This window comes from Pantoea sp. ANP04 (assembly GCF_041982285.1).
In the GTDB taxonomy this organism is placed as follows: Bacteria; Pseudomonadota; Gammaproteobacteria; order Enterobacterales; family Enterobacteriaceae; genus Pantoea; species Pantoea eucalypti.
The window spans coordinates 1-111073 of record NZ_JAUTYS010000012.1 but is presented as its reverse complement, the minus strand read 5'-3'; the positions used below and the strand labels follow the sequence as shown (position 1 = coordinate 111073).

Sequence of the window (111073 nt, the reverse complement as noted above, 5' to 3'; positions counted from 1 at the left end):
TGCTGGTGTTGCTGTTGGTGGGGTTTCCGGTCGCGTTTGCGGTCGGCCTGAGCGCTTTTATCGGCGCCTGGTGGATCGATCTGCCCCTGGAAGCGGTGGTGATTCAGATAACTAATGGCATTAACAAATTTTCGCTGCTGACCATCCCGTTCTTTATTCTTGCGGGTGCGATCATGGCGGAGGGTGGGATTGCCCGGCGGCTGGTCAATTTCGCCTATATCTTTGTCGGCTTTATTCGCGGTGGCCTCTCACTGGTTAACATCGTCGCGTCGACCTTCTTTGGTGCTATCTCCGGATCGTCAGTCGCGGACACCGCTTCGATTGGTTCGGTGATGATCCCGCAGATGGAGGAGAAAGGCTATCCGCGTGATTTTGCCGCTGCGGTAACGGCCAGCGGCTCCGTTCAGGCCGTGCTGACGCCACCCAGTCACAACTCGGTGATTTACTCGCTGGCAACCGGCGGCATGGTCACCATCTCTTCGCTGTTTGTCGCAGGTATCCTGCCGGGACTGATGCTGGGAGGCTGCCTGATGGTGATGTGCCTGGGGTTCGCACGCAAACGCGGCTATCCCAAAGGCGAGCGCATTCCGTTTCGTCAGGCGCTGAAGATTTTCTTTGACGCGTTCTGGGGCCTGTTTACCGTGGTCATCATCATGGGTGGGATTCTCTCCGGTATTTTCACCGCCTCAGAGTCCGCGGCGATCGCCTGTATCTGGGCCTTTTTCGTCACCATGTTTATCTATCGCGACTTTAAATGGAATCAGCTGCATATCCTGCTGTTTCGCACCATTAAAACCGTCACCATCGTGATGGTGCTGATCGCTTTCGCCGCCGGGTTTGGTGCGGTGATGACGTTCATGCAACTGCCGACGATGATCACCGAAGCCTTTACCAGCCTCTCTGATAATAAATATGTGATTCTGATGTGCATCAACATCCTGCTGCTGGTGGTGGGCACGCTGATGGATATGGCGCCGCTGATTCTGATTCTCACGCCCGTATTGCTGCCGGTGGCGACCTCACTGGGCATTGATCCGGTGCACTTCGGCATGATCATGCTGACCAATCTCGGCATCGGACTGATTACGCCGCCGGTCGGCACAGTACTGTTTGTCGCCAGCGCGGTAAGTAAACAGAAGATTGAGCAGGTGGTCGGGGCGATGCTACCGTTCTACGGCATGCTGTTTATCGTTCTGATGCTGATTACCTATATTCCCGCCATTTCGCTCTGGTTACCGCGCCTGATGGGCGTGATGTAACGCAAAGAAAAACGGCCCGTGAGCGGGCCGTTTTTTTTCCTGCGATGCACTCTGATAATCACCATTGAGTCTCAACCCTGCTGGCTGTTTCGTGGTAACGTGAGAGCTTAGTCCGAAGCGGTAAAGGCGACTCATGACCACCAGAAAAATTGATACCACGCTCGTCAATGCAGGACGCAGCAAGCGTTATACCCAGGGCTCGGTGAACAGCGTGATTCAACGGGCCTCCTCACTGGTTTTTGATACCGTTGCGGAGAAAAAACGCGCCACCGCCGGTCGGGCAAAAGGTGAACTCTTTTATGGCCGTCGTGGCACCCTGACGCACTTTGCGCTGCAGGATGCGATGACCGAGCTGGAAGGCGGCGCAGGCTGCGTGCTCTACCCTTGCGGCGCGGCTGCCGTGGCCAATGCGATTCTGGCATTTGTTGAAGCGGGTGACCACGTGCTGATGAGTGGCGCGGTCTATGAACCGACGCAGGACTTCTGTACGAAAATTCTGGCTAAGCTGCAGGTTTCTACGGGCTGGTTCGATCACTGCATCGGCAGCGAAATCGGTGAACTGGTTCAGTCGAATACCCGGGTTGTTTTCCTGGAATCCCCCGCGTCTATCACCATGGAAGTTCAGGATATTCCAGCGATTGTGGCGGCTGTACGCGCCAAAGCGCCCGAGGCGATCATCATGATCGACAACACCTGGGCGGCCGGTATTCTGTTTAATGCGCTGGCGCACGGTATCGATATTTCCATTCAGGCCGGCACCAAATATCTGATTGGTCACAGCGATGCGATGATTGGTACCGCAGTCGCTAATGCGCGCTGCATCGACCAGCTGCGCGAGAACTCCTATCTTATGGGCCAGATGGCCGATGCCGATACCGCTTACATGGCAAGCCGGGGTCTGCGCACGCTGGGTACCCGTCTGCGCCAGCATGAAGAGAGCGCAATTCAGGTGGCAGAGTGGCTGGCGGCGCGTCCCGAAGTGGCGCGGGTGAATCACCCGGCGCTGGCGCAAAGCAAAGGTCATGAATTCTGGAAGCGCGATTTTAACGGTAGCAGCGGCCTGTTCTCATTTATCCTGCAGGAAAAATTAGACACACCCCAGCTGGCGGAATATCTCGATCACTTCCATCATTTCAGCATGGCTTACTCCTGGGGCGGCTATGAATCGCTGATCCTGGCGAATCAGCCGGAAGAGCTGGCAGAGATTCGTCCGGCGGGCGGTGTGGATTTCACCGGCACGCTGGTGCGGTTGCATATTGGCCTGGAGCATGTTGATGACCTGCTGGCTGACCTGGAAGCCGGTTTTTCGCGCCTGACGTGCTGAGTCGCTCAACAGAAAGTAAACAGAAGATAAACCGGGTCGCGGTGGCCCGCAGTGTTTGCCGGGCAGCGGCTCATTTGTTGTTAAAATTTATCCCGCATCGTTCAGATTGTTGGTGAGTTCACTGTACTGTCTGAACGCAGACGGATTGTTCCTTGTGACGTGATGGAATCGCTAATGGGTGTTTTACACGAGATTGTCCAGGCGCTCTGGCATCAGGATTTTGCCGCACTGGCAAATCCGGATGTGGTATGGGTAGTGTATGGCGTGATGTTTCTGACGCTGTTTCTGGAAAATGGTCTGTTACCCGCCTCTTTCCTGCCGGGAGACAGTCTGCTGTTGCTGGCAGGCGCGATGGTGGCTAAAGGGGTGATGGATTTTGTACCGACCATGGTGATCCTGACGACAGCTGCCAGCCTCGGCTGCTGGCTGAGCTATTTGCAGGGTCGCTGGCTGGGCAATACCCGACTGGTTAAGAGCTGGCTGATGCATCTGCCCGCGCAGTATCACCAGCGCGCCTGGAATATGTTTAACCGTCACGGTCTGATGGCGCTGCTGGTCGGCCGCTTCCTCGCGTTTATCCGCACCATCCTGCCTACCATGGCGGGCATTGCGGGCTTACAGAACAGTCGTTTTCAGCTGTTTAACTGGCTCAGCGGTCTGCTGTGGGTCGGCATTGTGGTGACCTTTGGCTATGGCATCAGCCAGGTGCCGTTCATCAAGCGTCATGAAGATCAGGTGATGGCGATTCTGATGATACTGCCGATGGTGTTGCTGGTGCTCGGTCTGTTCGGCAGCATTCTGGTGATCTGGAAACAGCGTCGCCAGAAACGCGCCTGACGTGCCCACAGCCTCGGGATCCGCCGCCTCCTGGCGGCCGGATCGGCGACCTACAAAGAGGAATCCGTCACCGTCTGCCTGACACGATTAACCTCTTCCCCCGGCGTCACGCCAAAATAACGTTTAAATTCCCGCGAGAACTGCGAAGGACTTTCATAGCCAACCCGCACCGCCGCCGCACTCGCTTTCAGTCCATCGTGCAGCATCAGCAATCGCGCCTGATGCAGGCGATAGCGCTTGAGATACTGTAGTGGCGAGGTTTGCGTTACCGCTTTGAAGTTATGGTGAAAGGCTGAAACGCTCATGTTCACTTCTGCCGCCAGCGCATCGACGCTGAGGTTTTCCGCATAGTGATTCTCAATCCGCCGGAGGGCGCGCGCGATCAGGCTGAACTGCGTCTGTCGGCTCACCAGTGAGAGCAGTGCGCCGCCAATCGGGCCGGTCAGCACATAGTAGATAATTTCCCGCACGATGTGCGGCCCCAGCACCCGCGCATCGCGCGGCTGGGTCATCACATCCAGCAGTCGCTCAGCGGCACACAGCATCGGCTCCGTCAGCCAGGCCGAGTGAATGCCCGAGGTCTGTGGCTGCGGCTGAAACTGATCGTCATCACCAATTTCAATCAGCAGATCCTGCAGACTGGCGGTATCGACGTTGAGGCACAGCCCGGCAATGGGTATCTCCGGCGAAGCCCAGGTTTCGCACTCCACCGGCAGCGGCACGGTGAGCATCAGATACTTGCTGGCGTCATACTGAAACACGGTGCTGCCGAGATAACCGGTTTTGCTGCCCTGAAACAGGATCACAATGCCGGGCTGATACATCATCGGCGTACGCGGACGATATTGATTCGCATAAATCAGCGACACATTTTCGACCGGACAGAGACGGTCGTGACCGTGGGTCATTAACGTGACGACCTGCTGTGCCAGCCGGTGACACAGTGCATCGTGCGCCATAGCGACTCCTTTTTCGGACAAAAAGCCAGTTTGCCGTGCGAATGCCTGAATCGCCAGCAGCCAGGAGAATCAGGCAATAAATTTACCGAATCGGGCATAAGACCAGGCGTGCTGTTATCGACTGAGCTAAGCAGGCTGAGAATTGTTGGCTAGACTTAAGCACAGTGAAATCTCACGGATTAACCGCAACGGAAAGGAGCAACTATGGCAGACCAACCCATTATCAAACTGCGCGATGGCAATATGATGCCGCAACTGGGACTCGGCGTATGGCAGGCCAGCATCGAAGATGCACGTCATGCGGTGCTGAAAGCGCTTGAGGTCGGCTATCGTTCCATCGATACTGCCGCCGCCTATAAAAATGAAGAGGCGATTGGCCAGGCGCTCCAGGAAACCGACGTGCCACGCGAAGAGATTTTCGTGACCACCAAACTGTGGAACGACGATCAGCAGAACGTTCAGCAGGCGATGGAAACCAGCCTGGAAAAACTGAAACTGGATCAGGTTGATCTCTATCTGATGCACTGGCCGTGCCCGGAAAAAGACAACTACGTTGATGCCTGGAAGAAGATGATCGAACTGCAGCAGCAGGGGCTGACCAAAAGCATCGGCGTCTGTAACTTCCATGAAGCGCACCTGAAGCGCCTGCTGGATGAAACCGGTGTGACGCCAGTCGTAAACCAGATTGAGCTGCACCCGATGCTTCAGCAGCGTACGCTGCATGCATGGAACGCGCTGCATCAGATCCAGACCGAATCCTGGAGTCCGCTGGCTCAGGGCGGCAAAGGGGTCTTCGATCAGGAGATCATTAAGTCGCTGGCGAAGAAATACAGCAAGACACCTGCGCAGATCGTGATCCGCTGGCATCTGGATAGCGGCCTGGTGGTGATTCCGAAGTCGGTGACGCCAGCGCGTATCGAAGAGAACTTTAAGGTGTTCGACTTCCGTCTGGATAAGCATGAAGTGAGTGATATTGCGAAACTGGACAGCGGCAATCGTCTGGGTCCGGATCCGGAGACGTTTAACTAAGGGGATGCGTCGCCCGGTGATGCGTACACGCTGCCCTGGAACTGCAGAGTAGCGTGTAATTAACGCGGTCAGGCCGGTCTTTCCAGCCTGACCGCGCTGTTATGAAGTGGGCTGCACCTCAAGCTGCCCCGCCGTACCCCGATCGGCCAGTTCCAGCGTCTGGCTGTAATAGACGAACGGGAAATGATCGGATGAGCTTTGCGGGAAGGTGACCATCAGCTCCACGCTGCCATCCACCCAGACCGTATCTTTCCAGCCACGATCTTCGCCCATCGGCTGCGCCCCATTCACGCTTTTAATCAGGAACATCACGCCCTGAATATGCAGTGACTGTGGCCGGTCAGCGTGCAGGATCCAGCGTTCAAAGGTGCCCTGCTGCGCGGTCGTGTCAATGCGGTTCATATCCCAGAGCGCGCCATTAATGCCCGGCATGCTGTCGCCAATGCGGAATTCGCGCGTGCGAACCGCCACACCATCCAGAATCTGATCGGCCAGCAGCCGCATTGGCAGATTATCTGTCACCAGCGGCAGTAAGCCGGTGGGTCGCAGCGTCAGGATCAGGGTAGAGGTAAGAATAGAGGATGGCTCAAAGAAACCGCGCAGCCTGTCCATGATGCCCGCCGCCGTACCCGCCGTTATCGACACTTCATCACCCTGCGACATATCTATCAGCACTTCGCGGCGTTCGCCCGGTGCCAGTGACAGACGCTGCACCGCCACCGGTGCAGGCAGATAGCCCTGATCGCTGGCGATGACCATAAACGGACGGTTGTCGCTTAGCACCATCTCATAACGTCGCGCATTTGAGGCGTTCAGCAAGCGCAGACGCACCCAGCCGCGTGACACCTCGACAAAGGGATTGCGTACGCCATTCACCAGCAGAGTATCACCCAGGAAGCCGCCATCCTGTGGCGGGTCATAGACTGGCGTGGCGAAGTTATCGAGCCGTTTGTCCTGAATGATAATCGGGAAGTCATCGACACCGTAATGCTTCGGCAGCGGCAGCTGTTTGCCGATATCATCTTCTACCAGCCACATGCCCGCCAGACCATTATAAATGTGCGGAGCCATGCGGTTTGGGGTATTAGCGTGATACCAGCAGGTTGCAGCCGCCTGACGAATCGGCAGCACTGGCGACCAGTCCACACCAGCCGACATCATACGTGGCGCACCGCCCATTAACGCCCCTGGCAGCTGCAAACCGCTGACCGTCATGGAGACTGACTCATTCAGCCGATTGCTGTAGATCAGCTTAACGTCATCGCCGCTGTAAACCCGAACGGTCGGCCCCAGATAGAGGCCATTAATGCCCCATACCGGCACTTTGTTATTGTCACCATTAAAGGACCAGTGGCTGCGCTGCATCGTCAGAAACAGCGGCTGGCCACGACGGGATTCCAGTAACGGCGGAATGGGCAGTGGCGTATCGCCATTAGCTGGAGAAGCGGCGCGCGCCGCATGAGGTAGTACACTGGCGCTAAGCGCCGCTCCAGCAGAAAGCTGGATGAACTGACGTCTGCTGAAAGACATAAAACTTCTGACCCTTTACGCGTGGCGCTGAGCGCCGACCCTGTTTTTATTGATCTGTTTTGCTGTGCTGCGTTCACGACGAGCCGGTAAAGGCTCGCCGGGTTGCATCCCTGCAGATGAGTTCGGCGAGTGATTCGCCGGTCAGATTTTTCCGTTTTTTTCGCGTTCGGCGACTTCGGCGTTCAACTCTTCCAGCTTTGCCGCCATCTGTTCGCGACAGTGGGTTGCCAGCTTACGTACCGACGACGACTCGAAAGCTTTAACATCAACCGGTGGCAGCATTTCAACGATGACCAGTCCATTGTTCCAGCGGTTAAGATTGATCTTGCCGTGTGTGTTCGAGACCACAATCGGAATGATCGGCACACCGGCCGCCACGGCAGCGTGGAAGGCACCCGTTTTAAACGGCAGCAAGCCACGACCACGACTGCGCGTCCCTTCCGGGAACATCCAGATCGAGATGCGCTTGCTGTTGAACTGATCCACCAGCTCACCGATGGTGCCGCGCGCTTTAGCCCGGTCATCGCGATCAATCAGCAGATTACCGGTCAGCCAGTAGAGCAGGCCAAAAAACGGCACCCACAGCAGGCTCTTCTTGCCCACGGTGACCGTATAGGGCTGCACCATTTTAGCCGCAGTGACCATGTCGTAGTTGTTCTGGTGGTTGGCGATGTAGATCGCATTACCATAATTCTCTGCGCCTTCCGGTCTGCGCAACTCTACTTTCAGGCCAAACACCGTCGACAATTTGCCGAACAGACGACCAAACGTCGCGACGTGGCGCGGATCGCGGGGTGAAAAAAGACACCAGATACAGCCAAAAATACAGATTAAAATCGAATAAATGATGACGATAATGGCACGCAGAATCAGTAACATAGTTCCCTCATTGAGCCACGGCTGACGCAGGGTCAGCCGGGTAGTTTACGCTTCGCTATCCGGGCTCGCCGGACGCGCAGGCGCATCCAGTTCAACACGATCAATTTTTTGCAGGCCGCGCGGTAACAGCGTGCCGCGACGTCCGCGATCGGCGCGGAATTTCTGGAGTTCTTCACTGCGCAGCAGCATTTTACGCTTGCCCACGTGCAGCGTGATAGCGCTGCCCGGCGGCAGAATCATCAGCCAGGCCAGTTTATCCTGACCGGCAGCCGCTTCCGCTGACGGAATCGAGATGATTTTATTGCCCTTGCCTTTCGACATTTGCGGCAGTTCGCCAACCGGGAACATCAGCATCCGTCCCGCCTGTGTAATCGCCAGTAGCATGTCATCTTCATGATGGACGGCCATCGGCGTCATCACGCGGGCATTTTCCGGCAGCGTCAGCAGCGCTTTACCGGCGCGGTTACGTGATACCAGATCGCTGAAAGTACAGATAAAGCCGTAGCCTGCATCAGAAGCCATCAGCAGACGCTGGTCATCCGGCTCCATCAGCACCTGTTCAACGACGGCACCCGGCGGTGGCGTCAGCTTGCCGGTCAGCGGCTCGCCCTGACCGCGCGCGGAAGGCAGTGATGTCGGATCCAGCGTGTAGCTGCGGCCGGTGGAGTCGATAAAGGCCACCGGCTGATTGCTCTTGCCGCGTGCCGCAGCAAGATAGCTGTCGCCCGCTTTGTAGCTCAGTCCGGCCGGATCGATATCGTGACCTTTGGCGCTGCGCACCCAGCCCATCTGCGACAGCACAATGGTGACCGGTTCAGACGGCACCAGCTCGGTTTCGCTCAGCGCTTTGGCTTCTTCACGCTCACGCAGTGGTGAACGGCGATCGTCGCCGTAACTGGCGCTATCAGCCTGTAACTCTTTTTTCAGCAGGGTGTTCATCTTGCGTTCAGAGGCCAGCGTGGCCTGCAGCTGATCGCGCTCTTTTTCCAGATCCGCCTGCTCGGCACGGATCTTCACCTCTTCGAGCTTCGCCAGGTGACGCAACTTCAGTTCGAGGATCGATTCGGCCTGGGTTTCGCTGATGCCAAAACGTGACATCAGAACCGGCTTCGGCTCATCCTCAGTACGGATGATGTCGATGACTTCATCAATGTTCAGGAACGCAACCAGCAATCCTTCCAGGATATGCAGGCGGCGCAGCACGCGATCCAGTCGGTAATTAAGACGACGCTTGACCGTGTCGCGGCGGAACACCAGCCACTCGGTCAGGATCTCATGCAGGTTTTTCACCGCCGGGCGGTTATCCAGCCCGATCATGTTGAGGTTAACGCGGTAGCTTTTCTCAAGATCGGTGGTGGCGAACAGATGGTTCATTATCTGATCGAGATCGACACGATTGGAGCGTGGCACGATCACCAGACGGGTCGGGTTCTCATGGTCAGACTCATCACGCAGATCCTCAACCATTGGCAGCTTTTTATTGCGCATCTGGTTAGCAATCTGTTCCAGCACGCGTGCGCCGGAGACCTGATGCGGCAGCGCGGTAATGACCGCCTCACCCTCTTCCTTTTTCCATACCGCACGCTGGCGAATAGAGCCGCGACCGGTCTGATACATTTTACGGATCTCGTCACGCGGCGTAATGATCTCCGCCTCGGTCGGGTAATCCGGTCCCTGAACGATATCCAGCAGCGCTTCCAGCGTCGTTTTTGGTGCGTCAATCAGCGCAATGGCGGCCTGAGCGACTTCGCGCAGATTATGCGGCGGAATATCGGTCGCCATACCGACGGCAATGCCGGTAGTGCCATTGAGCAGGATATTAGGCAGACGCGCCGGCAGAATTTTTGGCTCCTGCAGCGTGCCGTCAAAGTTCGGCTGAAATTCCACCGTTCCCTGGCCTAGCTCACCTAACAGCAGCTCGGCATATTTTGACAGGCGTGATTCGGTGTAACGCATGGCTGCAAACGACTTGGGATCATCCGGTGCACCCCAGTTACCCTGTCCATCGACCAGCGTATAACGGTAAGAGAACGGCTGCGCCATTAATACCATCGCTTCATAACAGGCGCTGTCGCCATGCGGATGGTATTTACCCAGCACATCACCCACGGTGCGCGCGGATTTTTTAAATTTGGCGCTGGCATTGAGACCCAGTTCCGACATGGCGTAGATAATGCGTCGCTGTACAGGCTTCAGCCCGTCACCGATATAAGGCAACGCGCGGTCCATGATGACGTACATCGAATATTTTAAATACGCATCCTCGGTAAAGGTATGCAGGGCAAGACGCTCTGCACCATCCTGCGTCAGTTCACTCATGAATTTCTCATCCTCACATCGTGGCCCACAACGGCGGGACACCCGGCGGTGGTTTGGCGAGGATAGTACCTTATTCGCCAGTGTTAGTCACAGGGGAAGCGCGGGACAGCAGGCGTCACTCAGCGCGATTTCAGTCGCCGGAAGTACCTGATTCTCGCGCCAGGTGCATGGACTCTCAGCGCGAGTGCGTCAGGGCTTTGCGCCCATCCACTGGCGGGCAATATCACGATATTCGCCGGTGGCGGTGCTGAGATGCACCCACTGGTCGACATAGAGCTTCCAGCTGATATCGTCACGCGGAATCATATAAGCCTTCTCGCCATACTGTAGCGGTTTGTCGGGATTGATCGCACAGAGCGTCGGGTAATGCTGCTGCTGAAAACGCGCTTCAGAGGCATCGGTAATCATCACATCCGCCTTTTTATCCACCAGTTGCTGGAAGATGGTGACGTTATCGTGGAACAGCGTCAGTGAGGCTTTCGGCAGGTGGCTGTGTACAAAGGCTTCGTTGGTGCCGCCCGCCGGTTCAATCAGCCGCACCTCAGGCCGGTTGAGCTGTTCAAGGGTCTGGAAGCGATCTTTATCTGTGCAGCGCACCAGCGGGATTTTGCCATCCACATCCAGCGGCCGGGCGAACCAGGCGGTCTGCTGACGTTTCAGCGTGACGGAGACGCCGCCGACGGCGATATCACACTGTTTTGCCAGAAAGTCAGGCATCAGGGTTTTCCAGGTGGTCGGTACCCACTCCACTTTCGCGCCGAGCGACATCGTCAGTGCGTTCGCCATGCTGATATCCAGCCCTTCATACTGACCATCCGGGCGAAGAAAGCTGTAAGGCTTGTAATCCCCGGTGGTGCAGACCCTGAGCGTTTTAGAACTGAGAATGGTGTCGAGATGAGATTGTGCCTGGACCGCACTGCTGGCCAGCAGTAAAGAGAAAACGATTTTTTTCATTTTGATGTTTTCTTGACTGTTTTCATAGTGAGTTTGCCCAACGATGGTGCCATAAACCGGCGTATTGTTGCTGCCACAGCAAAAGTGTTGTGATCTACCTCCCATTTTTCCGGGAATGGCGCACGTGTAAGCTAGGCGACATATTCAGAAAACGAGGCAACCTGTGCATGAGCAAGATTTTAATTATTGATGGCGGCAAAACGTTTGCCCACTCTAAAGGTGAACTGAACCACACCCTGACCGATGTTGCAGCCAGTCAGCTGCGTGATATGGGCCATGAAGTGTCAGTGACCGTGGCCGACAGCAACTACGTGATTGCCGATGAAGTGCAGAAATATGTCGACAGCGATGTCGTGATTTATCAGATGCCGGGCTGGTGGATGGGCGAACCCTGGACCGTGAAGCGTTACATTGATGAGGTCTTTACCGAAGGTCACGGCTCGCTCTACGCCAGCGATGGCCGAACCCGTTCTGATGCGGCGAAGAAGTACGGTTCCGGCGGTCTGCTGCAGGGCAAAAAATATATGCTGTCACTGACGTGGAATGCGCCGCTACAGGCTTTTACTGACCCGGAGCAGTTCTTTGAAGGTGTTGGCGTCGATGGTCTCTATCTGCACTTCCACAAAGCCAACCAGTTCCTGGGAATGGAAGCGCTGCCGACCTTTATCTGCAACGATGTGATCAAAGCACCGGACGTGCCGCGTGATATTGCCGCTTATCGGACCCATCTTAGCCGCGTTTTTGCGTAAGATGATGAGGGGCTACCCCTATTTTCCCACGAAAGAGGAATTCACGAATGTTAACCGTCGTTGCTGAAATTTGTGTTAAACCCGGTCGCCGTCAGGCCGTGCTGGATGCGGTGAAAAAGCTGATCCCGCTGGTGTTAGAAGAAGATGGCTGCCATCAGTATGACGCGTTGCTGGACCATCAGGCGCAGGTGCCGTGGAAGCAGAACTCGCCGGACTCCATTTTCATGTTAGAGCAGTGGGAAAGCCTGCGCCATCTTGAGCAGCATCAGCAGATGCCGCACATGGATGCGCATCGCAGCATCATTAAAGATGATGTGGTGGATGTGAAGATTCTGGTGCTGGAACCCAGCGCCTGATTAGTGCTGAAGGCTTTACTGCGGTTGTGTAGCTGGGGTTAAGGCTGGGGATAAATTCCGGCCACCGTCGCTGTGAGATCGAGCTGGCACAGGGATCAGGGTCAGATCGGAAAAACGCAAAAGCCGTCATCCATGACATGCCCGGCCCGCGCGATTACGCACCTCATCCCTGAGGTGCGCCCGTTACCGGGCCAACGCGTTGCGTTGTTCAAAAACGCTCCCGGCGTTTTTGTCCCAGGCCGCGGGACGTTTTCCTCCTCTGACCTTGGCCCCTGCGCGCTGAGCGAATGCATTGCGGTCAGATGTGCCCGAATGCGTAATTGTCATCTATCTGAACCTCTGTCCTGCGACAGAGGTTTTTTTGTTTCTGGCAGACCGGCTTACAGCAGTTGCCGCCGATCAATCTCACTGCGAAGAAAATCCAGAAAGCAGCCGATGCGCGAAGAGAGCGTGGTGTTTCGGTAATAAACCGCATGCACCGGCAGGCGCAGATCGCGGGTTTCCGCGGAGAGTACAGGCACCAGCCGGCCAGTGGCGCAATCTTCCCGGCTGAAAAAGTCGGAGATACGCGCAATGCCCTGTCCCGCCAGCGCCAGCTGCCGGATGGTTTCGCCACTGGAAGCTGAGATAGTCGGCTTAATACGCATGAAATCACCATCAGGCTGCAGGACCGGCCAGACGTTGAGGGATTCAGGATGACTAAAGCCGATTTTTTGATGCTGTGCGAGATCGGCCACGCTTTGTGGCGTGCCCGCTTTTGCCAGATAGGCCGGACTGGCCATCAGCTGAATCGCACTGCTGCCGAGCAGCCGTGCATGTAATGTAGAGTCACGCAGTTCACCGATACGAATAGCAATGTCCGTCTGCTGCTCAAGCAAATCGATCATAATATCGTCGGTATTCAGCTCAAGCTGGATCAGCGGATAACGGGCGCGGAAATCGTCTACCAGCGGCACAATCACATGCAGCATGAAGGGTGTTGCAGCGTTCACCCGAAGCCGTCCTGACGGCATCTCGCGCCGCAGGGCAATCTGCTCTTCGGCCTGCTCAACGGAGGCCAGGATCTGGCGCGCATGCTCCAGAAAAACCTGACCCTCTTCGGTCAGCGCCAGCCGTCGGGTAGTGCGATGCAACAGCGTGGTCTGCAGCTTGCTCTCCAGCCGGGAGAGTGCCCGGCTGATGCCTGAACTGGTCTGCGCCAGCTGGGATGCCGCCGCAGTAATGGAACCACTGTCTACCACCGCTACCCAGGCACGTAGCTCTTCCAGGGTAATTTTCACAAGATTGCTGTCTCTGCTCTCTAAATCAGCCAGGTTCGATGAAGGTGTACAGGTGCAAGCATAAACAAAACAGGACGCTTTCGCGTCCTGTCTTTTACACGTCGATATCGGCCGTGTCGCCTTTTTCCTGCAACCAGTTGCGCCGGTCTTCGGAACGTTTTTTCGCCAGCAGCATATCCATCATGCGTATCGTCTGATCGACATCCTCTTCGCTGATAGTCAGCTGTACCAGGCGGCGGGTATTCGGATCCAGCGTGGTTTCACGCAACTGCAGTGGGTTCATCTCACCCAACCCTTTAAAGCGCTGAACGTTAGGTTTACCCTTTTTGCGTTTCAGCTGCTCCAGCACGCCCTCTTTCTCATCTTCATCCAGCGCATAGTAGACCTCTTTACCGAGATCAATACGGTAAAGCGGCGGCATGGCCACATAGACGTGACCATTGCTGACCAGTGAGCGGAAATGTTTGACGAACAGCGCACAGAGTAGCGTGGCAATATGCAGACCATCTGAGTCCGCATCCGCCAGAATGCAGATTTTGCCGTAACGCAGCTGCGAAAGATCTTCGCTGTCAGGATCAATGCCGATCGCCACAGAAATATCATGGACTTCCTGCGATGCCAGCACCTCATCGGACGAGACTTCCCAGGTATTCAGGATCTTGCCCTTGAGCGGCATGATCGCCTGATATTCACGATCGCGCGCCTGCTTGGCCGATCCGCCTGCCGAATCCCCTTCGACAAGGAACAATTCCGTTTTATTCAGATCCTGCGCGGTGCAGTCCGCCAGTTTGCCCGGCAGCGCCGGACCGCTGGTGAGCTTTTTACGCACCACTTTTTTGGCTGCCCGCATACGCCGCTGGGCGCTGGAGATCGCCAGCTCAGCCAGCTGTTCTGCCGTCTGAATGTTCTGGTTCAGCCACAGGCTGAAGGCATCTTTGACGACGCCAGAGACAAAGGCTGCGCACTGACGTGAAGAGAGACGCTCTTTGGTCTGCCCGGCAAACTGAGGATCCTGCATTTTGACCGACAGCACATAGGCACAGCGATCCCAGATATCTTCCGCTGAGAGTTTGACGCCACGCGGCAGGATATTGCGGTATTCGCAGAACTCGCGCATCGCATCCAGCAGTCCCTGACGCAGACCGTTAACGTGTGTCCCGCCCTGCATCGTCGGGATGAGGTTAACGTAGCTTTCGGTTAACAGTTCACCGCCTTCCGGCAGCCATAACAGCGCCCAGTCCACCGCCTCCACATCGCCGGCAAAACTGCCGACAAAGGGTTTTTCCGGCAGCGTCGGTAAGCCATTCACCGCTTCGTACAGGTAGTCCGTCAGGCCATCTTCGTAGCACCAGGTCTGTTCGGTATTGTTCAGTTTGTCTTTAAAGACAATCTCAACGCCAGGACAGAGCACCGCTTTGGCTTTCAGCAGATGGGATAAGCGTGATACCGAGAAGCGTGGGCTGTCGAAGAAGCTTTCATCAGGCCAGAAATGGACGCGCGTACCAGTGTTGCGTTTCGCCACCGTGCCGGTAACCGTGAGATCCTGAACTTTGTCACCATTTTCAAACGCCATGTCATAGATTTCGCCATTACGGCGCACCGTGACTTCGACGCGTTTTGACAGGGCGTTAACCACAGAAATGCCGACGCCGTGCAGACCGCCCGAGAACTGATAGTTTTTATTGGAGAACTTGCCGCCCGCATGCAGACGACACAGGATCAGCTCGACAGCAGGTACGCCCTCTTCCGGGTGAATATCCACCGGCATGCCGCGCCCATCATCAATAACTTCCAGCGACTGGTCAGCGTGCAGAATCACTTCAACCCGCTTCGCGTGGCCGCCCAGCGCCTCATCGACGCTGTTATCAATCACTTCCTGACCCAAATGGTTGGGCCGCGTCGTATCGGTATACATGCCCGGACGACGGCGAACAGGCTCAAGGCCAGTCAGGACCTCAATGGCATCCGCGTTATAGTTTGATTGACTCATCGTAAATGTCTGATTAGAAGGGTGAAATTGGTGCGATTTCCGCATTACTCAGGGATGATTCAGACCAAGAAAGTCCAGAATCTGCGGGAAATGGCGCTCGAATCCAGTAAATGCATGATTTCCGCCCTCTTCTACCGTGTGACGGCACGCGCTGTAATAGTCGAGTGCCTGTCGGTAATCGAGAACTTCATCGCCGGTCTGTTGCAGCAGCCAGAGTAAATCGGGCGCTTCCAGCGGTTCAATCTGCATTACTTTGAGATCGTAAATGTGGCGTGACTCTAACACATATTGCTGGCCCGTGTAGGGATTCTGATTTTCGCCAAGGAAATCCACCAGCAGTTCAAAAGGGCGTACTGCGGGATTGACGACAACAGCCGGCAGCATAAAACATTGGGACAGCCAGGTAGCGTAATAACCGCCCAGCGACGATCCTACCACGCCCAGGGTTTCGCCACTGCGGCTCAGCACCAGGTCTTCCAGCACTGCCGCCGCATCAGCGGGAAAGGTCGGCAGCTGTGGCACGATCATGTCGATCTCCGGGTGCTGCATCGCTAACCATTGCCGGAACTGAGTCGCCTTCGCGGACTGCGGCGAACTGTTAAAACCGTGCAGATAGAGCAGTGCTGCCACGCGTCAGTATCCTTCGGAGTCTAAATCGGGACGAAAAGCGTCGGTGTCAAGCCGGTTCACTTCGGTCTCAAGGCCGCCATCCGGATGCAGTGTAAACCAGCGCCAGCCGGGAGCCACGGTGTCAATCGCAAAACTGGTACAGTGCGGTTTGAACTGGACACAGGTAGAGGGCGTCGCCAGCACCCGACGGCCATGCCATTCCATATCCAGCTCCTGGTGAATATGGCCACAGACCAGCGTCCGGGCTAACGGATAGCGCTGTAACACGGCATCAAGCTGATGCGAATTGCGCAGGCTGTGCTGATCGAGCCAGGTGCAGCCAGAGGCCAGCGGATGGTGATGCAGCATAACCAGCGTATGCCGTTGCGGAAAGCGGGCCAGCGCGTTGTCGAGCCACTCCAGCTGATAGTCGCTCAGCATTCCATGCGGAACACCGTAGACCTGGCTGTCGAGCAACACAATCTGCCACTGCTCACCCACCAGCACCTGCTTATGGGCATTGATGTGCGCTGCCGCCAGTGTATCCACCATTGCGGGCTGAAAATCGTGATTACCGGGTAGCCAGACGCAGGGCCGCGGCAAGCGAGAGATGCCCTCAGCAAAATGCTGATAGGCTTCGATAGAGTGATCCTGGGCGAGATCGCCCGTGGCGATGATCAGATCATAGTCGCGATGTTGCGCAATAATCGCATCCAGCACGGCGTCGTAGCTCGACCAGGTGTTCACCCCAAGCAACGATTCATGTTTTCCCGCGAACAGGTGGGTATCCGTGATTTGCAAAATCCTGATTTCGGAACCGTTCGCTGCAGGAAGAGTTAGCAGGCTATCCAAAGCGTTTCCTTCGTCTCCACGCCATTTACTGCATTATACGCATCAGCAGACCGGAACCGCCATCGCGCCATGTGCCAGGCAGTAACGCAGCCAGTCTGCGAGAAACTGGTTTATCTGATGTTTTTCATCGCGCTGATGCAATTTTTTATTAGGATAATCATAGCGCGCTTTGAACCGATAGATCTGTTGAGTTGAACACACTTCGGCGACCATCGCATCGTGATAGAGCCTGACCGACATCGAGGGCAGACTCCAGTAACTCACGGCAGGTGCGACCTGGCGGATCTCCACCAGCGTGGTGTAGCGTGTCGACTCCTGAATCGTCAGTTGATAACGGGCGCCACTCACCTGATAGATCACCGATTCTCCCGCCTCATCGTTACGCGGCAGCAGGCGGCGTAACTGGGCGAAATTGGTTTCGCAGAGCCGCATCATTTCGGGAAAGTCAGGGGTATAGCGCTGTTTCATTTTTGTATCCACTCTTCGCGTAGTTTTTCATGGTGCAACGCCAGCCATTGCAAGGCGATGACAGACGCCGCATTATCAATTATCCCCTCTTCCACCCAGCGGTACGCCTGTTCGCGGCTCACCACATGGACAAGAATATCCTCATTCTCTTCCTCCAGACCATGGCATCCCTCTGCCTGGCTGGCATCCACTTCCCCAATCAGCACCGATAAACGTTCGCTGGTGCCGCCAGGGCTGGCCAGATAGCTAAGCATGGGCTTAACCCGACCGACGTCCAATCCTGCTTCTTCAACGGCTTCACGGCGCACAACCTGCTCGACCGATTCACCGGGCTCGATAATACCGGCGACCATCTCCAGCAGCCAGGGTGAAGCACTGCTGTCATAAGCCGGGATGCGGATCTGTTCAATCAGCACCACTTCATCGCGTAAGGGATCATAAGGTAGCAGCACGGCAGCATGTCCGCGCTCAAAAACTTCGCGTTGCACTTCTCCACTCATTTCGCCATTAAACTGGCGGTGGCGGAAGCGGTATCGCTCAACGGAAAAAAAACCTTTGTAGAGTGTTTCTCGTGCAATAATTTCTACATCGTTTTTTGTGAAAGTCACAGGGGATTTTTTTTCTTCCGGCATCATCAGGTTCCTTGTGCAGATTGGGGTGGAGCGAAAAAAGCCTGTAACCGTGCTCCATGTAAGTAGTTCTTTCTGAAATATTTACGTAGATTAGAGATAGAAGGCACTTTCAGCCAACTTATCTCACAGTTGCCCTCTGCTAGAATCGGCGATAATTTTTTGGCTTACCCGGCAGCGCACCCACTGCAATTTGCTGCAACAAAAGGAATGCAAATGAAAAAACTGCTCCCATTTTTTATTGGGCTTAGCCTGGGCGGTTTCAGCTTCGCCAGCCAGGCCGAAGACCTGCTTCAGGTTTACCAGCAAGCACGTCTGAGCAACCCGGATCTGCGCAGCGCCGCTGCCGATCGTGATTCTGCTTTTGAGAAAATCAACGAAGCGCGTAGCCCATTATTACCTCAGCTCGGACTGGGTGCAGACTACGCCTATAATAACGGTTATCGCGACAGTAGTGGTCTTCATTCCAACACGACCAGCGGCTCTCTGAATTTAACCCAGACTATTTTCGACATGTCGAAATGGCGCGCGCTGACTCTGCAGGAAAAGACCGCCGGTATTCAGGATGTGACCTATCAGGTGGCGCAGCAGGATCTGATTCTGAACACCGCAACGGCCTACTTCAACGTGCTGAAAGCGATTGATACCCTTTCTTACACTGAAGCGCAGAAACAGTCTATCTACCGCGAGCTGGATCAGACCACCCAGCGTTTTAACGTTGGCCTGGTTGCCATCACTGATGTTCAGAACGCCCGTGCGCAGTATGACAGCGTGCTGGCCAATGAAGTGACCGCGCGTAACAATCTTGATAACAACGTAGAAACGCTGCGTCAGATTACCGGCATGGACTATATGTCGCTGGCTTCGCTGAGCATTGATCGTTTCAGAACCGATAAGCCCGAAGCGGTGAGTGCGCTGCTTAAGCAGGCAGAAAGCCGTAACCTGTCACTGCTCTCTGCGCGTCTGAATCAGGATCTGGCGCGTGAGCAGATTCGCTCAGCGGAAACCGGCCATATGCCGACGCTGGATCTGACCGCCTCCACCGGCATGTCAAACAGCAAATATGGCGGCAGCCGTGCAAACCAGAGCCAGGGTTCTACCGATTCAATTACCGGTTCAAACCAGGTTGGCCTGAGTTTCTCACTGCCACTGTATAGCGGCGGCAGCGTTACCTCTCAGGTGAAACAGGCGCAATACAATTTTGTCAGCGCCAGCGAACAGCTGGAAAGCGCTCACCGCACAGCAGTACAGACGGTACGCTCCTCGTTTAACAACGTGAATGCGTCTATCAGCAGCATCAACGCCTACAAACAGGCAGTCGTCTCTGCACAAAGCTCACTGGATGCGTCCGAAGCGGGCTATCAGGTGGGTACACGTACCATCGTCGATGTGCTGGATGCAACGACCGTGCTCTACAACGCGAAACAGCAGCTCTCTGATGCGCGTTATAGCTACCTGATTAACCAGCTGAATATCAGCTATGCACTGGGTACGCTCAACGAGCAGAGCCTGCAGAAACTGAACAGCCAACTGGGTAAAGAGATTCCGACTTCCCCGGAAACGGTGGCGCCGGAAAATGCCCAGCAGACCGCTCGTGTGGATAGCGGTCCGGTGGCAACTGGCTCGTCTGAGGCAGCGCGTCCTGCGGCTCGCCACAGCAGCGGTAATCCTTTCGGTCAATAATCAGTGGACGGGCTGCTTTGCGGCCCGTCTCTCTGTTGAACGTATAACTAAGTAAAGATCCCTGTTGTATCAGGCCTCCAGCTTCAATTTTACCCCCCCTTCCCCTATTCTATGCGCTACCTTTGGGCACAGGATAATCATAATGAAACGCACAAAATCTATTCGCTATGCCGCTTTTCGTAAAAGCTGGCAGGCACGCCACTTGACGCCCGTTGCTATCGCCGTTTCAGCCGTATTTATGCTGGCTGGCTGCGAACAGAACGATGAAACGGTTTCGATGTACCAGAATGCGGATGACTGTTCGAAAGCCAATCCGGGCCAGAGTGCGCAGTGTACTACCGCATTCAATGAGGCTAAAAAAGAGGCTGAACGAACTGCGCCAAAATATGCCACGCGTGAAGATTGTGTCGCTGAATTTGGTGAAAATCAGTGTCAGCAGACACCGGCTCAGGCGGGCGTTGGCACCACCAATGCTGAATCGCAGCAGAGTGGCGGCAGCTTCTGGATGCCACTAATGGCCGGTTACATGATGGGCCGCATGATGGGCGGTGGTTCGGGCTTTGCGCAGCAACCGCTATTCTCACCGAAAAATGCCCGCAGCCCGGCAAACGGCCAGTTTGTTGATGCCTCCGGCCGTAACTATGGTGCTGCCACTTCCGGCAAAACCATGACCGTGCCTAAAACGGCGCTGGCACCAAAACCGGCAACGACCTCCACCATTACCCGTGGTGGCTTTGGTGAAACCGTCGCGAAACAGAACAGCATGCAGCGAAGCAGCGCCAGCGGTACATCCAGCCGCTCAATGGGAGGCTAACGCCCCGATGGAACGCATTGCCATTTCAGAACGCCCAGGCTGGCGTGAAAAAGCCACCGAGTTCGGTTTTCGTTTTCATACCATGCATGGCGAACCCTACTGGTGTGAAGATGCTTATTACCAGTTCACGCTGGCGCAAATCGAGCATCTGGAAGATGTCACTGCAGAACTGCATCAGATGTGCCTGCAGGTCGTGGATAAGGTCGTAAACAGCGAAGCGCTGCTGACCAAATTCCGCATTCCAAAACACACCTGGGACTTCGTGCGCGATTCATGGCATCAGCGTCAGCCGTCGCTTTACTCACGCCTTGATCTTGCCTGGCATGGCAAAGGCGATGTGAAGCTGCTGGAGAACAATGCCGATACGCCGACCTCACTGTATGAAGCGGCATTTTTCCAGTGGCTGTGGCTGGAAGACCAGCTCAACGCAGGTCAGCTCCCGGCAGGCAGTGACCAGTTTAATAGCCTGCAGGAAAAGCTGATTGAACGTTTTGCCGCATTACATCAGCAGCACGGCTTTAACTGGCTGCACTTCGCCTGCTGCCGCGACACCGACGAAGATCGTGGCACCGTGCAATATCTTCAGGACTGCGCTACTGAAGCGGGGCTGCCGAGTGAATTTCTCTATATAGATGAAATTGGCCTGGGCGAAAAAGGGGAATTTACCGATGCTCAGGATCAGGTGATCAGTAACCTGTTCAAGCTTTATCCGTGGGAGTTTATGCTGCGTGAGATGTTCTCAACCAAGCTGGGTGATGCTGGCGTACGCTGGCTTGAACCGGCATGGAAAAGCATCGTCTCGAACAAAGCCCTGCTGCCGTTGCTGTGGGAAATGTTCCCGAATCACCCTAACCTGCTGCCCGCCTGGTTCGCCGAAGATGACGTTCCGCACATGGACAAATATGTGGTGAAGCCGCTGTTTTCACGTGAAGGTGCCAATATCCGGATCGTAGAAAATGGTCAGGAGATTGCCCGCGTTGATGGGCCATACGGTGAAGAGGGAATGATCGTTCAGCAGTTCCATCCTCTGCCTAAATTTGGCGACAGCTATACGCTGATCGGCAGCTGGCTGATTGACGATCAACCGGCGGGTATTGGCCTGCGTGAAGATCGCGATTTGATCACTCAGGATCTCTCCCGTTTCTACCCGCACGCATTTATCGGCTAACGCGCCGCGAGAATACAGGTCAGCTTCTGGCCTGTATTCTCTTAGCTTTGCCCTAACCTACCTGAACCGACAACATGCTGATTGCACCCATCTCCATGCCATCAATCGGAATGCTGATGGTTTCATCCGGCTGACGTGCGCCCAGCACATACAGCAGCGGCAGATAGTGTTCGGGTGTTGGATTAGACAGCGCCGCACCCGGATGGTCCATAAAGTTGACCAGCGGATGAGAAGCCGCATCGCTCTGCACCGCCAGGTTATCGCGGACAAACTGCTCAAAACTGCTGGCCCACGGATAGACTTCGCTATTGCCGTCCCAGCGCACTTTACGCAGGTTATGCACCACGTTGCCGCTGGCGACAATCATCACACCCTGATCGCGCAGCGCAGCCAGTTTCTGGCCCATCTCAAAGTGCCACGCCGCTGGTTTAGTGCCATCAATGCTTAGCTGCACGACCGGAATGTCGGCATCGGGATACATCCTGATGAGGACGCCCCATGATCCATGATCCAGTCCCCATTCCTGATCAAGCTTTACGTCGACAGGCGCTAAAAGCTCTGCCAGTTGCTGGGCCAGTTCAGGCGATCCCGGCGCCGGATAGCGTGTGTCAAACAGCGCCTGCGGGAAGCCACCAAAATCATGAATCGTCTTAGGATGAGCCATTGCTGTCACGGCGGTGCCGCGCGTATACCAGTGCGCTGAAACCGCAATAATCGCACGTGGACGTGGCAGAGTGTCACCCGCATGACGCCATGCGGCGGTATAGCGGTTCTCTTCAAGGGCATTCATTGGGCTGCCATGACCCAAAAACAGCGCTGGCATACGTAACTGGCTCATTCGTGATCCCCGGGATCGTCTGTTTGATAGCCACTACGATACGCGCATTCGCCGCTTTATCACGCTGATAAGCATGATGGAGATCATCAGGAAATTTGAATGAAATTTAACGTAGCAGGAATTTCAGATATTTATCGGACAAAAGAGAAGGAAAGGGAGGATTAAAACCGGACCATCCTGAGGGCGGCAGAAAGGAAACAGGCCCGAAAGGGGCCCGTTAAACGCAGCAGAACGATTAGCTGGCGTGGCGTGTTTCGTGCGTGCGACGCCATGCAATCAGGTCTTCGATAGTCACTACTGGCATGTTGTGCTGGCGAGCGAAAGTAATCGCTTCGGGTGCATGAGCCATGCTGCCGTCATCGTTGGTCAGTTCGCAAAGGACACCGGCAGGCTTGAAGCCGGCCAGCGTCACTAAATCGATGGTCGCTTCCGTATGTCCGCCACGTGTTAATACACCGCCTTCGCTGGCGCGCAACGGGAAGACATGGCCCGGGCGATGCAGGTCAGAAGGTTTGGCATTGTCGGCGATAGCTGTACGGATAGTGGTGATACGATCCTGAGCGGAGACACCCGTAGTGACGCCTTCTGCGGCTTCAATGGTCACAGTGAAACCGGTGCCAAAGGAGCTGGTGTTGTTCTCCACCATCATAGGCAGATCGAGCTGCTGGCGACGCGCTTCGGTCAGGCATAGGCAGACGATGCCACTGCCGTGACGAATGGTCAGCGCCATCTGTTCAACCGTCATGGTTTCTGCGGCGAAGATCATGTCGCCTTCGTTTTCACGATTTTCATCGTCGAGTACCATCACACCGCGTCCCTCACGCAGGGCGGCGATAGCACGTTCTACACGCTGTTCAGGCGTGCCAAATTCAGAAAGTAGCGTCTGATTCATGGTAATAAAAACCTTAAAATGTATGGGTTACCAGAATCAGGGCGTGCTTAGGAGTGACGTCAAAAAGACGTGGCAATAACGTGAAGCAGACACAATTGTCCGACAGAAGTCGTTACCCTCTCCCATCCGGACTGTAACCGTCGGCCCCGGAATTACACCGGATCTGCTGACCTTTATCTCTCTTTTCATCAAGATAAAGCGCTCGCGGGCTTTCAGCCGAAGCTGATTTACCGCCGGTGGGGAATTGCGCCCCGCCCTGAGAATAAGCCTTTAAACTATAACGCCGATCGTTTGAAGCGGCAATCATCAATAGCGCAATTGCTTTTGCATTTCCTGCGTTACCGATTTGAGGTTTATCCTTTTCATTTCTGGCATTACACTTAACACTTATTACGTTGGTAAACACGCTGACACAGCTCCCGTAACCAGGAAATCATCATGATCGACACGAAAAAAATTGAACAACTTGCCCGTCAGGTTCACGAAGCGATGCCTAAAGGTGTTCGTGAGTTTGGTGATGATGTCGAGAAGAAAATTCGTCAGGTTCTTCAGGCGCAGCTGACCCGTATGGATCTGGTCAACCGTGAAGAGTTTGATGTGCAGACGCAGGTATTGCTGCGTACGCGTGAGAAACTGGCGGCGCTGGAACAACGTCTGGCCCAGCTGGAAAGTCAGGGTTCGTCAGCCGGTACGCCACCGACCGCAACGGCACCTGTCACCACTTCTGCAGCAGTCACCCCTTCTGCCTCCGTAGCGAGTTCGCCAGCGGCGTCACCGGCACCGGCTGCCGACGTGGCGAAGCCTGCTGCGGATAATAAGCAAGAATAAGCGGTTTAGCGGGAGCCCGGCTCCCGCTTACTGCTCTGCTTCAGCTACCGCGAATGGTTTTAATAATGTTGGTGGTAGAGATACCGTCTTCGAAGTTCAGCACCTGCACGTCGCCGCCATTTGCCCAGACCTCTTTACTGCCCGCGATATCTTCCGGCTTGTAATCGCCACCTTTGACCAGCAGGTCCGGCAGAATGCCTGCAATCAGACGCTGCGGCGTATCCTCTTCAAATACCACCACCCAGTCGACCGCTTCCAGTGCGCCCAGCACGATCATCCGGTTTTCCTGTGGATTCACCGGGCGGCTTTCGCCTTTCAGACGTTTAGTTGACGCATCACTGTTCACCGCGACGATCAAGCGATCGCCGAGCTTGCGGGCATTTGCCAGATAGGAGACATGGCCGGCATGCAAAATGTCGAATACGCCGTTGGTCATCACCACTTTTTCGCCACGACGGCGGGCCATCTCAACGGCGGCTTTTAACTGCGCTTCCGTCATGATGCCAAAACCCTGTTCAGGGCGGGCGTGAATCGCATTTTCCAGCTCGACGGTGCTGACAGTCGACGTACCCAGTTTACCCACCACCACACCCGCCGCGGCATTGGCCAGGAAACAGGCTTCTTCCAGCGAGTCACCCGCAGCCAGAGCCGCAGCCAGCACGCCGATCACCGTGTCGCCGGCACCGGTCACGTCATAAACTTCCTGTGCCTGAGTCGGCAGATGCAGCGGTGCTTTGCCCGGCTGCAGCAGCGTCATGCCATTTTCTGAACGGGTCACCAGCAGCGCAGCGAGATCAAAATCTGCAATTAACTGCGCGCCACGCGCGACGATCTCTTCTTCGTTTTTGCATTTGCCGACCACGGCTTCAAATTCAGAGAGGTTCGGCGTCAGCAGCGTCGCGCCCCGGTAACGCGCAAAATCAGTGCCTTTCGGATCGATTAATACCGGCACGCCCGCTTCGCGCGCCAGCGTAATCATGGTCTGCACGCTGGAGAGCGCGCCTTTGGCGTAGTCGGACAGCACCAGCGCACCTGCTGCGGCCAGTGACTCACGCATTTTCTGATGAATCGGCGCCGGATCAACCTGATCAAATCCCTCTTCAAAATCGAGACGGATCAGCTGCTGATTGCGGGAAAGCACGCGCAGTTTGGTAATCGTCGGATGGCTTTTGATCGCCACAAAGTCACAATGAACGTTGACGTCTTTCAGCGTGTTACTCAACACGCGCGCCGCATCATCTTCACCGGTCAGGCCAATCAGGCGCGACGCGGCACCGAGTGCTGCAATGTTCATCGCTACGTTTGCCGCGCCGCCAGGGCGCTCTTCAACCGTGTCCACTTTCACCACCGGCACCGGCGCTTCAGGGGAGATACGGCTGGTTGGGCCATACCAGTAACGATCCAACATTACATCGCCAACAACCAGCACTGAGGCTTGGCCGAACGCGGGCAGAGTCACTTTCATTCCAGACACTCCAGACTGCATTAAAAATAGTGCGCGGATGATAGCACAGTTGCGATTTGTGCTATCAGCATCACGCCAGGATAGACGCAGGGGTTACCAGCCAGCGCTGCCAGCTGTTCATCACCGTCTGCCGTTCCGCTGCATACGCCTCAGGTTCAACATGACCCGGCAACTCCTGCAGGGCGCGATGGTGCAGTGCGTCGCGTAGCGTCACATAGGACTGCGTCAGCGCCTGCGCTTCATCTGCGGGCATTTTATGGTACTTCGCCATCAGCTCAAAAATGCGCACATTGTCAGACCAGCGCGTCAGTTCAGGCTGCTCAGCGGCGTAGCGTAAGACAAGATATTGGGCGATGAATTCAATATCGGTGATGCCACCCGCGTCGGCTTTGATATCCCAGCGCCCTTTATGTTTGTTACTGAGATGAGTACGCATCTTTTCACGCATCTCGCGTACTTCGGTTTGCAGCGCATCCGCGGCGCGTGGCAGTGAGAGAATCGCCTGACGGATTACGTTAAAACGTTCACCCAGTGTCGCCTCGCCAAATACTACGCGCGCCCGGACCAGCGCCTGATGCTCCCAGGTCCAGGCCTCACTGCGCTGATACTCCTCAAAGGCCTCAAAGGTACTGACCAGCATGCCCGCCGCACCCGAAGGACGCAGCCGCGCATCGACTTCATAAAGAATGCCGGACGAAGTGCGGGTACTGAAGAGATGCATGATGCGCTGGGCCAGGCGCAGATAGAACTGACGGCCATCAATGCTGCGCTCCCCTTCTGTTACCGCGTCAGCCGGACAGTCATGCAGGAAGACGAGATCCAGGTCGGAACTGTAACCCAGCTCCCAGCCACCCAGCTTGCCGTAGCCCAGCACCGCAAAGCCGCGCTCATGTTCATTACTCAGATGCGAAGGACGCCCGTAGCGCTGTACCATCATATTCCACGCCTGGCGGACCACCGACTCGATAATCGCCTCTGCCAGCCAGGTGAGATGGTCACTGACTTTCATCACGGGCAGCGTGCCCGCGATATCAGCCGCAGCAATGCGCAGATGCTGCGCCTGCTTAAACTGCCGCACAGCTTCCAGCTGCTGCTCCTCATCCTCAGTGGGGATGCGCAGCAGGTACTGACGCAGCTCATCGCGATAGGCGTCGGTGGCCGTCGGCTGATAGAGCGTGGCGGGATCGAGTAATTCATCCAGCAACAAGGGGTGACGCGCCAGCTGGCTGGCCACCATCGGTGAGGCGGCGCACAGGCGAATCAGGTGACGCAGCGCACCGTGATATTCGGTCAGCAGCTCCAGATAGGTACTGCGGGTCAGCACGCCGATCAGCAGCGGTGTCAGGCGACTCAGCGTGACAGCCGCATCGTCACGCGGGCAGACTTCGCTCAGCAGTCGCGGCATCAATTGATCCAGCGCCTGACGACCACGCGGACCGATAGTGCGTCGATTGATATCCTGACGAAACGCCTCCAGTGTCTGATGCAGCGTTAATCGCTGCTCGTCGCTGAGCTGCGGGACCAGCGGCGCAAGCTCGCTATCCTCCAGCTGGTCCTGCCACAGCACCTGAAACTCTGCCAGCTCACGCTGATCGCCAATGTCTGGAGTATCTTCACCAATCAGCTCGTCAAAGATGGCGCGTACCGCCGCCATCTGATCGTCGAGCCGCGTCATCAGAGCATCCCAGTCGACACAATCCATCGCCCATACCAGACGGGCACGATGCAGTTCATCTTCTGGCAGCGTTTGGGTCTGCTCGTCGCCCAGGCTTTGCAGCAGATTCTCCAGCCGCCGAAGGAAGAGATAAGCGTCGCGAAGTGCATCGACCTGCTCAGCAGGAAGCAGGGCCAGATTTTTGATCGCCTCCAGCGTCGGCAACAGCGATCGCAGCTGAAGCGAGCGCTCTCGTCCGCCACGAATCAGCTGGAACACCTGCACGATAAACTCGGTTTCACGGATGCCGCCCGCACCCAGTTTGATATTGTTTTTCAGACCACGTCGACGAACTTCGCGGCTGATCATCCCTTTCATGTTACGCAGAGACTGGATCACGCTGAAGTCGATGTAGCGCCGGTAAACAAAGGGCCGCAGCATCTGCTGGAGCTCCAGACTCCAGCGATCGTGGTCATCCCCCATCAGCCGCGCTTTGACCATGGCATAACGCTCCCAGTCGCGCCCCTGCTCCTGGTAATAATCTTCCAGCGCGGCAAAACTCATCACCAGCGGGCCGCTGTCGCCAAACGGACGGAGCCGCATATCCACCCGATAGACAAAGCCATCCATGGTGGGTTGATCCAGCACTTTGATCAGCCGCTGTCCCATGCGGGTAAAGAACTGGGCGTTGTCGAGCTCACGCCGTCCGCCGCGTGTGGTGCCGTTTTCCGGCCAGGCAAAAATCAGGTCGATATCAGAGGAGAAGTTGAGTTCGCCGCCGCCCAGCTTGCCCATGCCCAGAATCAGCAACGGTTGAGCATCACCCTCCGCATTACAGGGTGTACCAAAATCACGACAGCAATCCTGATAGACCCAGTCACGTGCCCGGCTGATCAGCACTTCAGCTAAGACGCTGAGCTGCTGCAGGCTTTGTTCGGTCGTCGCGTGTTGCAGAGCCTGCATCCAGGCGACACGTACCAGCATACGGCGTCGAAACAGCCGCAGTTCGCGCATCAGGCTCGCTTCGCTGTCGACTGCATTCAGCGCCTGATTCAGCCATGCAGAATAGTGTTGCCACTCATCAGGCTGCGGCGGCTGGTCGAGCATCGTCTGCCACCAGTCGGGATGTTGTTGCAGGTTTTCCAGCACAAAATCGCTGAAAGCCAGTCCGGCAGCCTGCTCCGGACTGAGCGAATCCAGCGGAATCTCCAGCTGTCGGGCGGCCGCTTCGGCCTGGTCGCGTAGCATCGCGGGCAGTGCTGACAACATAACTCCCTCCTTGATGGCGTGACGGAATGTCCCTTAGCGGGCAGCGCCGCTGGTGAGCCAGAACGGCTGCTGTTTCAGGGCCTGCGACGTCAGCCAGGCTAATCCGGACGTCTGTTTTTCGTGAATCGCTGACTGCAGTTGCTGCCAGGGATCAAGCCAGGCCATCACCGTTTCCACAGGATAAGAACCCGCCAGCAGGTGCACCGTCAGCAGCTGACGCGCCAGACGGGTGGCTTTGTCCTGATACTCATTAGGCTGTTTTACCGTAATGAAGGTTTCTCTCAGATCGGCATTAACACGGCTCAGCATGATATCGCTGAAGCGTTTAAACGATCCCTGAAGCTTGGCTTCTCCTTTAGCGTCGATCCACTGACGCCATTGCGATTCCGCCAGCCAGTGGGTCAGCGCAAGTTGCGTCTCAACAGAGAGGGAAGATAAGCAGAACGTGGTGGCTTCCTGCTCTTCATTCACCAGCGTCTCTTCCAGCGTGGTCAGTTGCTGACGCAGAGCGCTACTGGCTTTACGCGGCACCAGCGCACCAAACAGACTGAACGCCTGACGCAGCAGATCCAGCGCTTCGCGCACTGCGTCCTGCGCCGCCGCGTTACCACGCAGCCAGACTTCTTCATGATATTGCCAGTGACGAAGCCCCGCCGACATTGAGGCGACCATACCCTGCTCCACAGTCGCTTTCGCACCGGCTTTCAGCAGCGGGAACGCCTCAACCTGACGCGGTGGATTACCCTGGGCCAGCTGATAGCCTCGGGCGGCTTTGCTCAGGCTGCCCATACGCAGACCGCCCAGCGCCACCAGCTGCTGCGCAAAGGCCAGCAGATCCTGGCGTTCACCCCGTTTCAGCTCTAATTCGATCTCGCACAACGGTTCGCTGAGCTCACCCGCCGTGACTTCGCCCTGATCAAATGCCACTTCAATTTCACTGTTGCCTGCGGTGATCAGCCAGACTTCACGCTGGAAATGGGTAGTGAACAGCGGCTGTAAGCGCGGCTGCAGCGCAGTGACATCGGTGCCCTGCGGCCAGATCTCTGCGGGCAGGCGCGCAATGTCGAGCACTGGCTCACTGAGTTCTACATTGTATTCCGGACGCTGATGCAGTCCGCCAAGCGTCTGCCCCGCGGCTTTCAGCGTCATTTCATAGCGCTGATCAACGCCACGGATACGCAATCCCATGTCCCAGCGTCGCAGCTGGTTATCGTCGGTTTCGAAGTAGATATTGGTCAGCTCGCGAGCAGCCTGATGCTGATGCGGCAGAGTGGAGAGCAGTTCAGCCAGTTTCCCGGCTGCCTGGGGAGTTGCAATGAACTTTAGTTCGATTTCGATGGTCATAATTTTTTATTCACTACGCCGCTGGCACTTAAGAGGGTTTTTCCTGCATATTTCAGGCGATTATCAGCAGGTTACTCATGCTGTCGCCTGGAGGGCAAGGGGTTATCAGGCGAAGATTAATGCACAGAAGCCGCGCTGTCTCTGCTTTCTTTGCTCTTTCGCAGACCTTTTCGCACTCTCATGAGACCAGGATAGTTCTCATTCAGATTTATGCGAGGCCTCTCCAGACTGTGCCGGTAAATTTTAAGTCAGACTAAGCCAAACGAAATCGAATGAAAAAAATTACACTCGCTGGACTCACTTTGCTGGCCCTTAGCAGCCTTGCACCTGCCCATGCCGACGAAAAACGTTATGTGTCTGATGAGCTTTCAACCTGGGTTCGTAGCGGGCCGGGCGATCAGTTCCGCCTGCTCGGTAAGCTGAATGCCGGGGAAGAAGTTCAGCTATTACAGACCAACAACGATACTCATTATGGCCAGATCCGCGATTCCGAAGGCCGCACCACCTGGATTCCTCTGTCGCAGCTCAGCGCAAATCCGAGCCTGCGCACCCGGGTGCCGCAGCTTGAGCAGCAGGTGAAGGATCTGACGGCCAAGCTGGATAATATCGACAACAGCTGGAACCAGCGCACCGCTGAGATGCAGAACAAAGTCGCCAGCAGCGACGGCGTGATTAATGGGCTGAAAGGCGAAAATCAGAAGCTCAAAAATGAGCTGATTGTCGCGCAGAAGAAAGTCAGCGCCGCCAACGTTCAGCTGGATGACAAACAGCGCACCATCATTATGCAGTGGTTTATGTATGGTGGCGGCGTGCTGGGTGTCGGCCTGCTGCTGGGACTGCTACTGCCGCATATGTTGCCGCGCCGTAAGAAAAGCGATCGCTGGATGAACTGACCCCATTCTGTCGGGTTTTCGCGGGGGATCGCAGGATCCCCCTTTTGGCATGTCTGCAATCCGGGGAATCTGTGCAACAATAAAATGAGATGCACTGCTGATTTCAGGCGCGGGACGTGCCCGGCATGCAGATCATTTCTTTTTCTCTGGAGTTTTGCGTGAAGACGTTTCTTGTTGGCGGTGCGGTGCGTGATGCGCTGCTGAATCTGCCGGTTACAGATAAAGATTGGGTTGTCACTGGTTCCACACCCGAAGCCATGCTTGAGCAGGGTTATCAACAGGTCGGTCGTGATTTTCCCGTTTTCCTGCATCCCGTCAGTCGCGAAGAGTATGCACTGGCACGGACCGAGCGGAAAAACGGGAAAGGCTACACTGGATTTGTCACCTGGTCCTCGCCCGATGTGACGCTGGAGCAGGATTTACAGCGCCGCGATCTCACCATCAATGCTATCGCGCAGGATGAAAACGGCGAGCTGGTTGATCCCTATAATGGCCAGCGTGACATTGCCCTGCGCCTGCTGCGTCATGTCTCTGAAGCCTTCAGTGAAGATCCGCTGCGGGTATTGCGCGTCGCGCGTTTTGCTGCGCGTTTTGCTCATCTCAACTTTCGTATTGCCCCCGAAACCCAGCAACTGATGCAGCAGATGGCCGAAAGCGGCGAGCTGTCGAATCTCACTGCCGAACGCGTGTGGAAAGAGACGGAAAAGGCGCTGAGTGCCCGTAATCCTCAGGTCTATTTTCAGGTTCTGCGTGACTGCGGTGCGTTGCAGGTGCTGTTTCCTGAGCTGGATAATCTGTTTGGTATTCCTGCGCCGATTAAATGGCACCCGGAAATCGACACCGGTGTTCATACCCTGATGACACTGGCGATGGCTGCAGCCCTCTCCAGCGAGATCGATGTGCGCTTCGCTACATTGTTCCATGACGTCGGCAAGGCGCTGACGCCGCCTGAACTGTGGCCGAGCCATCACGGTCATGGACTGGCGGGCGTTCCACTGGTCGAGGCGCTGTGTCAGCGACTGCGGGTACCTAACGCGATTCGCGATCTGGCGTTAATCGTGACCGAGTTCCACGACATTGTGCACACCATCGAACGGCAATCCCCGGCATCACTGGTGGCGCTGTTTGATCGGATCGATGCCTGGCGTAAGCCGCAGCGTATTAAGCAGATGGCACTGACCAGCGAAGCGGATGCACGTGGGCGGGCTGGACTGGAGAGCATGCCTTATCCGCAGGGCGACTATCTGCGTCGTGCTTTTGCGCTGGCGCAGGCGGTGCCGACCAAAGCGGTCGTCGAAGCAGGGTTTAAAGGTGCAGAGGTGCGGGAAGAGATGACGCGGAGACGAATTGACGCCGTCGCGCAGGGTCTGGCGATCAGGCAGCCTGACTAGCAGGCTGCCCAGGGTTTACATGAAGACCATGTAAACCGCTGCCGCCACGATAAAGCGATAAATCGCGAACGAGACGAAAGAGATGCGCTTAATCAGCTCAAGGAAGGCTTTGATCGCAATCAGCGCCACGATAAACGCCGTGACAAAGCCGACGGCGAACATCGGGAAATCCGCCATTGTCAGGAAACCGATGCTCTTGTACATGTCCAGCACGGTCGCACCCATCATCATTGGCACTGCCAGGATGAAGGAGAACTCTGACGCGGCATAACGGCTCACGCCCATCAGCATGCCACCCGAGATGGTTGCACCAGAACGTGAGAAGCCCGGCCACAGTGCTAAGCACTGGAAACAGCCAATCATGAACGCCTGACGATAGGTAATATCATCAACGCCGACGGCTTTCGGCTGTTTTGGCTTGAGGTACTCAGCAGCCAGCAGCAGAACGCCCCCCACCACCAGCGCGTACATCACGTTGATCGGGTTAAACAGCGTTTTAATCTGATCGTGCAGGACCAGACCCACAACCACCGCCGGCACCATACCCAGCAGGATGTGGATCAACGACAGACGGCCGGTGCCAACACCTTCATGTTTAACTTCGCCAAAGTGGATGCCGATCAGGCCAAACAGACGGCGCCAGAACATCACTACCACAGCCAGAATTGATCCTAACTGAATCACAACTTCAAAGGTCTCGGCTTTTTCACCTTCAAAGCCCAGCAGGTGACCCACTATAATCATGTGCCCTGTGGAAGAGACCGGTAAAAATTCGGTCAGCCCTTCCACAACGCCCAGGATTGCAGCTACCCAAAGCTGATGAATATCTGCCATCAAATGTTCCCTCTATCCGTTTCAAACCATTAAAAAGGCGGTAGCGCACTGCTATCGCCTGAAATTATGCCGCTATAAGCCTGAATTAAACCTTAAGGTCTACACCGTTTCGCCTGCTGTAACGAAACGGCACACGCTATGACAGACAGTAATTTGGTTTGGTTTCATTGTGATGGCAATCACATCGTATTTATTTAGGAATAGTCCCGCGCTCAATTCGCACGCCAACCTGCGCCGCCTGGGCTACAGCCCCCGGTTTGCTTACCTTTATTCGCACGCCAGGCGAACTGAAACGGTTCATCAACAGATCCGCGATTTCTTCAGCAACCCGCTCAACCAGGGCAAAACGCCCCCCGTTCAGATGCGTCAGGATCGCCAATGAGACATCCGCATAGCTCAGGCAATCTTTCACATCGTCGCTGCTGGCCGCCAGACGGTTATCCCAGGCCATTTCGACATCGAGCACCAGCTTCTGCTGTATGCCCTGTTCCCAGTCGTAAACGCCAATGGTGGTGAACACCGTGAGTTGTTCTATAAATACGATATCCATGATGAGGGTCTCTGTTTTTGGCTAAGCCGGATACCACTTCCGGCGGATTATGCGTATTATCCACGGTTGATGAGATCAAAACGACCCTAAAGGGAACGGTACGGTGTTATGAGTGCTTTCGCGCTTGGTATGATTATTTTCGCGTATCTTTGCGGCTCGATTTCCAGTGCGATTCTGGTTTGCAAACTCGCTGGCCTGCCCGATCCGCGCACACACGGTTCCGGCAATCCCGGTGCGACCAACGTACTGCGTCTGGGCGGTAAAGCCGCCGCAGCAACCGTATTAGTGTTTGATGTGCTGAAAGGGATGGTGCCGGTCTGGCTGGCCTATCTGATGCACGTCACGCCGCTTTATCTCGGCCTGACCGCCATTGCGGCCTGTCTGGGTCATATCTACCCGGTGTTCTTTCACTTTCGCGGCGGCAAAGGCGTGGCGACTGCATTCGGCGCGATAGCGCCAATTGGCTGGGACTTAACCGGGCTGGTTACCGGGACCTGGCTGTTAACGGTCTTACTCAGCGGCTATTCCTCGCTGGGTGCCATCGTCAGCGCCCTGATCGCGCCCTTTTATGTCTGGTGGTTCAAACCGCAGTTCACGTTCCCGGTCTCCATGCTCTCGTGTCTCATCCTGCTGCGTCATCACGACAATATTCAGCGGCTGTGGCGGGGTCAGGAAGGCAAGATCTGGAAGCGCAAAAAGAAATCTCAACCATAAAAAAAGCCGGCAAGCCGGCTTTTTTCACATCAGATGGCGGGCAGTTCCGCCAGCGGCCAGCGCGGTCGCACGCTGACGCTCAACTCGCCTCGGGTGCCGCCTTTTAACCGCACCATGCCCGCATACGCGATCATCGCACCGTTATCGGTACAGAACTCAGGACGGGCGTAGAACACCTCTCCGCCGCGCTTTTGCATCATGATCGCCATCTGCTCGCGCAGTGTGCGGTTAGCGCTGACACCGCCCGCAATCACCAGACGCTTAAAGCCTGTCTCATCCAGTGCACGCTTGCATTTGATCGACAGCGTATCGACGACTGCATCTTCAAACGCACGGGCGATATCAGCACGGGTCTGATCATCGTCAGGATTGGCGCGAATGGTATTCGCAGCAAAGGTTTTGAGGCCGGAGAAGCTGAAATCCAGGCCCGGACGGTCAGTCATCGGACGCGGGAAGGTAAAGCGTCCCGCTGTGCCCTGCTGCGCCATCTTCGACAGCATTGGCCCACCCGGATAATCCAGACCGAGCAGCTTCGCCGTCTTATCAAAGGCCTCACCCGCGGCATCATCGATCGATTCACCAAGCAGCACATATTGACCGACGCCAGTAACGCTAATCAGCTGAGTATGTCCGCCCGAGACCAGAAGGGCGACAAACGGAAATTCCGGTGGATTCTCTTCCAGCATCGGCGCCAGCAGATGGCCTTCCATATGATGGACCGGCACCGCAGGCACTTTCCACGCAAATGCCAGGGCGCGACCAATGGTGGCACCGACCAGCAGCGCACCAACCAGTCCGGGACCCGCTGTGTAGGCTACGGCATCAATCTGCTGCGGCGCCAGACCGGCCTCTTTCAGTGCGGCCTGAATCAGCGGCACGGTTTTACGCACGTGATCACGTGAGGCCAGTTCCGGCACCACACCGCCATAATCGGCGTGCAGTTTTACCTGGCTGTAGAGCTGGTTAGCCAGTAATCCGGCCTCGTCATCATAAATAGCGATGCCAGTTTCATCGCACGACGTTTCAATACCCAGAATTCGCATTGCATCACCTCATTCTTGCGGCGCGCAGTTTATCACAGCAATTGGATGTGCAGCGCGGACATCCGGCGTAAAAAGTCATTTTCTGTCGGCTAAAGAGTGCGCTATACTCCCGCCCCTGGAAAAACCGGCAGCCGCACAGGCAAACGCTCCTGTTGGTTTCAAATTATCCTTGGTGCTTTACAAACCAACGCGAGTTGGAGTAAAATGCTGCACCATTTTGAAATGTGCTGGCGCCGCAGTCAGCAGCAAAAACCGAATTTTATCGAGGTGAGAGTTACATGCCGGTAATTAAAGTACGTGAAAACGAGCCATTTGACGTAGCACTGCGTCGCTTCAAGCGTTCATGCGAGAAAGCAGGCGTTCTGGCTGAAGTTCGTCGTCGTGAGTTCTATGAAAAACCGACTACCGAACGTAAGCGCGCTAAAGCGTCAGCAGTTAAGCGTCACGCCAAGAAACTGGCTCGCGAAAACGCACGCCGCACTCGTCTGTACTAAGTCGTTCCGGAGGTTCGCCTCCACCGCGTGATTCACGCAGACAGAGTCAAGTAAAAGGCCGTGCTTTCCGAAAGGAAGCGCGGCTTGTTGCCGTTTATGAGCTGAAAATCTGGGGCGTATGGCTGGACGAATTCCACGCGTATTTATCAACGATTTACTTGCCCGCACGGATATCGTGGATCTTATCGATGCCCGCGTTAAGCTGAAAAAGCAGGGTAAGAATTTTCATGCGTGCTGTCCTTTCCATAATGAAAAAACGCCCTCTTTCACCGTAAACGGCGAAAAACAGTTCTATCACTGTTTCGGCTGTGGTGCACACGGCAATGCTATCGACTTTTTAATGAACTTTGATCGTCTGGAGTTCGTTGAAAGTATTGAAGAGCTGGCCACTTCCCACGGTTTAGACGTGCCTTACGAAGCAGGCAGCGGGCCCAGCCAGATGGAACGCCATCAGCGCCAGAGCCTGTATCAGCTGATGGAGAACCTGAACGGTTTTTATCAGCAGGGCCTGCAGCAATCCAGTGCGCAGCCAGCACGCGACTATCTTGATCGTCGTGGTCTGAGCGCCGACATCATCAATCATTTCGCTATAGGTTATGCGCCAGCCGGCTGGGACAACGTTCTCAAACGTTTTGGCAAGCAATCGGAAGACCGCGAGTCATTGATGGAAGCGGGCATGCTGGTCAGCAATGACAAAGGCCGTACCTATGACCGGTTTCGCGACCGCGTCATGTTTCCGATCCGCGATAAGCGTGGACGCGTCATTGGTTTTGGCGGACGCGTGCTGGGTAACGATACGCCGAAGTATCTCAACTCACCGGAAACACCCATTTTTCATAAAGGCCGTCAGCTCTATGGCCTGTATGAAGCCGTTAAGAACCATCCTGAACCCGCCCGCCTGTTAGTGGTCGAGGGATACATGGACGTGGTTGCGCTGGCGCAGTACGGCATCGATTATGCCGTTGCGTCATTAGGCACCTCAACCACTGCTGAACATATTCAGTTGCTGTTTCGCAGTACCGACACCGTGATCTGCTGTTACGACGGCGACAGAGCGGGTCGTGAAGCGGCCTGGCGTGCGCTCGAGACCGCATTGCCTTACATGAATGATGGTCGTCAGCTACGCTTTATGTTTTTACCCGATGGTGAAGATCCGGATACGCTGGTTCGTAAAGAGGGTAAAGTCGCCTTCGAAGCGAGGATGGAGCAGGCGATGCCGCTCTCTTCGTTTTTATTTGATAGCCTGCTGCCGCAGGTGGATCTGAGCTCACGCGATGGAAAAGCGCGCCTGAGCACATTGGCTTTACCGCTGATAACGCAGATTCCCGGTGAGACCTTACGTATTTATATGCGTCAGGAGCTGGGGAATAAACTGGGTATTCTTGACGATAATCAGCTTGAAAAGCTGATGCCGAAGCAGGCCGCAAGCGGAACCGCACCGGTTGCGCCTCCGTTGAAGCGTACCACCATGCGTGTACTGATTGCGTTACTGATTCAGAACCCACAACTGGCCACGATGGTGCCTTCTCTGGATGGGCTGTCTGAGTCAAAAATGCCGGGTTTACCGCTATTTATTGAATTAGTGGGCCGTTGTAATGAGAATCCTGGATTGACCACCGGTCAGCTACTAGAGTTATATCGCGGAACAAATTTTAGTCAGACGCTTGAAACACTGGCGATCTGGAACCACATGATAGTAGATGAAGAAGCCGAAGCGGTGTTTCAGGACTCGCTGGCCAGCATCTATGATGCTGCTCTTGAAGAGCGTCTGGAGTTTTTGATTGCGCGTGAGCGCACTCAGGGACTCAGCGCCGATGAGCGCCGTGAATTCTGGACACTCAGTCAGGCGTTTGCCAGGAAATAACTGTTTTCAGCATGCTGTCCATTCCGAATGATGAAAGGGCAGCCGCACGAATTTTAAGGGTCGGCGTCGATGCCAGTCTGGCTACCGCCAGCGCACAGCTCCCGGAGCGTACTGATGTACGTGAGGAGAGCGAGCACTGCCGGGAAGCAGAATGGCAAGTAAGCCAGGCCCTTAGCACAGAGTTAACAAGCGGCTTAAGTGCCGATTACTGATGGGCAAAGCCCACGCCGCGACGAAGGCAGCGGCAAGAACTAAACGCCTTCACTGCTTATTGTTGGCGCGCTGCCGACCGACACCAATCTAATTTAACAGAAGTGTGGATACCGTCTTATGGAGCAAAACCCGCAGTCACAGCTCAAGCTTCTTGTCACCCGTGGTAAGGAGCAAGGCTATCTGACCTATGCTGAGGTCAATGACCATCTGCCGGAAGATATCGTCGACTCAGATCAGATCGAAGACATCATCCAGATGATTAACGACATGGGTATTCAGGTGGTTGAAGAAGCCCCGGATGCCGACGATCTGATGCTGAACGAAAACAGCTCCGATACTGATGAAGATGCCGCAGAAGCTGCCGCTCAGGTGTTATCCAGCGTTGAATCTGAAATCGGGCGTACTACCGACCCGGTTCGCATGTATATGCGTGAAATGGGTACCGTTGAACTGCTGACGCGCGAAGGCGAAATCGACATCGCTAAGCGTATTGAAGACGGTATCAACCAGGTTCAGTGTTCTGTCGCCGAATACCCTGAAGCCATTACTTATCTTCTGGATCAGTATGACAAAGTTGAAGCAGGCGAATCACGCCTCTCCGACCTGATCACCGGTTTCGTCGATCCTAACGCAGAAGAAGATATTGCCCCAACGGCAACGCACGTAGGCTCTGAACTTTCTGAAGCCGATCGTAACGACGATGAAGAAGAAGATGAAGAGGATGACGACAGCTCCGACGACGATAACTCAATCGACCCGGAACTGGCGCGCGAGAAGTTTTCTGACCTGCGTAAGCAGTATGAAGCGACCCGCAGCGTGATTAAGAGCAAAGGTCGCAGTCATGCTGCTGCCGTTGCCGAAATCCAGAACCTTTCTGACGTCTTCAAACAGTTCCGCCTGGTACCGAAGCAGTTCGACTACCTGGTAGGCAGCATGCGCACTATGATGGAACGTGTCCGTACTCAGGAACGTCTGATCATGAAGCTCTGTATTGAGCTGTGCAAAATGCCGAAGAAGAACTTCATCACGCTGTTTACCGGCAACGAAACCAACGAAAGCTGGTTCAAAGCCGCTCTGGCGATGAACAAGCCGTGGTCTGAGAAACTGCTGGAAGTGCAGGATGACGTGATGCGTTCCCTGCAGAAACTGGCACAGGTTGAAGAAGAGACCGGCCTGACCATTGAACAGGTTAAAGATATTAACCGTCGCATGTCGATCGGTGAAGCCAAAGCGCGTCGCGCTAAGAAAGAGATGGTGGAAGCTAACCTGCGTCTGGTTATTTCGATTGCGAAGAAATATACCAACCGTGGTCTGCAGTTCCTCGACCTGATTCAGGAAGGTAATATCGGCCTGATGAAAGCGGTAGATAAGTTTGAATATCGCCGTGGTTACAAGTTCTCGACTTATGCGACCTGGTGGATCCGTCAGGCCATCACCCGCTCTATCGCCGACCAGGCGCGTACCATCCGTATTCCGGTGCATATGATTGAGACAATCAACAAGCTCAACCGTATTTCGCGCCAGATGCTGCAGGAGATGGGCCGCGAACCAACGCCGGAAGAGCTGGCTGAGCGTATGCTGATGCCAGAAGATAAAATTCGCAAAGTACTGAAAATCGCTAAAGAGCCGATCTCTATGGAGACGCCGATTGGTGATGATGAAGATTCACATCTGGGCGATTTTATCGAAGACACCACGCTGGAGCTGCCGCTGGATTCTGCAACGTCAGAGAGTCTGCGTTCTGCCACCCATGACGTGCTGGCTGGCCTGACCGCGCGCGAAGCGAAAGTACTGCGCATGCGTTTCGGTATTGATATGAACACGGACCATACGCTGGAAGAAGTGGGCAAACAGTTCGACGTGACGCGTGAGCGTATTCGTCAGATTGAAGCGAAAGCCCTGCGTAAACTGCGCCATCCGAGCCGTTCGGAAGTGCTGCGTAGCTTCCTCGACGATTAAGTCCGACAAAAACCCCGGTTCGCCGGGGTTTTTTATGCCTGCCTGTTCGCGCCACTCCCCTGCCCTGCCCGACGTCAGTGACTCTCCGGATGCAGTTCCAGCCAGAGCTGACGATACGCCCCGACCATCTCGTCCAGTGATGCACGATTCAGTCCGCTGGGATTCGGCAACACCCACACCTGAGTTTTCCCCATACATATCGGCTGTTTGCCCCATTCGACTTTGCTCTGTTTAAAAGCACGACGGAATGCATCCTTACCCAGAATGGCCAGCGCGGCGGGTTGATAATCCAGAACCTTCTCCATAAGGCGTTTACCGCCATCCCGCAGCTCATCAGGCGCAAGCTCATTTGCCTGCACAGTTGGCCGTTCTACCAGCATGGTGATGCCGCAGCCGGTTTCCGTCAGGCGCTGCTCCTCTTCCGGCTTCAGCTGCTGCCGGGTGAATCCCGCCAGATGAATAACCTTCCAGAACCGGTTTCCGGGATGCGCAAAGTGAAATCCCTGATGGGCCGTTGACTGACCTGGATTGATGCCGCAGAACAGCACATCAAGATCGGAGCTGATAATGTCGCGGATAGCATGCTCACTCATGCCGCCACCTCCAGCGTACGCTGCTTAAGCGCGTCGCGACTGCGTTGCAGCATCTGACTGGCCCGCTCAGCATCCGGACAGGCCCGTGCCAGCGCCAGTGCGCCCACCATCTCTGCCAGCATGCTGGAGGCCAGCGCTTCCACATCCGGCAATCTCAGCTCACGCAGTATCTGCACCAGACCGGCATGCATCGTATTGAAGCCCTGGGCGAAGATCTGCCGTGTCGGCTGTGGAAGATGGGCCACTTCGCTCACCAGTGCCGCCAGCGGACAGCCCTGAGCCGGTGCATTGCGATGCGCATCGGAAAGATAGCTATCAATAAAATCAGCCAGCTGCGTTGCTGGTTGGGTCACGGATTTAGCAGGCCTGAAGGTATCAGATTCAGCAAACATATGTTTCAGCACCTCCTCAACCAGCTCCTCGCGTGACGCAAAATGTGCATAGAAGCCGCCATGTGTCAGGCCAACCCGCTTCATCAGCGCCGCCACTCCAATCCCTTCAGTGCCGGTTTCACGCATCACACGCGCCGCCTCATTAAGGATACGCTGGCGCGTATGCGCTTTGCTGCCCTGCTTTTCCATATCATCTCCTGCGGTTTTTGCTGCATGGCTTCTGGCTATTATAGTAATTATTACGCTCATCATATTCCAGCTTGACGACAAATATGATGATCGTCATATTGATAGTTATTATGACGACCATCATACGAGGAAGCAAACATGTCACTATCAGGCACAGCTTTAATCACAGGCGCATCCAGCGGTATCGGTGCAACGTACGCAAAACGACTGGCAGCACGCGGTTATGACCTCATCCTGGTCGCACGGGATCAGGCACGACTCACCACACTGGCTGATGCGCTGACACAACAGCACGATATTCGGGTAACCGTGATGAAGGCTGACTTAACGCATGAGCGGGACCTGCAGCGTGTGGAGTCAGAGCTCGCAAACAACGCACAGATTACGCTGCTGCTGAACAACGCAGGCATGGGTGTCGAAAGCGAGTTTCTGGAGGCGGACATCACACGCATCAACAGCATGCTGGCGTTAAATATTCTGGCACCGACGCGTCTGGCACAGGCGGCTGGCCGGGCATTTAAAGCACGCGGTCACGGCATTATTATCAATATCGCCTCGGTGCTGTCGCTGGTGCATGAGATGTTCAATGGCGCCTATAACGCCACTAAGTCTTATGTACTGACCCTGACGCGCGCCATGCAGCGTGAACTCGCGGAGAGCGGTGTGCAGGTTCAGGCGGTGTTACCCGGCGCAACCCGTACAGAGATTTTTGATCGCGCAGGCCAGTCTATTAATGAAATCCCGGCTGAAATGCTGATGGACGTTGATGAGATGGTGGACGCCGCGCTGGCCGGACTCGACAGCAAGGAGACGGTAACTATTCCGGCGCTGGAAGATCTGCAGATGTGGCACGACTACGATCAGGCACGTGGCGCGATGGTTCCCCATCTTTCAAGGAATCGATCAGCATCTCGTTATCGTCAAAGCTGAGTCAGTCATCTGCCATAGCACCTGACATCGGGTTTTACTTAAGGCACGGGGAAGCATTATCCGTGCCGATTTGCGACTACTGCGCCAGGCGTTGCCAGTTTTGTTATATAAATCAGCAGGTAAATCACTGCTGCTTATTTCAGCAACCGGTAGCTGAGTGCTGGATCGTCCTGAAGAGATACTTTATAATCCCCGCTCCGCTGGCCCCTTAGCTCAGTGGTTAGAGCAGGCGACTCATAATCGCTTGGTCGCTGGTTCAAGCCCAGCAGGGGCCACCAAATTTGTTGATTTAAATCATGCAATTAAGCCACCTTTCAGGGTGGCTTTTTTGTTTTCAGGATCTACCATTGGCAGCAGAATGGCAGCAGGATTTTCCAACCCCTTTCATCTTTCGCCACTACATATCATTCAAGATGAACCCCACAACGATTTTCTTTAGCTCTAACAGACGAATTTTCGTAACAAAGGATGAGATATGCTTTCGCCTAATGGTCAGATGAGTATCCATAAATGGGCGTGACTGGCAGTAGTTTTACGCTAATTAAAACTCTAAGAGCCATATGATCGTTTTTAGATAAAAATTCATGCTTTAAATAGCTTGATTTTTTTATGGGCATGAGTATTGTTAAAGGACGGATGAGCTCTATCGTGCCCCCGTTTAATCCCCGTAGCCCATATTCTGTGCATACGGACGTGAGATAGACATAGTCACAGCAATAGCTGTATGTATGCATGCAGAATTATGGAGTTCGTAATATGAAATCACTCATTGCACCTGACAACATCACCATGCTGGCTGCTGTTATTAATGATGTTGCTTATCCTCTATTTGATTACAAAAACAATGTTGAATTAACTTCCAGCAGTCGGATGCGGGCCATAAAAAATACAGTAAGTTACTCATTTGGCCATAAAAGCGGTTCCGCTCTCACTTTTGATTTGAAGTTTTCAGATCAGAAAAAAAACGACAAACCGTTTAAATTAGAAATTCAGCATAATTTCGATAACTTGAATGAGAATTTCAAAAATCGTTTTGGTAAAGAGCCAAAAGATTTCAGTATGTTTCTTGCCGAAGAAATTAGCCTGAAAGTTTCTCGCCATCCTTCCGGACGTTACAACCTCGAGTATAGAATTAATAAAAGAGGCCTGCATAATCAATTTTTGGGCACTTTTATAGGAAATACATCGCCGCGACAATTTTATGAATCGTCTTTCCGCCTCTATCATTTCTTGATGATGGCTGGATATGAGGTAGAGTTTAGCGGAATGGTTAAACTTGAATATCTGAATAGCGTTTTGGTTGAATTGGACTTCGATACCAGGATGAGATTGCGCGGATGGATCTACCGCCAGTATAATACACAGGAAGATAAAGCCATTCGCAGATTGGTGGATCAAAGTGTTAAAGCTGCCTTTGAAAAAATGGGGCTAATTTATCAGGCTAATTTATTTGGTGATTTTGGAAAAACTTTTATGCCAATGTCACTTTTTGCAGAAGGTGTATTGATTCCTGAAATCTACTTTACTGAAGAATCGTTGCAAGGGAAAAAATTGCAACCTTACCGCTAATTCCATCAGTACACTGATCTGACTAACATTAATTAAACCGGGAATAACCCCGGTTTAATTACCTAAACAAAGTTAAGTATCTGTAAATTTTTAGTTACATCAGCAAATAATGCTGTTTTCATATTCATATTCTTTTTTCATGAAAGAGATAATTATTTTCTTCCAGTAATTAATCATATTCAAATAATAAAAAGAAAAGTAAACATATACATAACAAATGCTCAAATAGAACACTTTCAACTCATTAGGGCTCACAGCCATAATGGTTGTTGCTGGCCCCTACTCGGATGAGGCGGCACTGGCTTAACCGCTCCGGGCTTCATGATGATCTCTGACACGGTTTCATGAGATTTAAAAGTGCAGCTGCAATTGATGTTCTGGCACTGGTTATATCGTTCTTTGGTTGTTGCTGATACCTGAAAGCTACTGCGGGTATGTGCGGCATTCCCACACAAAGGGCAATTCATCATCATTTTGTCTCCATAACCCAATTGAGATAAATATTACTCAATTTAACCATTTTGAGATAGTTTTATTCCATTTCAAGTGAATCTATTTTCACTTCAAGCTCAATATTTGTCGTATAACCGTTTTCCGAGCTCAGGCTGTGCGTTAGCGTCGTGATGATCCACTCCCCCGCATCAATTGGCTGTTTGAACCCGCTTACCTTCACCGGCATCTCCGTGTAAAGATCTGCTCGACCACACGCCAGCTGTATAGAGAACGTCGCCACACCACGCTGAAGGCGCTCCCATTGCATTTTGGCCGCCCGCTCTGCATTGCCCCGGTTTGCGTAAGTGCGGCTCAGTACCAGCACGTTTTCATCCGTGCCGATCAGGTAATCCCCCTGCTTCGCCTCCGGCTCTTTCTTCTTCGTCGTGGTTTTGCGTCGCCTGCGCTTCACCTTCGCCACCGGCTTCTTTGACGGTTCGCGAGTGTGTAGCCAGCTGGCGATCACGCCGGTGTAAGAGTCGCGGTCCGCCAGGGTGAAGCGGTGGCTGTCCCCGTCCCTGCGCTGAAGGGTGATCACCGGCAGCGCCTTACCGCTTGCCGTCTTCCCCTGTCCCTGCCGGATAAACAGCAGATTGCCGTCCTTGACGCAGGCCACAGCGCCGCACTGTTTAGCTAGGCGCATCAGAAAGCTGGCGTCGGATTCGTTAGTCTGATCAAGGTGGTCAATTTCTGCGGCGGCCATGTCTTCACCCATTGCCGCCTTCAGCTTATGGCGCCCGGCGATGTCCCGGACAATTTCGCCTGCTGTGGTTTTGTGCCAGGACTTCTCCCGCTTCGTGTTCAGCGTCTGCCGGAAGTCCGCGCTGCGCGCCCTCAGCGTCAGCCGGTCAGGCGTGCCGCTGTGCTCGATTTCGTCAACCGTATAGCTGCCTTTCGGGAAAAGCGCCTCTCCCTGCCAGCCCAGCGACAGCGAAAGCACGACGCCCCGGCGTGGCAGCTGCAGCTGGCCGTCTGCGTCGTCCAGCTCGATGTCCAGCTGGTCCGCCTCAAAGCCACGGTTGTCGGTAAGCGTCAGGCTTAGCAGGCGCTTTTCCAGCTTCTGCGTGATGTCTGCGCCGTCCATCGTCAGACGGAACGCGGGGGAATTCTGCTGGCCGGTAATCCACGGACTGGTCATCATGAGAATAACCCTCCCGCTGCGGCGCTGACCTTCCCGGCGGCGGTAGTAGCCGCACTCTGCATGACGGAAAGCTGATCGCTGAGGCTGCCGAACATTTCCCCCAGCGATTCATCGGTGCGCTTCAGCGTCAGCGTGAATTCAATGCGGCGGCACACGCCGCTGCTGAAGAACTCCGCTTTGGTCTGGTTAAGGCTCTCGATTACGAACATACCGTAAATCGTTCCGCTGCCCTCAATGAGGGGCCACGCGCGGCCCAGCTCCGCAATCTGCTCCAGCGCAAACAGCGACAGCCTGCCGCCGGTAATCTCCGGCAGCAGCACGCCGGAAAGCGTCAACGTGTCGTTGTCCGGGCCTAAGAACTGCAGCGAAGGCCGCACGCCGACCCGGCTGTTTGACGGGAAGCGCCAGCTGCGCTGATACTGCAGCTCCTGATAGGGCACCGTCTTCAGCATGAAAACAAATAAGCCCAGCGTCATCATCATTCCTCTAATCCTCCCCTGTCACGGTAGCTGCTGCGCTCGCGCGCCTCAGCCTTCCGCTGCTCTGCCTGAAGCCTGCGCATCACTTCATCAACCAGATCCTGCTGACTCTGCCCCGGCTGCTGCACGATGGTGAACGAGGCGTTAATCTGCGGCGCTGTGTTTGCCGCTGTGCCGCTCATGCGTGGCGCATCCTGCCGGTATGCCTGCGCGGGCAGACTCAGCGGATGCAGCGGTGCAGCTGTGGCAGGTGCCGCCGCACCGCCCAGCGTCAGCGCCGCCAGTGCCGCCAGCCCTGCGGTGCGCCTGCGGCTGGTCACTTTAGCCGGGCCGTTAATCAGTTCGGGGCCGTTCTCACCCACGATACCCATCTGGCCGGAAGGAATATGGCCGCCGGTGTCGTACATGCGCGGGAACCCGCCCGGCGGCAGCACCACTTTTCCGGCGTTGTTGACTGCAGCAGCTGGAACCTGAGCAGGCAACTTCACGCTGGCCGACGCCTTACTAATCAGACCGAATTTATCCAGTAGATCAGTTACCCCTGATTTCAGCGTGTCCAGCGGGTGCATCACCATGCTGAGGCCATCGGCCAGCGCCTGACCAAACTCCTTACCCTTCGCGGCTGCGCTGTCCAGCTCAGCCCCCGTGGACTGCACCGGCGTCAGCAGGTCGCGGAACCAGCCGAACAGCGCCTGCACTTTATCGCCAATCCACTGAAAAACCGGCTTCAGCGGGGCAAACGCCTCACTTACCGGGGCGGCGGCAGCCCTGAATCCCTCAACCACGCCGCCGAGAAATGCTTTAATCGGCTGCCAGTATTTCCAGACAACCAGCGCCACGCCTGCCAGCGCGGCGACCAGCAGCCCGACAGGACTCAGCAGTGCGCCCATGGCCCATGAAATGCCGGTCAGCGCAACGCGAAGCACCGCCACGGGACCGGACGCCAGCCAGCGCAGCACCTGACCCGTACCGCTAAGCAGTACCCGACCTGCCGCCACCGGGTTCATCATCATTCCGGCAGCGGCGGACACGCCGCGCATGGCTCCCCTGAACAGGTGCAGTGGCGCACCTGCCACCGCCTTAAGTGCATTACCCGCCATGCCTGCGCTGGCGCGGAGTGAAGCAAGCGGCCCGGCCAGCAGGCTGACGCGCCCGCCCGCGTCGCCCATTCCCCGCCGCAGCAGGCTCAGAGGGGCGCTTCCCAGCCAGCCGAGCATACTGCCTGCCCGTGATGCTGCTGAAGCAAGCCCCGGCAGCGCCTTAAGCCCCAGCACGTTGCAGCTCAGGCGCAGCAGCGCCAGCGGTCCCAGCACCGCAGCCAGGCCGATCATAAGCGTACCCAGCGCAATCACCACCACCGATACAACCGCCGCGGCCTTCACGATCGTGCCCGCCAGTTCCTTGTTGTTTTCCACCCAGCGACGGGTCACACCGGTGACTTTCTTCACCATATCCATAATGTCCATCAGCGGCGTGCGCAGCGAATCGCCCAGGCCGCTCATGGTGTTGGATACGCCGGTTTTAGTCAGCATCCACTGTGCGGAAAGAGAGTCCTTATTGATGTCAGATTCCTTCTGCATCGAACCCTTTGCAGCATCCCCCTGCGTCAGTGCCAGCTGGCGGCGCAGTTCCGGCATGTTATTGACAAGTTTTGCCGCTGCAGGGCCGAACTCCTTGCCAAAGAGCATCGTCAGCGCGGGCACTCTCTTGCTGTCCGGCAGTTTTTTAACCTTTTCCAGCACGCGCATGATGGTGCCCATCGCGTCCGTGGTCATCTGCTTTTCAATCTTTGCCGGGTCCAGCTTCAGCAGGTCCATGCCGTCCATAAACCGGTTACTCTGCATCGTGGCTATGGACAGTTCGCGCACCATGGCATTAGCGGAACTGGCCGCAATCTCAGAGGTGGCACCCAGCGTCAGGAACGTTGACCCCAGCGCCGCCACCTGACGGAAGTTCATCCTGTCGGCCACGCCGCCCATGCGCTGCATAACATCAATGATGTCAGCACCCTTGGACATGGCGTTGTCGTCCAGGTAGTTCAGCGCGTCGCCCAACTGCTCGATGTTGCGCGTGGGAATGTTGTACAGCTGCGCAATCTTGCCCAGCCCTTCGGCCAGCTCACCGGCGGGCAGCTCAAACGCGGTTGACGCCTTAGCCGCCGTGGTGGCGAACGCCAGCAGGTCGCGCTTCTGGTCCTCGTAGGAGTCGTTCTGGTTGGTCACGCCCATGCGCGCGCCGCCCTCAACCAGCGCGGCGTAGTCAATCGCGCCGTTTTCCATCGGCAGCTGCTCACTGGCGGCCTTGATGGCGGCCTGCATGTCATAGAACTGCTTAGTGCGGTTTCCGTCGTTATCGCGCAGCCCGTTAACCTGCTTTGCCACGCCCTTCATGGCGTCTTCCATTGCTGCTGATGCATGCACGGCGGCAGCAACAGGCGCAACCATCGCCAGCCCGGCGGCAGACGTTGCCGCACCGGCACCGGCCACGCGGTCGCGTACCTCAAGCGAACGGGAATAGCGCTCACGCACCGCGCTCAGTTTTGCCTGACGTTCTCCCAGCTTTTTAAGCGACTGCTGCTGCCGGTCAATGGCGGCGCGCGCCTCGTCCGACTGACTTTTAAGCTCGCGCTGTGCCTGGCTCAGTTTTTTTGTGTCAATACCGGCAGCGCCCAGCGCCTCACGCTGACGCTGCACCGACAGGCGCAGCCCGTTGTAGGTCTGCTGCAGCTGGCTGGCGCGGTTTTTCGCCTGCTCCAGCACGCGGGCCTGCGCGGCGGTTGGCCTGTTAGTTTCCGTAAACTGTACGGCCAGCCGCGCCGCTTCTTCGCGGGCGGCCTTCAGGTTATTCGCGGTGATGGCAAGCTGTGAGCGGGTCTTGCGGAAGCCGTCGATACGCCCGGCCTGTGCGTCCAGCTCTTTGAGGGTGTTGCGGGTGTCGCGCAGCGAGCCAGCCAGCTCACGGGTGCTGTCGCGGGCGCTGCGGAAGGGGCGCGTCAGCTTATCGACCGCACCCAGCACGACCTGCAGACGCAGATTTTTATCACTCATCGCTGGCCCCGTGTCGCAGGATTGCTTTGTGCCGCCACTCCAGCACCTCGGTCAGCGTCATGGATTCGGTAACGGAGGGCGGCCAGTGAAAGACGGTGGCGATGTCCGCCACCAGATCGTCAACCGTCAGGCCGTCGGTAAATCTGACAGGACCGACTTCTTCAGCAAAAAAGTGACCACCTCGACCGACAGGCTCACCAGATCGGCGGGGTCCATTTCGTTGATTTCCTGTGCGGTTAGCGCCGGGCTGGTTACGCGCGGCAGCACAACCATCATGGCGTTCACGTCCATATCCATCAGCGCCTGCAGGCGGGTGCCGCGCAGCGCACCGGACTGCGGCTTGCGCACGGTGACGGAGGTGATTTCGGTTTTGCCGCGCAGGATCGGGGTGTCCAGCTCAACGGCTTTTTCATTTGGAGCGGTTTTATCAGTCATGATGCGATTCCGTTAAAAAGAGAGTTAAGCGGCAGGCGCGCGGCCTGCCGGTGTGATTACAGGCCCAGCGCGTTGCGGTGCTTCTCCATCAGGTCGGTGCCGTCCACGATGTGGATCATGTTTACGATGTCGATTTCATAAACCACCTCGCCGTTGATGGTCAGCTTTGCGTAGCTGTTAGTGGCGGACACTTTGGTGGTGCTGGATTCGCCGGTCTTCCATTCGCCGGAGTCCAGCTCCTTATAGCGTCCGCGCGTGACCAGCTCGACCGCCTGCACTTCGCCGGTGTCGTCGCGCTGGATGGAGCCGGTGAAGCGCAGCTGAATGCCGTCCACGGTTTCGGTGCCAAGCTGCTTAAACAGCAGTGCTTCGGTGCCGCCGATGGTGAATTCCGTATCCAGCGCGCCGTCGTCCAGGCCCATGTCGATATCCACCGCACCAGCCATGCCGCCGCCGCGATACTTTTCGAACTTGCGCGCGACTTTTGGCAGCGTCAGGGACTCAACCAGCCCCTGCCAGTTGTTGCCTGCGTTGAACAGGTTCAGGTGCTTGAGTTTGCGGGGTAATGCCATCTTTCCGTCTCCTTATGCGCTGACGCGGCTGCTGAAATCGACCAGGTACTGGTCAGTGATGCGCTGGCGCAGCAGCAGGTTTTCCAGCGGCGGCACCGGCGTGTAGTCGTAGTCAATCAGCAGCTTGCCCGCCTTGAGCGTGTCCTTGTCGTTCACGCTCTCGTCCAGCCAGCAGTCCGCACCAATCAGATAGCCCTGATTCACCAGGCTGCGCAGCTTCGCGCGGATGCTCTCGATGATGTCGCGGGCCAGCGACGGGTTCAGCGCACCGTCAACGGACCACATCTGCGCTTCTGCCATCGTGTCCATCAGCACCTGCGCGGTGCGGGTGTAGCACTCAAACTGAAACAGCGCGTCATCACTGAGGCAGCGGGAACCCCAGAAGCGGAAACCGTCTTTACGGATCAGCGTGGTGACGTCGTTCTGGTTCAGCAGGCCCGCATCAGTGGCCGGATCCTGCAGGTCCCAGAAAACGTCTTTTGAAATGCCGGTGACGCCGTTCACGCCGACGTTTGACAGGGACTTATGCCAGCCGGTCTGCTCGTCAATTTTGGCGCGCAGGCCCAGCGCGCGTGCGGTGGCGTAGGCCGTCGCGTCCGCCTTCAGCACGGTGTCAAAGCTGATGAAGTCAGGCCAGATCAGCATCCCTTCGCGCTGGCTGAAGTTGGCGCGGTAGGCAATCGCCTCTTCAACGCTCTTACAGCCATACGCGGAGAGGTAGGCAAAGCCGCGCAGGCTCTGCGCCACGCTCAGCAGTTCGGTGGCGACGGCTTTGTTATCGTGGCCGGGCACGCCGAGAATACGGGGGTTGACGCCGCACTGAGACTGCGCAGCCAGCAGCGCCTTCATGCCGGTGCGCTGGCCGTCGGTCACGCCGCCGATGATGTTGGCGGTGGTTTCCGCTTCGGTCTGGCCCTGCGGCACGCGCACAACAACGGTGACGGGTTTTGACTGATCCGCGATGGCGTCCAGTGAGCGGGCCAGCGTGCCGGATTCCCCGGCTTTGCCGCTGGCGGTGAGTACGTCAGTTAACAGCACCGGGCGGTTTAGCGGGAAGGTGGCCGCGTCGGCGTCGTCGCCGGTGCAGACAAGTCCCACAATCGCAGTGCTGACGGTGGCGATGGTTCGGGTGCCCTCGTTGATTTCCTCAACGCGCACGCCGTGGTGATAATCCTGTGCCATGTGGCGGTTCTCCTGTGAAGGGGTTCCGCTATGGTGAAAGGTCGCGGGCGCGGGTGCATCCTGATGGCGTTGTGTGGAAAATCACACAATGAAAAAAGGCCCGTAGCGGGCCTGTTGGTTACTGCGGTTTTGCGGGCCAGCTGATGTCCGGCGCGCCTGACACGTCGGTGGCCTGCACCGCCTGAACGTACTTCATCCAGGCGGTAAGCGTGGCTTTGTCCGCATCGGTGATGATGCCTAACAGCAGCTGCGTCTGCCATGCCTGGGTGATGCCGTTTGCCTCGCTCACGCGCGCCGCCTTTTCGTTGGCCGCCGCCTCAAGCCGCGACTGCTGCTGTGCATCGCTGTCGGTCACCCACTTCTCACCGTCCCACTTATCAAACGCGGTTGCGGGGGCCTGCGTTGTGGTTTCCTCCGGATAGTCACCCAGCGCCGTGATTTTCACCGGCGCGCCGCCGGAAACCGGGTAAACCGTTTCGCCGCGATGGTCCGGCACGCGCTGCCAGCTGCCGTCCTGATACACGGCCACCGTGCCCGCCTGCGCGTCAGGCGGTGCGGTCAGGCAGGAACAGGCGGGCAGGCCGACGCCCTGCGCCAGAAACTCCTGCACCGCACCGTTAAACTCCCCGGTCAGCGCGTCATACCCGTACACCGTCAGTGTGCCGTCGGCTTTTGCCAGCCCATTCTTATCAAGCGTTGCCTTCGCCATTATGCAGCCCTCACGATGTAGTTAAACGCCACGTTTCGCGGGCGGTTCTCCGCCGCCACCGGCACCACGCGCGAGGCGTCAAAATAGATTTTCTCGCCCATAGACTGCCCGTTTGATGTGTTGCCAACAGGAGGCCCGTCGGTAATGGCTGCTCCATCAACATAAACGCCCTCATTGGCATTTTTGCCGTTATTGTAAAAAACCCCGTCTGACCTGCCGTTATAAGGCACGGCCAGCGACTGAACGCCGGTCATGTTCCTGATGGCATCGCCCTGCGCTGAAAGCAGCGCACGCCCGCTGTCAGCACCGCGCCCGTCGTCCCAGCCGCGGATAAACTCCCCGCGCAGGTCGGGCAGCTTCAGTGACGGATAGACTTTAGCCAGCGCCGGATAAGCGGAGGCACTGAAGGATGCGCCGTTGCACTTGAGCCAGCCGCTCGGAGGCGTTGCCAGCGGCCACGGCTGCGGAATGCCGACCGGCATTGCCGAACCGTCAGCGGCCAGCAGGTACTGCGGATGTGGATTCGCGGCGGCAAGGTGCGCAGCTGTCAGTTTGTCCGCATACTGGCGCCCCTCCAGCACGCTGTCGTCCACGTACTGCCGCGTTGCCAGCACCACGGACGGGTCCACCTTCAGCGTCACGGCGTCGGTGCTGCTGACGATGATGATCATACGCAGCCGCTGAGTGCGCCCGCTGCCCTCCTGCAGCTGCGGCTTGTAGGTTTCGGCGGTGTTGCACACGGCAATCAGCGTGCCGTCACCGTCAAACAGCCCCATTTCCCGGATCCAGAATCCGCCCTCGGTTTCCGGGATAACCTGCTCTGCAATAATCTGGCTGCTGTTGGCCGCGTCCACCGTCAGCGAGTTAAGCGCGGCGCGGCGCACCTCGTTAACCAGCTTCGTCTGGCTGGCGTTCGGCGTCGGCAGCGTGCCGCCGCCGTCGCCCACGGCCATGTGCGTGATGTTCAGTTTTGTGCCGAGCGACACGGCGTTGGCAATCTTTGCCGCGCCGGTACTGGTCACGATGGCATAGAATTTTGTCATGGTCCCACTTCCATCAGGTCGATAACGTGAACCGCCGCGCCCGTGTAGCTCTGGCCGCCGACGGAGATAATGTCCGGGGTGTAGGGGTAGACGGTGAGATCGTCGCCGTCATAGCTGCCCGCGCCAGTGAATAAAGTCCCGCCGCTCTGCAGGTTGATGGACATGCCCAGCAGGTGACGGCTGCACGGCTTCGCGTCGCTTATCAGCCGCTCAAGCTCCGCGTAGGTTTCTTCAGTAATGCCCTGGTCCTGCACGCCGATGTCCAGGCGGAACGTGCCCGGCGCTTCACCGTTTTTCCACCACTCAATGACGCGGATCAGGAAGCCGAAAGGCTCCACCACGCGGCGGATGGCACTGATGGTGCCCTTGTGCTGATGAATGTAAAACGCATCGCTCACCACCTGCCGCTTGACGCTCTCCGCCCAGCTTTCGTCCCATCGGTCCACCGAAAACGCCCAGGCCAGATAAGGCAGAAAGCTCACCGAGCAGGTGGCCGGGTTCCAAAGGTCGCGCAGCGGAACGTTCAGCCCGGAAATACCGCTGCAGGCTTCTGCCAGGCGGCGCTCCAGCGCAGATGAGCCGGGCGGCATCAGACTGCTGTTGCTCATGTCACCCCCTGATCGCCCGCCACGGAAATGTCCGTGCCGGTGCAGTAGCCCGCCTGCGTGCGGTCCATGATGATGTCCTGCGCCGGTTCGGTGATTTCCACCCAGTCCACACCGGCCACGCGCATCACCGCCCCGTAAGACTCACGCCGCACGCTGCGCCCCAGTTTTTTCTGCTCGGTCAGGTAAGCGGCCAGCTTCGCGTTTGCCGCCTCAAGACAGGGACCGGCGGCCACGCCGTCAAACAGGTGCAGCCTGGCCTTCACGCTGTAGCTGCGGATGGTTGCTCCCTGAACCGTCACGCGGTCGGCCACCGGGCGCACGCTGTCTGCGTTCAGCGCGGTGTTCACTGTGGTCAGCAAATCCGCTGCCGCCGTGCCGTCGCCCTCACGGCTCAGGACGGTGATCAGTACCGTCGCCGGTGACGGGCTGATGGCGGACACGTCCTGCACCCGGCCATCGGCGCTTTTCGCGTGAAACTCATACGCACCCGTCGGCCCGGCCACGCTCAGCCCCTCAAACGCCTCCGGCACGCGCACGCGAAGCGCATCGTCTGATTCCATCTCCGCATCCACCGGCGGCACCGCGTCCGGGTCAGCAGGGGTCACGGTCAGGCGCTGCACGTTACTGCGGGCGGCCAGCTGGTCCAGATCGCTGCCGAGCGCGTAAGCCACCATCACCGCCTGCGCCGCCTCGTTAATGCGCTGGCGCAGCAGGATTTCCCGGTAGACGTTCTCCTGCAGGCTTTTCACAACCGGATCGGACTCCAGCGCCAGCACGCGGCGCATGGCGGCCTGTTCATCCGCCGGATAAAGCGCAATCAGCGCCTCTTTGCGCTCTGCCAGCAGCGTTTCAAAGTCCGGCACCTCAATAATCTGCGGTGCAGGCAGCTGCGAAAGGTCAATTACTGCCACTGTTCACCCCCGTTGAAACCGTCAGAGAAAGCGGTGAGCCGTCGGCGCGCTGGCCGCTCAGATCAACCTGCATAGAGCCGTCCGCATTGCGCGTGATGTTTACCGAGGCCAGCCGGATGCGCGGCTCCCAGCGGCTCAGTGCGGTATAGGTGGCGGCCATCACCTGCAGTTCGGTGGCGTCGTTCTGCGGCTGGTCAATCAGCACCGACAGCAGCGAACCGTAACCACGCCGGGCAATGCGGCTGCCTTCCGGGGTGATCAGGATGTCGCGCACGCTTTGCCGGATGTGTTCGATGTCGGTAATGGCTTCGCCGGTGTCGCGGCTCATGCCGAGATACATCATTGCGGGCCTCCTGACATATCGCTGCCTTTCTTCACCCCGTCATGTAAGTGCTTATCAGCAATCACGCCGTTTGAACGCATTGAACCGCCGCCGTGTGTCACATCGCCGTTCATCGTGGTGTCACTGTTAATCCGTGTCTGACTGGCCTCTATCCCCAGCACGTCGGTGATCAGCTGAATGCCGTCTGCCGCTTCAATGCGCACGCTTTTGATATTCTTTATCAGCAGCAGGCCGGTTTCCGGCTCGTACTGAAACCAGCCGCCGTCCTTAAACACCGTGGTAGTGCCGTCTTCTGAATAGTCGGGCGGCGGGAAGGCTTCGGAATAAATGGCGGGCAGCGCAAAGGCAGTTTCAAGATTGCCGCCCAGGCTCAGCAGCACAACCTGCTCCCCGACGGTGGGCTGCCACCATGTGCGGGTGCTACCGGCGCGCAGGGTTAGCCAGTTAATCCAGTTGGTTTCAAGGTCGCCCGTTTTCACCCGGCAAAGCCAGTTAACCGGGTCCACTTCGGACACAGTGCCGGTGCGGATCAGGTTGGTGATAAGGCGCATGATTTCGGTGAGCTGAGTGTTCATTGAAAAATGATGCACTGCGGCTTATCTTTATGATAGCTTCTTAAATTGTGAGGTTTATGGCACAAAACCTATCTTTAGTACCCCTTAATTTTTTGCAGTCATGGAAGTCAGGTAAATAATGGACAAATATCTATTATGGTCTTTTATAATTATTGGTGTAGTGATATTAGTTTTGCTCGGTTTTAACAGAAGTTTTAGGAGAGATATAGGAAATATAGTTGGATATAATGGATCACCTACAAAAGAGGAGTTTGACAAACAACTTTTACCCATATGGCCTAGGGTTAGGAAACCATATGATAAAGTGGCATTCTCAGCTCAACATTTACAGGCTTACGCCCAAAAAATAATTTTCATTTGTTTAAGTTTACTGTTAATGGCAAAAGGTGTTATTGAAATTCTTGACACACTCAATGTCTTCGATAAAGTGAACGTGAGTCATGTCATTTATTATTGGAGTGTTAGGGATTTTCATTTAATTAAATTAACATGGACTGAAAGTGTTGATAGGTGGCCTCTAATATCACATGTTAGGCATATTAAAACTTTAACCTATGTTGCAAATGCATTAGCTATTTCTTGCGGATTACAGCTGGCTTACATGCTTGTCACTGAAGGTCCTGATGAGGCTGTTGAACCAATTATGCTTGGTATAGCATCAGTTATTCTGTTGATTTTGTCTACGATAGAACCCAGCCAGTGGAGTATTTATAATTCCATATCTATCATTTTGCTTATTCTTGGTATATTTTTATTGTATTACATGTCAGGAAAGATTAATAAAAATTAGCTTTGCAATGTTCTTGTAATTCATCTCGATTAATTTTAGGTAGGAGGTTAATGCGGTCAATCTCCTATTTTAATAAACCTTTTGAGTCTAGAAAGTTTATACAAACCTCTCTGATTTCCTTTTCTACTTCCTCACTTAATCCTAATAACGGACGCTCCGCATATTTCACCATCGGGCCGCGGCGGCTTACCCGGTCCCGCAGTCCGTAATGATGGACGCGCGCCAGCTTCTGAACCCCCGGCACAAAGGCAACTTCAGCTGCGTCCGCGCCTGCCTGCGCCTTCAGATACTTTGCCGTTTTCAGCTTCGCAAACATGCCGCGACGGATGCGCCCCTTTTTGCTGCGGGCGCTGATTCGGCGCGGCTCCCATGCGGTGCCGTCCGGGGAACGCTGTGCGGTGATGTTTGCCTGCTGAATGCGGTGCACGTCGCGTGCCACCTCGCGCAGCATCTTTTTCCGGGCGGCAGGCTCCAGCTGTGAGAGCAGCGCCGCCAGCCAGGCGTCCACTTCATGCAGTTCAGCCACGTTTCACCGTCCAGACTTCCTCCGGCGCGTCCGGCTCGGGCACCGCCTCAATACTGATTTTCCCGTCTACCGTCGTTGCCAGCACGCGCTCGGTCAGCTTCACGTCCATGCTGATGTCGCAGCGGTCATTGCCCAGAATATCCACCTCAAATGAAAACAGCCTTTCGCGCGCCTCGCTGTTCTGCAGCGCGTCGGGCTGGTTTTTCTGCAGCCACAAAAGCACCGGGGCCATCAGCAGGTTCTGGTCGCCGGTAAAGTCGGTGATCACCACGTTCAGTGTGTAGCGATATTCCCACGACAGGGATGGGGCAGACGTGGCGACCAGCTGGCCGCTGTCCACGAACAGGTGCAGGCGGTCCGGGTTGTCGGCCACGTAAGGGACCGACTTATTCAGGGCGCTGCGTAAGGACTGCGGCTTGTTCATCGTCTTTTTCCTGACAGCTGATGATGGTATCGACCTTACCGGCACATGCCGCCCAGGCGGCTTCCGTCTCGTCCAGCAGAGCCAGAAGGTCGCCGTTAGTGCGCGGCGCTGCCGGGTCCAGCTGGCAGCGGGTGATTTTCGGACAGCCACTCACGGTAAGATTCACCTCCTGAGAGGGCCGGTCGCTGGCGCAGCCGGACAACAGGATCAGGCAGAGCGGCATCAGCCCAGCTGCGCAGGTCTTCATTTTCACGTTTCAGTTCCTCAATCTTTCGCTGCCGGTCGCGCAGCAGCTGGCCGTTGCGTTCGGCGGCGGCGTAAAGCTGCGTCTGCGCCTGGCTGCTGGTCTGCGTCAGGATGTTCAGGGCAATCAGCTGGCTGTTTTTCTGGCTCAGCTTTTTGCCCTGGCCCTCAATGGTGGTCTGCTGCGCATCAATCCTGCCGTGGGCGCTGCTCAGCCGGTAAGACTGCACGCCGGTGACAAGCAGCAGGATCAGCACTATAACGGCCAGTGCGCGCGTCATGCTGCGGCCTGCTTAAGCTCTGGTCTGATCATCCAGCAATAAAACAAGGCGTTCAGGCTCATGAGCACCGTCAGCTGCCATCCCGCTGTCCACATCACCACTGCGATAATTACGCGGTGATACCACCTGAGCGGCACGCGGTCAGCCAGCTGCGCAAACCGCAGCAGCCACGCAAACACCCGTTTACGCTCCCTGCCGGTAAAAGCTGCAGCGCAGCACAGCCCTGAAAAACCGATGAAAGCCCATGCGATAAACTCCGCCCAAAGCAGCGCCGCCAGCGGATAGCCCGCAAAGCTGCCGTGACTGATACTGACCAGCGTCAGCAGGACGGCGAGTAACGCCGTAAACCACCATGTTTTAATCATCTGCATATCACACTCCTTTAAGGCACCAGGCCAGCTCACGCCCGCGCCGGTTATCCAGCCCCTGATTAAATACGCCTTTCACGTACACCCAGCGCGGCAGCTGATAACACGCATCGCGCCATTTACCCTTTTTCAGCAACGCCACCATTGTTGAACCGCACACGTTGCCGGTCCCGACGTTGAACGCCAGCGACACCAGCGCGTCATAAACCTGCTGCGGCATGGAAACCGCCACGCAGCGCGCCAGTGCCGCTTCAGTGCGCAACACGTTGGTGATGAAATTCCCCGCCGCCTGCCGTTCCGTGATGGACTTACCCGGCACCACGCCGGACGTGTTACCGATCCCGTCGGTCCACTTTCCCGCGCTGCACTGGTACGGCTGCAGGCGGCAGCCCTCGTAATCCGCAATCAGCCGCAGCCCCTCCACGGAGGTGTGCAGCTGCTGAAATCCGGGCATTGATGCGGCCAGCGCCAGCACCACGCCCACGGCGCAGCGTTTAACGGTCTGCAGATTCATACTCCCCCCGCGTGATGCGCCCGCTTGCCAGAAGCTGATAGGTTTTGTGTTTGTAGTACCAGCTGATAAGCGCCATCAGCAGGCCGATAAGCACACCGGCCACGGTGGACATGTCTTTCAGGTCCATGCCGCCCAGCCACGCCATCACTACCGCAATGCACCAGGTTAAAAAGGTGGTGATTTTTTCCCACATGATTCAGTCCCAAAGCTGGACGGCCTGCACGGTGGCCGTCGCTGTCACGTCCGGCAGCTCCACCTCCAGCCCGTGCGGTAAGAGGGGGCCGTGCTCCGCCAGCCCCGGATTTGCCTGCAGCATCTGTTCCGTCATGCCCTGCGTGCGCCCGTAGTGACGCCAGCAGAGTGCGTCCACCGTGTCATACTGCTGCGCACGCACCTTCATCAGATAAGCTCCACGGTGCAGTGCGGCATGTCCTGCACACGGCTGATGGCCCAGCGCGCATCGCGCCAGAGATCGCCGCTGGCATCGCTCAGTTCTTCGCCGCGCTTAACTGCTGTCGCGGTGGCGTCAAAGTCCTGATAACGCTCGTTCAGCACCGCACGCGTCCAGCACCACACCGCATTTTCATAGTGATGCAGCCGCACGCTCACACCGGCCAGCTTCTCAGCCGGAACGTCAGCCAGGCCGTTATGACCAGCCAGCTCCTGCCGCTCACGCCACGGGTAAAGCTCCGCGTTAACCTCCGCCATCGCGGTCAGCACCACCTGACGCAGACGCTCCGGCGTCACGGTGCCGTCAACGCGCATGACGCTGCGGAACTTCGCCAGATCAACGTCCGGCCAGAATGAGTTGTTGGGGATAATGTCCGGCGCTGCCGTCGCCTTCTGTGGCGCGATAAATTCCATTGCTTTGTTACTCCTGAATAGGTGGGCGGTGGACGGGATTTTGATGCGGCGCTGCCTGTCGCCACCCCGTGCCGCCCCGCGCGTGGGCACGTCCGGTTATCAGCTGGCGTTACGGATTTTCCGCTCCAGCTGCTCAATGTCTTTTTTCACACCGCAGCGCTCATCAAGCTGCATGGCCTGCTGAAGATGGTTCAGCGCAGAGACGGGCTGGCTTTCGCGCAGCACCCAGCCGATGGACTTGTGCAGGCGCGCGCGCGACTGATCGGGCATGTCCCGATCGCCAATCGCATCAAGCGTCTGCAGCAGCAGTGCGGAATCGAAGGTGTTTTTTGCCTGAAGGGCATTTTTAGCGGCGTCGGCCATTTCTTCGGCCAGCAGCGTCTGCACGTTGCGGTTAAAGCCCTGCGGCATTCCCCAGCCGTGTTTCAGCGCGTGGCGGCCAATGGTGAGCGCACCGGCATAGTCACCGGCGTCAATGCGCCACAGCATCACGTACATCAGCACGTCGTCCTGCTGCCCGCCATCGGCGGTCAGCACACCGTCCACCCAGGCAACGTATTTCGGCAGGACTTCGACCTTAATTTCCGCCTTCTTCACGGTGGACTGAATGCCCTTGAGGCGGCGGCGGTCTTCATTCAGCTGCATCAGCATCAGCTCATAGCCGCTGGCGTGGCGAACACTGCCGCCCTGACGGGCGGCCTGTTCAGCCTGGACGCGCTGGCGGTGCTGCCGTGCGGGACTCAGGCTCATGAATTAACCCTCTGCACCGGCTGACTGCGCAGCAGCAGCGGCCACGATTTCGATATTCTCGATCAGCGCCGCGCAGCGGTAATCCTCCACCACGTACGCCTCGTTGACCGACTCAAAGTTTTCGATGCGGTCACGCTTCGGATTATCAATCAGCGAACGGCGGCGGGAATCTTCCTGCCAGTAGATGGACAGGTTATCCAGACGGGTGATCAGCACAGCGTTTGCCGGGAAGTACGGCGCGCGCACCGCCTGCAGGCCGCCCATGCGTTTCTGGCTGATGATCATGTCAGCGGCCAGCTTTTCGGTGTTGGCCTGATCGCTGTTGACCAGCGGGAAATACTTGTCGGACAGCAGCTCACGTCCGCAGATCACCACCAGTTCGTCGTCGTCCTGGAAGATGGGATCGATAAGCTCGTTCACCGCATCCATCACCAGCGCGTCGAGGTTGGCATAGGCTCCGCCCTTGCCGACCTTCACTGGCGCGGCGGTGGTTGTGCCTTCTTTGGTGGTGCTGCCCATGACGTTATCAGGCGCATCTTCGCGGACCTTTTGCAGCCAACCCTTATTTACGTCCTGCAGCAGCGGGTTTTCCGCGCGGTTGGAGGTTTTGGCACGCTTCACGCCGTTGAAGCCGATCATGATGCGGTCCAGCGCCTGTCGCTTCACGATGGCGTCGCGGATGCGAGTCTGGAAGTCCTGAAACTTCGCCCACAGGTCCAGCTTCGCGTAGGTGATGGCCGTATCGAAGTTGGTCTGTTCGCACTTGTAGCTGATGTCCGACATATCCGTCGGGTCAGTCGGCTCACGCTCTTTGGCACCGGTATCGGTGGTGCCTGCGATGGTGCTGCCGACGCCGAGGCCTAGCAGCTGGCCTGACTGATCGGTTACGCCGATCACGTTAACCAGGGTCAGAAATGCCGTTGACTGCTGAATGGTATCTTCAAGCGTCTGCGCAACGGACGGCTCCACGCTGAACTTGCCGTGCAGCTCTTCCTGCTCAACTTTGTAAACGCGCGCCAGCTGCACCAGAAAGGCGTTGAAGGCAAAACGGGTATTCTTTTTCATGGGGTTTACTGCTCCTTTAGCAGTTGGTCAGGTGTCCGGCTGGCGCGTTGCCACCCGGCGTGCGCTGGCGGAAATCTTTGCGACCGTCTTCGCGCTCCAGCTGCTCTTTCAGCTCACTGAAATCAGCTTTCTGAGCATCAAACTCAAGGACGCGCGTCTGCAGGTCCGCTTCCAGCCTGCTCAGGCGTTCAGTCTGCTCCTGCAGCGCCTTATCGGTGCGGGTGCCGTACTGCTGCTGTTCGCTGGCAATCAGCTCAACTGCCTGATGCACGTCGCTGAAGCGGGCGGCATCGGTCTGCTGCTGCTTTGCAAACATGGCTTTGATGCGGGTAAACAGGGCGGGCTTTTCCTCCGGCACGTCTTCCAGTTCGATCACCGTTTCGGTGGCCGCGCTGAACAGGTTTTCCGGGTGCTGCTTGCGTTTTGCCAGCGGGTTCTGCTCCGCTTTGGCACTGAAGGCCAGCATTTCGGTGCCGAGGCTTGCCGGGTCATCAGTGACGGCCAGACCAACCAGATAAGGTGCGTCGGTATCGGCAAACTTCAGGCTGATTTCCATCGACGTGAACAGCTTCTGCATTTTGCCGGTCATATCGATCAGATCATCCGACGGGGAAATCGTGGCAAAAAGCCCCAGCTTTCCTTTCAGCAATCCGTCTTTGATTTCTTCAGTGTCCAGCGCATCAATGACACCGAACCGGCGGAACGGACTATCCGGCGTGTAGCCCTTGATGTGTTCCATGTTGATGACGGCGGTATAAACAGCCGGATCGTATTTTGCCGCCATCTGCTCAAGCCAGCTGCGCTCGATGGTGCGCCCGTCCGTGGTGGCACCTTCCACCCCGATACGGAAACGCTTTGCTTTCTTTGCCATTGTCCAGGCTCCGTTGTGATAAATCGCTCTGAGGCCCTATGTTTGCGGTGAGGGGGGTAGCGAAACAACGCGCGGACGTTGTACGACTTACGACACAATGAGGGACAGCAGAAAAGGCGGCGGCGGGGCCGTATTTTGGCTGCATGAACATGACACCCGCCCCCGAAGACCTCGATCCCCGCAGGCAGGCTTTGCTGCTGCACTTTCAGGGATACCGCATCGCCCGCATTGCTGAAATGCTGGGAGAGAAACCCGCAACCGTTCACAGCTGGAAAAAGCGCGACAGGTGGGGCGACTATGGCCCGCTGGATCAGATGCAGCTGACTACCGCCGCACGCTACTGCCAACTGGTCATGAAGGAGACGAAGGAAGGGAAGGACTATAAAGAAATCGACCTGCTGGCCCGGCAGTCAGAGCGCCACGCCCGGATCGGGAAATTCAATAACGGCGGCAATGAAGCCGACCTGAACCCCAACGTGGAAAACCGCAACAAAGGCTCGCGATCAGCACCAATAAAGAACCTGTTCACCGACGAGTAGATTGAGAAACTGCAGGAAATCTTCCACAGCTCAATGTTCGGCTACCAGCGCCAGTGGTGGGATGCGGGTAACAAGCACCGCATCCGCAACGTGCTTAAATCCCGCCAGATTGGTGCGACGTTTTACTTTGCCCGCGAGGCGCTGATCGATGCGCTGACCACCGGGCGCAACCAGATTTTTCTGTCGGCCAGCAAGGCGCAGGCGCACGTCTTTAAGCAGTACATCATCGAATTCGCCAAAGAGGCGGACGTTGAACTTAAGGGCGACCCGATGACGCTGAGTAACGGCGCGTGCCTGTACTTCTTAGGCACAAACGCCCGCACCGCACAGAGCTATCACGGCAATCTTTACCTGGATGAATATTTCTGGATCCCGAAGTTTCAGGAACTGCGCAAGGTGGCGTCCGGCATGGCGCTGCATAAGAAGTGGCGGCAGACCTACTTTTCCACGCCGTCCAGCCTGACGCACAGCGCCTATCCGTTCTGGTCCGGCGCGCTCTATAACCGGGGCCGCGCGAAGGCGGACCGCGTAGACATTGACCTGACGCACCCGAACCTGTCGCCGGGCCGCTTCTGCGATGACGGCCAGTTTCGCCAGATTGTTACCGTAGAGGATGCGGTGCGCGGCGGCTGTAACCTGTTTGACCTTGACCAGCTGCGCCTGGAATACAGCCCGCCGGAATACCAGAACCTGCTGATGTGTGAATTCGTGGATGATCTCGCGTCCGTCTTCCCGCTGCAGCTGCTGCAGAAATGCATGGTGGACAGCTGGGAAGTGTGGAAAGACGATTTCGAAGCACTGGCGCTGCGTCCGTTCGGCTGGCGTGAAGTCTGGATCGGGTACGACCCGGCGAAGGGCACGCAGAAAGGCGACAGCGCCGGGTGCGTGGTCATGGCTCCGCCCGCCGTGCCGGGCGGTAAGTTCCGCATCCTTGAGCGGCATCAGTGGCGCGGTATGGACTTCCGGGCGCAGGCTGAGTCCATCAAAAAACTGACGCAGCAGTATAACGTCACCTATATCGGCATCGACTCCACCGGCGTTGGCCTGGGGGTTTATGAAAACGTAAAAGCGTTTTTCCCGGCGGTGAAAGAGTTCGTCTACAACCCGACCGTAAAAAACGCCCTGGTGCTGAAGGCATTCGACATCATCAGCGGCGGGCGGTTGGAATTCGACGCCGGCCACCTCGACATCGCGCAGTCATTTATGGCAATCCGCCGTGCCACCACGGCCAGCGGCAACCGCCCGACCTACGAAGCCAGCCGTAGCGAAGAAGCCAGCCACGCGGACTTAGCCTGGGCGGCCATGCACGCGCTGGCAAACGAACCGCTGCAGGGTGAATCCGCCCACACACGCAACATCATGGAGATTTTTTAAATGAGCAAACGCAGGAACCGCACGCGCACGCAGCCCGTGCAGGAGCAGATGACCGGCGGCCCGGCGGCGGAAGCGTTCACCTTTGGCGACCCGATCCCGGTGCTGGACCGCCGCGAACTGCTGGACTATGTGGAATGCGTAGTGCTGGACCGGTGGTATGAGCCGCCGGTGAGTTTTGACGGGCTGGCGCGAACGTTCCGCGCCGCCGTACATCACAGCTCACCGCTGAACGTGAAGCGCAACATCCTGACCAGCACGTTTATCCCGCACCGGCTGCTAAGTGGTCAGGCGTTCAGCCGCTTTATCCAGGACTATCTGGTATTCGGTAACGCCTACCTTGAGAAGCGAACTAACCGCTTGGGCGGCGTGATTGCTCTTGAGCCATCGCTGGCGAAATTCACCCGGCGCGGCACCGATTTAGACACCTACTGGTTTGCACAGTATGGCCTGACCACGCAGCCCTACCAGTTTACGCCGGGCAGCGTGTTTCACCTGATGGAACCGGACCTTAATCAGGAGATTTACGGCCTGCCGGAATACCTGTCCGCCATCCCGTCAACGCTGCTGAATGAGTCGGCTACGCTGTTCCGCCGCAAGTATTATCTCAACGGCAGCCACGCCGGTTTCATCATGTACATGACCGACGCCGCGCAGAATCAGGAGGATGTGGACAACATCCGCAAAGCGATGAAGAGCGCGAAGGGGCCGGGCAACTTCCGCAATCTGTTTATGTATTCCCCCAACGGAAAGAAAGACGGGATTCAGATCATCCCGCTGTCAGAGGTGGCGGCCAAGGATGAATTTCTGAACATCAAGAACGTGAGCCGCGATGACATGATGGCGGCGCACCGCGTACCGCCGCAGATGATGGGGATTATGCCAAATAATGTTGGAGGTTTTGGAGATGTTGAAAAAGCAAGCAGAGTTTTTGTACGTAATGAACTCATGCCATTGCAAAAGCGCTTAGAGGAGCTCAATGTTTGGTTAGGCGAAGAGATAATAACATTTAGTGATTACATCTTAGATTAGAAAAACCTTGATCATCATAAGATGATCAAGGAAGTTTATTCATTATGTGGCAAAGGATTAAAAGTATCTCCTAAATAATTCCTCACTGACACTCTTATCAATCCAACATGACTGAAATACACACCTCTCAAAAGCCTTTCCACATTAGACACACCTGTTAAAGATTTACCTTTAGCAAGCTCGGCATTTTTTCTTTCGACAAGTTCTTTATCTTCTTTTAGCACATCAGGAAGTGACTCTTCCAAAATGCGAATTAATTGACTCGTGGTTTTTATATTGTTGTTATATAACTCAGCAAAAAGCTGGTCAAAATCATCGTCAGGCTTGGCATTTTCGGGTGGTAAATATTTATTAGCAACAAGCTTAAGGCTCTCAACATTTAACTGCTCATCCGTTAAATCCGTTACATTTTCATCCTCTATAGAAGCAATGTATTGCTCTCTATCGTCGAGAATCCTTTCAAACTCAAGATCGACAACCTCTAGAATTGCAGAAGCTCTATTAATGGCACGACGCAACTGTGGAGGAACACTTTTTTCATGCTTATATTGCAATTTATGAGAAGCTGCAGCCCAGATATGTTGAGCTAGCGTACGAACTTGAATTTCAGCTTTAAGCTCTCCAAACGAGCTAAACGTAGGTATCTCTAGCCAAGCATCAGGTACTTTCACAATATAATGTCTAGATTGATAGCCAAATTTATCTTCAGCTAACCCATGGAGTTTATCTTCCTCATGAAGGATGACAAATTTTTCTTTAATGCATTTGGTTACATAGTCAAGATCCCTTTTGAACAACAAAATAACCCTTACCCCTACAAAGTCGTCAAGGTCAGTTACTTTAGCTATTTCAATTTCTTTTCTTTCCAGCTTAGAATTAAGAGAGTCAAAATCTTTTACTCGGCTCTCGATTGGCACCCCAAGAGTTACATTTCGTTCAGAAAGCAACCTTGCTAATTGCTCAACCAAACTGATGCTAAATTGCTCAGCTATTCCTACGCTATTTTTATACTCGACAGTCAAAATTTCTCTATCCATTTATCTTCCTCAAATTATGTAAAGCCTTAACCATTTAGATAAAATGTATTAGCTATAGCAAAAAACCCCTATTAAGATTAATCTCATTCAATTTTGGATTGTTGTCAATTCTTATTACATCGGCATTGCTATAACCTTCAGCGCGCGCTCGTACCCCCGCCACGCCTGCCCGCTTTATGCAGTGGTTTTCATGCACCTGCATGACATAAGCAAAAGCCCGCCAGTACTGGCGGGCCGGAGGGCTAACGATCCTTTTGGGATCATGCGAATTCATGCAGCATAGACATGCACTCACGCGCATAGAGTCAGAACAGTGACAGATTATTATCCAGGGATATGTATTTCACATCAGCCGGGAAAGAATTTTTCTGCCCCTGAAGATAAATCAGCCCCTGCGAAAGAGAAACCGGCTCATGAATTTCAAACCAGAAAATCCCGTCAAAGGTGCGACCTAACCAGAAGCCGCCGCCGTTCTCTTTTGGCCGCTGAAAGAAAACCAATCCGCCTGGCGCATAATCAGTCAGGCTTTCGCCCCGGTAAACTACCTGATAATTTGAATCGCTACCGGCCATCGCCTAACGCCTCGCAATGCTCGTTGTTCAACCTTGCCAGCGCCAAAAATGAATTTTGACGCCAGCAACGTTATCAGTGTTGGTATTGCCAGCTGTCGTCTTCCCATACTGATTGCAGAATATCCATTACGTTCTTTTTCTCATCGTCCTGCCTGACTCCGCTCAATATGACGCCATTTGCGCTACCTTCCCGAATTCGAATAGTGGTGTCGGGATAAAATGGTAGAAAATTCCGGTAAAGTTCGGCCTCAAGTGCAGTGATAATATTCGGGCTAATCTTCTGCTGTTTATTAATCATAATTTCGATTCGCATGTGATCCCCCTATCATTCTGGCACTTGCATCAAACGTGAATAGTCGTGATTTCTGACCTTACGCATCAGCTCGTCAGTAAGCTCAGAAACCCACTGAATCGCTAAACGTTTTTCTTCCTCAGAACAATCGCTAGCAGCAACAAGTTTTATAAAAAAATCAATACGCTGCAACTTCATCGACTCTAAAAAACAATCCTGCATATTCCCTCCGCACAATCAACAACTGGTTATGCATACAGCATATTATCAATTTTCAAATGTGAAATTATTTTTTACTATCAATAGGCCGTTTTCTGAATTTTTGCCGAGATACGGGCTTTGCCTACCCATTGATTTTTATCCGGTTACACCACCCAGATGCGATGAAGGCTAGATCCAGCGACTCCATTTATCATCCTCCTGCAGCCGTCCTTTACTGTAAAAAATGCGCATTCCTGCACCAGAATCAAGGCTTCCCCCGGACAGCAGCAGGTCTGTTTCTTCTTCTTCGCCGGTAAAACCTCTCACCCGCAGCTCTGTAACCAGAAGCGCCCGCTGGTCATCGTCAATTTTCTGTTTGTAACTCTGTCGCTGGCGCGGCTTAACCACCCGAAGACGCGCCAGCAGATCCCGGCGCTGTTTTCTGGTCATATTGTCGAAGTCTGCCGGGCCATACAGAAGCGTTTCACCTGGTTCTATAGGTTCAACAGATACCGGACTGCCCCCTGAAATGTACATTTTTTCATCAGGGGGACAGTTATTGCCACGAGTCCAAGGGGCGCTAGCGCCCTGGTCGGCTGTCGCCTCCTGAACGTCAACGGCCTTACGGACCATTTTCCACTTCACTGCGTGCGTGCAGATGCGGCCTGCTACTAACGGGGACCAGATGCCATAAATGCGGGTGCCGTGATCGCCGTAAGGGGTTGGCTCGTCGTTAATCTCGTAAGCAGTTCTGACGATGTGATGTTTACGTGGAACCAGAACGCCGCCCTGCTTCATGATGTAGGTAGCAAAACAGCCCGCATCTGCAGCGGCCAGCACCGCATCCAGCTGCGCATTTTCAAGCACCGGCGAACCGGCTTTTTTATCGCTCTGATTCCTTAACGCCTGTCGGGCAAGCACGCGCAGTTCCCGGTAAGCCTGACGGCCCGGAATGCCAAAGAAGCGGAACTGCTGAACACGATGAAGTGACGCCCACACGCCCACGTTCTCCGCGCTGTCGCGCAGTGATTTACCTGTTTCTGCACTGATTTCATCAGACAGGCCACGGCCATCAATATTTTTACTGACGTATTTAGCGATATAGCTGGTAGGCGTACCTTTGCGCGGGTTGATCAGCTCAGCTTTAAAGCGTGGCCCGGTGTTGTTGCCAAGCTCTTCGCGGTCTTCGCGAATGGCAAATTTCCGCAGCAGTGCAGTGACTGAATGGCGCTCCTTTTTGCGCATGAAGCACAGCAGGTGCCAGTGTACGGTGCCATCATGGTGCGGCTCAGCAACCCGCACGCCATACCAGCGCATCCCGGCTTTATGCATGGCCTTGCGGAAGGCAGCGAAGGTATCAACCAGATAATCACTGCTCTGCCGAACGGTGGCAGTGGTCCACTTCGGATTCGGCCTGCCGTTATTAAGCGTGGCGTGAAAACGTGACGGGCAGGTGATGGTGTAGAACACGGCGCAGTCGCCGCGCATTTCCGCGATAAGCTCCAGACCCTTAACACAGGCCATCATTTCTAAGCGACGGTTAGCGGGATTGCTGTTGCTGGCATTTACAACATCTTCCATATCAAGCGTATCGCCTTCATCGCTGACCAGCTCATGTGAGCGGAAGAACTCCAGACACTTCCGGCGCTGCTCCCGCTTATGGATCACCGCTTCAAAGCTGACGTAAGGGGAGGCTTTTTTGTTGACCAGACAGACAGCGCGCAGCTGTTCTTCGCGCCATTCGCAGCGCTGCTGCCACAGCTTGCGATACCACCAGTCCGCGCAAAGCATACGGGCCAGTGATGGCGGGATCAGATCATAGGGTACGGGCTTGCGGCGGCGCTTTTTGCGGCGCAGTTGCTCAAAGGCCGGGGGGATTACGTCCAGGCGCATCGCCTCCGCCGCAACGACTTCCCATGCCTGGCGGACCTGCTCCGGCTTCACGTCGTCACTGACGAACAGATGGCCGCTGGCTTTATCAAGGCACATGCTCATGTGCGCAGCGACCAGCGTTGATAAGCGCTTGACCTGGTTCTGATTCATTTCAGGTAATGCGAGCAGACCGTCAAGCCCGTCGTGACCTGCCATGAAACGGAAGGAGACAGAAATCTGGCTTTCGCGCACGCGGGCCAGCCTCTCAAGGCATGGGCGGATGGTTTCGCGCAGGTAACGGGAATAAGCCTGCGGCCTGCCGAGATTGTGGAAAAACTTTACCCTCTCCATGAGAGGCTTGCAGATGTGCGAAGGCTGGGCGCTGACATCGGCCACTATGACCAGATCGGGATTAAACTGCTGCTGTTCGCGGGCCATCTTTGCCCGGCTGATAATTTTGTCCTGCACAATTTCGCGCTGAACAGGATCGCGTGACTCGTTGAAAAAGTAGCGGTCCCAGACCTGATCGCTCACTGCCTCACGGCGCAGCTGCTCCTGCTCGTTATCCGCAGCATAGAGAGCGATCAGGTTTGAAAGCGCGGACACCGGCGCAACTTCCGCCGGGTCCAGTTTTGGATTTATTGCCTTTTTAGCGGCATTCCAGGGATATGCTAATAGCTCAGTCATAACGCTCAACTTCATGACCAGCCTCACGAATCGCATGAGCGATCATGTCTTTAGCAACGCGATATTTCACATTGGAGCCACAGTAAATACGGAAATCCGGGATTTTTACCGGTGCGGCAAGAGCTACTGGCGCGGCAACAGTAAACAGAGGCTGATATACAGATTCATCCTCTGAGGCATTCGGCTGCTGCTCCAATGAAACGCAGGTGCCGGAAAACCTATTCAAGTAACGCACAGGCTCAGCCTCCAGTGCCGCCAGCGCAATTCTCTGAATTTGCAGCTCGCTTCTCACATCAACGATGAACTCCGCAAGCCCTTTTTCCCCGACATAGAAAAACTCCAGGCAATGCTCAAACTGAGCGATCTGTTTTTTGCAGCAGGCGATCAGCCGCTGCTTTTCCTCATGAGTCATGATGCAATCCTTTTTTGAAGTGATACGGGGGTACGGGTAGCGATAATTTCTGACGCCTTCTTGCCTTCACCGGCAGCAACGCCAACAGAGCGGGGGGCAGTGACTTTTGTCAGGTCAAATTCACGGAAGATACTGCGTGTAAACAGGGTGTCGCTGTTTGAAACAATCACCGGGTTGCGCTCAGAGATACCCAGCAGGACGCAGGCCAGTGAATGCTGATCATCGTCGCTGAATCCATCGGTGTGATAAGCGGTGAACGTGCCGTGATACGGCGGATCGCAGTACACGACATCACCGGCACGGACCATTCCCAATGTTTCGCTGTAACCCTGGCATTCAAACGTTGCGCGCTGTGCCTTCAGGGCAAAAGCCTCGATTTCGGCCAGCGGGAAATATGACTGTTTGTAAAAGCCGTAAGGATTATTGAATTCGCCGCGCTTGTTATAGCGGCAAAGGCCACGGTAGCCGTGGCGGTTCAGGTAGAGGAATTGCGCTGCACGTTCCAGCAGTGGCAGCGAAGCGGTGAAGTTAAAATCTTCGCGTACCTGATAATAACTTTCCTCAGTTTGATTCTGAGTAAAGAGCGATAACGCAACGACGATAAACGGGCGCGTATGCTCTTTAACCTGACGATAGAGGTTAATCAGATCAGGATTAACATCCGCCACCAGATAAGCCGGGTAATCCGTATTCATCATGACCGCGCAGGAACCGACAAACGGCTCAACCAGACGATCACCTGCGGGCAGATGCTTAATCAGTTCAGGCATCAGGCCGGACTTGCTGCCGGCCCATTTCAGGATGGTCTTCATAATGCCGCCCCTTTGTAATGCAGGCTTTTCCGCTCACTGATTTCTTTGCAGGTCACGCAAAAGGAAACGCCCGGCAGTGCGCGGCGGCGTAGCTCCGGGATTTCTTCGCCGCACGACAGGCAGAAAAACTCACTCGCCCCTGCAGAGCGGTGAGTTGCATTAGCCAGATTCCGCGCCAGTTCTTCCTGCACGCGCTGCTGTACCAGATCCATTGAGTCGGCCATCAGTGCAGCTCCTGCGCCTGGTTCTCAAAGCGTTCTGCTTCTTTGTCCAGCAGCTCGATGATTTCCGCCGCTGACATTTCCTGTTTGCGGGCATGAATTGCCAGCGCGGCCAGGCGGATAGAAACGGACAGCGCATCATCAGAGCGCTGCTCAGTTTTGGCCTTACTCAGCAGGGCATTAAGCGCGTCTTCGTCTGCTTTAAAATTACGGGTCTGTATATTTCGCATTTCTCTTTCTCCTGAATTCGGGCAAAAGAATGCCCGGCGGGTTTACGCCATTTAATTTCTTTGGGTTAATTAATTAGGTAACGTCAGATTCTTTGGAAATAAACTCACGACTGCTTTTAAGTGATTCATTGCACTTATCAGCGCCTTAACTTCGTCACTCGTCAGTTCACTGAAATCAACGCTGTGACGTTCTTTGCTGATATTAGCCAGGAAGAAAATTGCGCTCAGTGCGCGGCTATTCTGTTCAGCCTGATGATCACGCTTATTACGCATGTCTGCGATAAAGCGTTTGAGCTCATTGCTGCAATCGCCGTACATCATGGTACGAAGCGCAGAGATATGATTAAGCGCACTTGCGCGCTGCCCCGCGTTCATCTGAACAGTGATACTTTCAGCTTTGTAACCCATGATTCTTTCCTCTTACCCGTTAATCCTGCCAGCAGTTCGGCCTGTGAAATTGCCGGGTGCCAGCGTCTGCCCTTATCTGCCGCAATCCAGCCGTGGCCGTATGCGTGGGACGGGCTTTGCCGCCGAAGAAGCGGAGCCACAGAAAACGCCATATTTCACACCATTCCTATGGATGCACCGATACCGCTTAACACATCAGCAGTACCTGACAGCGCAGGATTAGAGTGAACTCTCGCCTGAACTGCCAGTGCGGCCAGAGTGAGACAGCGGATACCTGCATGTACGTTCTGAACCAGACCACGGCGGCAGGCTACTGTTAATTGCTCATGGCTCACTACACCCGCAGCTAACTGCCCTACTTCAGCAGTGGCTTTCAGGACATAAGCTGGAAGGTTTTCCTGAGCCATTTCGTTCACCGGCACACACGGTAGGCAATGCAGCTGCGCCAGCGCGCCGTCAATCAGCGTTGCGTCTTCCGTCAGATCGGTAAGCAGCAACATTTCACGAACGGTTAACTGGTGAACCTGTTCCGGATTGAGTTTGTTACGGATGGTCTGAGGATTCAGCCCGGCTTTTTTAGCCAGCTGAATGATGTTGTGCTTCAGTGCAAACGCCCGGCACGCATCATCGAAATGGCTATGTGTGGAGACTCGAAAATCAAACATGATAAATCCCTTCTGCTATCCCAATATGGATGTATCAAGCCTGCATTGTGAGTTCGCAGCCAGCAGCGGCTTCGATAGTGAGAGCAACCATGTTGATTTCGATAAGTCCGTTTATGCCTTCTTTCTTTCTGATGGGTAAACGGTTTTCACGGTACATCTGGCGAACAGTGCCTTCCTTGTATCCAGTGCGACGGCAGAACTCTTCAACTGTTATGTAGGGTTCCGAAATCACGAGATTGATTGAAGGGCGCATTGAAAGTTTACGGGTCATGATGCAGTATTCCTCGGTTTAGGTATTAGATCTCACTATTAAACGCTATTCATCTCATCACAGACCGAAGAATAGGATCACAAATCGGATATGTCAACGAAAGAAAACACAAATCGCCATGACGCGAAGGTAGTTCGTGAAGCGGTGGAGAGCAATCGAGGCGGAAAAGACGCCATCCTGCGCTTAGTTGATGCGTATGGTTTCAGCAGCCGTCAGGCACTGTGCGCGCATTTGGGCGTTTCACAGAGCACGCTTGCCAACCGTTCAGCACGCGATACCTTCCCGGCAGATTGGGTAATCATCTGCCATATGGAAACAGGCGCGTCTTTAACCTGGCTAACCACAGGTAAAGGTGCGCGCTTTATGGAAGTAGAGGAATCTCGTGTTGTGATTGTAACGCAGAGAAAAATCTCAAATGGGATTTTAGAGCCAATGGCAGATTACATTCTGGATAAAGGTTCACTTCCTGAAGGTCTGAATGCCCCGTTTGTGATCAACGCCGATAGAAGCACTTACCTGGTTGATACCTACGAAGGCGAGATAGTTGATGGGTTGTGGCTTATCGAGATCGACAAGTTAGTGAGCATTCGCGAGTTAGTGCGTTTTCCGGGTGGAAGAATACGTGTCGAGAACGGGAAGTCATCGTTTGAGTGCCAATCCAGTGACATCACTGTTTTAGGCAAAGTGATCACTCGAACCGAATATCTATAAAGGCTCAGCATGGCGATAAGCAAATTACCCAACGGAAAGTGGCAAGCTCAGGTTTTCCCGAACGGCCGAGACGGCAAAAGGATTCGCCGCCAGTTCTCCACTAAAGGCGAAGCGCAGTCTTATGAGAAGTTCGTAAAAGATCAGGCTCAGGACAAGCCTTGGCTGGGAGAGAAAACAGATAAGCGCCGGGTAATTGAGCTGGTTGAATTGTGGTTCAACACGCATGGCATCACGTTGGCGGATGGTGAGAAGCGGCGAACCACTATGGCGTTCGCCTGCGAAGCGATGGGAAATCCACTGGCTACCGAATTCAACGCGAAGATTTTTGCGTCATACCGTGAGCAGCGGTTAAGCGGCAAGATCACCCGCTCCAGCCGAGTGAAGACGGTTACGCCGCGCACGGTGAATTTAGAATTGGCTTATTTCAGGGCTATGTTTAACGAGCTACGCCGGATAGATGAATGGACCGCGCCTAATCCGCTTGAGAACGTTCGCGAGTTTAAAATCAGTGAGTCTGAGATGTCATATCTCACCATTGAGGAAATCAAAACTCTCCTATCCGAATGTGAGAACAGCCGATCCAAAGACCTGACGACCATTGTGAAAATTTGCTTGGCAACTGGCGCAAGATGGAGTGAGGCAGAAGGCTTAAAGGGAAACCAAATCCGCACCGGTCAGATCATCTACGTGAAAACTAAAGGCAAGAAAAACCGCGCGGTGCCGATAACTGAAAAATTACAGGCTGATTTACCATCCAGCAGGAAAGCGCAGCTGCTCTTTAAACCATGTTATTCAGCTTTCAGGAAGGCCATGCAACGCGCCGGTATCGAGACGCCAGCGGGGCAACTAACACACGTCTTGCGCCACACTTTTGCATCTCACTTCATGATGAATGGTGGAAATATTCTTGTGCTTCAGCGAATACTAGGTCACACAGACATCAAAGTCACAATGCGTTATGCGCATTTTGCGCCAGATCATCTTTCAGAGGCTATGCAGCTAAATCCATTGAATCAAATGGAATTATAAGGGAATATGTGTAGTAAATACCCACATTATTTATTCTTCGAAATCTTAATTAGTAACTTAACATCCAAAAAAATTGAGAGGAACTCTTATGATTAGCGCTAGTTCAAGAGAGCGTTGGAATACTAAAACGATAATGATTATCACATTTTTATTTTCGATAATACTAATCATTAGCTCGTTATTTTATACAGAAAATTATAGTGATTGGAAGAACATACAAATTAGTGTCGCATGCTCAATACTTGCTAGTAACATTATTATGTATTTAAGCTCTGAGTTTATGATAAGGAGCCAAAGAAGAGCAGAATTAATTGACAGATGGGGCATGGAGGCAATATATAAAACAAGAGCAGAGATGAACGACTCTACCAACACTTCACTATCTTTATGTAAACAGGAAATAGAAATTATAGCCTTTGGTTTAAAATCCTTCAGAGAATCAAAATCTGATGTAATTCATGGACTTCTGTCTAAAGGCGTCCGTATCAGAATTATCACAGCAAGTCCTACATCAAAAATATTAGAATATGTTGATAAAAGAGAAGATGTAGTTGAAGGTTCTACCAAAAAATCGATTGAAGGATTAGTTTCTTGGGTTGAAGGATTAAAAGAAAAATCAAAAAAATATAATATTGAAATAAGATATTATGACGAATTACCATTGGACTTTTATTTTAAGGTAGATGATAAAATTTATGTTGGCCCATATCTCAAAGGCATTTCAAGTCAGCAGACTATATCTTATGAGTTTTCAACAGGAGAAGGTTATAGCTACTGGAGTAAATACTTCTCTAAATTATGGGAAGATTGCAAATGATTCGAAATCCTGATTATGAAAGAGGTCGTTTTTTTATTAGTCCTTTATTAGGGTGTAATGCTAGTTGTCGCTTTTGCTATATATACGATAAAGGATACACTAAGAAGGCTATTAGAAATGAATTCGATATTCCCCGCGTTATGGATTTTCTAGAAGCTCATGAAAGCTTCTCAAAAGGTATGCAGGGTTCAATTATTTCGATAGGTGCTTGGGGGGATCCATTCCCAAGATACAACAAAGAACTTTGTATGCATAGCTTGGAGTGGCTGAAAAAACTTTCTGAGCTGGAAAACCCAATTCAAATTATGAGTAGATACGAATTAAATACAGAAATCATTAATGGAATAGTTGAGTGTAACAAATATCAAGGCCATATATTATATTCGACATCTATAAGTTCAATTAATAATTTCAGAAAAATAGAGCCTTATGCCGATGACCCTATTAATAGGCTTAAAAGCCTCGAAACACTTAATAAATTAGGTGTGGCGACAAATGTGATGATTAAGCCTTTCATACCAGGAATTACTGACATTGATGTTGATAATATAGCTAAAGCATTAAAAGACCACAATGTTAGACAATGTGTTGTTGGCGATCTCCTTTTGGATGATACAATTAAGATAAAGTTTTCAGAGATTGACTTTAAAATATCAGAGCCTCAGGACATGCAGATTCTTGATTGCACTTCTGGTGAAAGTTACGAGTTAGGAAATTCTGGGCAATCAGTATCGTTCTGTCAGAGTATTTCAGATGCAGGGATAAAAGTTTTCAGAAAATCTAGTTGTGTTAACTCATACATCCTCAACAGACCTAACCCAGCAAATTATATAAATTACGATCCAAATAACTACTGCATAAAATGTGGGGTTTGCAAGTAATTTTTTTGAGCTTGAACATTTCATAATTACTATTTCTAAAGCATCATTTTTTGTACTCAGATTTACCCGATAGTGGCAGCAAAGTGGCAGCAGAGCGCAACGCTATGTGCCACTTTTCATCACTATATGGCCTAAAGAAAACATAATAATCAGTAAGTTACTGATTTTACTCGCTTCAAAATGGGACTCATAATCGCTTGGTCGCTGGTTCAAACCCAGCAGGGGCCACCAATTTTTAGCTTAAATATCAATAGATTAAGATATAAAATGGCATTTTGGCTAAAATCCAAAAACTATGAATGCCCCCTTTTTGTCCCCCCACTGATTTTTACCGTCTGGCTTTTGTAGACTTTAGTCGTGAATCAAACCTGTTGAGTTATCTTTCTATCCAAACAGCTTTAAGACTGGACAGGAGATTTGAGGATATTTATCTTGCTGGTTTATGTTTAAATTAATCAGAGGCTATTATGGATCAAACGCTTTTTCTTGCTTTGGCAGGTGCTGTTTGTGCTGTATTTGTTGGTCTCATTACTCTCGCCTATAAAGACCCCCAATTTTACTTAAGTTATGTTCTTACTAAGCAAGAAAGAGTCTCATTTACTCTTGGCTTGTTTTGCTATGCGATGTGGTTCGGTATGGCTTTAGTCCGTCAGTATGTTTTGAATAAATTAGAATTGCCAAAAGAAACACTGGTGCTCTTCGAGACTGCGTATGATGACCTTTTTTATTGGGTGCTTTTTTGGGGAACTGTAGGCGTCATATTTTTTGGCGGCGTTATTTTCATGATGAGCATTGCTAATGCCTCAATTAGGAATTCAGCGAATAAGAAATAACCTGTTGCATGTTTGCTAATCGCTTTTGTTTAACTCTTGAAATTCTAAACTGATGAGCCGCTACCAATTAGTTAATGCAACTATTTGAAATTTAATTTTTCTCTTGAAAACCTCTGCAGCCCTTGGCCTGTCTGGAATTGTTGTTTGGCCGCTAACATCCTGCAAAGATTCGCTTGAGATCCAGAAGTCGACCAAAAAAACTAAAATCATTAAATTTCAATGAGATATATTTTAATGGGGATCCATTTCAGATCCAACAAACTGAAAACTACTGAAATTCTTTTCACTCTTTTCAGTTGGCGAATTCCGGCAGAACCCCAGCACCGGCGCGGTCTGGCCATGCCCTTTGTAAAAAAATAAAACTGAAAAATTTTTATGATGCAAAACCTGCAGGCGGGTGCGATGTAGCGCCGATTTTGTCTGCGCGACGATTATTTTGCCGGGGCTGACGCGCAGCCAGTGCCGCGCTGTGCGGATGATCTGTTTATGGTTGTCGTGCGTGATGGGCGCGCCTGTGCGTGGCGTGGCGTGCGTCTGAGGCGTTCTGGTGACGGACAATAAAAAACCCGCTGCGATAGCGGGTTAGTGTGCTGGCTTACTTGCCGATGACGGGGGAATATTTCGAACTGAGCGCGGCGGCCTGCTGGCCACTCTGCGCGATGGCACTGCTGTTCGTGGGCTGGCCGGTTGACGGGTGCGTGTGGCTGGCCAGCTGTTCCGCCAGTTGCTGCACAAGGGCCACGGTATCAAGCATCAGCTGGGCCACGTTAATCTTCTCCGAACCAATCCACACCACCGGCGCGATAATCTCCTGACGCGTCCCAGCAATGCTCTGGCGCAGCTGGCCAATTTTTTCAGTTAGTGCCTGACCGACTTTTATCGCCACGCTGCCGGTGACGTCCGTTTCCGTATCACCGCCCACTGTAATCAGCTGGCTCTGCTGTGCGGCCACGCTGTAACTGCCGGTGGTTACGTGCTGAATTGCCCCGGCCATCAGTGACGACGTGCCGATCACCGTGGTTTTGTCCGTGGCTTTGACAGTCGTTTCCCTGCTGACCAGTTCACGCGTTTCCGTATCGGCTTTAACTTCACGACTCATCGATGTTTCACGGATGGCCTGATCGGTCTGGCGCTCCCAGTCTCCCGCCTGCGTTACGCGCTGTGATACTTCCGCGCGCTGCTGCTGCTGCTGTTCGCCCGGCTTCACGTCCGGCAGGCTGGTCCCTTCCGGCATGGTCTGGCGCACAAACGGCTTGTCCGGACGTCCGCCGGTGAACCCGACCTCAACCAGCGTCCCCTCTGGCGGAAACTGAAACATCCCCGAATCATTACCGGTTATCGGTACAGGCAACGGCACAGCAGGATAAACCGGCGTACTGCCGTCAGGATTACCGTCAGCGTCCAGCAGCTGCAGACTGACGGCATAGCGCGGCCTGAAAGGGGTCATCAAAGTTTCCGCTTTTAACCGCCTCAGTCGGGGCAACAACACGCACCATTTTAGGCAGGTGCAGGCCGCTGGCCAGCTCCGGGTAATGGCTTTCAACCTGCCGCTGTACGGGTGTTTTCTGCAACGGCTGGCCTGTTGTGCGGTTTCGCGGCGTCCAGGTGATAATTCTGTGTTATATGGCGATACTTCTGTGAAGGAGTTCCGTTATGGTCAGGCCTTAGGGAAGGTAAATCATATTATTGTAATTGTGTGGCAGCTGACAAAACGGGGAACTTTATCACCTGCTATGAGCAATCAGAAAAGCCAGCGCCCTGCACGGGCTGACTCAATAAACATTCTTATGGTCAGTGGCTCTTTATCCTGTTTTACATTTTTGCGTGAGAACAGCGAGGAGGTTTTCCAGGGGAAATAAGCGACAAGATTGAAGCCTGCGGGCTGCACATCAAAGTCATTAAAAAACTTTTTCGCCATTTCAGCGATATCATCCGCCTCGAACTGTTCCTGCAGAATGTCATCGTCGCCGACTTCAATTTTCTTCAACAGAAACGTCGTCACCAGCGGCAGCTCACGCAGAATAAATTCGCGCACTGCATCAGGGGTTGCTGTCATATTATTCACCAGATTTTATCCTCCGGTCGCACAATCAGGTTATAGCGATGGACAGTGTGGAAACTAATTTGTGCAACATCGTTTGCCAGAATCAACCATCCGACAACAGGCACGGCTCTGCCTACAAATGCCCCCAGATTATTTACCCAAAAAATCTTCAGCCCACGCAGGCTGAAAGATTTGGCGGTCAGCGTTGGCAGAATGCGGCGCCGGAATTTGTAAGAAAGGTGTTTGCGGAAAAAGAGCGACGCAACGGAAGTACCGGGGGTTGCCGTGTTAGGTTTCCCTGGTACGTCGATATTATTGTTGCCCAGAATTAGTCCCGCAACGGCCAAAATATCCTGAACGCCTAGTTGCTTTTGTGTCTCATCAATAAGTATCCAGAACAGCAACTCCTGCGGCGTCAGATTAGGCAATTGGTTGAAATAATACGTACCATCCAGTTGCTCTGTTGTATCCATACCTGCTGATCCCTTTCGTTAAATGGTTAGCGAATTTTACTTTACCATCTGTGTGACAGGTTGTTAATCCATTGCCAGTTCGCCCGTCAGGCGGGCTTTTCGGGCCAACTGATATGCGGCGTGGCTAACACATTGGTGATCTGCACTGCCCATACGTACTTCATCCAGGCGGTGAGCGCGGCCATAATATCAAGTTTTTGAGCAAGTCGTTGCCCGCTCAGAGAAAGGCATAGCATGGCGATAGGTAAATTACCCACTGGGGAATGGCAGACTCAGGTTTTCCCGAACGGCCGAGACGGTAAGAGAATACGCCGCCAGTTCGCCATCAAAGGCGAAGCGCAATCTTTTAAGAAGTTCGTAAAAGATCAGCGTCAGGACAAGCCTTGGCTGGGTGAGAAAACAGATAAGCGCCGGATAATTGAGCTGGTTGAATTGTGGTTCAACACGCATGGCATCACCTTGGCGGATGGTGAGAAGCGGCGAACTACGATGGCGTTCGCCTGCGAAGCGATGGGAAATCCACTCGCTACCGAGTTCAACGCGAAGATTTTTGCGTCCTACAGCGAGCAGCTATTAAGCGGGAAGATCACCCGCTCCAGTCGAGTAAAGACGGTTACGCCGCGCACGGTAAATCTAGAGCTGGCATATTTCAGGGCGATGTTTAATGAACTGCGGCGGTTAGATGAATGGGCCGCACCGAACCCGTTAGAGAACGTGCGCGAGTTTAAAATCAGTGAATCAGAGATGGCCTATCTCACCATTGATGAGATACGCACGTTACTTGCCGAATGTGAGAGTAGCCGTTCTAAGGATTTAACGACAGTCGTTAAAATTTGCCTTGCTACTGGAGCACGCTGGAGTGAAGCAGAAGGTTTGAAAGGGAACCAGATTCGTGCGGGTCAGATAATCTACGTAAAAACTAAAGGCAAGAAAAACCGTGCAGTGCCGATCACTGAGAAGTTGCAGGCTGAGTTGCCATTAAGCAGAAAGGCGCAGCCACTCTTTTCTACGTGCTATTCAGCTTTTAGAAAGGCAATGCAGCGCGCAGGCATTGAGACACCTGCCGGACAGCTAACGCATGTTTTACGCCACACTTTTGCTTCTCATTTCATGATGAATGGTGGCAATATCCTTGTGCTTCAAAGGATATTGGGACATACGGATATTAAGGTAACGATGCGATACGCACACTTTGCACCAGACCATTTGTCTGAAGCGATGTTGTTAAATCCTTTGAATAGAATGGAATTGTGATGAAAATGGAATGCCATAATAATGAACTGAGCTTAGAAGATCTACTATGCCTAAAGGTATTCAGTGAGACCTTCGAAGTAATCGGTTTGGATGATTACATTAAAGCAATAACAAATTGGGCAGAAAGAGAGATTATAGCTGGAGAAGAATCAGACACACTCCTGATTCTGGCATCATTGAATCTCGAACCCACACCAGACCGCCATGATGTAGAAAAATACCTACGCATTTATCAACGTGAAAAAAACATTCAAAATCCAGACATTTATTACAGCGCGTTAGTTTGGCTCAGGAGGGAGATAAGTTATTTAATAACAGATTCATCATCCAATGAGATAGAAAAAAGGTTGGCGTTTTTTACTCACTACTTTTCGGATTATCCGCCAAGAGCTTTCGCCAGAATAACGAATTTAATTTCTAATTTTTATTGGGAGCTTTACGACGAAGCAGTACCCGTTTTTAACTCCAGAGCTTCAGAGATGAGTGAACATCAACTGATCACTTACGTGAGAACACGTTTACGACCTTTCTATCGAATTCTTAGTAACCGTGATTGGTTACGGATTTTAGTTGACTAGTTTTCAAAATAATTGGCAGCAGAGCGCAATGCTATTAAACGCTTTCTGTCTCTATTCGGCCTAAAGAAAATATAAAAATCAGTCACTTACTGATTTAACTCATTTCGAATTGGGACTCATAATCCCCTGGTCGCTGGTTCAAACCTAGCAGGGGCCACCAAATTTAGTGATAAAAAAACATATACTTAAGCCGCTCGTTGAAGCGGCTTTTTTGTTACTGGCTTTTCGAGTGGCGGCAAAGTGGCAATGCATTTTCACTGCCATGGGAAATCCTCAACTGATTATCCTGAGCAGCCCGAATCAAGACCGTGAATTGCAGAGCCTTCTGCGAGTCTTTATCATCAATGGCACGGCTGGCGCCACACAGCAGAATCAGTAGACGGTTTCAAAGAGTCCACCACGCATCAATAATGGCTGAAGCCGGAAACAGCGACCCGGTTTCTCACCTGTAACTAACCCTCAACGCCTCTCATAAATCCGGCCCATTAAATATTAGCTTCATGTTAAAGTCATTGGCATTGCCTGACTCGAACAAGTGAGCAACAGCTATGCATCAGATTTTCGAAATACTCTCAGAGTTATTTAGCGCGTGGCCTGTCATGTCGGGAAAGCGAAAGGAGAAGAAGCCCGCCAAGGACACCAGGAAGATCTCAGGTCTTGCCTACGAACCTTTATGCAAGATAACGCCCGACCAAAAAAGAAATGATGTGCCGCACAAAGATGAGAGCAACTGAGAAAACGTACTCATCCTCATATTTGCTGGTGTGAACACAAGCGAGACTGGCAGAAGCTATCTTCCACGCTGACCGTTTTACCTCAGCTCACAGTTTTCATCCTCTCAAGCGGCACCGCGAATCGTCAGCGATAGTCCTGAATGTGGCGTCATCGCCACATCGCAGATCATTATCCCGAAAGCGCCCGCAACACCATACTGGGTAAGGTACGACAACGGGTTGTGATATTCTCCAGCCAAACCTGGCGATATCCCGCATTGCCCTCTGCCTGATCGTCAGATTTAGTCATCTCTCATCCTTTCTGATCTGCAACCGCTCTTCATCCGAAGTTATCCCTGCGACCTGTCGATAACGTATGGAGAAAAGGTAGCTGCGATTAAAACAGCCTGACGAGGCAATTACTGTCGCCAGCATTTAGATTTCAGGTAATTTAACCCGCGCAAACCCCATGCTATCTTGTGGTTTTGATTTTTTCAGTGGGCAAAACAGATGACAAAGTTGCGGGTAGGGATCGTGTTTGGCGGGAAGTCGGCCGAGCATGAGGTGTCGTTGCAGTCGGCCAAAAATATCCTTGAGGCGATCGACAAAACCAGGTTTGACGTGGTGTTGCTGGGCATCGACAAACAGGGACACTGGCGTCTGAATGATGCGTCCAACTTCTTACTTAACGCTGAAAATCCGGCGCTGATCGCACTGAATCACGCCGCTGAAGATGTGGCGCTGGTGCCGGGCAAGACGCAGCAGCAGATCATCACCCGTCACAACGCCCATCCACTGTCGCAAATCGACGTTATCTTCCCGATTGTTCACGGTACGCTGGGTGAAGATGGTTCTCTGCAGGGTCTGCTGCGTATGGCCTCTTTACCGTTCGTCGGGTCCGATGTGCTGGGTTCTGCGGTGAGCATGGACAAAGATTTCACCAAACGCCTGCTACGCGATGCCGGCCTCAACGTCGCGCCGTGGCTGAGCGTCACTCAGGCACAACGCGCCCATCTGGATCCAGAGGCCGTGATTGCCCGCTTTGGACTGCCGCTATTTATCAAACCCGCCAACCAGGGTTCTTCAGTGGGCGTGAGCAAAGTAGATAGCATTGAAGAGTTTGATGCCGCGCTGGCACTGGCTTTCTCCTTTGACCGCAAAGTACTGATTGAACAGGGGATAAAAGGTCGGGAGATTGAGTGCGCGGTGCTGGGCAACGATGCACCTGAAGCCAGCCCCTGCGGCGAAGTGGTGGTGCATGACGCCTTCTACACGTATGACACCAAATATATTTCTGAGAACGGAGCACAGACGGTGGTCCCGGCGGCCATCGCAGCGGAAACCAGCGATGCGATTCGTGACGTCGCCATCAAGGCCTTTACCGCGCTGGAGTGCTTTGGCATGGCGCGCGTCGATGTGTTCCTGACTGACGACGGCGAAATTATCGTCAATGAAGTGAATACCCTGCCCGGCTTTACCAACATCAGCATGTACCCGAAACTCTGGCAGGCAGCCGGGCTCAGCTATCAGGATCTGATCAGCCGTCTGATCGACCTGGCGATTGAACGCCACCAGCAGGCCAGCACGCTGAAAAGCAGCGTCAGTTGACCCGCTCCGGCGGCGTGGCGTTATGCCACGTCGCTGGAGATGCCGCAATAGTTGACGGGTGAGGTCTGATTACGGCCATTGCGCTTCGAGAGATAGAGGTTTTTATCCGCCGCCGAAATGAGCCGGTTAATCACACGGTGCCACTCCGTCGCTTCTCCGGCACTGCTATGCGCCAGTCCCAGACTGACGGTCACGGTAGCCGTACTGCCCTGTAGCCAGAATTTCTCTTTCGCCATCTTCTGCCGGATGCTCTCGGCGAGAAAATAGAGCTTTGCGGGATTCTGGTCGAACAGCACCACCACAAATTCCTCTCCGCCAAACCGGCAGACGCGTCCCTCTTTACCGATAACCTGCTGCATCCGGCGAGCGATCTCTTCCAGCACGCTGTCACCCGCGTCATGACCAAAATTATCATTAATCGCTTTGAAGTAGTCGACATCCAGCAGGATCACGCCCACCTTACGATCCGGGAAAATAGGCTCCGCACGCAGGCTTTCATATAAGCCGGAACGCGACAGCAGCCGGGTCAGGAAATCGTAATTCGCGCGCAGCGCGAGCCGTTGATTCAGCTGGCGAATGGCATCCATGCTCGCGGCCACGATCAGCGGGCTAATTGCGATAGTCGCCACACCCAATCGCGCCGAGGTCAGGTGGCTGACGAGCAGGAGGGTATCATCGCCCTGAATGTTCATTACGCCGTGCGAAACCAGAATGATTTCGACAATACCGCTCAGCAGAATCACCAGGCTGGTCAGCGGCATCGGCAACACGATGGCACACCACACCAGCGCCGGAACCGGTAACGTCAGGCTACCTGCGCCACCCATTATTGCCCCAATCATCATCGAAAAGATCAGAGCGATAACGGGTGCCAGCTTGCGCAGCTGCAAAAACTGGCGGGGCGACAGCGACGACCAGTCACGCGTCAGCAAAAACGGCAGTACCATGAGCCCGGTAGAGAACTGCTCACTAAACCACTCACCCCAGGCGATCGCCAGACCGACAGTGAAATCAGCCTGCTGTGCCAGTGCCCCCCAGCTGGCACAGGCTAACGCGGCCAGCAGGCAGGCGGGGAAAATACGTAGCACATTGATAATGCGCTCCCTTCCGGAATCATTCTGAAGATGTTTTATCAGCAGCGTAACCGCTATCAGCACAAACAGAAGATTCGCCAGGTTCAGCGTGAAGGCAGAAAGCGCCCAGCCTGAAAAAACAGTGTCGTTAAACACCATGCCAGCAAACGTAGCCAGGTAATAGCGGGTCTGATGCAGATAAGGATTTCGGACGATAATGCCAGTGACGATCGCGTTGACTGGCCAGAACAGTGACAGCTCCTGTGGGATGCGCAGGTGTCCGCCGATAAAGCAAAATAACAACGTCACTAAAAACAGCGAAAATGCGTTCTTCTTAGCGTTGTGCTCTTCAAACAGCTGCATGCGCATACATCCGGACCTTGTCGCAGAGAGGCTGGCTGTCCACGTCAGCCTGCACAGGCGCGTGGTGTCAGAATGATTAAATCCTGGATACTCTCACTGTCATCCGGCGGTCAACCGCCCTTCCTGGGCTGACTCCGCAAAGTGACCCTGAAGAGTCTAACCCCATCAGATGACAGTAAAAATTGGGGACTTATTATGCCTCGCAAATAAAAAAATCGGATATCCGAGATATCCGATTTTTGCCTCTCAAACGACTTTACCGTTGCGTTTATCGCTATTTTACCGCAACCGGCCACTGACTCAGGCGAATGCCGCGTTTATCAGCGTTATCGCCAAAATCTTTCAGCACCGCTTTGACGTCGGGATCGATATATTCCGCATTGTCGTTATCAACGATGACCACGCTGTTCTCCGGGATCTCATCCAGCAATCCCTGGAGCCTGGGATTATGCATAAAGGTCAGGTTCTGCTGAAAGCGCAGCACATAGTGGTCATCATAGCGGGTGAGCTGCAGCGCGTTGCGATGACTCTTATAGATGCTATAGAGGATCTGCGTGGCGATACCGATACCAATACCGACCAGCATACCCAGCGTGATAATCCCGATGATGGTGGCCAGAAACGGCACGTATTGCTGCGCGCCCATCCGGAACTGCTCAACGAACAGTCGCGGTGTCGCCAGTTTATAACCGGTATAGAGCAGTACGGCAGCGAGGCTGGCCAGCGGAATGGCATTCAGCATCTCGCTGAACCACATGCCGCAAATCAGCAGCAGTACACCGTGAATGAAAATCGACAATTTGGTCTGCGCACCCGCACTGACGTTCACTGAACTGCGCACAATCACCGCCGTGATCGGCATCGCCCCAAGGAAACCGGCCGCCAGGTTACCAATACCCTGCGCGAACATCTCTTTGTTAGGCGACGGCGCGGGCGTCTGAGGACGCAGTTTTTTCAGCGCCTCCTGGCTCAGCAGGGTCTCCAGACTGGCGACCAGTGCTAAGGTCACCGCAACCACCCAGACCTGCGGATTCTGCCAGGCCATCCAGTCAGGCGTTTCCAGCTCCGCCACCAGCGCAGAGACGCTGTCAAAAGCGGGCAGCGAAATGCGAGCCAGACCCTGCGTCATCTCAGGAAACAGCCTCCCACCCAGCACGGTAGCCAGGCAGCCGATGAGCACGGCTATCAGCGGGCCGGGGATCCAGGCCAGCGCTTTGATCCGTTTAACCGGTGCGGTGGTCCAGAGACATAAAATGGCCAGACCGACACCCGCTACCAGGATGGCGGGCAGCGAGAAGGTCATCTCGCCGGTCACCAGCGACACCAGCTCCGCATCGCCAGCGGCACCCAGTGCCACCGGGATCTGCTGCATGATGAGCAGCAAACCAATCGCCGCCAGCATCCCTTTGATGACGCTGCCCGGCACCAGCGAAATAAACCGTCCGGCACGCAGCAGACCAAACAGGCATTGCAGCGCCCCGGCAATAATCAGTGCAGTGAGAAACGCGGAGAAACTGCCTAGCGACGCCATTGAGGCGACCACGATAGTGACCAGGCCCGCTGCCGGGCCGCTGACGGCAAATCGGGATGGACTCAGCGACGTCACGACCAGACCGCCAATCACACCCGTCAGCAGACCGGCAAACGGCGGTAATCCGCTGGCCTGTGCGATGCCAAGACAGAGCGGTAAGGCGACCAGAAACACCACCAGACCCGCCGGAATATCGCGACGCAGGGTATCGAGGTTCATAATGAAGGTTCCTCTGCAGATTGATGAATCAGTTCTTTGAGATGACCGGAGCGCAGATCATAAACACAACCAAACACCTCCAGTTCCTGGCCCGATTGCCAGATTTGCCGGACCGGTTCAGATTTCACCAGTCTGGCGAATTGCGCCTTCACGTTGGCCTCAACCAGCCGATCAAGCTGTTCACCCGGCGCCACGTCTGAGGCCGGGCTTTCTGCCAGCCCCTGCTGAATATCATTTCGCAGCGTCTGAATACGTCTCGCCAGCGCGCTTTCCTGTCCGTCCAGCACGCTGCCCGGCAGGTTTTGCGCGGCTTCTACGCCGCCACAGCCATAGTGGCCGCTAAGGACAATGCGTTTCACACCGAGAAAGAAGAGCGCGTATTGCAGTACGCTCAGCAAATTGTCGTCGTCCTCAATCACCATGTTGGCGATATTACGATGTACAAAGAGTTCGCCAGGATGGGAGCCGGTTAATACCTCAGCCGGAACGCGACTATCAGAGCAACCTATCCAGAGTGAGTGCGGCTTTTGCTGATGAAGGAATTTTTTAAAATAATCCGGATTACGCTGGCGGCGCTGCAAGGCCCAACTGCGATTTTTCGCTAATAAGGGTTTAAGTGTCGTCACAATCATCTTCTCTCTACTACCGGGATGTCGCATCCTGGCTAACCACAACATGTGTCGGCACACAAATAAAGCATGAGCCGCCAGGGAAATAAGAACTGAATCACAGAAAAAGGTTATAGACGCTAACCATTTCCAATGCACGGGCAATATTTCACAACGCTTTGTTCTCACGGGTTTTGTCAATTTTCCGTCAGTAAGAGTCAGGGTTACGTAAATTTAATTAAGCAGCAAAGACGAAAGGGAAAAGCCAGAATTCATTTTTAATGAATCAAAAACATGTAGTTAGAAAATTAACTAAAGTTAATGCTGACAAATAAATACAAGCATTAACAAAGGGGTTTTTCAGCACCATACCAGCCAGCGCTCATTTCACCAGGAATCCTCTTAATTAAAAAATTAACCATTAGCACAATCAACCGGCTTAATGGGTATAAGCCAGTCAGATATACCTGTATTGAGTTAAGAAGGGAGCAAGAGATGATTAATTTAATTTGCAGGAAAATAGTGACGACAGTAAGTAAATAAGGACCAATAATAAACAGAGCCTGAACGAGCAGGCTCTTTTTCTTGACGAATTATTTACCGTTCCAGCTCTGCAGACGTGATTCACGCACCGACAACTGCTGTTCCGGGGTCAGCTTATTGTAGTTTTCCGCCATTCCGCTCTCCCAGTCGCCGTAGAGTGGATTGGGCAGCACGATGAACTGCGTACCAAACTGCTGATGGTTGAGATTCACGAAATCGCGACGCGTCTGATTACCCTTATGCCAGGTCGCCCCACCGAAATCGTTGAGGTTATCGCCGACGTAAAGCACCACGTTATAGCCCGCATTTTTGATGGCATCGAAACGTGCCTGCTTATTGGAGCTGTCGGTATTCAGACGTACCGTTTTATCGCTGACGTCAGGGAAGCCGAGCTGCTGCATATTGGCGACCGTGGCAGCGTAATCTTTCTGATCGCGGTTCGACACATAAAACAGCGTGCCGCCATTTTCTGTCACATGACGCGCGAACTCAACCGCGCCCGGCACCGCTTTCGCCTGACGCGCCTGCGTCCAGGCTGACCAGGTTTTGCTGCTGAACGGCTGGCCGTTTTTCGCCTGCCACGCGCTGTAGGCGCTGTTATCCAGCATGGTTTCATCCAGATCGACAATCACCGCTTTGGGTTTGCCGGTCAGCGACGGTGCCTGATCAAATGCCATGCGCGCGGTGTTAAACGCCTGCCAGGTCAGCGCCTGATATTCGCCAGACTGCTGGAACCAGTTTACAGCCAGCACCGATTGCTGACCGAGTTGCTGTTGCGCGGTCTGATGTGTCGACGAGGCGCAGCCGGTCAGGAGCAGCGCGACCAGTCCGGATGCTGCGAGTTTTGCGGAGGTTTTCATCATTTCATCCTTAAGGTGAGAAAGGTCTGAGGAGAAGCTTCAAAAATGTAGCAGTTAACGTAAGCTGTTGGCAGCCCAACGCACGCTGTTATAACAGGAGATTCTTATGGCCGTGATCCCGCGCTCGCCGTTGCTCGATTCGCTGGAGTGGCTCGATTATGCGTTTCAGCCAGCCGGTGAGCCACCTCCCGCCGATGCCGCCTATGGACATCAGCGCCACAGCGCAACCGTGGTCACCGATAGTGAGAACATTCCGCCCAAAAGCTGTGAGTCCGATGGCGTGATCGGCAGCGGAATGCGACCGGTAGCGGTCTACACCGCCGATTGTCTGCCGGTGCTGTTCGCCGACCGCCAACAGCGGATCGTGGCGGCGGTGCATGCCGGACTTAAGGGCACACTGGCGGGTGTGCTGACCCGCGCCGTGGAAAAACTGGGCGAGCAGGGCTGCAACCCGCAGGATCTGGTGGTGGCGATTGGCCCGGCGATGGGCCCCTGCTGCTATGAGCTGGCCGAACCGCAGCTGGCGGAGATTGCGCAGAACCCAGCGTTTGCCAGCGGGCTACGCTGGCACCGGAATCAACCGGTAAACCCACAAGCACAACGTCCACAGGCCGCAGCCCATCAGCAGGGTGTCTGGTTCGATCTGCCCGCACTGGCGACGCAGCTGCTGGTCAACGCGGGTGTGCCGGCCGCGCAGATCGACAACGTTAATGTCTGCACCTATTGCATGGCCGAGAGCGGTTCCAGCTACCGCTTCAATACCCACCATAGCAGCGGCTATCGTTCGCGCTATTCGTGGATCCGGCGGCGTTAACGGTTTCAGAGCCAGAAACATTAAAAGCCACGCACGCCACGGATGGCCGTGTTGCTTAAGGCCCGGGTTCCCTGCGCTCGCTCGCCCTGCTCACCTGCCGATGTTTATGATTTCACTCACACCCTGACATTCTTTCACTTTTTTTTAATGCAGAAGGGGCTAGAGTAAACTCATCCGACCACTTTGCTGTGAGTGACTACCATGTCCGTCAATCCTGATTATCCTGCGCTGTTTACGCCGCTGGATCTTGGCTTTACCCGCCTGAAAAACCGCTTTCTGATGGGGTCGATGCATACCGGCCTGGAAGAGCATCCGGATGGCGCAGCCCGGCTGGCGGCGTTCTACGGCGAGCGGGCACGGGAAGGCGTAGCGCTGATTGTCACCGGCGGCATCGCCCCCAATGCGCAGGGTGTTACCACCGCGCATGGCGCGATGCTCACCGATGAAGCACAATGTAGCTGGCATCGGCAGATTACGGAGGCGGTGCATCAGCATCAGGGCAAAATCGCCCTGCAAATCCTGCACACTGGCCGTTACAGCTATCAGCCCGATCTGGTCGCGCCCTCCGCCCGTCAGGCACCCATCAACCCGTTTACGCCACAGGCGATGAGCGAGACGGCGATTGAACAGACCATTGAGGACTTCGCCCGCTGCGCCCGGCTTGCCCAGCAGGCAGGTTACGATGGTGTGGAGATCATGGGTTCCGAAGGCTACCTGATTAATCAGTTTCTGGTGAAACACACCAATCAGCGCACCGACCGCTGGGGCGGCGACTTCCGGCAGCGGATGCAGTTCGCGCTGGCGATTACCCGCGCGGTTCGCGCCGCAACCGGTGACGCTTTTATCATTATCTTCCGGCTGTCGATGCTCGACCTGATCGAAGAAGGCAGTTCGCTGGAGGAGACCCTGTTGCTGGCGGGCGAGCTGGAACAGTGCGGCGTCACGCTGTTCAATACCGGCATCGGCTGGCACGAAGCGCGCATCCCGACCATCGCCACCTGCGTGCCGCGCGCGGCCTTTGCCTGGGTGACGCAGCGCCTGCGTGCCCACGTTTCGGTGCCAGTGATCGCCACCAACCGTATTAACCATCCCGCTGTCGCTGAGGCCCTGTTGCAGTCGGGCTGTGCCGATATGGTGTCGATGGCACGCCCTTTCCTCGCCGACCCCGCCTTTGTCAGCAAAGCGCAGCGCGGCGAACCGGACAGCATCAACACCTGCATCGCCTGTAATCAGGCCTGCCTTGACCAGGTGTTCGCCGGTAAAATCACCTCCTGCCTGGTCAATCCACGCGCCTGCCATGAGTCGCTGATGCCGGTCATCGCCAGCACCGCACCGCGCAGACTGGCAGTGGTGGGTGCCGGCCCGGCCGGAATGGCGTTTGCCCTGCAGGCGGCGCAGCGCGGACATCAGGTGACGCTCTATGAGGCCGCGCCCGAGATTGGCGGTCAGTTCAATATTGCCCGGCAGATCCCCGGCAAATCTGAGTTCAGTGAAACGCTGCGTTATTTCCGCTATCAACTGGCGGCAGCAGGCGTGACGGTTCAGACGGGCTGTCGGGTCACGCCCGATCAGCTGAGTGACGCCGATGAAGTGGTGCTCGCAACCGGCATTAAGCCGCGTACACCGGCTATTCCGGGCATCGATCACCACAGCGTGCTGAGTTATCTGGAGGTGCTGCGCGATAAGCGCCCGGTGGGTAAACGGGTGGCGATTATTGGCGCGGGTGGGATTGGCTTTGATGTGGCGGAGTATCTGTCTCAGCCGTCGCATGACGAGGATCTGGCGGCGTTTTACGCCGAATGGGGCATCGACCACAGCCTGACACAGCGCGGCGGCCTGGTTGCCCCACAGCCGCCTGCCGCATCACGGCAAATCTGGCTATTGCAGCGCCGCTCAGGGAAACCGGGTGCCGGGCTGGCAAAAACGACCGGCTGGATTCATCGCACCAGCCTTCAGGCGCGCGGCGTGGAGATGTGGGGCGGCATTGAATATCTGGCCATTGATGACAGCGGCCTGCACCTGCGGCGTAACGGTGAAACGCTGCTGCTGGAGGTCGATAACGTGATTATCTGTGCCGGCCAGGAGCCGCAGCGCGAACTGGAAGCCGCGCTGCGTGCAAAAGGACAGGTGGTAACCGTAATAGGCGGCGCAGATGTCGCGGAGGAACTGGATGCGCGCCGCGCGATAGCACAGGCGACGCAACTCGCTTTGACGATCTGACTAGCGCATTTTCACCGCGCGCAGCACCACAAACTTCTGGTTTGAGGCGATCAGTGTACAGTTGCCGAACAACTTCTTCAGCTTGTGGTGATAATCGAGGTGGCGGTTGCCGACAATACGCAACTCGCCGCCATACTGAAGGCAGCGTTTCGCATCGCGGAACATCTGCCATGCCAGATGATCGGTAACAGCGTGCTGCTGATGGAATGGCGGGTTGCACAGCACCGCGTGCAGCCGATCTGATGGATAGCCGCTCAGCACGTTATTCACCAGGAACTGACAGCGCGACAGGTCATCTGGACGGTTTACTTCCACGTTAAGCTTGCTGGAGGCGACCGCCATATAAGACTCATCAAGGAAATGCACCTCGGCCTGCGGATTCTGCTCCAGCGCCACCAGTCCTACCACACCGTTGCCACAGCCCAGATCGACAATCTCACCTTCAATGTTTTCCGGCAGATGCTGCACAAACAGTCGTGCGCCGATATCCAGCGAAGAACGCGAGAAGACGTTAGCGTAGTTGTGGATCTGATAAGGGGTGCCATCCAGCGGCCAGACCAGCGTCGGCGTGGCCTCACGGAGTTCAGGCTGACTGAACTGGCTGTAGATCAGGCGCGCTTTTTTCCAGGCCAGTGAGGTTTTGGTTTCACCGATGATCTGTTCGAACAGCTGCAGAGTCGAGTTGTGAATCTCTTTAGCGCGCGCCGCCGCCACAATCACCGTATCTGGCGTGACGACTTCACGAATAGCACGCAGCTGATGCTCCAGCAACGCCAGCGTTTTAGGCACTTTAATCAGCACCGCCGCCGGAGCCGCGGGCAGCTCAGCCAGGCTATCAACAAAGTGCACGTTGCTGTCATCCATCTCATTGAAGCTCAGATTTTGACGAGCGGCCTGCTGGCTCAGCCAGGAGTCGCTGACGTGCCAGACAGTGCGCGGATTCAGTGCGCAGGTTAACGCCCCGAAGCTGTCGTTGAAGATCAGCACGGGTCCTTCTGGCAGCGCCTGCTGTAACAGGTATTCATCAGCCGCATCCCAGGCTTGTAATGGACTTTCGTCACGCATCTGCGGGAAGCGATGCAGGATCAGTGTGCGATCGTTCAGTTCAAGTTGGCTCATGAATTCTCCGGCGTGGTACACTTTGATTGATTTTCGCCCCAAAATCGGGGGCGCAGTATACTGTCTTTCGCCAGGAATCCCTAATGTCCTCACTGATCTACCTTCAGGGTTATCCTGCCCCTCTTCTTGAGCAGGTCCAGACGCTAATCGCCCACCAGCGCTTAGGTGCATTTCTGCAGGAACGCTATCCTGACACCCACGACGTGATCAGTGATAAGGCGCTGTATGACTACACGCAGGCGCTGAAAAACCGCTATATGCGCAACGCGCCGCCAATCAGCAAAGTGATGTGGGATAACAAGATCAAGGTGATGAAGCATGCACTTGGACTGCACACGGCTATCTCGCGGATTCAGGGCGGCAAACTCAAGGCGAAAGCGGAAATCCGTATCTCAACCTTTTTCCGCCTCGCCCCTGAGCCATTTCTGCGGATGATCGTGGTGCATGAGCTGGCCCACCTGAAAGAGAAAGACCACGATAAAGCGTTTTACCAGCTCTGCTGCCATATGGAGCCGGATTACCACCAGCTCGAATTTGACGCACGCCTGTGGATGACTGACCAGGCGATGCGCGGCAATGCGGCTTAAAGAAACTCCTGCGCTTTCTGAATCAGGCTGGTTTTAGTCAGCGCCCCCAGAAAGCGTCGCTCCTGGGGATTATTCAGCACCGGCAGTCGTTCCAGCGTCACCGCCGCAAACGCCTCCCACCCCTCACGCATACTCTGATTCTGATAGACCACCGGGAAATCCTGATCCATGACACACTGTACCGGTGAGTCGAGAGTAATCTCCTGCGCCAGCACCCGGCGCGAAATCTCATGGATCGAGACCACACCGAGGAAAGCACCTGCGGCGTTGATTACATAGACGTAGCGCTCACGCTTCAGCGAACTGACCGCCAGCGCCTGCCCCACTGACTCCTCCGGCTGCAATGCCGCACCAGGAATGATCAGCTCAGCAATGCGCATGTTATCGAAATCGTATTTCGCTTCTGAACGGCTGAAGTGATGACTCACCACTGGATAGGTACTGGCGGATTGCAGGCGATAAACCACCATCGACGCCAGCACCGTTGCTATCATCAGCGGAAACAGCAGGCTGCTATTCAGCGTCATCTCCAGCACCATCAGCATCGCCATCAATGGCGCCTGACTGACCGCCGCCAGCACCGCTGCCATGCCAATCGCGGCATAAAGCAGCACATTGCCCAGCGGCAGATGCAGCGCCGCCCCGATCATCGCGATAATCACCCCAAGCAGCGCGCCTATCAGCAGCGAAGGCGTAAAGAGTCCGCCGACAGCGTTGGACCCCACAGACAGGCTGGTGGCGAGGGTCTTCAGCACCAGCAACAGCAGTAATCCCGGCAGCAGATAGTCGCCTGCCATGACTTTGACGATGACTTCGTAGCCGTTGCCGAGAATATCAGTAGAGATCAGCGCCAGTAAGCCGACGGCGAATCCACCCGCGCCCAGGCGCAAGGGCAGAGAAGCGATGCCGCTGAACAGTACTTTGCTGCGGGCGATGCATTTAATCAGAAGCCAGCCCGCCAGACCGGCGCTCAAACCAATGACCACCGTCATCAACAGGCTGCTGAGATCCATGGCGAAGTTTGCGTCTGCCAGTGGATAGAGCGCGCTGCGGAAGCCCAGCGTCCACATGGTCATCACCGCTGTCGCCGACGCGATAATCAGAGGGATCAGCCGCTGCAACGCAGAAATACCAAACGCAATCTCCGCCACAAAAATCGCCGAGGCCAGCGGCGCATGATAGACCGACGCCAGGCCCGCCGCAGCCGCCATCGCCACCACGTCACTGTTTTTCAGGTTCAGTGAGGCCGGTAACAGGCGGCCAATCGCACTGCCGCACAGCGCCGAAAGCTGCACCATCGGCCCCTCTTTACCGATCGACGCACCGCTGCCGATACTGGCAATCGACGATAAGGCACGGAACAGCGAGGTTCGTGTCGGTACCGCATCGAGTCGGGCGTTGATCACTTCAAGATAATCCGTTTTCACCGTCTGCTGTTGCTCAATGGCAACCGCATAACGCAAAAAATAGCCCGCCAGCACCCCGCCCGCCCCCACCAGCAGCGGCCAGAAGATCCACGGCCAGAGATGCAGGGATTCGGTAATTTCGCCACTTCGGGCAAAGAGCAGATGGTTGATCAGTTCTATCACGCCGCGAAAAGCCAGCGTCACCAGCGACGCCGCACACCCGACCGGAATGGCGATCAGTAGTGTGGTCCAGTTTAATGCGTGCTTACTTGCTTTCACCTTCGCTCCCTGGTTGATGCCTGAATATCATGGCTTCAGCATATTATTGGAATGCGGATCGCAGGATCAATCCTTGCGTACCCGGCCCCCTTGCACCGCCTCGGGGAGATGTTACTCTGCCGCTTTAACGCTGCCGGAGAGATGACGTGATTCGTTTTGCCATTGTGGGAACAAACTGGATTACACGCCAGTTTATTGATGCCGCCCATGAAACCGGAGCGATGAAGCTCTGTGCGGTCTACTCACGCAGTCAGCAGCAGGCCGACGACTTTATTGCTGATTATCCCTGCAAACAGACCTTTACCTCACTGGATGCCCTGGCCGCCTGCCCGGAGATCGACGCGGTCTATCTTGCCAGCCCCAATGCTCTGCACTGCCAGCAGGCGCTGCTGTTTATGTCGCACGGCAAGCATGTGATTTGCGAAAAACCGCTGGCCTCTAACCTGGCGGAAGTGGAGCAGATGATCGCCTGCGCCCGTGAGCATCAGGTGGTGCTGTTCGAGGCGTTTAAAACCGCCAGCCTGCCAAACTTCCAGCGGCTGAAGCAGGCGCTGCCAGACGTGGGTACACTGCGAAAAGCCCTGCTGAATTACTGCCAGTACTCCTCACGTTATCCGCGTTATCTCAACGGCGAGAACCCTAATACCTTTGATCCCCGCTGGTCGAATGGCTCAGTCATGGATATCGGTTATTACTGCCTGGCATCGGCAGTAGCACTATGGGGCGAGCCAGACCGTGTGCAGGCCACCGCGACGTTGCTGGAGAGCGGCGTGGATGCCCATGGCGTGGTGGTGCTGAGCTACGGCGATTTCGACGTGACGATTCTGCATTCCAAGGTGAGTGACTCTTCACTGCCCAGCGAAATTCAGGGTGAAGCGGGTACGCTGGTCATTGAGAAGCTTTCGGAGTGCCAGAAGCTGAACTTTATTCCTCGTGGTGCTGAAAAGCAGGCGCTGAGTGAGCCGCAGCATATCAACACCATGCTATATGAAGCGGCTGCGTTTGCACGGCTGGTTGAGCAGCCTCAGGTGGACCATCCCGGACTGGAGGTTTCGCGGATTACCGCCGCGCTTCTGACCGAAATCCGCCGCCAGACCGGTGTCATCTTCCCGGCCGATCAGGCTGCTGTGTAAATATTTCTAAATATGTCTGAGATAGGTTGCTTCCTGTGCGGCTAAACCGTAACTTACTCTCCTGCAAAGGGGAGTAACTTGTAAGCTGATTGATCGTCACTACGTTGCGAAAGCATCCGGTCATCAGGCAACCCGGAATCGATTTCTGTGTTGTAAGTGAGACCTTGCCGGAAGGCGAGGTTTGCTTACACAAAAATAAGCGGCTGACGTCTTCTGACTTCAGCCGTTTTTTTCTTTTTAAGACAGGATACGAATATGCAAACTGTGGGTACGCCTTTACTCTGGGGCAGCTTTGCGGTTGTGGTGCTTATCATGCTGGCTATCGACCTGCTGTTGCAGGGACGCCGCGGCGCGCAGACCATGTCTTTCAAACAGGCGGCTGTCTGGTCGCTGATCTGGGTTTCCGTCTCACTGCTGTTTAGCGCCGCTTTCTGGTGGTATCTGGAGGGCAGCGTGGGACGTGAAGTCGCTAACACCCAGACGCTCGCCTTCCTGACCGGCTACGTTCTGGAAAAAGCGCTGGCGGTAGATAACGTCTTCGTCTGGCTGATGCTGTTCAGCTACTTCTCTATTCCGGCTAACCTGCAGCGCCGTGTACTGATCTACGGTGTGTTAGGCGCTATCGTGCTGCGTACTATCATGATCTTTGCCGGTAGCTGGCTGGTCACCCAGTTCAGCTGGATCCTCTATGTGTTCGGTGCCTTCCTGCTGTTTACCGGTGTGAAGATGGCGCTGGCGAAAGAGGATGACGGTGCAGTGGGTGACAAACCGGTGGTGCGCTGGTTGCGTAAGCATTTACGCATGACCGATGATCTCGACGGCGAGAAGTTCTTTACCCGCAAAAACGGCGTGCTGTTTGCGACCCCGCTGCTGCTGGTGCTAATCATGGTGGAACTCAGCGATGTGATCTTTGCCGTCGACAGTATCCCGGCCATTTTCGCCGTAACCACCGACCCGTTCATCGTGCTGACCTCAAACCTGTTCGCTATCCTGGGCTTGCGTGCCATGTACTTCCTGCTGGCAAACGTGGCAGAACGCTTCTCGATGCTGAAGTATGGTCTGGCGATTGTGCTGGTGTTTATCGGCTTTAAGATGCTGATTGTGGACCTGTACCATATCCCGGTTGGTATCTCACTGGGTGTGGTCGGCGCCATTCTGGCCTCAACCCTGCTGATTAATGCCTGGGTTAACCGCAAAAGAGATCAGAAAAAGATCGCACCATAATTACCTGCAGGGGCAGCGTATGCCCCTGTTTTATTTTGCGACAGACTGTCGTGCCATTTCATCCCTCTGTCACACTTCCACTATTCAGCATAATTAAAATCTGACCTGCGCCACACTGACAGAACTTTCTCTTTTCTCATCTGATGTTTTCCTTATACTCCGCCGGGCAAACCGTTTTAGCCGATGTAAAACATCGCGTCTGAAACTACATCCGCGACAAAATACAGAAAATATTATGCAGAAAACTTTCTCCGCACGACTGGGCACGCTGCTCGCCGGAAGCCTGGTGAAGCAAATCTTGATTGGGCTGATCGCTGGTGTGGCGCTCGCCTGGATTTCACACGATGCCGCGCTGGCAGTCGGTCTGCTGGGTGAACTGTTTGTCAGTGCGCTGAAAGCGGTCGCGCCATTGCTGGTACTGATGCTGGTGATCGCCTCGATTGCCAACCACCAGCAGGGCCAGAAAAGTAATATCCGGCCAATTATCATGCTCTATCTGCTGAGCACCTTTTTCGCGGCGGTGGTCGCGGTGGTCTTCAGCCATCTGGTTCCGCAGACACTTACACTGGCGGCAGGCACAACGGAAATCGTTCCTCCTTCCGGCATCACCGAAGTGCTCCATGGGCTGCTGATGAGCATGGTCGCCAACCCAATCACCGCGCTGATGCAGGCTAACTATATTGGCATTCTGGTGTGGGCCATTGGCCTGGGGCTGGCGTTCCGTCACAGCAGTGACAGCACCCGCGCCTTGCTGAATGATGCGTCTCATGCCGTAACCTGGCTGGTACGCTGCGTCATCCGCTGCGCGCCAGTCGGTATTTTCGGTCTGGTGGCATCGATTCTGGCTTCAACCGGCTTTGGGGCACTGTGGCAATATGCGCATCTGCTGGCGCTGTTGATCGGCTGTATGCTGCTGATGGCACTGGTGGTGAACCCGATGCTGGTGTTCTCTAAAATCCGCCGTAACCCTTATCCACTGGTCTTCACCTGCCTGCGTGAAAGTGGCGTCACTGCCTTCTTTACCCGCAGTTCTGCTGCCAACATTCCGGTGAATATGGCGCTGGCGAAACGTCTGGATCTGGATGAGGATACCTATTCGGTGTCGATTCCTCTGGGCGCAACCATCAGTATGGCGGGTGCGTCGATCACGATTACCGTGCTGACGCTGGCGGCGGTGCATACGCTGGGGATCAGCATTGATGTGCCGACGGCGATTCTGCTGAGTCTGGTGGCGTCACTCTGCGCTTGTGGTGCATCGGGCGTGGCGGGCGGTTCGCTGCTGCTGATTCCGGTAGCCTGCAATATGTTCGGCATTCCGAATGACCTGGCGATGCAGGTGGTGGCGGTCGGCTTTATTATCGGCGTACTGCAGGATTCGGCGGAAACCGCGCTGAATTCCTCTACTGATATTCTGTTTACTGCCGCCGTCTGTCAGGCAGAAGCAGAGCGCGAAACCAGCCGGGCTTAATCTTTCAGATAGCTCAAAAGCTCAAAGAGCGGGTGGCAGAGTCCGAAGAGCAAAGCGTCCCGCGCCAGGGAAGGCGCGGGCCGAGCGAGCAGGGATGCTTTAAGCGACTTTGCGATCGGACTCTGCCATCCGCGAAGGGCACAGGATTAACCGACGGTAATGACGACCTCAAGGCCGCCATTTCGTCCGGCAGACTATAACGTCACACCACTTTTGAAAATCGCCAGCTCGCGGAAGTCGTTCTTCTCGTTGTTGGTCGGCTGACCGCTGGCAATCGCCACAATGCTGTCGACAAAATCTTCCAGCAGCGCATCCATGCTCATGCCCTCGATCAACCGTCCAGCATTAAAGTCGATCCAGTGCGGTTTCTTCTCCGCCAGCGGCGTGTTGGTCGCCAGCTTCACTGTTGGCACAAAACCGCCATATGGCGTGCCGCGTCCGGTACTGAACAGCACCATGTGGCAACCGGCTCCTGCCAGCGCACTGGTAGCGACCGCATCATTGCCCGGCGCACTCAGCAGATTGAGACCAGGCGTTTTTAACCGCTCGCCATACTTCAGCACATCGACGACCTGACTCTGCCCCGCTTTCTGAGTACAGCCCAGTGACTTCTCTTCCAGCGTGGTGATGCCGCCTGCTTTATTGCCCGGCGACGGATTCTCGTAGATGGGCTGCTGGTGATCGATAAAGTACTGCTTGAAGTCATTGATCATGGCGACTGTTTTGCCGAAGGTCTCTTCGTCGCGACAGCGACTCATCAGAATCCGCTCTGCGCCAAACATTTCTGGCACTTCGGTCAGCACAGTCGTGCCGCCATTGGCGATCATCTGGTCCGAGAAACGCCCCAGTAACGGGTTGGCCGTGATGCCAGACAAACCGTCCGAACCGCCGCACTCCAGACCAAACTTCAGCTCGCTGAGTTTGCCTGGTTCACGCCGGTCATGCCGCATTTTTTCATACAAGGCATGCAGGCGCTCCAGCCCGGCTTCAACCTCATCATCATGCTGCTGGCACACCATAAATTCGACCCGGTCGCTTTCAAACGCGCCGAGGGTCTCACGGAAAACATCGACCTGATTGTTTTCACAGCCGAGACCAATCACCAGCACCGCACCCGCATTAGGGTGGCGCACCATATTCTGCAGCATGGTGCGGGTATTTTCGTGGTCCTGCCCCAGTTGCGAACAGCCGAAGGTGTGGCTGAAAAGGAATGCGCCATCGATTCCTTCGGCCTCCTGTGTTTCTTTCAGGAAACGCTGCAGGATCTGACGCGCAATGCCGTTTACACAGCCGACGGTCGGCAGGATCCACAGCTCATTGCGGATGCCGACTTCGCCGTTAGCACGACGATAGATCTGTACCTCACGATCACCCGGCTGCGGCGGTAAGTTCACGAACTCAGGCTGATACGCATACTCATCCAGATCGCTGAGATTGGTGCGGGCGTTCTGCGAATGGATTAACTCACCGGCGGCCACAGGCTGGGTGGCATGGGCAATCGGCAACCCATACTTGATCACCAGCTCATCCTGGGCGATAGGCTGCAGGGCAAATTTATGCCCGCGCCCGACCGCCTGTTGCACCGACACACTCAGTGGTGGCAGCGCTATGGTCGCGCCCGCCTCTAAGTCACGTAACGCCACGGCGACATTGTCGCGGGGGTCAATTTTAATTGCGTCTTGCATAGCGTTATCTCAGTTGGCTCAGCGCCTCACGCATTCCGTGGGCGATGATATTTTGCAGGTGTTGGGTGACAACCGTAGCCAGTCCGGGCTGACGGGTTAAATCTTCGCCCCAGTGTTGCGCGTCGCTAAGCACGCCGTGCACCAGCTGTTGCGGTGACAGCTGATCCGCATCAAGTGCTTTCCAGGCGTCGGCGTAGTGCTGTAACCACTGCGGCTCATCCTGTAATGGCCAGCTTTTACCGGCTGACTCGCCGCGATAAAAGGCGATCAGCGCCGCCAGCGCAAAAGTGATGTGTGTCGGCCAGTTGCCCGTTTGCTGATGCGCGGCAAGCAGTGGCGTTAACAGACGGGTGCGGAACTTGGTCATGCCATTAAGCGCAATCGAGAGCAGCGCATGGCGAATGAACGGATTGCGGAAGCGGCGTTGTACCGCATCAGCAAAGGCGTGCAGTTCATCGGCTGGCAGATCCAGCGTCGGGATCACTTCATGACGCAGCAGGTTATCCACAAATCCGGCAATCGCCTGATCGGCCATCGCCTCCCCGACACTTTCAAGACCGGCCAGAAACGCCACCGGCACCATCGCGGTATGTGCGCCATTGAGGATCGCCACTTTCTGCGCTTTATAGGGCGCAATGTCATCCACATGACGCACGTGTGGCGACAGCGCCGCCAGTTTCAGTTCACTGAACAGCGCCGACGGCCCCTGAATCACAAACTGGTAGTAGACTTCGCCCGCCACCAGATAGCGATCTTCATAACCCAGTTCACGTTGCAACTGCTCGCTTTCCGCCGGAAAGCCGGTAACGATGCGGTCAACCAAGGTGTTATAGAAAGCACAGTGCTCATGAACCCAGGTTTTAAATTCGGATGGCAGGTGCCAGTGATCGGCGTAACGCAGCACCAGATTGCGCAACGCGTCGCCGTTATGGTCAATCAGCTCACACGGCACCACCAGCCAGCCACGATCGCTGGCGCCATTGAAATGGGAATAGCGCGCCCACAGCAACTGCGTCAGTTTGCCGGGGAAGCTGCTGGCGGGCTGATCGGTGAGCTGATCCGTGCCGACAAAGGCGATGCCCGCCTCAGTGGTGTTGGAGAAAACCATGCGCAGGTCGGGATTCCGGGCCAGCGCCAAAAATTCACCAAACTGCTGCCAGGGCTGGATCTCACGGTTGAGGCTGCGGATCAGCCGGGTTTCACTGACCTGCTCGCCCTGATCGTTGAGTCCGCGGATCAGCGTGGTGTAGAGGCCATCCTGCTGATTCAGGCTGTCGCTGACTTCACGGTTGCGCGGCCGCACCACCACAATTCCGGCATCGGTGCCCTGATGTTCATTCAGCCAGTCAATCTGCCAGTCAATAAAAGCGCGCAGGAAGTTACCTTCGCCGAACTGAATGACCCGGTCGCGATAGCGTGTGCCCGGGAAGTCGTGGCGGTTTAGCCTTTTCATCATCAGGCTCCCAGCTCGATGCCGAAGTAATCGCGGGCATTGTTGAAGCAGATGTTCTGAACCATCTGGCCTAACAGCGCTTCATCGGCTGGCGCTTCACCCTGCTCTACCCAGCGGCCAATCATCTGGCACAGCAACCGGCGGAAATATTCGTGGCGGGTGTAAGAGAGGAAGCTGCGGCTGTCGGTCAGCATCCCGACGAAGCGGCTCAGCAGGCCAATCTGCGCCAGCTGGGTCATCTGACGCTGCATACCGTCTAGCTGGTCATTGAACCACCAGGCGGAACCAAACTGCATTTTCCCCGCCTGACCTTCACCCTGGAAGTTGCCTGCCATCGTCGCCAGTACTTCGTTATCGCGCGGATTCAGGCAATAGAGGATGGTTTTCGGCAGCGCATTATTAAGGTTCTGTGCGCCCAGCAGGCGGGCCAGCGGTTCAGCCAGCGGCTGGTCGTTAATGGAGTCAAAGCCCACATCCGGCCCCAGCAACTGGTACTGGCGTGGGTTGGTATTGCGCAGTGCGCCAATGTGATACTGCTGTACCCAGCCACGGCGGGCATATTCGCTGCCCAGCCAGACCAGTACCGCCGTTTTGAACTGCGCCGTTTCGTGCGGATTCGGTGCTGTACCGCTGCGACGGCGCGCCAGAATCACATCCAGCGTGGCGTCGTCCGCCTCGGCATAACAGACCACATCCAGCGCGTGATCCGAGACTTTACAGCCATGCGCCGCAAAGTGATCCAGCCGCTGATACAGTGCGCTGCGCAGATCGTCAAAACGCTGCACGCTGATGTCGGTCAGTTGTTCCAGCGTCTCAATCCACGGCAGGAAGGTGTCGGCTTCGATATTAAAGGCTTTGTCCGGACGCCAGCTTGGCAGCACTTTAACGCTGAAACTGGTGTCGTCTGCCAGCGCGCGGTGATGGCGCAGGTCATCCAGCGGATCGTCTGTGGTGCCGACCATCTTCACCTTCATCTGCTGCATGATGCCACGCGTGGTGAAGCTATCCTGCGCCAGCAGTTCATTGCAGCGATGCCAGATGCTGTCAGCCGTTTTCTCAGAAAGCAGCGTGTCGGTAATGCCGAAAGGCCGGCGTAATTCCAGATGGGTCCAGTGATAGAGCGGGTTGCCGATGGTGTGCGGCACGGTACGCGCCCAGGCGTCAAACTTTTCACGATCGCTGGCATTGCCGGTACAGAACGCCTCAGCCACACCGTTGGCGCGCATTGCCCGCCACTTGTAGTGATCGCCCTTCAGCCAGATGTCATAAAGATTGGCAAAGCGATAATTTTCGGCAATCTGCTGCGGCGGTAAGTGGCAGTGATAGTCGAAAATCGGCTGATCCTTCGCGTAGTCGTGATAGAGACGGCGGGCGAATTCACTATCCAGCAAAAAATCCTCGGTCATGAAACGTGACATACATGCTTCCTCATCTACTGAACCACTGATGGCCCAAAGTTATCATACCAATTTTAGTCCGTTACGGATTTATTTGCGATCCTGCTCACATAAACGGCGATGTCTGGCTACCGTTATGGACATTTTTGTCGCCCGCAGCGCGCTAAATGGCTGTCATTACGCAGGTTTCCAGTATCCCACAGTGCAGAAAGGGTTTTTGTGATGGCTCTCAACTTTTAAAGTTGTATAACAAGTTAGGCTCTCGTCCTATCGTGAGGTCGTTAGCGGCCCACAAATGGCAAGGTAAGAACAGGGTTGCTCAGACAGAACCTGCGGGCGTGAGCAGAGCTGCATCACGGGCTGTCCCGCTCCAGATAACAACAGCGGCAAGACCGCATACAGAACTGGAAGAGGTAGAGGATGCGTAAGATCAAAGGGTTACGCTGGTACATGATTGGACTGGTGACGATCGGTACGGTATTAGGGTATCTGACCCGTAATACCATCGCCGTGGCGGCCCCGACATTGATGACAGAGTTGCATATCACTACGCAGCAGTATTCATACATCATTGCGGCCTATTCAGCCTGCTATACGCTGATGCAACCGGTGGCGGGTTATGTGCTGGATCTGCTGGGCACCAAAGTCGGCTACGCCGTGTTTGCTGTGCTGTGGGCAATCTTCTGTGCCGCCACGGCGATGGCAGGCAGCTGGGGCGGCCTTGCTCTGGCGCGTGGTGCCGTCGGTGCGGCTGAAGCGGCGATGATCCCGGCGGGTCTCAAAGCGAGTAGTGAGTGGTTCCCGGCCAAAGAGCGTTCGGTCGCGGTAGGCTACTTTAACGTCGGTTCATCTATCGGTGCGATGCTGGCTCCGCCGCTGGTGGTCTGGGCAATCGTGGCACACAGCTGGCAGATGGCCTTTATCATGACCGGTGTGCTGAGCATGGTCTGGGCACTCTGCTGGCTGGTGTTTTACAAACATCCGAAACAGCAGAAGAAGCTGAGTGATGAAGAGCGCGACTACATTATCTCCGGTCAGGAAGCACAGCATCAGACCGGTAACACCCGCAAAATGTCGGCGCTGCAGATTATCCGTAACCGCCAGTTCTGGGGCATTGCTCTGCCGCGTTTTCTGGCAGAACCGGCGTGGGGAACCTTCAACGCCTGGATTCCGCTGTTTATGTTTAAGGTGTACGGCTTCAATCTGAAAGAGATTGCGATGTTCGCCTGGATGCCGATGCTGTTCGCGGACTTCGGCTGCATCCTGGGCGGCTATCTGCCGCCGCTGTTTCAGCGCTGGTTCGGCGTTAACCTGATCGTTTCCCGTAAAATGGTGGTGACGATGGGTGCGCTGTTAATGATTGCGCCAGGCACCATTGGCCTGTTCACCAGCCCTTACGTCGCCATTGGTCTGCTGTGCGTCGGCGGCTTTGCGCATCAGGCCCTTTCAGGTGCGCTCATTACCCTGTCGTCAGACGTTTTCGGCCGTAATGAAGTCGCGACGGCTAACGGCCTGACCGGCATGGCAGCCTGGACCGCCAGCACGATGTTTGCGCTGGTCGTGGGTGCCCTGGCCGATACGCTGGGCTTCAGCCCGCTGTTTGCTGCCCTGGCGGTGTTCGATCTGCTGGGTGCCGCAGTGATCTGGACCGTCCTGAAAAATAAACCGATTTCAGAGCTGGAAGCGGAAACGGTGATTCCACCAGCCAGCGCCGTTCACAATTGATTTGCCGGGCTGGCGCGAGCCAGCCCATTTCCTCGCACCGCCTGAAGTGGTATAACAACTTATCTGTCTGCTACCAGGATTGTGCTATGGACCTCACTGAATCCCGTCGACTCTACCAACAGCTTGCCAGCGAGCTCAAAAGCCGCATTGAAACCGGAATCTATCCGGTGGGCGACAAACTGCCTGCTGAACGCCTGATTGCCGAAGAGATGGAAGTGAGCCGCACCGTTGTCCGTGAAGCGATCATCATGCTGGAAGTAGAAGGCTATGTTGAGGTCCGTAAAGGATCGGGTATTCACGTCATTGCCAGCCAGCAGCAGAATCGCATCGCCCCCACCAGCAGCCAGCTGGAATTTGCCACCTTTGGCCCGTTTGAGCTACTGCAGGCGCGCCAGCTCATTGAAAGTAACGTGGCCGAGTTCGCAGCCACCCAGGTCACGCGTCAGGACATTATCGACCTGATGGCGATTCAGGAAAAAGCCCGCCAGGAGGATCACTTCCGTGATTCCGAGTGGGACATGCAGTTTCATGTGCGCATCGCGCAATCCACCCAGAACAGTGCTTTAGCCGCCATCGTTGAAAAAATGTGGCTGCACCGCCTGCACAATCCCTACTGGCTCAAACTTCATGAACATATCGACCAGCGCAGCATTCTCAGCTGGTGCGACGACCACGATCAGATTCTCAAAGCGCTGATGCGTAAAGATCCCGCCGCCAGCAAACTGGCGATGTGGCAACATCTGGAAAATACTAAACAGATGCTGTTTAACGCGACGGCGGATGATTTTGAATTTAACGTGGATCGTTACATGTTCGGTGAGAATCCGGTCATCCTGCCTGATGGGTCCAATAACGCCCGCTAAAAGCGCCTGAAAACAGCCTGAGATGGTCAGTTAATCTGCAATAGTGTCAGGTCATGTAAAGCTCCTTTTTACAGGGCGTTTCACAAGGTAAAACTCCTGTTCGCAAGAGAGTTTTACTGTCTCAGACAGGCGATTTTTGTTACAGTTATCGCCCTTTTATTACCCTTTGCGACAAGGGTTTATAAAGTTGCTGATTTAACAATCGATTCTGGAAGGATCCGGAAAATCCCGCCCAGGCTGCGCGCCTAAAATTTATAACGAAATGCCGGTCTGCGTTTAAGTCCCTGTGGGACATGTTTAACAATGATGTTCAGGAATGATTGATGGATATTTTGCAAGCGTTGCTGCATGCCCTGTGGCAACAGGACTATGAAACTCTCTCCGATCCCACGCTGGTATGGGCCATTTACGGCGTGTTGTTCATGATTTTATTTTTAGAAAATGGCCTTCTTCCCGCCGCGTTTCTGCCGGGTGACAGTCTGCTGATTCTGGTCGGTGTACTGATTGCCAAAGGCACCATGAGTTTCCCTTTAACGATTCTGGTTCTGACGACCGGCGCCAGTCTTGGCTGCTGGGTGAGTTACATACAGGGCCGCTGGCTGGGTAATACCCCCACGGTTCAGAAATGGCTCTCTCATTTGCCTGCCCAGTACCATCTGCGCGCACACAGCATGTTTCACCGTCACGGCTTATCTGCCCTGCTGATTGGTCGCTTTATCGCCTTTGTCCGAACGCTGCTGCCCACCATTGCCGGGCTGTCAGGCCTCAGCAATGCCCGTTTTCAATTCTTTAACTGGGTCAGTGCATTCCTGTGGGTGGTAATTTTGACCGTTATCGGCTTCGCGCTGGGAAAAACCCCGATTTTCCGTCGTTACGAAGATGAGATGATGTTTTTCCTGATGATGCTGCCACTGGCGCTGCTGGTATTTGGCCTGGTGGGATCGCTGGTGGTGTTATGGCGTAAACGACAGGCGAATCAAAACGGGAAAGCCGAGTAATGAAACTGCTGCAGGCTATTCCTAAACGGTGGTTACCGTGGTTGATTGCTGGCGCGTTTGCGCTGGTCGCGCTCTGTGCGATCCCACCTTTGATGAAGCACGAGACAGTGGTGCAGATTCGGGTTTCTCATGCAGGTGCAACGCTGCCAGATGGTTTTTATCTCTATCAGCAATTAAGCGCACAAGGTATTCGTATCAAAAGCATAACGCCCGCGGGTGATGCGCTGATCATTCATTTTGACAGCGAAGAACAGAGTCTGGCAGCACAGAAGGTGTTGCGCCGCCTGTTGCCACAAGGCTTTATTGTGGCGCAGCACGATCACTCTCAGCACCTTTCGCTGGCGTAATCCCCCTCTCCCTCTTTTTCAGACCGTTGCCGCATGCCGCGACGGTCTGAAAGCCGCTCTATCTCCCGGTCTTCTTTGAACTTTTTACTATCGGTGTCTATGCTTAAGCGAGAGTCGATTCTTAGCACCCGCAGGCACAAGATCGCGCAGGTGATGAGGAGTCAGGTCGCAATGGAAGGTTCAGGACCGATGAAATATCAAGTATTGATGGGCATTGCTCTGTTTTCGCTATCGGGTTCGCTGCTGGCAGCAGAATCGCTGTGTGAGCAGAAAGAGCAGGATATTCAGCGTGAAATTGGGATGGCGCAAAAGCACAACAACCAGCGCCGGGTTAATGGTCTGGAGCGCGCGCTGACCGAAGTCCGGGCAGATTGCAGCGATAAAAAGCTTGAAGCCGCCCATCTGGAAAGAATTAACGCGCAAAAGCAGAAAGTTGCAGAGCGTGAGCACGCACTCAGGGAAGAGCGTGAAGAGGGCCATGACAGGGAAAAGATTGCTAAGCGACAACAAAAACTGGATGAAGCGCGCCGGGAACTGAAAAAGTTACAGGCGGAGCCCTATTAATTGGAATTAACCAACTGATGTTAAAGGAGTATTTTATGTCTAAAGACACATCATCGGAACATTTGCGTGCTGAACTGAAAAACCTCGCCGATACCCTGGAAGAAGTACTGAGCAGCAGTACTGAAAAATCCAAAGGTGAGCTGGATAAACTTCGCAGCAAAGCGCGTGATGCGCTGGACAGCTCACGTGAACGTCTGGGCGAATCAAGCGAGCGCATCGCTGCGACTACGCGTGAAGCGGCACAGAGAGCTGAAGGCTATGTGCGTGAAAATCCATGGCATGGTGTGGGCATCGGTGCAGCGATTGGCGTCGCACTGGGCATGCTCATTTCGCGTCGCTAACTATGGCTGACTCACAGCATAACCACGGCCCGGCTAAAGGGGTCATTAACATCGGCCAGCGTATTGTGACCACGCTGGTTGGCATGGTCGAGACGCGTGTTCGTCTGGCAGTGGTGGAACTGGAGCATGAGAAAGCTAACCTGATTCAGCTGCTGTTGATGGTTGGCCTGACCATGCTGTTCACTGCATTTGGTCTGATGAGCCTGATGGTTCTGATTATCTGGGCAGTAGATGCACAGTACCGTTTGATGGCCATTGGCATCACAACCGGCACACTGTTCCTGCTGGCGGTCATTCTGGGACTCTGGACACTTCACAAGTCGCGTCAGTCAACGCTGTTACGCCATACGCGTAAAGAGCTGGAAACTGATCGTAATTTGCTTGAGGAACAACGCTGATGAGTCGCCGCGAGCGTGAAGAACGCATCCATGAACTGCTTAAGCATGTGCAGCAGCAGCGGCTGGATTTGAGCGCTGCGCGGCGTGACTGGCTGGAAGGGACCGCCCATTACGATCGTGGCTGGTTCACTTTCCTCAGCTTACGTCGCTATCTGGCTATTGGCAGCAGCGCGCTGGCCGTCTACTCCATTCGTAGTCCCAGTAAGCTCTTACGCTGGGCCAAACGGGGATTCGGTGCCTGGAGTACCTGGCGCATGATTAAATCGGCTCTGCCACCGCGTTAATTTTGTTAATAGCCGGTCCTGAAAAGGCCGGCTTTTCTTCATCAGATTTTCTGAAAAACACAGACAGTATATCTCGCTTACAACCTTTCCACTCCGCGATTATCATCTCCAGCCATCAACCCAATGAACGCAGTAGTGCTTTCAGCGGGCATAAACCCTGCGGGCAGCTTGCCCTGCATTCCTGATAGCGCTGGAGTAGATGATGAAAAAATTCGAAGATGTCGGTTTATTAGTGGCTCGCATCCTGATGCCAATCCTGTTCATTACGGCCGGCTGGGGCAAGATCACCGGTTATGCAGGTACTCAGCAATATATGGAAGCGATGGGCGTCCCTGGCTTTATGCTGCCGCTGGTTATTCTGCTGGAGTTTGGCGGCGGTCTGGCCATTCTGTTTGGTTTCCTGACCCGTTTCACTGCCCTGTTCACTGCAGGCTTCACCATCCTGACCGCGTTTCTGTTTCACAGTAACTTTGCCGAAGGTGTGAATCAGTTGATGTTCATGAAAAACCTCTCTATCGCGGGTGGTTTCCTGGTGTTAGGTCTGGTGGGTCCAGGCGCATACAGCATTGATCGCCTGATCAGCAAAAGAAAACCACAGACGATTGCGCGCTAATCTCACATAAAGCGTAATGCCACATATACTTAGCAGGGCGGGGAAATTACCCCGCCCTGTTTGCATTGGAGCCACTATGGGACAGTTAATTGACGGTGTCTGGCATGACACCTGGTACGACACCAAATCCACTGGCGGACGTTTCAAACGTTCAGAGTCGGCTTTTCGCAACTGGGTCACGGCGGACGGTAGCGCCGGTCCGGTGGGCAAAGCGGGATTTGCTGCTGAGCGCGATCGCTATCATCTTTATGTCTCGCTGGCCTGCCCCTGGGCGCACCGTACGCTACTGATGCGTCAGCTGAAGGGTCTGGATAGCATGATCGACGTCTCCGTGGTGCATCCGTTGATGCTGGAGAACGGCTGGACCTTCGATGACACCTTTCAGGATGCGACGGGCGATAAGCTCTATCAGAACGAGTTCCTTTATCAGCTCTATTTGCATGCTGACCCGCAGTACAGTGGCCGTGTAACCGTGCCGGTATTATGGGACAAGCAGCAGAACACCATCGTCAGCAATGAATCGGCTGATATCATCCGCATGTTCAACAGTGCGTTTGATGCGGTCGGTGCCCGTGCCGGTGACTACTATCCGGTAGCGCTGCGCGAGAAGATTGATGAGCTGAATGGCTGGATCTACGATACGGTTAATAACGGCGTGTATAAATCGGGCTTTGCGACGTCGCAGTCCGCGTACGATGAGGCAGTGACTGCGCTGTTCCATTCGCTGTCGCGACTGGAGCAGATTCTGGGCCAGCATCGCTATCTTACCGGCGATCAGCTGACCGAAGCGGATCTGCGTTTGTGGACCACGCTGGTGCGCTTTGATCCCGTCTATGTGACTCACTTTAAGTGCGATCGCCACCGGATCAGTGATTACAGAAACCTGAGCGGTTTCCTGCGTGATATCTATCAGATGCCGGGCATTGCAGAGACAGTCAATCTGCCGCATATCCGTCACCACTACTATTGCAGTCACAAGACCATTAACCCGAACGGCGTGATTTCGCTTGGGCCAGCGTTTGACTGGGATGAACCGCACGGCCGCGGTTAAGCTGCATTCGTATAGCGCCATAAAGCAAAAACCCCGCCGAAGCGGGGTTTCTGGTAAAAAATCGACGCTGACCGTTAAGCCGCGTTCTTTTCATGGAGCGCGTCGTGGACAGTCATTCATCGCTGCCTGTACACAGCCCATAAAGCAAAAACCCCGCCGAAGCAGGGTTTCTGGTAAAAAGTCGACGCTGACCGGTAAGCCGCGTTCTTTTCATGGAGCGCATCGTGGGCAGTCATTCATCGCTGCCTGCACATAGCCCGCAAAAGCAAAAACCCCGCCGGAGCGGGGTTTCTGGTAAAACGTCGACGCTGACCGTTAAGCCGCGTTCTTTTCATAGAGAGCGTCGTGGACAGTCATTCATCGCTGCCTGCACATAGCCCGCAAAAGCAAAAACCCCGCCGGAGCGGGGTTTCTGGTAAAAAGTCGAAGCTGACCGTTAAGCCGCGTTCTTTTCATAGAGAGCGTCGTGGACAGTCATTCATCGCTGCCTGCACATAGCCCGCAA

The 111073-nt window shown here is 54.7% G+C and carries 117 protein-coding genes, 1 tRNA gene, 2 pseudogenes and 1 riboswitch (1 of these 121 cut by a window edge); of the genes and pseudogenes, 46 read left to right on the top strand and 74 right to left on the bottom strand.

Going from position 1 to position 111073, the window contains the following annotated elements:
- From Q7C21_RS16765 to Q7C21_RS16755, 3 genes are all read left to right on the top strand, one after another.
- Positions 1 to 1259, top strand: the 3' portion of a protein-coding gene (locus Q7C21_RS16765; protein ID WP_003848476.1) for a TRAP transporter large permease. Its footprint begins 28 nt before the window's first position; the window shows 1259 of its 1287 coding nt (coding positions 29-1287); its start codon lies beyond the left edge, outside the window; its stop codon occupies positions 1257 to 1259.
- A gap of 133 nt (positions 1260 to 1392) precedes the next feature.
- Positions 1393 to 2583, top strand: coding sequence for a cystathionine beta-lyase (gene metC, locus Q7C21_RS16760; protein WP_039659364.1), 1191 nt, complete (start codon positions 1393 to 1395; stop codon positions 2581 to 2583).
- 174 nt (positions 2584 to 2757) lie between these two features.
- On the top strand, positions 2758 to 3420 hold the full coding sequence (locus Q7C21_RS16755) for a DedA family protein (protein ID WP_003848472.1): 663 nt from the start codon (positions 2758 to 2760) through the stop codon (positions 3418 to 3420).
- A 50-nt stretch (positions 3421 to 3470) separates the two neighbouring features.
- On the opposite strand, the gene Q7C21_RS16750 is transcribed toward Q7C21_RS16755, so the two are convergent.
- Positions 3471 to 4379: an AraC family transcriptional regulator gene (locus Q7C21_RS16750; protein WP_008925731.1), complete on the bottom strand. Its 909-nt coding sequence runs from the start codon at positions 4377 to 4379 to the stop codon at positions 3471 to 3473.
- Between the two features lie 204 nt (positions 4380 to 4583).
- Here Q7C21_RS16750 and dkgA point away from each other — a divergent pair, with 204 nt between their 5' ends.
- On the top strand, positions 4584 to 5408 hold the full coding sequence (gene dkgA / locus Q7C21_RS16745; protein WP_003848468.1) for a 2,5-didehydrogluconate reductase DkgA: 825 nt from the start codon (positions 4584 to 4586) through the stop codon (positions 5406 to 5408).
- Positions 5409 to 5507: 99 nt separating this feature from the next.
- Here the strand turns inward: dkgA and ftsP are convergent, their stop codons facing one another.
- The 4 genes from ftsP to Q7C21_RS16725 all read right to left on the bottom strand — a co-directional run bounded on the left by ftsP (position 5508) and on the right by Q7C21_RS16725 (position 11090).
- On the bottom strand, positions 5508 to 6938 hold the full coding sequence (ftsP, locus tag Q7C21_RS16740) for a cell division protein FtsP (protein WP_003848467.1): 1431 nt from the start codon (positions 6936 to 6938) through the stop codon (positions 5508 to 5510).
- Between the two features lie 141 nt (positions 6939 to 7079).
- Positions 7080 to 7817, bottom strand: a complete 738-nt coding sequence (locus Q7C21_RS16735) for a 1-acylglycerol-3-phosphate O-acyltransferase (RefSeq protein ID WP_003848465.1) — start codon at positions 7815 to 7817, stop codon at positions 7080 to 7082.
- A 45-nt stretch (positions 7818 to 7862) separates the two neighbouring features.
- The gene (gene parC / locus Q7C21_RS16730) at positions 7863 to 10136 is read right to left on the bottom strand and encodes a DNA topoisomerase IV subunit A (protein ID WP_003848464.1); all 2274 of its coding nucleotides are present in this window, start codon (positions 10134 to 10136) and stop codon (positions 7863 to 7865) included.
- A 189-nt stretch (positions 10137 to 10325) separates the two neighbouring features.
- The gene (locus Q7C21_RS16725; RefSeq protein ID WP_375150942.1) at positions 10326 to 11090 is read right to left on the bottom strand and encodes a transporter substrate-binding domain-containing protein; all 765 of its coding nucleotides are present in this window, start codon (positions 11088 to 11090) and stop codon (positions 10326 to 10328) included.
- A 167-nt stretch (positions 11091 to 11257) separates the two neighbouring features.
- Between Q7C21_RS16725 and Q7C21_RS16720 the strand changes: the two genes are divergently transcribed.
- Both Q7C21_RS16720 and Q7C21_RS16715 read left to right on the top strand, forming a co-directional pair.
- The gene (locus Q7C21_RS16720; protein WP_003848461.1) at positions 11258 to 11839 is read left to right on the top strand and encodes an NAD(P)H-dependent oxidoreductase; all 582 of its coding nucleotides are present in this window, start codon (positions 11258 to 11260) and stop codon (positions 11837 to 11839) included.
- A 47-nt stretch (positions 11840 to 11886) separates the two neighbouring features.
- Complete coding sequence (locus tag Q7C21_RS16715) at positions 11887 to 12195, top strand: putative quinol monooxygenase (RefSeq protein WP_003848459.1); 309 nt, start codon at positions 11887 to 11889, stop codon at positions 12193 to 12195.
- Between the two features lie 380 nt (positions 12196 to 12575).
- Here Q7C21_RS16715 and Q7C21_RS16710 read toward each other — a convergent pair whose 3' ends face one another.
- The 6 genes from Q7C21_RS16710 to nudF all read right to left on the bottom strand — a co-directional run bounded on the left by Q7C21_RS16710 (position 12576) and on the right by nudF (position 18026).
- Positions 12576 to 13475, bottom strand: coding sequence for a LysR substrate-binding domain-containing protein (locus Q7C21_RS16710; RefSeq protein WP_003848458.1), 900 nt, complete (start codon positions 13473 to 13475; stop codon positions 12576 to 12578).
- Positions 13476 to 13569: 94 nt separating this feature from the next.
- Complete coding sequence (parE, locus tag Q7C21_RS16705; RefSeq protein WP_375150941.1) at positions 13570 to 15465, bottom strand: DNA topoisomerase IV subunit B; 1896 nt, start codon at positions 15463 to 15465, stop codon at positions 13570 to 13572.
- Between the two features lie 48 nt (positions 15466 to 15513).
- Positions 15514 to 16095 carry an esterase YqiA gene (yqiA, locus tag Q7C21_RS16700; protein WP_003848456.1) on the bottom strand — a complete coding sequence of 194 codons (582 nt, stop codon included), beginning with the start codon at positions 16093 to 16095 and terminating at the stop codon, positions 15514 to 15516.
- A 3-nt stretch (positions 16096 to 16098) separates the two neighbouring features.
- Positions 16099 to 16926 carry a 3',5'-cyclic-AMP phosphodiesterase gene (gene cpdA, locus Q7C21_RS16695; protein WP_003848455.1) on the bottom strand — a complete coding sequence of 276 codons (828 nt, stop codon included), beginning with the start codon at positions 16924 to 16926 and terminating at the stop codon, positions 16099 to 16101.
- Between the two features lie 42 nt (positions 16927 to 16968).
- The gene (locus Q7C21_RS16690) at positions 16969 to 17394 is read right to left on the bottom strand and encodes a DUF1249 family protein (RefSeq protein ID WP_008925735.1); all 426 of its coding nucleotides are present in this window, start codon (positions 17392 to 17394) and stop codon (positions 16969 to 16971) included.
- Positions 17391 to 18026 (bottom strand): ADP-ribose diphosphatase, encoded by a 636-nt coding sequence (gene nudF / locus Q7C21_RS16685; protein ID WP_033761442.1) that lies wholly within the window; start codon positions 18024 to 18026, stop codon positions 17391 to 17393. Before nudF ends, Q7C21_RS16690 begins: the two co-directional genes overlap by 4 nt.
- Before the next feature lie 213 nt (positions 18027 to 18239).
- Between nudF and tolC the strand changes: the two genes are divergently transcribed.
- From tolC to Q7C21_RS16670, 3 genes are all read left to right on the top strand, one after another.
- A complete protein-coding gene (gene tolC / locus Q7C21_RS16680; protein WP_003848452.1) occupies positions 18240 to 19706 on the top strand; it encodes an outer membrane channel protein TolC in 1467 nt (488 codons plus the stop codon).
- A gap of 142 nt (positions 19707 to 19848) precedes the next feature.
- Positions 19849 to 20520 carry a DUF1190 family protein gene (locus Q7C21_RS16675; RefSeq protein WP_003848451.1) on the top strand — a complete coding sequence of 224 codons (672 nt, stop codon included), beginning with the start codon at positions 19849 to 19851 and terminating at the stop codon, positions 20518 to 20520.
- Positions 20521 to 20527: 7 nt separating this feature from the next.
- On the top strand, positions 20528 to 21688 hold the full coding sequence (locus Q7C21_RS16670; RefSeq protein ID WP_375150940.1) for a glutathionylspermidine synthase family protein: 1161 nt from the start codon (positions 20528 to 20530) through the stop codon (positions 21686 to 21688).
- A gap of 52 nt (positions 21689 to 21740) precedes the next feature.
- Here the strand turns inward: Q7C21_RS16670 and ygiD are convergent, their stop codons facing one another.
- Together ygiD and ribB are read right to left on the bottom strand one after the other, a co-directional pair.
- The gene (ygiD, locus tag Q7C21_RS16665; RefSeq protein ID WP_003848449.1) at positions 21741 to 22526 is read right to left on the bottom strand and encodes a 4,5-DOPA dioxygenase extradiol; all 786 of its coding nucleotides are present in this window, start codon (positions 22524 to 22526) and stop codon (positions 21741 to 21743) included.
- A gap of 235 nt (positions 22527 to 22761) precedes the next feature.
- A complete protein-coding gene (gene ribB / locus Q7C21_RS16660) occupies positions 22762 to 23418 on the bottom strand; it encodes a 3,4-dihydroxy-2-butanone-4-phosphate synthase (protein WP_003848447.1) in 657 nt (218 codons plus the stop codon).
- Between the two features lie 110 nt (positions 23419 to 23528).
- A riboswitch (FMN riboswitch) is annotated at positions 23529 to 23686 on the bottom strand.
- Positions 23687 to 23856: 170 nt separating this feature from the next.
- Here ribB and Q7C21_RS16655 point away from each other — a divergent pair.
- On the top strand, positions 23857 to 24246 hold the full coding sequence (locus tag Q7C21_RS16655; protein WP_375150939.1) for an accessory factor UbiK family protein: 390 nt from the start codon (positions 23857 to 23859) through the stop codon (positions 24244 to 24246).
- 40 nt (positions 24247 to 24286) lie between these two features.
- Here Q7C21_RS16655 and hldE read toward each other — a convergent pair whose 3' ends face one another.
- The 3 genes from hldE to Q7C21_RS16640 all read right to left on the bottom strand — a co-directional run bounded on the left by hldE (position 24287) and on the right by Q7C21_RS16640 (position 29978).
- Positions 24287 to 25711, bottom strand: a complete 1425-nt coding sequence (gene hldE / locus Q7C21_RS16650) for a bifunctional D-glycero-beta-D-manno-heptose-7-phosphate kinase/D-glycero-beta-D-manno-heptose 1-phosphate adenylyltransferase HldE (RefSeq protein WP_003848444.1) — start codon at positions 25709 to 25711, stop codon at positions 24287 to 24289.
- A 70-nt stretch (positions 25712 to 25781) separates the two neighbouring features.
- Entirely contained in the window at positions 25782 to 28634 is a 2853-nt protein-coding gene (gene glnE, locus Q7C21_RS16645) for a bifunctional [glutamate--ammonia ligase]-adenylyl-L-tyrosine phosphorylase/[glutamate--ammonia-ligase] adenylyltransferase (protein WP_375150938.1), read from the bottom strand.
- A gap of 33 nt (positions 28635 to 28667) precedes the next feature.
- Positions 28668 to 29978 carry an inorganic triphosphatase gene (locus Q7C21_RS16640; RefSeq protein ID WP_039659374.1) on the bottom strand — a complete coding sequence of 437 codons (1311 nt, stop codon included), beginning with the start codon at positions 29976 to 29978 and terminating at the stop codon, positions 28668 to 28670.
- 272 nt (positions 29979 to 30250) lie between these two features.
- Between Q7C21_RS16640 and Q7C21_RS16635 the strand changes: the two genes are divergently transcribed.
- Both Q7C21_RS16635 and Q7C21_RS16630 read left to right on the top strand, forming a co-directional pair.
- On the top strand, positions 30251 to 30871 hold the full coding sequence (locus Q7C21_RS16635) for a TIGR04211 family SH3 domain-containing protein (protein WP_003848440.1): 621 nt from the start codon (positions 30251 to 30253) through the stop codon (positions 30869 to 30871).
- A 158-nt stretch (positions 30872 to 31029) separates the two neighbouring features.
- The gene (locus Q7C21_RS16630; protein ID WP_375150937.1) at positions 31030 to 32262 is read left to right on the top strand and encodes a multifunctional CCA addition/repair protein; all 1233 of its coding nucleotides are present in this window, start codon (positions 31030 to 31032) and stop codon (positions 32260 to 32262) included.
- 15 nt (positions 32263 to 32277) lie between these two features.
- Here the strand turns inward: Q7C21_RS16630 and bacA are convergent, their stop codons facing one another.
- The gene (bacA, locus tag Q7C21_RS16625; protein ID WP_003848438.1) at positions 32278 to 33096 is read right to left on the bottom strand and encodes an undecaprenyl-diphosphate phosphatase; all 819 of its coding nucleotides are present in this window, start codon (positions 33094 to 33096) and stop codon (positions 32278 to 32280) included.
- A 190-nt stretch (positions 33097 to 33286) separates the two neighbouring features.
- Positions 33287 to 33646, bottom strand: a complete 360-nt coding sequence (gene folB / locus Q7C21_RS16620; protein ID WP_039659376.1) for a bifunctional dihydroneopterin aldolase/7,8-dihydroneopterin epimerase — start codon at positions 33644 to 33646, stop codon at positions 33287 to 33289.
- 108 nt (positions 33647 to 33754) lie between these two features.
- On the opposite strand from folB, the gene plsY reads away from it, so the two are divergent.
- Positions 33755 to 34360 carry a glycerol-3-phosphate 1-O-acyltransferase PlsY gene (gene plsY, locus Q7C21_RS16615; RefSeq protein WP_003848436.1) on the top strand — a complete coding sequence of 202 codons (606 nt, stop codon included), beginning with the start codon at positions 33755 to 33757 and terminating at the stop codon, positions 34358 to 34360.
- A 29-nt stretch (positions 34361 to 34389) separates the two neighbouring features.
- On the opposite strand, the gene tsaD is transcribed toward plsY, so the two are convergent.
- Positions 34390 to 35403 (bottom strand): tRNA (adenosine(37)-N6)-threonylcarbamoyltransferase complex transferase subunit TsaD, encoded by a 1014-nt coding sequence (tsaD, locus tag Q7C21_RS16610; RefSeq protein ID WP_039659377.1) that lies wholly within the window; start codon positions 35401 to 35403, stop codon positions 34390 to 34392.
- A gap of 278 nt (positions 35404 to 35681) precedes the next feature.
- On the opposite strand from tsaD, the gene rpsU reads away from it, so the two are divergent.
- The 3 genes from rpsU to rpoD all read left to right on the top strand — a co-directional run bounded on the left by rpsU (position 35682) and on the right by rpoD (position 39933).
- Positions 35682 to 35897: a 30S ribosomal protein S21 gene (gene rpsU, locus Q7C21_RS16605; protein WP_001144069.1), complete on the top strand. Its 216-nt coding sequence runs from the start codon at positions 35682 to 35684 to the stop codon at positions 35895 to 35897.
- A 118-nt stretch (positions 35898 to 36015) separates the two neighbouring features.
- On the top strand, positions 36016 to 37761 hold the full coding sequence (gene dnaG / locus Q7C21_RS16600; RefSeq protein ID WP_039659379.1) for a DNA primase: 1746 nt from the start codon (positions 36016 to 36018) through the stop codon (positions 37759 to 37761).
- 330 nt (positions 37762 to 38091) lie between these two features.
- Positions 38092 to 39933: an RNA polymerase sigma factor RpoD gene (rpoD, locus tag Q7C21_RS16595; RefSeq protein ID WP_003848431.1), complete on the top strand. Its 1842-nt coding sequence runs from the start codon at positions 38092 to 38094 to the stop codon at positions 39931 to 39933.
- Positions 39934 to 40007: 74 nt separating this feature from the next.
- Here rpoD and mug read toward each other — a convergent pair whose 3' ends face one another.
- Positions 40008 to 40526, bottom strand: coding sequence for a G/U mismatch-specific DNA glycosylase (mug, locus tag Q7C21_RS16590; RefSeq protein ID WP_003848430.1), 519 nt, complete (start codon positions 40524 to 40526; stop codon positions 40008 to 40010).
- On the bottom strand, positions 40523 to 41107 hold the full coding sequence (locus Q7C21_RS16585) for a TetR/AcrR family transcriptional regulator (protein ID WP_375150936.1): 585 nt from the start codon (positions 41105 to 41107) through the stop codon (positions 40523 to 40525). Before Q7C21_RS16585 ends, mug begins: the two co-directional genes overlap by 4 nt.
- A gap of 138 nt (positions 41108 to 41245) precedes the next feature.
- Between Q7C21_RS16585 and Q7C21_RS16580 the strand changes: the two genes are divergently transcribed.
- The 3 genes from Q7C21_RS16580 to Q7C21_RS16570 all read left to right on the top strand — a co-directional run bounded on the left by Q7C21_RS16580 (position 41246) and on the right by Q7C21_RS16570 (position 43606).
- Entirely contained in the window at positions 41246 to 42037 is a 792-nt protein-coding gene (locus tag Q7C21_RS16580; protein WP_375150935.1) for an SDR family NAD(P)-dependent oxidoreductase, read from the top strand.
- A gap of 202 nt (positions 42038 to 42239) precedes the next feature.
- A tRNA-Ile gene (locus Q7C21_RS16575) sits at positions 42240 to 42315 on the top strand.
- Positions 42316 to 42793: 478 nt separating this feature from the next.
- Positions 42794 to 43606: a hypothetical protein gene (locus tag Q7C21_RS16570; RefSeq protein WP_375150934.1), complete on the top strand. Its 813-nt coding sequence runs from the start codon at positions 42794 to 42796 to the stop codon at positions 43604 to 43606.
- A gap of 251 nt (positions 43607 to 43857) precedes the next feature.
- Here the strand turns inward: Q7C21_RS16570 and Q7C21_RS16565 are convergent, their stop codons facing one another.
- The 14 genes from Q7C21_RS16565 to Q7C21_RS16500 form a co-directional block, all read right to left on the bottom strand.
- Positions 43858 to 44076, bottom strand: a complete 219-nt coding sequence (locus Q7C21_RS16565; protein WP_375150947.1) for an ogr/Delta-like zinc finger family protein — start codon at positions 44074 to 44076, stop codon at positions 43858 to 43860.
- Between the two features lie 62 nt (positions 44077 to 44138).
- Positions 44139 to 45239: a phage late control D family protein gene (locus Q7C21_RS16560; protein WP_375150933.1), complete on the bottom strand. Its 1101-nt coding sequence runs from the start codon at positions 45237 to 45239 to the stop codon at positions 44139 to 44141.
- Positions 45236 to 45721 (bottom strand): phage tail protein, encoded by a 486-nt coding sequence (locus Q7C21_RS16555; protein ID WP_253419835.1) that lies wholly within the window; start codon positions 45719 to 45721, stop codon positions 45236 to 45238. Before Q7C21_RS16555 ends, Q7C21_RS16560 begins: the two co-directional genes overlap by 4 nt.
- Positions 45718 to 48765, bottom strand: coding sequence for a phage tail tape measure protein (locus tag Q7C21_RS16550; protein WP_375150932.1), 3048 nt, complete (start codon positions 48763 to 48765; stop codon positions 45718 to 45720). Before Q7C21_RS16550 ends, Q7C21_RS16555 begins: the two co-directional genes overlap by 4 nt.
- A complete protein-coding gene (locus Q7C21_RS16545) occupies positions 48758 to 48877 on the bottom strand; it encodes a GpE family phage tail protein (RefSeq protein ID WP_009086867.1) in 120 nt (39 codons plus the stop codon). The genes Q7C21_RS16550 and Q7C21_RS16545 overlap by 8 nt, the downstream gene beginning before the upstream one ends.
- 14 nt (positions 48878 to 48891) lie before the next feature.
- Positions 48892 to 49200: a phage tail assembly protein gene (locus Q7C21_RS16540; RefSeq protein WP_375150931.1), complete on the bottom strand. Its 309-nt coding sequence runs from the start codon at positions 49198 to 49200 to the stop codon at positions 48892 to 48894.
- A 56-nt stretch (positions 49201 to 49256) separates the two neighbouring features.
- Positions 49257 to 49772: a phage major tail tube protein gene (locus Q7C21_RS16535; protein ID WP_271152672.1), complete on the bottom strand. Its 516-nt coding sequence runs from the start codon at positions 49770 to 49772 to the stop codon at positions 49257 to 49259.
- A gap of 12 nt (positions 49773 to 49784) precedes the next feature.
- Positions 49785 to 50954 (bottom strand): phage tail sheath protein, encoded by a 1170-nt coding sequence (locus Q7C21_RS16530; RefSeq protein ID WP_375150930.1) that lies wholly within the window; start codon positions 50952 to 50954, stop codon positions 49785 to 49787.
- A gap of 118 nt (positions 50955 to 51072) precedes the next feature.
- Positions 51073 to 51663: a tail fiber assembly protein gene (locus tag Q7C21_RS16525; RefSeq protein WP_375150929.1), complete on the bottom strand. Its 591-nt coding sequence runs from the start codon at positions 51661 to 51663 to the stop codon at positions 51073 to 51075.
- Positions 51663 to 52706 carry a phage tail protein gene (locus Q7C21_RS16520; RefSeq protein WP_375150928.1) on the bottom strand — a complete coding sequence of 348 codons (1044 nt, stop codon included), beginning with the start codon at positions 52704 to 52706 and terminating at the stop codon, positions 51663 to 51665. Before Q7C21_RS16520 ends, Q7C21_RS16525 begins: the two co-directional genes overlap by 1 nt.
- A complete protein-coding gene (locus tag Q7C21_RS16515) occupies positions 52703 to 53314 on the bottom strand; it encodes a phage tail protein I (protein ID WP_375150927.1) in 612 nt (203 codons plus the stop codon). Before Q7C21_RS16515 ends, Q7C21_RS16520 begins: the two co-directional genes overlap by 4 nt.
- Positions 53311 to 54225: a baseplate J/gp47 family protein gene (locus tag Q7C21_RS16510; RefSeq protein ID WP_375150926.1), complete on the bottom strand. Its 915-nt coding sequence runs from the start codon at positions 54223 to 54225 to the stop codon at positions 53311 to 53313. Before Q7C21_RS16510 ends, Q7C21_RS16515 begins: the two co-directional genes overlap by 4 nt.
- Complete coding sequence (locus tag Q7C21_RS16505) at positions 54212 to 54568, bottom strand: GPW/gp25 family protein (protein WP_375150925.1); 357 nt, start codon at positions 54566 to 54568, stop codon at positions 54212 to 54214. The genes Q7C21_RS16510 and Q7C21_RS16505 overlap by 14 nt, the downstream gene beginning before the upstream one ends.
- Positions 54565 to 55143, bottom strand: a complete 579-nt coding sequence (locus Q7C21_RS16500) for a phage baseplate assembly protein V (protein ID WP_375150924.1) — start codon at positions 55141 to 55143, stop codon at positions 54565 to 54567. The genes Q7C21_RS16505 and Q7C21_RS16500 overlap by 4 nt, the downstream gene beginning before the upstream one ends.
- A 118-nt stretch (positions 55144 to 55261) precedes the next feature.
- Between Q7C21_RS16500 and Q7C21_RS16495 the strand changes: the two genes are divergently transcribed.
- Complete coding sequence (locus Q7C21_RS16495) at positions 55262 to 55933, top strand: hypothetical protein (RefSeq protein ID WP_375150923.1); 672 nt, start codon at positions 55262 to 55264, stop codon at positions 55931 to 55933.
- Between the two features lie 64 nt (positions 55934 to 55997).
- Here Q7C21_RS16495 and Q7C21_RS16490 read toward each other — a convergent pair whose 3' ends face one another.
- The 12 genes from Q7C21_RS16490 to Q7C21_RS16435 form a co-directional block, all read right to left on the bottom strand.
- Positions 55998 to 56459 carry a phage virion morphogenesis protein gene (locus tag Q7C21_RS16490; RefSeq protein ID WP_375150922.1) on the bottom strand — a complete coding sequence of 154 codons (462 nt, stop codon included), beginning with the start codon at positions 56457 to 56459 and terminating at the stop codon, positions 55998 to 56000.
- A complete protein-coding gene (locus Q7C21_RS16485; RefSeq protein ID WP_375150921.1) occupies positions 56452 to 56883 on the bottom strand; it encodes a phage tail protein in 432 nt (143 codons plus the stop codon). The genes Q7C21_RS16490 and Q7C21_RS16485 overlap by 8 nt, the downstream gene beginning before the upstream one ends.
- The gene (gene lysC / locus Q7C21_RS16480; RefSeq protein ID WP_233267932.1) at positions 56846 to 57085 is read right to left on the bottom strand and encodes an Rz1-like lysis system protein LysC; all 240 of its coding nucleotides are present in this window, start codon (positions 57083 to 57085) and stop codon (positions 56846 to 56848) included. Before lysC ends, Q7C21_RS16485 begins: the two co-directional genes overlap by 38 nt.
- The gene (gene lysB / locus Q7C21_RS16475; RefSeq protein WP_375150920.1) at positions 56979 to 57407 is read right to left on the bottom strand and encodes an Rz-like lysis system protein LysB; all 429 of its coding nucleotides are present in this window, start codon (positions 57405 to 57407) and stop codon (positions 56979 to 56981) included. Before lysB ends, lysC begins: the two co-directional genes overlap by 107 nt.
- Entirely contained in the window at positions 57404 to 57778 is a 375-nt protein-coding gene (locus Q7C21_RS16470) for a DNZ54_00345 family protein (RefSeq protein ID WP_375150919.1), read from the bottom strand. Before Q7C21_RS16470 ends, lysB begins: the two co-directional genes overlap by 4 nt.
- A 1-nt stretch (position 57779) precedes the next feature.
- On the bottom strand, positions 57780 to 58289 hold the full coding sequence (locus Q7C21_RS16465) for a lysozyme (RefSeq protein WP_285087594.1): 510 nt from the start codon (positions 58287 to 58289) through the stop codon (positions 57780 to 57782).
- Positions 58270 to 58482 (bottom strand): hypothetical protein, encoded by a 213-nt coding sequence (locus Q7C21_RS16460; RefSeq protein ID WP_375150918.1) that lies wholly within the window; start codon positions 58480 to 58482, stop codon positions 58270 to 58272. Before Q7C21_RS16460 ends, Q7C21_RS16465 begins: the two co-directional genes overlap by 20 nt.
- Before the next feature lie 3 nt (positions 58483 to 58485).
- Complete coding sequence (locus Q7C21_RS16455) at positions 58486 to 58689, bottom strand: tail protein X (protein ID WP_375150917.1); 204 nt, start codon at positions 58687 to 58689, stop codon at positions 58486 to 58488.
- Complete coding sequence (locus Q7C21_RS16450) at positions 58689 to 59153, bottom strand: head completion/stabilization protein (protein WP_061902068.1); 465 nt, start codon at positions 59151 to 59153, stop codon at positions 58689 to 58691. Before Q7C21_RS16450 ends, Q7C21_RS16455 begins: the two co-directional genes overlap by 1 nt.
- Positions 59154 to 59252: 99 nt before the next feature.
- The gene (locus Q7C21_RS16445; RefSeq protein ID WP_375150916.1) at positions 59253 to 59903 is read right to left on the bottom strand and encodes a terminase endonuclease subunit; all 651 of its coding nucleotides are present in this window, start codon (positions 59901 to 59903) and stop codon (positions 59253 to 59255) included.
- Positions 59904 to 59906: 3 nt separating this feature from the next.
- Entirely contained in the window at positions 59907 to 60968 is a 1062-nt protein-coding gene (locus Q7C21_RS16440) for a phage major capsid protein, P2 family (RefSeq protein ID WP_375150915.1), read from the bottom strand.
- A gap of 16 nt (positions 60969 to 60984) precedes the next feature.
- Complete coding sequence (locus tag Q7C21_RS16435; protein ID WP_375150914.1) at positions 60985 to 61839, bottom strand: GPO family capsid scaffolding protein; 855 nt, start codon at positions 61837 to 61839, stop codon at positions 60985 to 60987.
- Between the two features lie 143 nt (positions 61840 to 61982).
- On the opposite strand from Q7C21_RS16435, the pseudogene Q7C21_RS16430 reads away from it, so the two are divergent.
- A pseudogene (locus Q7C21_RS16430) lies at positions 61983 to 63752 on the top strand (terminase ATPase subunit family protein).
- Positions 63753 to 64781 carry a phage portal protein gene (locus tag Q7C21_RS16425; protein WP_375150913.1) on the top strand — a complete coding sequence of 343 codons (1029 nt, stop codon included), beginning with the start codon at positions 63753 to 63755 and terminating at the stop codon, positions 64779 to 64781.
- 35 nt (positions 64782 to 64816) lie between these two features.
- On the opposite strand, the gene Q7C21_RS16420 is transcribed toward Q7C21_RS16425, so the two are convergent.
- The 13 genes from Q7C21_RS16420 to Q7C21_RS16360 all read right to left on the bottom strand — a co-directional run bounded on the left by Q7C21_RS16420 (position 64817) and on the right by Q7C21_RS16360 (position 72461).
- Complete coding sequence (locus tag Q7C21_RS16420; RefSeq protein ID WP_375150912.1) at positions 64817 to 65818, bottom strand: GTP pyrophosphokinase family protein; 1002 nt, start codon at positions 65816 to 65818, stop codon at positions 64817 to 64819.
- Between the two features lie 305 nt (positions 65819 to 66123).
- Positions 66124 to 66390: a hypothetical protein gene (locus tag Q7C21_RS16415; RefSeq protein WP_375150911.1), complete on the bottom strand. Its 267-nt coding sequence runs from the start codon at positions 66388 to 66390 to the stop codon at positions 66124 to 66126.
- Positions 66391 to 66463: 73 nt separating this feature from the next.
- Entirely contained in the window at positions 66464 to 66703 is a 240-nt protein-coding gene (locus Q7C21_RS16410) for a DinI-like family protein (RefSeq protein WP_375150910.1), read from the bottom strand.
- Positions 66704 to 66715: 12 nt separating this feature from the next.
- Complete coding sequence (locus tag Q7C21_RS16405) at positions 66716 to 66904, bottom strand: hypothetical protein (RefSeq protein ID WP_375150909.1); 189 nt, start codon at positions 66902 to 66904, stop codon at positions 66716 to 66718.
- Positions 66905 to 67072: 168 nt separating this feature from the next.
- Entirely contained in the window at positions 67073 to 69442 is a 2370-nt protein-coding gene (locus tag Q7C21_RS16400) for a replication endonuclease (RefSeq protein ID WP_375150908.1), read from the bottom strand.
- A complete protein-coding gene (locus Q7C21_RS16395) occupies positions 69435 to 69854 on the bottom strand; it encodes a hypothetical protein (RefSeq protein ID WP_375150907.1) in 420 nt (139 codons plus the stop codon). Before Q7C21_RS16395 ends, Q7C21_RS16400 begins: the two co-directional genes overlap by 8 nt.
- Positions 69851 to 70666, bottom strand: a complete 816-nt coding sequence (locus tag Q7C21_RS16390) for a DNA adenine methylase (RefSeq protein WP_375150906.1) — start codon at positions 70664 to 70666, stop codon at positions 69851 to 69853. Before Q7C21_RS16390 ends, Q7C21_RS16395 begins: the two co-directional genes overlap by 4 nt.
- Positions 70663 to 70890: a TraR/DksA family transcriptional regulator gene (locus tag Q7C21_RS16385; protein WP_375150905.1), complete on the bottom strand. Its 228-nt coding sequence runs from the start codon at positions 70888 to 70890 to the stop codon at positions 70663 to 70665. Before Q7C21_RS16385 ends, Q7C21_RS16390 begins: the two co-directional genes overlap by 4 nt.
- Positions 70890 to 71117 carry a DUF2732 family protein gene (locus tag Q7C21_RS16380; RefSeq protein WP_313925785.1) on the bottom strand — a complete coding sequence of 76 codons (228 nt, stop codon included), beginning with the start codon at positions 71115 to 71117 and terminating at the stop codon, positions 70890 to 70892. The genes Q7C21_RS16385 and Q7C21_RS16380 overlap by 1 nt, the downstream gene beginning before the upstream one ends.
- Positions 71118 to 71186: 69 nt before the next feature.
- The gene (locus Q7C21_RS16375; protein WP_375150904.1) at positions 71187 to 71525 is read right to left on the bottom strand and encodes a DUF5347 family protein; all 339 of its coding nucleotides are present in this window, start codon (positions 71523 to 71525) and stop codon (positions 71187 to 71189) included.
- Complete coding sequence (locus Q7C21_RS16370; protein WP_375150903.1) at positions 71489 to 71677, bottom strand: phage filamentation protein Fil family protein; 189 nt, start codon at positions 71675 to 71677, stop codon at positions 71489 to 71491. The genes Q7C21_RS16375 and Q7C21_RS16370 overlap by 37 nt, the downstream gene beginning before the upstream one ends.
- Positions 71678 to 71680: 3 nt before the next feature.
- Positions 71681 to 72190, bottom strand: coding sequence for a phage regulatory CII family protein (locus Q7C21_RS16365; protein WP_375150902.1), 510 nt, complete (start codon positions 72188 to 72190; stop codon positions 71681 to 71683).
- A gap of 34 nt (positions 72191 to 72224) precedes the next feature.
- Entirely contained in the window at positions 72225 to 72461 is a 237-nt protein-coding gene (locus Q7C21_RS16360; RefSeq protein WP_375150901.1) for a regulator, read from the bottom strand.
- A 90-nt stretch (positions 72462 to 72551) separates the two neighbouring features.
- Here Q7C21_RS16360 and Q7C21_RS16355 point away from each other — a divergent pair, with 90 nt between their 5' ends.
- The 5 genes from Q7C21_RS16355 to Q7C21_RS16335 all read left to right on the top strand — a co-directional run bounded on the left by Q7C21_RS16355 (position 72552) and on the right by Q7C21_RS16335 (position 76732).
- Positions 72552 to 73172, top strand: a complete 621-nt coding sequence (locus Q7C21_RS16355) for a phage repressor protein CI (protein ID WP_375150900.1) — start codon at positions 72552 to 72554, stop codon at positions 73170 to 73172.
- A 9-nt stretch (positions 73173 to 73181) separates the two neighbouring features.
- Complete coding sequence (locus Q7C21_RS16350) at positions 73182 to 74201, top strand: tyrosine-type recombinase/integrase (protein WP_375150899.1); 1020 nt, start codon at positions 73182 to 73184, stop codon at positions 74199 to 74201.
- An 88-nt stretch (positions 74202 to 74289) separates the two neighbouring features.
- Positions 74290 to 75018, top strand: a complete 729-nt coding sequence (locus tag Q7C21_RS16345; RefSeq protein ID WP_375150898.1) for a hypothetical protein — start codon at positions 74290 to 74292, stop codon at positions 75016 to 75018.
- On the top strand, positions 75015 to 75899 hold the full coding sequence (locus Q7C21_RS16340; protein WP_375150897.1) for a hypothetical protein: 885 nt from the start codon (positions 75015 to 75017) through the stop codon (positions 75897 to 75899). Before Q7C21_RS16345 ends, Q7C21_RS16340 begins: the two co-directional genes overlap by 4 nt.
- A gap of 467 nt (positions 75900 to 76366) precedes the next feature.
- On the top strand, positions 76367 to 76732 hold the full coding sequence (locus Q7C21_RS16335) for a hypothetical protein (RefSeq protein ID WP_375150896.1): 366 nt from the start codon (positions 76367 to 76369) through the stop codon (positions 76730 to 76732).
- Between the two features lie 231 nt (positions 76733 to 76963).
- On the opposite strand, the gene Q7C21_RS16330 is transcribed toward Q7C21_RS16335, so the two are convergent.
- The 5 genes and pseudogenes from Q7C21_RS16330 to Q7C21_RS16310 form a co-directional block, all read right to left on the bottom strand.
- Positions 76964 to 77290 (bottom strand): hypothetical protein, encoded by a 327-nt coding sequence (locus tag Q7C21_RS16330; protein WP_375150895.1) that lies wholly within the window; start codon positions 77288 to 77290, stop codon positions 76964 to 76966.
- A 37-nt stretch (positions 77291 to 77327) separates the two neighbouring features.
- Positions 77328 to 78342 (bottom strand): annotated as a pseudogene (locus Q7C21_RS16325) (hypothetical protein); the annotation flags it as partial.
- Positions 78343 to 78473: 131 nt separating this feature from the next.
- A complete protein-coding gene (locus Q7C21_RS16320; RefSeq protein WP_140915508.1) occupies positions 78474 to 78797 on the bottom strand; it encodes a DUF1493 family protein in 324 nt (107 codons plus the stop codon).
- Positions 78794 to 79249, bottom strand: coding sequence for an STM2901 family protein (locus tag Q7C21_RS16315; RefSeq protein ID WP_140915509.1), 456 nt, complete (start codon positions 79247 to 79249; stop codon positions 78794 to 78796). Before Q7C21_RS16315 ends, Q7C21_RS16320 begins: the two co-directional genes overlap by 4 nt.
- A gap of 86 nt (positions 79250 to 79335) precedes the next feature.
- Complete coding sequence (locus tag Q7C21_RS16310) at positions 79336 to 79434, bottom strand: tail fiber assembly protein (RefSeq protein ID WP_223296442.1); 99 nt, start codon at positions 79432 to 79434, stop codon at positions 79336 to 79338.
- A gap of 49 nt (positions 79435 to 79483) precedes the next feature.
- Here Q7C21_RS16310 and Q7C21_RS16305 point away from each other — a divergent pair, with 49 nt between their 5' ends.
- The 3 genes from Q7C21_RS16305 (at position 79484) to ddlA (ending at position 83402) form a co-directional block, all read left to right on the top strand.
- The gene (locus Q7C21_RS16305) at positions 79484 to 80503 is read left to right on the top strand and encodes a tyrosine-type recombinase/integrase (RefSeq protein ID WP_375150894.1); all 1020 of its coding nucleotides are present in this window, start codon (positions 79484 to 79486) and stop codon (positions 80501 to 80503) included.
- Positions 80503 to 81081, top strand: coding sequence for a hypothetical protein (locus tag Q7C21_RS16300; RefSeq protein WP_375150893.1), 579 nt, complete (start codon positions 80503 to 80505; stop codon positions 81079 to 81081). The genes Q7C21_RS16305 and Q7C21_RS16300 overlap by 1 nt, the downstream gene beginning before the upstream one ends.
- Before the next feature lie 1223 nt (positions 81082 to 82304).
- On the top strand, positions 82305 to 83402 hold the full coding sequence (gene ddlA / locus Q7C21_RS16295; protein ID WP_039659385.1) for a D-alanine--D-alanine ligase: 1098 nt from the start codon (positions 82305 to 82307) through the stop codon (positions 83400 to 83402).
- A 20-nt stretch (positions 83403 to 83422) separates the two neighbouring features.
- Here the strand turns inward: ddlA and Q7C21_RS16290 are convergent, their stop codons facing one another.
- From Q7C21_RS16290 to Q7C21_RS16275, 4 genes are all read right to left on the bottom strand, one after another.
- The gene (locus Q7C21_RS16290) at positions 83423 to 84844 is read right to left on the bottom strand and encodes a GGDEF domain-containing protein (protein WP_039659386.1); all 1422 of its coding nucleotides are present in this window, start codon (positions 84842 to 84844) and stop codon (positions 83423 to 83425) included.
- Between the two features lie 268 nt (positions 84845 to 85112).
- Positions 85113 to 86588, bottom strand: a complete 1476-nt coding sequence (locus tag Q7C21_RS16285; protein ID WP_039659387.1) for a SulP family inorganic anion transporter — start codon at positions 86586 to 86588, stop codon at positions 85113 to 85115.
- The gene (locus Q7C21_RS16280) at positions 86585 to 87220 is read right to left on the bottom strand and encodes a carbonic anhydrase (protein WP_008925756.1); all 636 of its coding nucleotides are present in this window, start codon (positions 87218 to 87220) and stop codon (positions 86585 to 86587) included. Before Q7C21_RS16280 ends, Q7C21_RS16285 begins: the two co-directional genes overlap by 4 nt.
- Before the next feature lie 569 nt (positions 87221 to 87789).
- Complete coding sequence (locus Q7C21_RS16275; RefSeq protein WP_008925757.1) at positions 87790 to 88599, bottom strand: 5'-nucleotidase, lipoprotein e(P4) family; 810 nt, start codon at positions 88597 to 88599, stop codon at positions 87790 to 87792.
- A gap of 106 nt (positions 88600 to 88705) precedes the next feature.
- Between Q7C21_RS16275 and Q7C21_RS16270 the strand changes: the two genes are divergently transcribed.
- A complete protein-coding gene (locus tag Q7C21_RS16270) occupies positions 88706 to 89413 on the top strand; it encodes a polyphenol oxidase family protein (RefSeq protein WP_008925758.1) in 708 nt (235 codons plus the stop codon).
- A gap of 201 nt (positions 89414 to 89614) precedes the next feature.
- Positions 89615 to 91633 carry an NADPH-dependent 2,4-dienoyl-CoA reductase gene (locus tag Q7C21_RS16265; RefSeq protein ID WP_003850194.1) on the top strand — a complete coding sequence of 673 codons (2019 nt, stop codon included), beginning with the start codon at positions 89615 to 89617 and terminating at the stop codon, positions 91631 to 91633.
- On the opposite strand, the gene rlmG is transcribed toward Q7C21_RS16265, so the two are convergent.
- A complete protein-coding gene (gene rlmG / locus Q7C21_RS16260) occupies positions 91634 to 92752 on the bottom strand; it encodes a 23S rRNA (guanine(1835)-N(2))-methyltransferase RlmG (protein WP_008925760.1) in 1119 nt (372 codons plus the stop codon).
- Positions 92753 to 92835: 83 nt separating this feature from the next.
- Here rlmG and Q7C21_RS16255 point away from each other — a divergent pair, with 83 nt between their 5' ends.
- Positions 92836 to 93339, top strand: coding sequence for a M48 family metallopeptidase (locus Q7C21_RS16255; RefSeq protein ID WP_008925761.1), 504 nt, complete (start codon positions 92836 to 92838; stop codon positions 93337 to 93339).
- On the opposite strand, the gene Q7C21_RS16250 is transcribed toward Q7C21_RS16255, so the two are convergent.
- Positions 93336 to 95024 (bottom strand): chloride channel protein, encoded by a 1689-nt coding sequence (locus Q7C21_RS16250; protein ID WP_003850202.1) that lies wholly within the window; start codon positions 95022 to 95024, stop codon positions 93336 to 93338. The two genes, Q7C21_RS16255 and Q7C21_RS16250, sit on opposite strands and share 4 nt — an antisense overlap.
- Before the next feature lie 146 nt (positions 95025 to 95170).
- On the opposite strand from Q7C21_RS16250, the gene Q7C21_RS16245 reads away from it, so the two are divergent.
- The 3 genes from Q7C21_RS16245 (at position 95171) to sstT (ending at position 98849) form a co-directional block, all read left to right on the top strand.
- The gene (locus Q7C21_RS16245; protein ID WP_375150892.1) at positions 95171 to 96157 is read left to right on the top strand and encodes a Gfo/Idh/MocA family protein; all 987 of its coding nucleotides are present in this window, start codon (positions 95171 to 95173) and stop codon (positions 96155 to 96157) included.
- Positions 96158 to 96412: 255 nt separating this feature from the next.
- Complete coding sequence (locus Q7C21_RS16240) at positions 96413 to 97381, top strand: TerC family protein (RefSeq protein WP_003850208.1); 969 nt, start codon at positions 96413 to 96415, stop codon at positions 97379 to 97381.
- A gap of 235 nt (positions 97382 to 97616) precedes the next feature.
- On the top strand, positions 97617 to 98849 hold the full coding sequence (gene sstT / locus Q7C21_RS16235; RefSeq protein WP_039659397.1) for a serine/threonine transporter SstT: 1233 nt from the start codon (positions 97617 to 97619) through the stop codon (positions 98847 to 98849).
- A gap of 194 nt (positions 98850 to 99043) precedes the next feature.
- Here sstT and Q7C21_RS16230 read toward each other — a convergent pair whose 3' ends face one another.
- From Q7C21_RS16230 to uxaC, 3 genes are read right to left on the bottom strand one after another with little or no spacing between them, the layout of a single operon-like run.
- Positions 99044 to 100534 (bottom strand): UxaA family hydrolase, encoded by a 1491-nt coding sequence (locus Q7C21_RS16230; protein ID WP_187513267.1) that lies wholly within the window; start codon positions 100532 to 100534, stop codon positions 99044 to 99046.
- A 4-nt stretch (positions 100535 to 100538) separates the two neighbouring features.
- On the bottom strand, positions 100539 to 101987 hold the full coding sequence (locus tag Q7C21_RS16225) for a tagaturonate reductase (protein WP_375150946.1): 1449 nt from the start codon (positions 101985 to 101987) through the stop codon (positions 100539 to 100541).
- Between the two features lie 2 nt (positions 101988 to 101989).
- On the bottom strand, positions 101990 to 103405 hold the full coding sequence (uxaC, locus tag Q7C21_RS16220) for a glucuronate isomerase (RefSeq protein ID WP_182630127.1): 1416 nt from the start codon (positions 103403 to 103405) through the stop codon (positions 101990 to 101992).
- A gap of 399 nt (positions 103406 to 103804) precedes the next feature.
- Here uxaC and Q7C21_RS16215 point away from each other — a divergent pair, with 399 nt between their 5' ends.
- The 10 genes from Q7C21_RS16215 to Q7C21_RS16170 all read left to right on the top strand — a co-directional run bounded on the left by Q7C21_RS16215 (position 103805) and on the right by Q7C21_RS16170 (position 110568).
- On the top strand, positions 103805 to 105109 hold the full coding sequence (locus tag Q7C21_RS16215; RefSeq protein ID WP_003850215.1) for an MFS transporter: 1305 nt from the start codon (positions 103805 to 103807) through the stop codon (positions 105107 to 105109).
- An 86-nt stretch (positions 105110 to 105195) separates the two neighbouring features.
- A complete protein-coding gene (gene exuR, locus Q7C21_RS16210; RefSeq protein ID WP_003850218.1) occupies positions 105196 to 105972 on the top strand; it encodes a transcriptional regulator ExuR in 777 nt (258 codons plus the stop codon).
- 323 nt (positions 105973 to 106295) lie between these two features.
- Positions 106296 to 106970 carry a DedA family protein gene (locus Q7C21_RS16205; protein WP_003850219.1) on the top strand — a complete coding sequence of 225 codons (675 nt, stop codon included), beginning with the start codon at positions 106296 to 106298 and terminating at the stop codon, positions 106968 to 106970.
- On the top strand, positions 106970 to 107317 hold the full coding sequence (mzrA, locus tag Q7C21_RS16200) for an EnvZ/OmpR regulon moderator MzrA (RefSeq protein ID WP_003850221.1): 348 nt from the start codon (positions 106970 to 106972) through the stop codon (positions 107315 to 107317). The genes Q7C21_RS16205 and mzrA overlap by 1 nt, the downstream gene beginning before the upstream one ends.
- Before the next feature lie 189 nt (positions 107318 to 107506).
- Positions 107507 to 107881, top strand: a complete 375-nt coding sequence (locus Q7C21_RS16195; protein ID WP_033743157.1) for a DUF1090 domain-containing protein — start codon at positions 107507 to 107509, stop codon at positions 107879 to 107881.
- 35 nt (positions 107882 to 107916) lie between these two features.
- On the top strand, positions 107917 to 108222 hold the full coding sequence (locus tag Q7C21_RS16190) for a YqjD family protein (protein WP_003850224.1): 306 nt from the start codon (positions 107917 to 107919) through the stop codon (positions 108220 to 108222).
- A gap of 2 nt (positions 108223 to 108224) precedes the next feature.
- A complete protein-coding gene (locus tag Q7C21_RS16185) occupies positions 108225 to 108620 on the top strand; it encodes a phage holin family protein (protein WP_003850226.1) in 396 nt (131 codons plus the stop codon).
- Entirely contained in the window at positions 108620 to 108904 is a 285-nt protein-coding gene (locus tag Q7C21_RS16180) for a YqjK-like family protein (protein ID WP_033733988.1), read from the top strand. The genes Q7C21_RS16185 and Q7C21_RS16180 overlap by 1 nt, the downstream gene beginning before the upstream one ends.
- Positions 108905 to 109106: 202 nt before the next feature.
- Positions 109107 to 109517, top strand: coding sequence for a DoxX family protein (locus Q7C21_RS16175; protein WP_110410973.1), 411 nt, complete (start codon positions 109107 to 109109; stop codon positions 109515 to 109517).
- A 76-nt stretch (positions 109518 to 109593) separates the two neighbouring features.
- Positions 109594 to 110568, top strand: coding sequence for a glutathione S-transferase family protein (locus Q7C21_RS16170; RefSeq protein ID WP_090966141.1), 975 nt, complete (start codon positions 109594 to 109596; stop codon positions 110566 to 110568).
- Positions 110569 to 111073 lie beyond the last annotated feature (505 nt).

What these genes read in the sequence shown, in the direction of transcription:
- metC (WP_039659364.1), top strand. Translation starts at nt 1,393, where the DNA reads ATGACCACCAGAAAAATTGATACCACGCTCGTCAATGCAGGACGCAGC.
- Q7C21_RS16755 (WP_003848472.1), top strand. Translation starts at nt 2,758, where the DNA reads ATGGGTGTTTTACACGAGATTGTCCAGGCGCTCTGGCATCAGGATTTT.
- Q7C21_RS16750 (WP_008925731.1), bottom strand. Translation starts at nt 4,379, where the DNA reads ATGGCGCACGATGCACTGTGTCACCGGCTGGCACAGCAGGTCGTCACG.
- dkgA (WP_003848468.1), top strand. Translation starts at nt 4,584, where the DNA reads ATGGCAGACCAACCCATTATCAAACTGCGCGATGGCAATATGATGCCG.
- ftsP (WP_003848467.1), bottom strand. Translation starts at nt 6,938, where the DNA reads ATGTCTTTCAGCAGACGTCAGTTCATCCAGCTTTCTGCTGGAGCGGCG.
- Q7C21_RS16735 (WP_003848465.1), bottom strand. Translation starts at nt 7,817, where the DNA reads ATGTTACTGATTCTGCGTGCCATTATCGTCATCATTTATTCGATTTTA.
- parC (WP_003848464.1), bottom strand. Translation starts at nt 10,136, where the DNA reads ATGAGTGAACTGACGCAGGATGGTGCAGAGCGTCTTGCCCTGCATACC.
- Q7C21_RS16725 (WP_375150942.1), bottom strand. Translation starts at nt 11,090, where the DNA reads ATGAAAAAAATCGTTTTCTCTTTACTGCTGGCCAGCAGTGCGGTCCAG.
- Q7C21_RS16720 (WP_003848461.1), top strand. Translation starts at nt 11,258, where the DNA reads ATGAGCAAGATTTTAATTATTGATGGCGGCAAAACGTTTGCCCACTCT.
- Q7C21_RS16715 (WP_003848459.1), top strand. Translation starts at nt 11,887, where the DNA reads ATGTTAACCGTCGTTGCTGAAATTTGTGTTAAACCCGGTCGCCGTCAG.
- parE (WP_375150941.1), bottom strand. Translation starts at nt 15,465, where the DNA reads ATGAGTCAATCAAACTATAACGCGGATGCCATTGAGGTCCTGACTGGC.
- Q7C21_RS16690 (WP_008925735.1), bottom strand. Translation starts at nt 17,394, where the DNA reads ATGAAACAGCGCTATACCCCTGACTTTCCCGAAATGATGCGGCTCTGC.
- nudF (WP_033761442.1), bottom strand. Translation starts at nt 18,026, where the DNA reads ATGCCGGAAGAAAAAAAATCCCCTGTGACTTTCACAAAAAACGATGTA.
- tolC (WP_003848452.1), top strand. Translation starts at nt 18,240, where the DNA reads ATGAAAAAACTGCTCCCATTTTTTATTGGGCTTAGCCTGGGCGGTTTC.
- Q7C21_RS16675 (WP_003848451.1), top strand. Translation starts at nt 19,849, where the DNA reads ATGAAACGCACAAAATCTATTCGCTATGCCGCTTTTCGTAAAAGCTGG.
- Q7C21_RS16670 (WP_375150940.1), top strand. Translation starts at nt 20,528, where the DNA reads ATGGAACGCATTGCCATTTCAGAACGCCCAGGCTGGCGTGAAAAAGCC.
- ygiD (WP_003848449.1), bottom strand. Translation starts at nt 22,526, where the DNA reads ATGAGCCAGTTACGTATGCCAGCGCTGTTTTTGGGTCATGGCAGCCCA.
- ribB (WP_003848447.1), bottom strand. Translation starts at nt 23,418, where the DNA reads ATGAATCAGACGCTACTTTCTGAATTTGGCACGCCTGAACAGCGTGTA.
- Q7C21_RS16655 (WP_375150939.1), top strand. Translation starts at nt 23,857, where the DNA reads ATGATCGACACGAAAAAAATTGAACAACTTGCCCGTCAGGTTCACGAA.
- hldE (WP_003848444.1), bottom strand. Translation starts at nt 25,711, where the DNA reads ATGAAAGTGACTCTGCCCGCGTTCGGCCAAGCCTCAGTGCTGGTTGTT.
- glnE (WP_375150938.1), bottom strand. Translation starts at nt 28,634, where the DNA reads ATGTTGTCAGCACTGCCCGCGATGCTACGCGACCAGGCCGAAGCGGCC.
- Q7C21_RS16640 (WP_039659374.1), bottom strand. Translation starts at nt 29,978, where the DNA reads ATGACCATCGAAATCGAACTAAAGTTCATTGCAACTCCCCAGGCAGCC.
- Q7C21_RS16635 (WP_003848440.1), top strand. Translation starts at nt 30,251, where the DNA reads ATGAAAAAAATTACACTCGCTGGACTCACTTTGCTGGCCCTTAGCAGC.
- bacA (WP_003848438.1), bottom strand. Translation starts at nt 33,096, where the DNA reads ATGGCAGATATTCATCAGCTTTGGGTAGCTGCAATCCTGGGCGTTGTG.
- folB (WP_039659376.1), bottom strand. Translation starts at nt 33,646, where the DNA reads ATGGATATCGTATTTATAGAACAACTCACGGTGTTCACCACCATTGGC.
- plsY (WP_003848436.1), top strand. Translation starts at nt 33,755, where the DNA reads ATGAGTGCTTTCGCGCTTGGTATGATTATTTTCGCGTATCTTTGCGGC.
- tsaD (WP_039659377.1), bottom strand. Translation starts at nt 35,403, where the DNA reads ATGCGAATTCTGGGTATTGAAACGTCGTGCGATGAAACTGGCATCGCT.
- rpsU (WP_001144069.1), top strand. Translation starts at nt 35,682, where the DNA reads ATGCCGGTAATTAAAGTACGTGAAAACGAGCCATTTGACGTAGCACTG.
- dnaG (WP_039659379.1), top strand. Translation starts at nt 36,016, where the DNA reads ATGGCTGGACGAATTCCACGCGTATTTATCAACGATTTACTTGCCCGC.
- rpoD (WP_003848431.1), top strand. Translation starts at nt 38,092, where the DNA reads ATGGAGCAAAACCCGCAGTCACAGCTCAAGCTTCTTGTCACCCGTGGT.
- mug (WP_003848430.1), bottom strand. Translation starts at nt 40,526, where the DNA reads ATGAGTGAGCATGCTATCCGCGACATTATCAGCTCCGATCTTGATGTG.
- Q7C21_RS16585 (WP_375150936.1), bottom strand. Translation starts at nt 41,107, where the DNA reads ATGGAAAAGCAGGGCAGCAAAGCGCATACGCGCCAGCGTATCCTTAAT.
- Q7C21_RS16580 (WP_375150935.1), top strand. Translation starts at nt 41,246, where the DNA reads ATGTCACTATCAGGCACAGCTTTAATCACAGGCGCATCCAGCGGTATC.
- Q7C21_RS16570 (WP_375150934.1), top strand. Translation starts at nt 42,794, where the DNA reads ATGAAATCACTCATTGCACCTGACAACATCACCATGCTGGCTGCTGTT.
- Q7C21_RS16565 (WP_375150947.1), bottom strand. Translation starts at nt 44,076, where the DNA reads ATGATGAATTGCCCTTTGTGTGGGAATGCCGCACATACCCGCAGTAGC.
- Q7C21_RS16560 (WP_375150933.1), bottom strand. Translation starts at nt 45,239, where the DNA reads ATGATGACCAGTCCGTGGATTACCGGCCAGCAGAATTCCCCCGCGTTC.
- Q7C21_RS16555 (WP_253419835.1), bottom strand. Translation starts at nt 45,721, where the DNA reads ATGATGATGACGCTGGGCTTATTTGTTTTCATGCTGAAGACGGTGCCC.
- Q7C21_RS16550 (WP_375150932.1), bottom strand. Translation starts at nt 48,765, where the DNA reads ATGAGTGATAAAAATCTGCGTCTGCAGGTCGTGCTGGGTGCGGTCGAT.
- Q7C21_RS16540 (WP_375150931.1), bottom strand. Translation starts at nt 49,200, where the DNA reads ATGACTGATAAAACCGCTCCAAATGAAAAAGCCGTTGAGCTGGACACC.
- Q7C21_RS16535 (WP_271152672.1), bottom strand. Translation starts at nt 49,772, where the DNA reads ATGGCATTACCCCGCAAACTCAAGCACCTGAACCTGTTCAACGCAGGC.
- Q7C21_RS16530 (WP_375150930.1), bottom strand. Translation starts at nt 50,954, where the DNA reads ATGGCACAGGATTATCACCACGGCGTGCGCGTTGAGGAAATCAACGAG.
- Q7C21_RS16525 (WP_375150929.1), bottom strand. Translation starts at nt 51,663, where the DNA reads ATGGCGAAGGCAACGCTTGATAAGAATGGGCTGGCAAAAGCCGACGGC.
- Q7C21_RS16520 (WP_375150928.1), bottom strand. Translation starts at nt 52,706, where the DNA reads ATGACAAAATTCTATGCCATCGTGACCAGTACCGGCGCGGCAAAGATT.
- Q7C21_RS16515 (WP_375150927.1), bottom strand. Translation starts at nt 53,314, where the DNA reads ATGAGCAACAGCAGTCTGATGCCGCCCGGCTCATCTGCGCTGGAGCGC.
- Q7C21_RS16505 (WP_375150925.1), bottom strand. Translation starts at nt 54,568, where the DNA reads ATGATGTATCTCGGCATGAGCCGCGACACCGGCGAAGCCATTACCGAC.
- Q7C21_RS16500 (WP_375150924.1), bottom strand. Translation starts at nt 55,143, where the DNA reads ATGAACACTCAGCTCACCGAAATCATGCGCCTTATCACCAACCTGATC.
- Q7C21_RS16495 (WP_375150923.1), top strand. Translation starts at nt 55,262, where the DNA reads ATGGACAAATATCTATTATGGTCTTTTATAATTATTGGTGTAGTGATA.
- Q7C21_RS16485 (WP_375150921.1), bottom strand. Translation starts at nt 56,883, where the DNA reads ATGAACAAGCCGCAGTCCTTACGCAGCGCCCTGAATAAGTCGGTCCCT.
- lysB (WP_375150920.1), bottom strand. Translation starts at nt 57,407, where the DNA reads ATGACGCGCGCACTGGCCGTTATAGTGCTGATCCTGCTGCTTGTCACC.
- Q7C21_RS16470 (WP_375150919.1), bottom strand. Translation starts at nt 57,778, where the DNA reads ATGCAGATGATTAAAACATGGTGGTTTACGGCGTTACTCGCCGTCCTG.
- Q7C21_RS16465 (WP_285087594.1), bottom strand. Translation starts at nt 58,289, where the DNA reads ATGAATCTGCAGACCGTTAAACGCTGCGCCGTGGGCGTGGTGCTGGCG.
- Q7C21_RS16460 (WP_375150918.1), bottom strand. Translation starts at nt 58,482, where the DNA reads ATGTGGGAAAAAATCACCACCTTTTTAACCTGGTGCATTGCGGTAGTG.
- Q7C21_RS16455 (WP_375150917.1), bottom strand. Translation starts at nt 58,689, where the DNA reads ATGAAGGTGCGTGCGCAGCAGTATGACACGGTGGACGCACTCTGCTGG.
- Q7C21_RS16450 (WP_061902068.1), bottom strand. Translation starts at nt 59,153, where the DNA reads ATGGAATTTATCGCGCCACAGAAGGCGACGGCAGCGCCGGACATTATC.
- Q7C21_RS16445 (WP_375150916.1), bottom strand. Translation starts at nt 59,903, where the DNA reads ATGAGCCTGAGTCCCGCACGGCAGCACCGCCAGCGCGTCCAGGCTGAA.
- Q7C21_RS16440 (WP_375150915.1), bottom strand. Translation starts at nt 60,968, where the DNA reads ATGAAAAAGAATACCCGTTTTGCCTTCAACGCCTTTCTGGTGCAGCTG.
- Q7C21_RS16435 (WP_375150914.1), bottom strand. Translation starts at nt 61,839, where the DNA reads ATGGCAAAGAAAGCAAAGCGTTTCCGTATCGGGGTGGAAGGTGCCACC.
- Q7C21_RS16425 (WP_375150913.1), top strand. Translation starts at nt 63,753, where the DNA reads ATGAGCAAACGCAGGAACCGCACGCGCACGCAGCCCGTGCAGGAGCAG.
- Q7C21_RS16420 (WP_375150912.1), bottom strand. Translation starts at nt 65,818, where the DNA reads ATGGATAGAGAAATTTTGACTGTCGAGTATAAAAATAGCGTAGGAATA.
- Q7C21_RS16415 (WP_375150911.1), bottom strand. Translation starts at nt 66,390, where the DNA reads ATGGCCGGTAGCGATTCAAATTATCAGGTAGTTTACCGGGGCGAAAGC.
- Q7C21_RS16410 (WP_375150910.1), bottom strand. Translation starts at nt 66,703, where the DNA reads ATGCGAATCGAAATTATGATTAATAAACAGCAGAAGATTAGCCCGAAT.
- Q7C21_RS16405 (WP_375150909.1), bottom strand. Translation starts at nt 66,904, where the DNA reads ATGCAGGATTGTTTTTTAGAGTCGATGAAGTTGCAGCGTATTGATTTT.
- Q7C21_RS16400 (WP_375150908.1), bottom strand. Translation starts at nt 69,442, where the DNA reads ATGACTGAGCTATTAGCATATCCCTGGAATGCCGCTAAAAAGGCAATA.
- Q7C21_RS16395 (WP_375150907.1), bottom strand. Translation starts at nt 69,854, where the DNA reads ATGACTCATGAGGAAAAGCAGCGGCTGATCGCCTGCTGCAAAAAACAG.
- Q7C21_RS16390 (WP_375150906.1), bottom strand. Translation starts at nt 70,666, where the DNA reads ATGAAGACCATCCTGAAATGGGCCGGCAGCAAGTCCGGCCTGATGCCT.
- Q7C21_RS16385 (WP_375150905.1), bottom strand. Translation starts at nt 70,890, where the DNA reads ATGGCCGACTCAATGGATCTGGTACAGCAGCGCGTGCAGGAAGAACTG.
- Q7C21_RS16380 (WP_313925785.1), bottom strand. Translation starts at nt 71,117, where the DNA reads ATGCGAAATATACAGACCCGTAATTTTAAAGCAGACGAAGACGCGCTT.
- Q7C21_RS16375 (WP_375150904.1), bottom strand. Translation starts at nt 71,525, where the DNA reads ATGGGTTACAAAGCTGAAAGTATCACTGTTCAGATGAACGCGGGGCAG.
- Q7C21_RS16370 (WP_375150903.1), bottom strand. Translation starts at nt 71,677, where the DNA reads ATGGCGTTTTCTGTGGCTCCGCTTCTTCGGCGGCAAAGCCCGTCCCAC.
- Q7C21_RS16365 (WP_375150902.1), bottom strand. Translation starts at nt 72,190, where the DNA reads ATGTTTGATTTTCGAGTCTCCACACATAGCCATTTCGATGATGCGTGC.
- Q7C21_RS16360 (WP_375150901.1), bottom strand. Translation starts at nt 72,461, where the DNA reads ATGACCCGTAAACTTTCAATGCGCCCTTCAATCAATCTCGTGATTTCG.
- Q7C21_RS16355 (WP_375150900.1), top strand. Translation starts at nt 72,552, where the DNA reads ATGTCAACGAAAGAAAACACAAATCGCCATGACGCGAAGGTAGTTCGT.
- Q7C21_RS16350 (WP_375150899.1), top strand. Translation starts at nt 73,182, where the DNA reads ATGGCGATAAGCAAATTACCCAACGGAAAGTGGCAAGCTCAGGTTTTC.
- Q7C21_RS16345 (WP_375150898.1), top strand. Translation starts at nt 74,290, where the DNA reads ATGATTAGCGCTAGTTCAAGAGAGCGTTGGAATACTAAAACGATAATG.
- Q7C21_RS16340 (WP_375150897.1), top strand. Translation starts at nt 75,015, where the DNA reads ATGATTCGAAATCCTGATTATGAAAGAGGTCGTTTTTTTATTAGTCCT.
- Q7C21_RS16335 (WP_375150896.1), top strand. Translation starts at nt 76,367, where the DNA reads ATGGATCAAACGCTTTTTCTTGCTTTGGCAGGTGCTGTTTGTGCTGTA.
- Q7C21_RS16315 (WP_140915509.1), bottom strand. Translation starts at nt 79,249, where the DNA reads ATGGATACAACAGAGCAACTGGATGGTACGTATTATTTCAACCAATTG.
- Q7C21_RS16310 (WP_223296442.1), bottom strand. Translation starts at nt 79,434, where the DNA reads ATGGCCGCGCTCACCGCCTGGATGAAGTACGTATGGGCAGTGCAGATC.
- Q7C21_RS16305 (WP_375150894.1), top strand. Translation starts at nt 79,484, where the DNA reads ATGGCGATAGGTAAATTACCCACTGGGGAATGGCAGACTCAGGTTTTC.
- Q7C21_RS16300 (WP_375150893.1), top strand. Translation starts at nt 80,503, where the DNA reads ATGAAAATGGAATGCCATAATAATGAACTGAGCTTAGAAGATCTACTA.
- ddlA (WP_039659385.1), top strand. Translation starts at nt 82,305, where the DNA reads ATGACAAAGTTGCGGGTAGGGATCGTGTTTGGCGGGAAGTCGGCCGAG.
- Q7C21_RS16290 (WP_039659386.1), bottom strand. Translation starts at nt 84,844, where the DNA reads ATGCGCATGCAGCTGTTTGAAGAGCACAACGCTAAGAAGAACGCATTT.
- Q7C21_RS16285 (WP_039659387.1), bottom strand. Translation starts at nt 86,588, where the DNA reads ATGAACCTCGATACCCTGCGTCGCGATATTCCGGCGGGTCTGGTGGTG.
- Q7C21_RS16280 (WP_008925756.1), bottom strand. Translation starts at nt 87,220, where the DNA reads ATGATTGTGACGACACTTAAACCCTTATTAGCGAAAAATCGCAGTTGG.
- Q7C21_RS16275 (WP_008925757.1), bottom strand. Translation starts at nt 88,599, where the DNA reads ATGAAAACCTCCGCAAAACTCGCAGCATCCGGACTGGTCGCGCTGCTC.
- Q7C21_RS16270 (WP_008925758.1), top strand. Translation starts at nt 88,706, where the DNA reads ATGGCCGTGATCCCGCGCTCGCCGTTGCTCGATTCGCTGGAGTGGCTC.
- Q7C21_RS16265 (WP_003850194.1), top strand. Translation starts at nt 89,615, where the DNA reads ATGTCCGTCAATCCTGATTATCCTGCGCTGTTTACGCCGCTGGATCTT.
- rlmG (WP_008925760.1), bottom strand. Translation starts at nt 92,752, where the DNA reads ATGAGCCAACTTGAACTGAACGATCGCACACTGATCCTGCATCGCTTC.
- Q7C21_RS16255 (WP_008925761.1), top strand. Translation starts at nt 92,836, where the DNA reads ATGTCCTCACTGATCTACCTTCAGGGTTATCCTGCCCCTCTTCTTGAG.
- Q7C21_RS16240 (WP_003850208.1), top strand. Translation starts at nt 96,413, where the DNA reads ATGCAAACTGTGGGTACGCCTTTACTCTGGGGCAGCTTTGCGGTTGTG.
- sstT (WP_039659397.1), top strand. Translation starts at nt 97,617, where the DNA reads ATGCAGAAAACTTTCTCCGCACGACTGGGCACGCTGCTCGCCGGAAGC.
- Q7C21_RS16230 (WP_187513267.1), bottom strand. Translation starts at nt 100,534, where the DNA reads ATGCAAGACGCAATTAAAATTGACCCCCGCGACAATGTCGCCGTGGCG.
- Q7C21_RS16225 (WP_375150946.1), bottom strand. Translation starts at nt 101,987, where the DNA reads ATGAAAAGGCTAAACCGCCACGACTTCCCGGGCACACGCTATCGCGAC.
- uxaC (WP_182630127.1), bottom strand. Translation starts at nt 103,405, where the DNA reads ATGTCACGTTTCATGACCGAGGATTTTTTGCTGGATAGTGAATTCGCC.
- Q7C21_RS16215 (WP_003850215.1), top strand. Translation starts at nt 103,805, where the DNA reads ATGCGTAAGATCAAAGGGTTACGCTGGTACATGATTGGACTGGTGACG.
- exuR (WP_003850218.1), top strand. Translation starts at nt 105,196, where the DNA reads ATGGACCTCACTGAATCCCGTCGACTCTACCAACAGCTTGCCAGCGAG.
- Q7C21_RS16205 (WP_003850219.1), top strand. Translation starts at nt 106,296, where the DNA reads ATGGATATTTTGCAAGCGTTGCTGCATGCCCTGTGGCAACAGGACTAT.
- mzrA (WP_003850221.1), top strand. Translation starts at nt 106,970, where the DNA reads ATGAAACTGCTGCAGGCTATTCCTAAACGGTGGTTACCGTGGTTGATT.
- Q7C21_RS16195 (WP_033743157.1), top strand. Translation starts at nt 107,507, where the DNA reads ATGAAATATCAAGTATTGATGGGCATTGCTCTGTTTTCGCTATCGGGT.
- Q7C21_RS16190 (WP_003850224.1), top strand. Translation starts at nt 107,917, where the DNA reads ATGTCTAAAGACACATCATCGGAACATTTGCGTGCTGAACTGAAAAAC.
- Q7C21_RS16185 (WP_003850226.1), top strand. Translation starts at nt 108,225, where the DNA reads ATGGCTGACTCACAGCATAACCACGGCCCGGCTAAAGGGGTCATTAAC.
- Q7C21_RS16180 (WP_033733988.1), top strand. Translation starts at nt 108,620, where the DNA reads ATGAGTCGCCGCGAGCGTGAAGAACGCATCCATGAACTGCTTAAGCAT.
- Q7C21_RS16175 (WP_110410973.1), top strand. Translation starts at nt 109,107, where the DNA reads ATGAAAAAATTCGAAGATGTCGGTTTATTAGTGGCTCGCATCCTGATG.
- Q7C21_RS16170 (WP_090966141.1), top strand. Translation starts at nt 109,594, where the DNA reads ATGGGACAGTTAATTGACGGTGTCTGGCATGACACCTGGTACGACACC.